Consider the following 114,307-nt stretch of genomic DNA (forward strand, 5'->3'; position numbering starts at 1 on the left):
TTGTGATTGGCGTTTTCGAATGTCAGCAGCGAACGGTCTACATTAACAGTCTGCTCCCATATCGCGCGAATGCCATTCTCGTAGCCGGATACATCGTCTACGGAACCGGCAACAAACATCATGGGGATTTTCACGCCCTTGAGTGTTTCTGCATCCCAAAACTCCAACTGCCGCCCCCAAGGCGCGATGGAAATTGCTGTTTTGATGCGGGGATCGGGCAGCGCGTTATGTGTCTCAGAGCCGCCCTTGTGAACCGCCAATGTGCCGTGCGGTGCGCCCCAGGGATAGTCGATGGATTTCTGAGTCACGCCGCCGCCTGCCGTGATGACAGCGCCGTAGCCGCCCATGGAATAGCCGATGATACCAGCGTTAGACGCATCGACTTTGCCATTGAGGAATGAATTTGCGTCTTTCGACAAACGATCCATTTCGTTGAGCGTGAACAGCTGATCGAACGAGCGGTTCACGAGGGTAGAGCCAAATGCGGCCTGCGTGCGGTAGGTGGAATCCAGATGGTCAATGGAAGCGACTACGTAGCCTTTTGATGCCAGATTCTCGGCCAAGTGGGACAGCAAGAAACGGTTACCGGGGTAGCCGTGGGAAATGATGACGAGTGGATAGGTTCCATCAGCAGGTGCGGCATCGCGCACGGCCTTGCCCTGCAATTCCACTTCTGTGGTCGCGTCGCGCAGATAGGCTTTCAGCGCCGTATCTCCGCTCGCGCCCTGCGCTGCGGGGTACCAGACTTCCAGCGTCAGCGTGCGGTCATAGGTCGGAAGAGTTTCGGGCTTCGGGGCTTTCGGATCAATTTTGACGATGTCGATCTGTCCCGGATTGGTGATCGATATTTCGCGCACGCCTACGGCTAGATCGCCATAAGCCGCCAGTTCCGGCGCGTCCGGGCGTTGACCGTCGATGCGGTTTTCCGCCCATGAAGCGGGTGCAATCATCACGCTCATCACCAACGCCGCGCCCGTTTTCCTGAAAAATCCTGACATGTTCTCTCTCCCATTAAAGCTGAAGGCGTGAGCCTAGCAGCCCTTGAGGCAAAAGAAACAGGAGCGGGAAAGTTTTGAACGGCGCAATGCCGCAAACTCATTCCTTCGGCAGGTTTAGCTTCAGGTGCAGGTCTTTGAGCTGCTGTTTGTCCACATCGCCGGGTGCGCCCATGAGCAGGTCTTTGGCCTGCTGGTTCATGGGGAACATGGTGATTTCGCGCAGGTTTTTGGCGCCGCACAGCAGCATCACGATACGGTCCACGCCTGCGGCCATGCCGCCATGGGGTGGTGCGCCGTATTGGAAGGCGCGGTAGAGGCCGCCGAAGCGCTCTTCGACGGTTGCCTGATCCAGACCGGTCATTTCAAACGCTTTAACCATCACTTCCGGCAGATGGTTGCGGATGCCGCCTGAGGCAATCTCGAAACCGTTGCAGACCATGTCGTATTGCATCGCATCGATGGTCAGCGGGTCTTGGTTTTCCAGCGCTTCCAGCCCGCCTTTGGGCATGGAGAATGGGTTGTGGCCGAAATCCACCTTCTTGTTGTCTTCGTCCCATTCATAAAACGGGAAGTCGACAATCCAGCAGAATTCGAAAGCGTCTTCGTTGATCAGGCCCGCTTCTTCCGCAGCTTTCGTGCGGGCGGCACCTGCGAAGGATGCGAATTTGGCAGGGTCTCCAGCGGCGAAGAACACGGCATCGCCGAGTTCCAGACCAAGCTGTTCGCGCATGGCTTCTGTGCGCTCTGGACCGATGTTTTTAGCAATCGGTCCAGCAGCATCAAATTTACCCTCTAGCTCGCGCCAGAAAATATAGCCCATGCCTGGCTGGCCCTCGCCTTGCGCCCATGAATTCATTCGGTCGCAGTGTTTGCGCGAGCCTGCGCCTTTAACAGGGATCGCCCAGACTTCGTGTTTGGGATCGGCGTCCAGAATGCCCGCAAACACGCCAAAGCCGCCGCCGCGGAAATGATCGGATACGTCCTGCATCTCAATCGGGTTGCGCAGATCCGGTTTGTCGGAGCCGTATTTGCGGATGGCGTCTTTATAGGCGATGCGTGGCCAGTTTCTGGATACCTTTTTGCCATCAGCAAAGGCTTCAAAAACCTCCGTTATGACAGGTTCCATTGTGGTCAATACGTCTTCTTGCTCGACAAAGCTCATCTCCAGATCGAGCTGATAGAATTCGCCCGGGAGACGATCTGCGCGCGGGTCTTCATCACGGAAGCATGGTGCGATTTGGAAATAGCGGTCGAAACCGGACATCATGATTAGCTGCTTATATTGCTGTGGTGCCTGTGGGAGCGCGTAGAACTGGCCCGGATGGATGCGGCTCGGCACCAGAAAGTCTCTTGCGCCTTCGGGAGAGGATGCTGTGAGAATGGGCGTGGAGAACTCGAAGAAGGCAGCATCGTTCATACGCTTGCGCATATCGGCAATGATCGCCTGACGCTTCATGATGTTGTTGTGCAGCGTCTCGCGGCGCAGATCGAGAAAGCGGTATTTCAGGCGCACGTCTTCGGGGTATTCCTGCTCACCAAACACCGGCATGGGGAGTTCGGCAGCTTTCGACAGCACTTCGATTTCGCGGGCATACACTTCGATTTCGCCAGTCGGAAGATCCTTGTTCACGGTGTCTTCGCTGCGGGCCTTCACGTCACCATCAAGGCGAATAACCCACTCAGATCGCACGGCTTCAGCGGTAGCGAAATCCTTTGAGTCAGGATCAATCACAACCTGCGTGATGCCGTAGTGGTCGCGCAGGTCGATGAACAGCACCCCGCCGTGGTCGCGGACGCGGTGGACCCAGCCGGAAAGGCGCGTGGTGGTGCCGACATCGGATTTGCGAAGTTGCGCACAAGTATGGCTGCGGTAGCGGTGCATCGTGGATGGCCTTCGTGAAAAACGCGGCCATGAGAGGCCGGAAAAACGGGTGAAACTGGCGGCGCACGCAAAGACGAAAAAGGCCGCGAAACTCGATGCGCCTTTGGCCACGGGGGCACAGAATTGTCAAGGTTAGAGGGCTATAGCGCGGCCTCAAAGGCGGCTTTTGCGGGGTAGGTGTCGTAATCTTCATGGACAGGCGCAAAAATGAGGCGCAGGCTGGTGACACTTGATTTGCATCATTGCTGATTTCCCATGCTGGCGCTGCGCCCATTCATCCCCCTGCTTTTCGCTGCCGGCATCTTGCTGGCGGGCAACGGCCTGTTTTCCACTTTAATCGCCGTCAAAGGCGTTCAGGAGGGTATGAGTGCTGCCCAAATCGGCTGGATGGGCACCACCAACTTTGTGGGCTTCCTCCTCGGCTGCATTGTCGTGCCGCGTATTTTGCGATCTGTTGGGCATATTCGAACATTTGCAGCCCTTGCTGCTCTGGCCGCGTCAGCAACGCTTGTGATGGCGATGAAGGCCGATCCGTATAATTGGCTGGTTATGCGCGCTGTCACCGGCTTTTGCTTTTCCGGCCTGTTCACCACAATCGAAAGTTGGCTGAACACTGGCGTGCGCAACGAGGTGCGTGGCAAGATCTTGGCTGTGTACCGGATTGTCGATATTCTCGTGGTCTCTGGCGCACAGTTCATGCTGCCCATATTCGGCACTGAAGGCTTCACGTTGTTCGGCATCATGGCGATGATGATCTGCCTTTCGCTCGTTCCAGTGGCCATAGGCGACCGCTCAAACCCGAAGCCGCCCGAGATCTTCAAATTCGACATCAAGGCCATCTGGATTATATCGCCGCTGGCCTGCGCTGGTTGTGTTGCCATCGGGATGACGAACAGCGCTTTCCGCTTTGTTGGGCCGCTTTACGGCGAAGCGATTGGGCTGGACCTGACCGATATTGCCACTTTCATATCGCTCGGCGTGGTTGGCGGCGCGGTGTTGCAATATCCGCTTGGCACGTTGTCCGACAAATATGACCGGCGGTGGATATTGATTTTCGCAACTTTGGGCGCAGTCGCAGCCGGAATGTTCCTCTCCGTGGTTGCAGGCAAAAACGTGCTGCTGGTTTATGTCGGCATCTTCGCTTTCGGCGCGTTCTCGCTGCCGCTTTATTCGCTCTCAGCCGCGCACGCCAATGACCGTGCTGAGCAAGGCCAATATGTTCTGCTCGCGGCGGGGTTGATGTTTTTCTACGGTATTGGCGCCATCGTTGGCCCGCCGGTCTCGTCAATCATGCTTGGAGCTTTCGGGCCGGAATCGCTGTTTGTCTTCACCAGCGTCATTCACGGTACGCTTGTTGTCGCCACGCTGTTTCGGATGCGGGCGCGCGATGCTGTGCCCGATGCGCGGCGCGGGCGCTTCACTATGCTGGTGCGCACGTCACCATTTATGCAGAAACTCACCCGCAACCGCGACAAAGCGTAAGGCATCGGCTGTCTGGTTTTTCGCGCCACTACAGTATAAGAGCGCGCATGAAAATTGTTTCCACAACCGAAGATCTGGCCCAATTGTGCAGCGAAATGGCGCGGCACGATTACGTTACGGTCGACACCGAATTTCTGCGCGAAACGACCTTTTGGCCAATCCTATGCCTTATACAAGTCGCCACGCCTGACGATGAAGCGATCATCGACCCTATGGCCGAGGGCATCGACCTTGCACCTTTCTTCGATCTTATGGCCGACCCCGATGTGGTGAAGGTGTTTCACGCAGCACGGCAGGATGTGGAAATCGTCTACAATCTGGCTGGCCTTGTGCCGGAGCCGATTTTTGACACGCAGGTGGCAGCAATGGTTTGCGGCTATGGCGACTCAATCGCCTACAACATGCTGGTGTCGAAAATCTGCAACGCGCAGATCGACAAGTCTTCGCGGTTTACCGACTGGTCGCATCGCCCGCTTTCGGAGAAACAGCTGGATTACGCGCTGGCCGACGTCACCTTCCTGCGCGATGTGTATGAGCACCTCAAAGAACGATTGGAAAAACAGAAGCGCGAACACTGGGTCGCCGAGGAGATGAAGATCCTCACCAATCCAGAAACGTATGATCTGCCCGTCGAAAAGGCGTGGACGCGGCTGAAAATGCGGGTGCGCAAACCCATTGATTTAGCCGTTATGCAAAGCGTTGCACGCTGGCGCGAGGAGGAAGCGCGGGAGCGCAACATTCCGCGAGGACGTGTCATCAAAGATGATGCAATCTACGAAGTCGCGCAGCAGCATCCAAAAGACCAGAAAGCCTTGTCGCGTTTGCGCGCCCTGCCCCGCGGGTTTGAAAATTCACGCCATGCGGAAGGTCTGCTGGAGGCTATAGAGGCCGGGCTTTCGACACCGAAGGAAGACTTGCCAGTTGTGCCTCGTCCGTCGCGTTCGCCGGAAGGAACGGGCGCTGCAACAGAACTGCTGAAGACGCTGTTGAAAGTGATCGCAGAACAAAACCAAGTTGCGGGCAAAGTGATTGCCACCGCTGACGAGCTGGAAAAAATCGCAGCGAGCGACGATGCGGATGTGGCGGCGCTGAAAGGCTGGCGATACGAGCTTTTCGGCAAACATGCGCTCGACTTGAAGCGTGGCGATATTGCGCTGGGCTTTGAAGACCGCAAAATTCAGATCATCGAACTGGAATAGGCGCCTCCGTTGTTAAGGACGCGACCTTGTAAGCCCTTGCAAAACAACGCCTAGCGCGCTGTAAACCCGTTGAGAATTCAGCAGGGGCCCGAATGTTATGAAAATTGTAGATCGCAAGAAAGTTGCCATCATCGGCGCAGGCGTCAGCGGCCTTGCCGCCGCAAAGGCGTTTGCCGAAAAAGGCCACGAAATTCATGGTTTCGAGCGCGGCCCCGATTTTGGCGGCGTCTGGGAGGCGTCCGTCTCCTACCCCAATGTGCGCACGCAATCGGATAAAGATCTTTACGCATTCTCCGACATGCCCATGCCGGACGATTATCCGCAATGGCCGAGCGGCGCTCAAGTGCAGAAGTACCTCACCAATTATGCGCGAAAGCACGATGTTGCCCACGCGTTTTCGTTCAACACCAAGGTTTTGTCAGTCGATCAGGGTGATGACGGCTGGACAGTTGAGGTTGAACACCCGCCCAAGGGAAAGGCCAAGCCCAAGCGCGAAACGCTGAAATTTGATTTTGTTGCTGTGTGCGTTGGGCAGTATTCTAATCCGAAACGCCTCAATGCTCCCGGCGAGTCTGATTTCACCAAAGCCGGTGGCCAGATCATTCATTCCAGCCAATATGTTGATGACGCCTTGGCGGCTGGCAAAAATGTTGTGGTCGTTGGGGCATCAAAATCCGGCACCGACGTGGCCGTGAACGCTTGGAAGGCTGGCGCGAAGCAGGTCACATTGGTTTACCGCCGCGATGTCTGGCGTATGCCCTACAAGGTTTTGGGTCTTCTCAACTTTAAGCATCTGGTTTTCATGCGGTTGCAAGAACATTTCTCGAAACCATGGGGAAAGTCTGGATTTGGCAAAGTCGTCGGAAAACTGACCAAGCCTCTCGCCTGGGCGAATTATCGCGGCCTGGAAATGGTGTTGAGGGCGCAATTGGGACTGAAGAAATTCGACATGCTGCCAACAGAGGGCATCGAAAATCAGGTCGCCTGCGCGTTTCCGATTGTCACACCCGACTTTTTTACGGGCATCGAGATCGGCAAAATTAAACCCGTTCGCACGGAAGTTGCTCGCTACAACGAAGGCTCGGTAACGCTGAAAAACGGCGAAACTGTCGAGGCCGACCTAGTTGTCGAAGCGATCGGTTGGGAACGGGATGTGCCGTTCCTTTCGCCCTCTGTCAAAGCGAAACTGGTGGGGCCACAGGGCGACTACCGATTGTTTCGCCATGCGGTGAACCCTGACCTGCCCGGCTTGGGCTTCGTGGGCTTCAACTCGTCTTTCGCCACGATGCTGACGTCCGAAATGGTCGCTCATTGGCTGGTGCGGTTTGCCGATGATCAGTTGGCGAAGCAGCCGGATGCCGCAACCATGAAGGCAGAAATTGCGGCGCTGGAAAAATGGCGTCACGAGGAACGCACGGCTTCGCTGCCTGACAAAGGCTTGTGTGTTGCGCCGTTCCATTTCCTGCATTTTGACGAGTTGCTTGCTGATATGGGCGCCCGTAAGCGCAAGAGCCTGAACCCGCTGGTGGAATATCTCTCCTACCCGCGCCTGCGCAACATCCGCGCTTATCTGGAAAGCACGCCTGCCTATTCTGCCGAGCGCCGCGCCGATGCGTGAGCGCTTTCTGCCCGATCTGGAGAGCCCAGACGAGGATCCCCATCTGTGGCTGGAAGAGATAGACGGCGAAAAGGCCATCGCTTGGGTAGAAGATCAAAACGCCACCACGCGCACGGCGCTGGAAGGCGATGCGTTTGCAGCCGACCGTGATGCATTGGCCGCAATTTTCGAGCGCGAAGACCGTCTGCCAATGATCACGCGGCACCAAGGCTTAATCTACAATTTCTGGCAGGATGCAAACAATGTGCGCGGCCTTTGGCGCCGGACAACGCTGGAGAGTTTCAGTTCGGACAAGCCCGATTGGGAGCCGGTGCTGGACCTCGACGAGTTGGCACAAAACGAAGGGCAAGATTGGGTTTGGAACGGCCCAACGCGGGGTTCCGAGAGCCAATCAACAATCCTGATTGCTTTGTCCCCCGGTGGCGGCGACGCCGTTGTGATGCGCGAGTTTGATCTGAGAACCAATACATTCGTCGCGGATGGTTTTGTGCTCGACGCCGGTAAGCATTGGGTGAGCTGGTTTGACGTGGACACGCTGCTGGTCAGCTCGCCGCAAGGCGAAAACATGGCATCGGCTTCAGGCTATGGCCGCACGGTGCGAAGATGGCCGCGCGGCAAGGCTTTCTCTGACTCACAGGTGATTTTCGACGTTCCAACGGACCATATGGCGGGAACTGTGGCGGTGGACCGAAGCGCAGGTTCGCCGCGATTGATCCTGGTCGATCTGATAGACTTTCAACGTCGCGCTTATACGTTTGTAGATGAGAGCGAAGTGCGCACCGCGCTAGACCTTCCGCTCAAATGTGATTTCGACGTGCATGATGACACTGCTTTGGTGTCTCTGGACGAGACTTGGGTAACTGGTGGCAAGACGTTTCCAGCCGGTGCGCTGATCTCCTGCCCTCTTGCCGCACTTTTGGCAGGAGCGCCAGATTGGGACACAGTTTTCGAGCCGAAGGCACGCTTGGCCCTGCAATATTATTTCTGGAACGGTGACGCCTTGGTTTTGTCGATGTTGGACGACCTCAAGCCGCGGATTGACGTTCTGACCAGATGCGACGCGCAATGGGATGCACAATCGCTGAAAGGTCTGCCTGAAGTGGGCACGGCATCTGTGGGACGGCTAGACGCGACAAGCGATGCGCCAGGCACCGAATTGCTGCTGCAAGCTGCCTCCCCGCTCGATGCGCCGTATTTGGATTTGATCGCGCCGAGCAAGAAGCCTGAGCGCCTAAAATCTTCATCGGCAGCCTTTGATACAACAGGCCTCGTATGCACACGTCACGAAGCCACATCGGACGACGGCACCCACGTTCCCTATTTCCAAATTGGGCCTGCGCAGAGCGACGGTAATGCGCCTGTGCATATGTATGGCTATGGCGGATTTCAGGTTTCCGAACTTCCCAATTACCGAAGCCAGATCGGCAAGCTCTGGCTTGAGAAAGGCGGAACAGCTGTAGTCGCCTGCATTCGCGGTGGTGGCGAGTTTGGGCCGGATTGGCACCAAGCGGGCGTGCGCGAGAAAAAGCGACTGGCGCATGATGATTTCGCGGCGGTTGCCCGTGATCTGGTCGAGCGCGGTGTGACTGTTTCCAAGCGCATCGCGGCTGAAGGCGGGTCAAACGGCGGTATTCTGATCACCAACATGTTGACGCGCTATCCTGATCGTTTTGGAGCGCTTTTTTGCACAATTCCACTCATCGACATGCGACGCTATTCAAAGCTGCTGGCCGGTGCCAGTTGGGTTGCGGAATACGGTGATCCGGACGTGGCCGAGGATTGGGCGTTTCTGAAAGACATCAGCGCGTATCACACAGTCTCGCAATCACAGGATATGCCGCCCATCATGATTGCCACCACGCGGCGCGACGACCGGGTTCACCCCGGTCATGCCCGTAAGATGGCGGCGAAACTGATCGAGATGGGCCAAGAAGCGCGTTATTTGGAATTGGATGCTGGCGGGCATTCATATGGCAAGGACGCCAAGGAACGCGCGGCTTTCATCACTTTGGGTATGCACTTTCTGCGGCGCTCAATCGGATGGAAGCCGGAGAGTGAAGGTTAGACTTAGAGAAATTTTTCCTTTACCGCGTGGCGCGCTTTGATCCAGCGGATAGTGCCTGTGGAAGAACGCATGCACACAGTATCGGTTTCAATATAGGTGCGGCCAAACTTGACGCCCTTGAGCATGTTGCCATCTGTTACGCCGGTGGCGGCGAACAGAACATCTCCCTGCGCCATTTCTTCCATCGTATAAGCTTTTTCAGGCTCGTTGACTCCCATACGTGCGGCGCGGGCAATCTTTTCATCGGTATCCAAAATCAAACGACCCTGCATCTGTCCGCCCATGCAACGCAAAGCTGCGGCAGCCAACACACCCTCCGGCGCACCGCCAATGCCCATGTAGAGATCGATTCCCGTCTCATCTGGCTCGGTCGTGTGAATGATTCCGGCCACATCCCCATCGCCAATAAGACGCACGGCAGCGCCGCAGCCACGAATTTCTTCGATCAGTTGGGCGTGGCGCGGGCGGTCCATCACGCAGGTGGAAATTTCCGCAACGGGAACGCCTTTGGCTTTGGCGATCGCGTTTAGATTGTCTGTGACCGAAGCATCAATGTCGATTGTGCCAGCGGGATATCCCGGGCCGATGGCAATCTTGTTCATGTAAACATCGGGCGCGTAAAGCAGTTTGCCACGCTCTGCGATAGCGATGACGGCCAATGAATTGGGCTGATTCTTGGCGCATATCGTAGTGCCTTCGAGCGGATCAAGCGCGATATCAACCTCTGGTCCGCCGCGGCCTACTTCCTCGCCGATATAAAGCATTGGAGCCTCATCGCGTTCGCCTTCGCCAATCACGATGCGGCCGGAGATGGGCAAGTTGTTCAGCTCGGATCGCATTGCATCCACCGCTACCTGATCTGCTTTTTTCTCGTCCCCCTTTCCGCGTTCGCGTGCTGCAGCCACGGCTGCCGCTTCTACAACGCGCGCCATTTCCATCGTCAACATACGGTCAAGATGGCCAGATTCGGGTTTTGAGGGCGTGGACATGGGAAGTTTCCGTAGCTGACTGGTTTCAGTGCGGTTTTGGTTGAAGCGACTGAAAAAGGCAACGTGCCACAGCCCTCCTCCCCCGTCTATTTAGCACGCAAATGTGAGGCCCGGTGATCGCCACGTTCTGTTAGGCTCAATCCATGAATAGACTTGCTGCCTTGCTTCTGCTTCTAGCTTCTCCCGCCTATGCGCAGGAAGAACCTCGGTTTGTGGGCGAATGGGAAGACGGCACGATGAGCAGCATCCAGATCGTTTCGCGCACGATTCCCTTCATCGTGCGTTATTGTCATCAGATGGAATGCGACAATTACGAACCAGACGGGGACGCAAACCGCATGATTTTTCGCTTCGATGAAGGCGAAAATTTCCCCGGGGCGGTTTTGGACCTTGCCCTGGAAGGTAAGGTCTATCGCGGCTTCTACAAGATCAACGGCGCGGCGCGGGACTACAAAATCACGATGGGGCCGGGTTGAACGAAAGCTAGGAAAGCTTCTCAATCCGAATCATCTGCGCTTCACCCACCAAGCGACCATCGCCCTTGATGGCCGTTAGGGCGTCACGGATTTCCTGTTCGCTGCATTCGTGGGTGATGAGGATAATTGGCGCTTGCCCGTCTTCCCCTCTTGCCCGGCGCTGAACGATGGATTCCAGTGAAATGTCCTGCTCCGCCATTCGTGTGGCGATGGAGGCCATTGTACCCGGTTTGTCGACCACCTGAAGGCGCAAGAAATAGCCGCCTTCGTGGGCCTGCATGGCAGCTTGCGTATGCGGCAACAGGGTTGCGGCGGGTTGACCCAAGGCTGGGCCGTGCTGGTAACCGGGCCGTGATTTGGCAATATCGCAAATGTCGCCAGCCACGGCAGAAGCAGTCGCTTCTCCGCCTGCACCGGGGCCAGACATCATCAGTGAGCCAACCATATCAGCCTCGATGGTGACTGCATTGGTGACGCCACCGATTTCAGCAATGGCGGAGCCGAGTGGAACCATGGCCGGATGAACGCGGCTTTCCACTCCGCTGTCAGTGCGTGTCGCGACGCCCAGTAGTTTAATGCGATAGCCCAGCTCTTTGGCGGCAGCTATATCCTCAGTGGTTATTGCTGTGATGCCTTCCAGATAGATCGCGTCGGGCGCGATTTTGGTGCCGAAAGCGAGACTGGTGAGGATGGCAAGTTTGTGGGCGGTGTCGTTGCCTTCAATGTCAAAAGTCGGGTCCGCTTCTGCATATCCAAGTCGCTGAGCGTCGGCGAGGCATTCCTCAAACGACATGCCTTCCGCTTCCATACGGGTAAGAATGTAATTGCACGTGCCATTCAAAATGCCGAATACGCGGCTTACGCAGTTAGCCGTCAGGCTTTCGCGCATCACTTTAATGATGGGAATGCCACCGGCAACTGCGGCTTCGTAGTTGAGCAGCACTCCGTTGCTTTCTGCAATCTCGGCGAGTTCTACGCCGTGCTTGGCAAGCAGCGCCTTGTTGGCTGTTACAACGTGTTTGCCTGCCGCCAGAGCGGCTTTGACGGATGAATAGGCGGGATCGTCCTCGCCTCCCATCAACTCCACGTAGACGTCAATATCATCACTGGTCGCCAATGAGATTGGATCATCGATCCATGAATAGGGCGATAAATCAAAGCCACGGTCACGGCCTCGGTCGCGTGCGTTGATTGCTGTGACGAGCAATTCGCGCCCGCAACGGTCTGCGAGCATTTCCGCCTGTGAGTTAAGCCCCTTGATTAGCGAAGCGCCCACGGTTCCAAGACCTGCAATTCCCAAGCGCAAGGGTGGCATGTTGGTTGGCTGCGGTTCAGTTGTCATGAGGCGTTTTCCGGGTGCGGCGGTGAGTCTGTTTGTGCACCCGAAATGCCCGTTTTGAACAGCGCTGGCAACAAAGGAGCTTTATTCGTAATCCGGTTCTGCTTTGCGCTTCTCGTGATAGTCGAGCAGTTTTTCCATTTCAGACACGTCACGCTTGTAACCTTGGGTTACCGCTTGCTGTTGCGCCGGTGGATTGCGATTGGCGGCTGGAGCCAGTTCGCGCTTTATTTGCGCTTTTTCATTTGTCGTCATCTGGCTGGTTTGTCCCTGCGGGACATTGTTGACGTTGGGATAATCGCCCTGTTTTCGCGCACCGGGCTGGTCGGGCGTTTCGGTCGAGGGCAAAACGCTTTCAAGGCTTAGCGCATCAGTGCCAGTGGTCGTGCAAGCAGACAATGCCAGCACGGCGCAGAGACACACAGATGGAAAGATCGCGCGAAAGTTCATGCGGCCCAGTATAGGGGAAATGTGTTGCAAAATTGATAGCCTGATATCTGGCAGAGCTACATTGACTGCCAAGCGAACCAAAGAAGCAGCAGTGAAGACGACATATGCAACGTGAGTGTAAGGCCCATGCTGATCACCCGTAGCGGAATTTTCGGATACCGCCGCTCAACGCCGAGTGGATGCAGGAAACGCGCGATGAGCCATGTAAGGCCCGCTCCGTGCAGCCAAATCGAGCCAAGCCCATGCCACTCTAGCAAGCCCAATGCGATGATGAAGAACGGTGCGTTTTCCGTAAGGTTGGAGTGAGCAGAAATGCGCTTCTGCAATTCTTCGCGTCCGCCATCACCAAGTGCGATGCGCTGGAGCCGCCGATAGCCGATCACACGCAAGGCCAAGCCTACAACCATGAAGATCGTAATAGCAGTGTAGAGCGTGGTGATCGGCAGAGGCATGGTGCTTAGATTTGTTTCAAAGCCTGAGCAAGATCGGCGATCAGATCATCGGCATTTTCAATGCCGATGGAAAGACGCAAAACGTCAGCACCAGCGCCGGCTTCATTTTGCTGATGGGCGTCGAGCTGGCGGTGGGTTGTCGAAGCCGGATGAATGATCAGCGAACGGGTATCGCCGATATTCGCCAAATGCGAGAATATCTCAACGTTGGACACCATCGCCACGCCAGCGTCATAGCCCCCCTTTACGCCGAAGGTGAACACCCCCCCTGCACCGTTTGGCATATATTGTTTCTGCAATTTGTGGTGCGGATCTTTCTTTAGGCCCGCATAGGAGACCCACTCGACCTTGTCGTGGCCATCGAGGAATTCGGCAACCTTCTGAGCATTGTCGCAATGGCGCTGCATGCGAAGCGCGAGAGTCTCGATCCCTGTCAGTATCTGGAAAGCGTTAAACGGCGAAATGGCCGGGCCGAGATCGCGCAGGCCAAGAACACGGCAGGCAATTGCGAAAGCGAAATTGCCGAATGTTTCGGCCAGCACCATGTCGTTATATTCAGGGCGCGGCTCGGTCAGGATCGGAAACTTGTCGTCCTTGCCCCAATCGAACGTGCCGCCATCCACGATATAGCCACCCATGGAATTGCCGTGACCGGCCATAAACTTGGTCAACGAGCCAACGATAATATCTGCGCCGTGTTCAATCGGGCGGCACAGGTATGGGGTCGCCATCGTGTTATCGACGATCAGCGGAACGTGGTGCTTACGGCAAACTTCTGCGATGCCGTTGATGTCCATGACAACGCCACCCGGGTTGGCAAGGCTTTCGATGAACACAGCTTTGGTTTTGGGTGTGATCGCCTTTTCAAAGTCAGCCGGTGTCAAACCATCGGCCCAATTAACCTGCCAACCGAAGGATTTGAACGATTGGCCGAACTGGTTGATGGAGCCTCCGTAGAGCTTTTTTGCAGCGACGAATTCATCGCCCGGCATCATCAGCGCGTGCATGACGAGCAATTGCGCCGCATGGCCGGAAGCCACGGCCAAGGCAGCCGTGCCGCCTTCCAGCGCCGCGCAGCGCTCCTCGAGTACTGCCGTCGTCGGGTTGGTAATGCGGGTGTAGATGTTGCCAAAGGCTTGCAAGCCAAAAAGGCTGGCGGCATGGTCGACGTCATCAAAAACAAAAGATGCTGTTTGATAAATCGGCGTTATGCGGGCGCCGGTCGCAGGGTCTGGTTGGGCACCGGCATGGATGGCAAGGGTATCAAAACCCGGTTCGTTGTTGCTCATGGAAAGCTCCGAAAGGCTGCAAGAATTTGAAATATTGCAGGGTTATCCCGCAGGCGGGACCAAAGGTCAAAGGGCAGATTTCGTCACGGTGAACGTGCCTTGAGCAGAAATTTGCGCTGATCGCGCCGTAAAGCAATCAATTTTTGCGCAGAGGGCTGCAATGCACTGGACGCGGGTGTGTTAGGCAGGCCAAAGACGTTTTATGAGCAATCTTGAGTTCGACCCGCTGTCGCCTGCTTTTGCGGCCAACCCTTATGCCTTTTACGCCAAACTGAGGGAGGCCGAGGGGTTGGTTTGGTTCGAGCAGCTCGGCATGTACATCGCTGCGCGCCATGCGGATGTTGTAGCGATTACCACCAATCCAGCCTGCGTGCGATCGCTCACGGGGTTTGCGTCGGAAGAAGAGTTGCGTACGGCGCAGCGGGCGGCGAACTGGCATGACATGCCCTATCACGAACGGGTGGTGCAGTTTTCGCTGCTCGACAGTGACGGGCCAGTTCACAGGCGCTTGCGCAAACTGGTGTTCGGCTCATTCACCGCGATGGCGGTTGAAGGTTTGGATGCGGTGGTGCGCCCGTTCGTGAACGAATTGCTGGACGGGTTGGAGCATCGCGAGAGCTTCGACTTTACCAACGATTTTGCAGTCCATGTGCCAGGGTTTCTCATCGGCTATCTGCTCGGCGCTCCACGCGAAGATGCCGAGCAGTTGCGGGTATGGTCTGAACAGGTTGTGAAGTTTTTCGATGTGGACCGCAGTGACGCTTTGAAAATCAAGGCGGAAAAGGCAACGCGGGAATTCTATCACTATCTCGAAGATCTGATGCGAGAGCGCGAAAAGGCGCCGCGTTACGATCTGATTTCCAAAATGCTGGAAGATAAAAAAGCAGGCCACTACAGCCAAGACGAGTTCATCTCCACTTGCATGTTGATCCTCATGGCAGGCCACGGTTCAACCATTGACGTGTTGGGTTCGGGCATGAATACGCTGATCGACCACCCGGACGCTTGGACAGAGTTGAAGGCAGCACCGGAGAAATTGCCGAGCGCGATTCAGGAAATATTCCGCACCGAGCCGCCCCTGCCGTTTTTTCACCGTCATGCGACGCAAGACATCGAAGTGGCTGGGCGCGTTTTCGAGAATGGCACGACTTTTGGCCTGCTTTACGGCGGTGCAAACCGCGATGCTGCCGCGTTTACGCAACCGGACGTGTTCGACATTCGACGCACACCAAACCGCCATCTGGCCTTCGGACAGGGCGCACATTTGTGCTTGGGGAATAATCTCGCACGGATGAACATGCGGGTGGTATTTGAGTGCTTGCTTCAGCGCTTCAGCGGGTTTGAGCTTGTGGGAGGCGTGGAATGGAAACGCGGTTTAAGCGTGCGCGGCCCGGTTGCCTTGCAGGTTCGCCCTAAGACGTGACCCTCAATCCTTCAGGCCGAAATGCTGGAAACCCTTGCTCAGTTTCGGCTTCTTGGCGGAGATTGTACGGCGGTTGAAGCCTGTCCAGCCAATTTCACCGCATAGTCGGGCATATTCGATTTTGGGGCAGCGGTTCTGGACCACCTGAATGCCCGCCATTTCCAACGCAGCAGCGATGGCATCGTCGCGGATACCGAGTTGCAGCCAGACGACTTTTGGCAATTCTGGCAGCGCCATGATTTCGGATACAATTCCGGGGAGTGCCTCTGCCCGGCGGAATATATCGACCATATCGGGTGGCTGCGGCAGGTCGGCAAGGCTCGCGTAAGTCATTGCCCCCGCAATTTCCTTGCCCGCCTGCCCCGGATTGATGGGGAAAATATCGTATCCCTTCGTCGCCATGTATTTGGCGACGAAGAAAGATGGACGCACCTGATTGGCGCTCGCTCCGATGATCGCGACCGATTTAACGCTCTGAAGGATGCCCTTCAGCCAATCATCGTCATATAGATCATGATCGACCACGTTCACCGGTGCCAGATAGAACAAGGCACGCGCAGACCGGACGGGCGGCGGAAGCTGCTAGAGCTTACCAATTTCCAGCCCTGGCGGCGCAAGCGTGGGCGCAACTGCTTTTCGGTGGTTCCCCAAGCCCAGCGCCATCTTTTGCCGTTACGGTTGCGGCTATAGCCAAGCTTCACCAGCACGTCGCGGCGATTGATTGAACTGCGCGATGGCCGGTTTTTGCAGCGGATTGACGTGGGAATGAATCCCCTCCGCAGCACTCTTTTAGAGAAAGTCTCCAGCTGATTGGCATTGATCCAACCCGTCGACGCGGCTTCAGCGCTCGTGGGTATGATATGGCTGGCAAGCGAAATCGCAAAAGCCAGAAGGGCGGTAACAGTAAAACGCATGGGTATTCCTTATAAATTACAATCGGCAACCGGGCCGACTCTCGTAAGAAGTCAAGACTACTTGTCCCTACCGTAACGTCAATTCACCTACCGTATTATTCGTCCTGCCATTCGGGCGAACGATCCTCCAAAAACGCTCCAATACCCTCTTGCGCATCCTGCGCCATCATATTTTCGGTCATGACTTCGGCGGTGAGAGCGTAGGCCTCCGCGAGCCCCACTTCAGCCTGCGCATAGAAGGCTTGCTTGCCTACTTTCAGAGTATACGAAGACTTTTTGGCGATGTTGGCGGCATATTGCTGAGTAATTTTTTCCAGGTACTCAACAGGCACAACCCGGTTCACCAGCCCAATTTCGCGGGCGTGGCTGGGTGTGATAGCCTCGCCCGTTAGCAGCATTTCCATCGCGTGTTTGCGCAAAACGGTTCGGGAAAGCGCCACCATCGGGGTGGAGCAGAACAATCCGATATGCACGCCCGGTGTGCAAAATGCGGCGTCTTCGCTGGCAATCGCCAAATCACAGGAGGCGACCAACTGACAACCTGCCGCTGTGGCGAGGCCGTTAACTTCGGCAATCACAGGTTTGGGATGGTTGACGATGGCCTGCATCACAGTCGCGCATCGTTCCATCAGGCTTTTGAAATACGCGCGGCCTTTGTCGTCGTCGCTGCGGCGGGCGGTAAGTTCTTTCAAATCGTGACCAGCACAGAAAAGGTGGCCGTTGGCGGCGATGATGATAACCCTCACTTCACCGTTTTGCGCCGCATCTGCTAGCGCTCCATCAAGCGCATCCAACATCGCTTCAGACAGCGTGTTGGCAGGCGGGTTATTGAGCACCAAGCGAAGCACGCCGGCATCCTTCATCTGCACAACCAGTGGCGCTGCACCAAGGTCTTGCGGTGTCTTGATTTTCAGAATTTCCGCCATCGCGCTGCCAGCCTTCGTCGTTGTCCTTGCTCAATGCGTAGAATGTTGCCAATTTCGGCGCAACCTGTTCGTAATTGTCACTTTAATCATGCAAAAGCCAGTTTTCACGCCCGAAGAACTCAATGCCTATATTGCAGAGGTTTACCCCGAGATCATCGATCAATTGCCGCAGTATAATGTTCGCACCATCGAGGCAGGCCGTGTGGTTGTCGAAAGCAAGACAGACCACCGCCACATCCGCGCCGGTGGCACTGTCTCCGGCCCTACCCTGTTCGCAATTGCAGATATGGGCGGCTATTGCTGCGCGCTTTCAGTCCTTGGCCGCGAGGCGTTAACGGTTACAACCAATTTGAACATAAACTTCATGCGCAAAGCCGAACCGGGGCTTTTGGTTGCAGACTCGCGGATATTGAAAATGGGCAAACGGCTGATGGTGTTTGACTGCACGATCACCAAAGACGGCAAAACCGACATCATCGCCCATGCGACTGGAACGTACGCGATACCGCCAAAATAAAAGGCGATATGGTATTTGACAAACCAATGATTTGAGCGGTCTTGCAGGCTGTTTCGGCCTACGTCTTACTTCTCGGTCTTTTTTGGCTTTTCGGTCGGCTTTGAACGAGCAATCTTTTTCAGCGCACGCTCAAACGCTTCCGGCGATTCATCCGCTTCTAATTTGCGGGCAGTCTCCCTGAATTTGTCAATTTGAGATTTTTCACCCATGTGAGAGAAACCGATTCTTCGCCATGCTCTCAATCCCATTCAGCGGCGCAATCATAGCAACAGTTTGCAGCAAGACCTGGTCGGGAAAATTCAACGCCTCAGAATAAACCGCAACATTCTCATTTGCCGGTGACCGCCCGACATCAGAAAACATGACAAACTTTGAGTTTACCGAGTTTTGATGCGATCCAACAATCTCGAAAAAAACACGCTGATCGCCGTGAATCGCGGCAACATCGACATTGTATTGCCGCCCGCTTTGTCCTGTAGCTTCAAACTCTTTTACCAAATCAGCGCCAACTTTCGCGAACTGCAAACGATCAAACAAATTTCCGATTACATCAATCTCTGCATCTTTTCGGGCTTTTTCAATGGCTGATTTACAGGCATTAGAGCTTGCATTAGCCACACTTAAAACGGCAGACGCCAACCAATCCGAAGTCTCAACTTGAGCGAAACATTCGGAACGGTTGTAATGAACTCCAAAATGGTGCGCCTCGTTTTTGAAGTGCTTGCTAATTTCGTGGTCTGACTGACCGTGAGCAAGTGCGATTTGAGAGCCTTCACCTCCGTCCGATACAATGAAGCCATCGCCATGTGAGCGAATGATAACCTTCACCATTTCAAAAGATGGGTATAGGCAACTTGTAGAAACCAAGAGGCCTTGATCGGTGCTTTCACAAGTCATCAAGAGACCAAGATGGGCCTTTAAGTCATTGCAACTAATCATGAAAAAAGGCCTCCTCTTTCTGGCAGGTCAAAGTTTCTTTGATCACCATCTAAATTGATTCTAACATAATCTGCTAAAACTGCCAGCGCTTGCGGCAAGCGTCTTGTGCTTTGCGATACGTTCTTACGGACTGGCAATTCCCAAACGCCATTTCTTTGATGCAAAACTTGAGTTCTATTCCCGTCCCAAGGATGGCAATGAGACCCACAGACGAGCGCTTCGAACCCGCCGATATGCTGGACGGTCAATGGATTAGCTTCGCAGACCTCAATTCTTTTGAGGTCTATTCTGTAACAGGGGTAACCCGCAAATATGACCGAAATGCTCGGTTCTTGGGAGCTAAGTCGACTTGAGCGAAAGGCGAGGTGCGCTCTACTACTGCCATCCGGTTCCAATATTGGCCAATGCGCCGCCATCTCATACCGCCGCCCATTTTCAAACCACTCTGGAACGCCATAAGCCAACATCTTTTCAACTTCATAGAAGTCGTCAATTTGTTTTACCAAAGATTCGCGAATCGCTCTTTTCATGAAAGCCATTAAGACAGAAAAACTGCGGCGAACTACACTCAGAATTTGAGATTCAGTTGTTGAAATTGTTCTTCTCGCGACTTCGAACGCGCGTTAATTAGCTCTTTGATACGTCAGTCGCTTGCCAACAACACCCATCAGCGCAACGTCAGCGCGTTCAATGTCGTTTACTCCCAAAGCAACGCGATTGTTATAGCGAAAGTCATATTCCGCCAGATAACGGTGCAAGTGCTTTTCCTTGCAGTGCTGATAAACGCCCTTCATGCCGCGCTTGAAAATGCTGTAATAGCCTTCAACCGTATTGGTGTGAATTTCGCCACGGCCCCACTGCTTTTGGCTGTGGTTGACGTGTGCGTGAAGGAACTCGCGATCTACGTTGTGATAAACGCCAGCTTCGTCAGTGACCACGCGTGCTTCTTGGTCAAGATTTGCGCGAATGATCGGCAAGATCGTTTTCTGGTCAACATGATCGACGTGGAAGCTACGGGCCTCGCCTGTGCGGCTAACGAGCGTCAGAACCGCCATCTTGTGACCGCCGCCTGGAAACTTCACGTCTTTGCCACGAAAAACGTCTTTCTTGCCAACATATGTTTCGTCAATTTCAACAATACCGCCGTTGCCGCCCATATCGGGCAGAAAGTCACCGGAGCGCATGGCTTCACGAATGCGGTGAGTGAGGAACCAAGCCGTTTTGACCTGCACTTCCAAAGTGCGAGCCATCTGATTGCTGGAAATACCCTTTTTAGAGGAACACATAAGGTAGATTGCCTGCAGCCACTTGTGCATTGGCAGGTGGCTTTCTTCAAAAATCGTGCCTTTGCGCACGGTGAATTGGCCACGGCAATCGTAGCATTTCTTCACGCCAAAGCGCTCTACGCCTTCGGGGTTTTTCTTAGAAGCCTTCGTGCGCAATCCATCCAACTGCTTGATGCGATCTGTGCCGCCACAATGCGGGCAAGTCGGTCCGTTAGGCCAAAGCGTAGCTTCAACATGTGCGAAGGCTGCTGCTTCATCGTGGAAGTATGGGCGGGAGAGAATAGACATAACAATCGTTCCTGATTTGATGCCTATTTATACCCCGTTTGATCTGGGTTTGTCAAATACAATATCGCCAAATAAAATATGGTAATCTGATACCCTATTTTTAAGGCGCTGTTTTTGTTAATTTTTTCCATGCGTTGCGCAAATTCGACACTTGACGCTGCAATCAAGCGTGCTAAACAGCATCGCAACAGCCCTGCTCACCAGCGGGGTTTGATTTTGTTGGGCGCTGTGCCTGATGAAACAGAACCATTCGCAGACGGATAGAACCTCATGAAAACCTTTTCGCAAAAGCCTGCGGAAGTTGAGAAAAAGTGGATTGTGATCGACGCTGAAGGCGTTGTTCCCGGTCGTCTCGCTTCCTTTGTGGCGAACCGCTTGCGCGGCAAGCACAAGCCAACCTTTACGCCGCACGTGGACGATGGTGACAGCGTCATCATCATCAATGCCGGCAAGGTTGCCTTCACGGGCAACAAATACACCCAGAAAAAATATTACTGGCACACCGGCTATCCCGGCGGCATCAAAGAGCGCACGGCCAAGGCTCTGCTCGAGGGCCGTTTCCCAGAGCGCGTCATGCAAAAAGCTGTCGAGCGCATGATGCCCGGTGGTCCGCTTTCGCGCCGCCAGATGAAAAATCTGTATGTCTATGCCGGTGCCGAGCACAAGCATGAGGCTCAGCAGCCGGTTGCAATCGACTTTGCTTCCGCTAGCCCCAAGAACAAGAAGGCCCAATAACCATGGCTGAAATCAATTCCCTTGAAGACCTGGGCAGCGCGATGAAAGACGCTGGCAATGCCGCTCCTGCTGCGGATGCCACGACTGACGCTCCTGCTCAGCCTGCACCCGATGCGCCTGTTTATGAGCGTAAAGTTGATGAACTTGGCCGCGCCTATGCCACCGGCAAGCGTAAAGACGCGATCGCTCGCGTTTGGCTGAAGCCTGGCACGGGCCGCATCATCATCGAAGGCGCAACGAAGAAGCGCGATGTTCAGAAGAAGAACGCGAAGGAAGGCAAGAAAGCCTCCAAGTCACGTGATTTTGCTGAGTACTTCGCCCGTCCGGTGCTTCAGATGGTTGTGCGCCAGCCGCTGATCGCTACTGGTCGCGACACGCAGTTCGACATTCACGCATCCGTTTCCGGCGGCGGTCTTTCCGGCCAGGCCGGCGCGCTGCGCCACGGCATTTCGAAAGCCCTCACCTATTTCGAGCCGGAGCTTCGCCCGACTTTGAAAGCCGGTGGCTTTCTCACACGCGACTCGCGCGTTGTGGAACGCAAGAAATACGGCCGTGCAAAAGCTCGCCGTTCCTTCCAGTTCTCCAAGCGCTAAGGCTTGCAGCCAAATTCACCTTCGGGTGTTACAAAGGCGGGCCTTACGGTCCGCCTTTTTTGTTTTAACTAATGAGATTTCCAGATGGATAACGCCTTCACTGCCAAAAGTTTGAACCAGCAGGCCAAAGATTCGACTTATGCCGGCGCGCTGTCCTTCATGCGCCGTCGCTATACGAAAGACGTGAGTGAGGCCGACGCAGTCGTTTGGGGCATTCCGTTCGATGCGGCAGTCTCCAACCGGCCCGGAACACGCTTTGGGCCGCGGGCGGTCCGGGAGGCGTCTTGCGGGATGGATAATGACCCGCAGTATCCCTTCAACTCGCGGCTGTTCGACGATATGGCGGTGGTTGATTACGGCGATTGCGCATTTGACTACGGTTATAACGAGAAGGTTCCGGCGCTGATTGAGGAGCAAGCCAGCGCCATCCTCAACGCCGACAACGCACCCTATCTGCTGTCCATCGGCGGAGATCACTTCGTCACCTACCCCTTGCTGAAAGCCCATGCCGCCAAGCATGGGCCTCTGGCTCTCGTGCAGTTTGATGCTCATCAAGACACTTGGGACGACGATGGCGGGCGCGTGGACCACGGCACGATGATCACGCGGGCTGTGAAAGACGGCATTATTGACCCTGCCAAGAGCATTCAGATCGGCATCCGCACGATTGCGCACCAAGATTACGGTATCGAAATTATTGATGCTCTGGAAGCGCACGAAATGGGGTCAGCGGGCATTGCCAAGCGCATTTACGACCGCACGGGCGGCACGAATGTTTATCTGACTTTCGACATTGATTGCCTAGACCCCGCTTTTGCTCCCGGCACGGGCACACCCGTTTGCGGTGGCCTTTCGACAGCCCAAGCGCTGCTGATCTTGCGGCATTTGAAGAATCTGGAGATTGTCGGCTCCGATGTGGTGGAAGTTTCTCCACCTTTCGATCATGCAGGGATAACGGCCCATGCGGGGGCAACGGTTGCCATGTATATGTTGGGTCTGTTCTGGGAACGACGATTCAAATCCGCTGCCTAGAGCAGCGGATTTGAACATGGATTCGAGAACTTAAAAAAATGATTCCGGCGGTTGATGTAAACTGCTGAAAGGATACTCAAAATGGCCCCAAAGATTTTCGTAGATGGCGAGCACGGCACAACAGGCTTGCAAATACTAGAACGGCTAACCGGGAGGAGCGATATCGACCTGCTCTCAATTCCCCATGCCGACCGCCACGACAAAGATGTGCGCAAGGCGCTTTTGCGGGAGGCCGATTTTGCCATTCTATGCCTGCCAGACGATGCGGCACGTGAGAGCGTTGCAATGGCGGAAGGTGCAGGAACGCGCTTCATCGATGCCTCCACCGCGCACCGCACAAACCCGAACTGGGTTTTTGGCTTCAAAGAGCTAGAGCCGGGACACGGCGAGAAGATCGCCCAAGCCCAGTATGTTGCCAATCCCGGTTGCTATTCAACGGGCGCCATCGCGCTTATCCGCCCCCTCACACAGGCTGGGCTTTTGCCCAAAGATGCGTTGGTGACCATCTTCGGTGTTTCTGGCTATACAGGCGGCGGCAAGGGCTTGATCGCGCAGATGGAAAGCAATGGAGAGGATGCTATAGACGCGCCCTATTTCCTCTATGCCACCAGGCTTGCGCACAAGCATGTGCCAGAGACGCAGAAATATGGGCTGCTGGAGCATGCGCCCCTATTTCAACCCTCGGTTGGTCGCTTCCCGCAGGGCATGTTAGTGCAAGTGCCGTTGCACATGGCAGCGCTGAAGGCTTCATCCCGCGAGGCGGTTCATGCGGCTTTGGTGAGCCACTATAACGGCAGCCAGCATGTGCGCGTCGCAGCGCTTGCAGAAAGCGATGCCCTGCCCCGCCTTGATCCAACCCAATTGGCTGGAACCGATACAATGGACATTCACGTGTTTGGCCATGACAATCAGATCAACCTTGTTGCCTCGCTCGATAATCTTGGCAAAGGCGCGTCAGGTGCTTGCGTACAGGCGCTGGATTTGATGGTGCAAGTCTAAAAGCCAAACATGCGGGGGAATACGGTCGTTCCCCCGAAGAAATGGTCGTGAATTAACACCACTGAAATCATGTTCACGAACCAATGAAGGACTATCCCGACCCCGCCTGAAAGCCACGTATCGTGCAAGCGGTAGCGCAATCCTGCCGCGTGGACCCAGTCGTCTTTTCGGGCGTGGGTTTTCCAAAATCTCGCCCACCGCACGGCCAGTTCCATCATCACCAATTGCAGCGCGGTGAACACCACCACGGCTGACACCGATGGAAAATGCCAAAATCCACTGAACGCGAAGACGGCAATGAACGCTCGCACTCTGTGGCGCATCCCGCCAATGGGAAAGAACACTTCTTCTCGCAGGAACACACCGGCCTGCACATGCCAGCGCTGCCAGAACTCCTGCATGTCGCGGGCAAGTAACGGATAATTGGAATTTTCCGGCACACGTATCCCCATCATCCGGTTCATGCCGATGACGCCATCGCTTATTGCTGAGATGAAGACAGCAATTCGAAGCCCGAAATAGGCTACCATCAGCCAGACACGCCAGATGGGCACTTCATCGACATTGGCAAAGAATTCGTCGGCAAAAGGGCCATAGAAGTCGAGTTTGTAGAAGTGCAAGAGGTTGAAGACGTGGAAAACGAAAAACAGCTTCGCGCAGCCCAGCGCGATGCGCTTTGCACCTGCGATACGATTGGCGCGGTTTATCCGCTGCTTGCAAGTATCAACCTCGCCATCGAACTGATCGAAGCGCTGATAGGGGCCAAACCAGAATGAGGGAAAGTGGATCATGTAAAGCAGAAAGCGGGTAAAAGCGTCCTGCTCGAACGGGTCGACGCGGCTTTTGCAAACCATGTGGAGATAGTGGATGGCTTTGAATACCAGAAAGGCCAGCCCCCAAAACAGCGTGAGTTCGCCCCATGTCATGAAGCCGTCGAACGGTTTGTAGGTAATGAAGTAGAAAGGGAAATACAGGCCAATCACAAAGACCCAAGAGAGACTATGCGGCAAGCCAATAGCACCGCGTCGCCTTACCCAGACACTTGTCCAACGCGCAAAGCCAAACACCGCGCAGCAAGCCGCCAGCACACCGCCTGTGAAAATCAGCCCAGTCATGACCACCAAGCAGCCAATGCTGAGTTGGATCAAACCGCGCCGCACCTGCGATTGCAGGAGAAACGGCACGAGCAACGCCCCTAGAATACCCAGGTTCAGCGCAAACGGCGTGCGGGCGAGTTCCAGCCAAGGTTGATTGGAAAGCGTGGTCTCGCGAAAGAAATCGAACGAGAAGATGCCGTATAAGATGAAGTCGATCATACGTCCCCCTGCTCCATCGGTGGGACAATACCGACCGACCCCTTCATTGCTTCAGTGCGCCTCCGCTGGGAGAGCCCGCCGCCCCTTTAACCAACTTGCCAGCCGATTTCCCGCTCACAGATCCCCGCCAGCCCATCGATGCGCCGTTGCAGCCTTTCACCATAAATATCTGCCAGCTCTTGCGGGACGCTGAGCACGACTTCTCCCTCATCCAATCGTTCGAAGCGTATTCTTGGCAACATTTCAGGCATCGCAGCCGACAGCAGATACGCCACCCGGAACAGTGCGCCCAGCAGCCTTGCCCGTTCCGCGATGCGCGGCGTAGCGACGCTCAAGATCGATGGTGCCGCATCATCGGCCATCAATCCCTCGTGGCGATAATATGTGGAGAGCGCGATATAGGCGCGACCGGGATGATCTATGCCGACGAAATTAGCGTTCGACAGGATGTTCAGCGCCTGCCCACCCCTGTAGTCGGGGTGAGAGCGCCAAGTTACATCCGCCAGCAGACAGGCAGCCTTGCGATAACGTTTTTCTGTGCGGCTTTCGTCCACGCCCAAAGCCGAAAACGCCTCGCCAGTCCATTTTGACAATTCACGGGCGTGTATCGGTGAACGAGCACGCAATACGGCCATTTCTTCAGCAGCCGTGATAAGCGGATCGGCCTTCTGTACGTTTTCGGGCAACAGCGAATAAAGATAGCCCTCGCGAACGCCAACGCCAGAAATGACGATGCGCTCCGGTTGCATCACTTTCATGATTTCGTAAAGAAGCGCGGCGCCATAGGGTAACAGTGCGCGGCGGCTGGAGGAGACCGCCTTCATGCCCCGTGCTTTCTCTGCATCTTGCGCCATCAGGCGCTTGCAGGTGTGACGAGCTTGCTCAGCCGTCAATTCGTAGTGGTGCATAACCGAAAGCGGATATTTGTAACGGGCTTGATGGAACCGGGCCATCGCTCGCCACGTGCCACCGATGGCGTAAAACGTGCCGCCTTTGGCTTCCAACAGCATGGGGTGTTTTGCGATGGACTTTTTGACCAAAGCACGAGCTTTGGCGACGCTTTCACCCGATGTTTCTTGGAGCCGTAAGCCTCCAAAAGGCAAGGATATTCCTTCGCCTAGCGGCTTGCGGTCTACGGGAACCAGTTCCACCGAGCCGCCGCCCATATCGGCGGAAATGCCTTTTGGCCGCTCGAAACCGCACACAACACCGAGAGCTGCGTAATGCGCTTCTTCCTCGCCGGTCAGAACATGAATTTCATGCCCAAGGATCGCCTCAGCCTGATCAATAAAATCAGGGCCGTTTTCGGCTTCCCGGGCGGCTGCGGTTGCTAAAGTATGGATCGAGTCCGCGCCAGCTTGTGCAGCCAACAACCGAAATCTGCGCAAAGCGGAAAGGGCCCGCTCAACGGCAACATCGTCCAGCCGGTTGGTCGTAGCAATATGGGCGCCGAGGCCACACAGGATTTTCTCGTTGAAAAGCGGTGTGGGCGAGCGCGACAGTCCCTCAAACACCACCAGACGCACAGAGTTCGAGCCGATGTCAATAATCGCGGTCGGTACGAGCTTACGAAGGCGGCCCTGCGCTCTCAGGATGGATTTTAGCGTGCGTGCGATGATCGAAGTCCTGATCGTGATGCCGATGCTGGGACAACTTAGCCCCTTCTGCCGCCATCCTTAAAGGCTTTGAGTTCACGAATAACCTTTGGCGCATCTTTTTTCAGGGATTTTCCACGGCCTGAGAGGCTCGTATTGGTCATAAACCACTGTTGCGCGCAAAACGGCTTCAACCCATCGTCCACAGTGATGCGCCTTGCGGTGCCGTTTTCCAGAATTTCCCAGCTTTGCTGATTGTCCATCAGGTTGCCCAGCATGATCTGGTCAAGCACCTGCTGATGCACTGTCGGGTTTTGCAACGGCACAAGTACTTCAACCCTGCGATCCAGGTTACGAGGCATCAGATCAGCGGAACCAGCGTAGACGATCGCCTTCTTCGACGGCAGGCCATAGCCGTTACCGAAGCAGTAGATGCGGCCATGTTCGAGAAAGCGTCCGATGATGGATTTAACGCGAATGTTTTCAGAGAGACCCTCAACTTGCGGGCGCAGACAGCAGATGCCGCGCACTACGAGGTCAATTTGAACGCCGTCGTTGCTGGCAGCGTAAAGCTCGTCGATCATCTTGGCGTCGACAAGGGAGTTCATCTTCATCCAGATTTGGGCTGGACGCCCTGCCCGCGCATGTTCTCGCTCTTTGTGGATTAACTCGGTGAGTTTTGGCCGCAATGTAGTGGGCGACATGAGCAGTTTTGATAGGTCTTTTGGCTGCGCGTATCCGGTGATGAAATTGAACACACAAGCCACGTCGAGCGCGATTGCGCTGTCGTCGGTGAAATAGGATAGATCGGTGTAAACACGCGCGTTGTTGGGATGATAATTGCCCGTGCCGATATGAACGTAGTTGCGCATCTTGCCGCGCTCACGACGAACGACTAGCGAGAGTTTCGCGTGGGTCTTCAACTCTATGAACCCATAGACGACCTGCACGCCAGCACGTTCCAGATCCCGTGCCCAACGGATGTTGGCCTCTTCATCGAAACGGGCTTTCAGTTCGACCAAAGCGGTGACAGATTTGCCCGCTTCTGCCGCCTCAATCAGCGCGGAGACGATGGGGCTGTCATTCGACGTGCGATAAAGCGTTTGCTTGATCGCTAGGACTTCGGGGTCAGATGCCGCCTGATGCAGGAAAGAAACAACAACGTCAAAACTTTCGTAAGGATGGTGGACGATGAAGTCCTTTTGGCGAATGGCGGCAAAGCAATCGCCGTTATGTTCGCGGATACGTTCAGGATAACGGGGGTTGTATGGCTCAAAGCGCAATTCGTCGGGACCAGCGGAGACAATCTCGGACAGATCATCCATCGAAAGCATGGCTTTCAAAATGCAAATCGCGGGCTCGGCAACGTGTGTTTCTTTCATCACGAAGTCGCGCAGGGTTTCCGGTGTGTCGTCAGTAAACTCCATGCGGATGACCGAGCCACGGCGACGCTCTTTCAGAGCCGTCTCGAACAGTCGCACGAGATCTTCAGCCTCTTCCTGAACCTCGATATCGCTATCGCGAACAACGCGAAACATCCCGCGCTCGCGGATTGTGTATCCGGGGAAAAGCCGGTCGATGAATAGGGAAATCAACTCTTCATTGGCGATAAATCGCAGCCCGCTTTCGCTCGGAAGGCGCACAAAACGCGGCAGGCTTTGGGGCAAACGAATGAGCGCGGTCATGGGTTTTCCATCGCTCTTTCGGTCAAGTTGCAAGACGACCGACAAGCCAAGATTGGGGATGAACGGAAATGGGTGTGCGGGGTCAATGCAAAGTGGTGTGAGCACGGGAAAGACCGATTCCAGAAAGCTCTGTTCAGCAGCTTTGCGCTCGCTCTTTTTCAGCTCATCGTGTTTCAAAACGAAAATGTTGTTCTGGCCGAGCAGTTCTTTCAGCTCTATCCAGACCCGAGCCTGCTCGGCCTGCAATTCGCCAATCTCTGCCGTCGCGCCCTGCAATTGTTCTGATGGAGTGCGGCCATTGTCGGAAAGCGTGGTTACGTGCTCACGCACCTGCGCTTCCAGGCCTGCTACGCGCACCATCAAAAATTCGTTGAGATTGTCCGCCGAGATAGAAAGGAATTTGAGACGCTCCAGCAGCGGGTGGGCATCATTGGCTGCCTCGCTCAAAACCCGGCGGTTAAACTGCAGCCAAGAGTATTCACGATTGATGAAACGCTCGGGGCTCGTCAGCAGATCAAATTCTGCAGACGCCTTCTCCGTCATTACATCGCTAACGGAGCTCTCATTAGGTGAGAGATTTTCTTGATCGGTGCGGTCCATATTGGCCTTGGTTGCAGCTAAGGTTGTACGCGGCGTTGGCGCGCGTGTCGATTGTGTTGCGTCAGCCTCACATTGGCAAGACTATGACTTGTGTGAAGTTAGATTACGTCAGATTTACTGCCGGAGCGTTGCCGCCGGCGAATTATTCTTCGCTTATGGCAAACGCGCTGCCCTGCAGACCCATTTGTCTGAGCGCTTCTGCAACAAGCGGGCGGGTGACGGCGCGTTTTTCCGCCAAAGACAAAACATCGAGCCGTTCCACCATTTCCTGTGCGCTGGCGAGCGAGCGTTCCATACGGGTGACGAGATATTCAATTACGCTTGGATCGACTTCAACCTGACGGTCGGCAAACAGTTTCGTCAAAACACCAGCTAGCAACATGTCATCGGGCTCGGAAATTTCCATTAAGTGTGCGGTCTTCATGCGCGACTGAAGATCAGGCAACACGATGCCCCAATCGGAAGGCCATCGGCGGCTGGTAAGCAGAAGATCGCCACCATTTGCCCGCAAGGTGTTGATGAGGTGAAACAACCAACTCTCGGCAAAATTGCCTTGGGCAATATCCTCCACCACCACGCTGCCAATTGATGGGTCATCGGGGCTGTCGAGCGATGGGTCGAGAAACCGTGCTTCGCTGCGGCTGGCCCAAATCTGGGCGAGATGGCTTTTGCCGGAACCCGTTGGCCCGGCGAGAATGGCTATGCGTGTGGGCCATTGCGGCCAGGAATCAAGAAACTCCACCGCATGGGTATTGGACGGTCCGACAATCAAGTCTTCACGCGCCTGCGCTGCCTGCAGCGGCAAGTGCAAGGGCAATTGCTCGGGGCGGGTGCGGCTCGCCACAGCTCTACTCAGCCGCCTTTTTAGAAGGCTTGGTGTCGCTCTCGCCGTTGTGACCTTTGTAGAGGGGGCTTTCCAGATATGTCTGAAGCGCGAACCGCACGAGCACGCCCAGTGCTGCCGCAACAGGCACCGCGACCAACAGGCCGGTAAAGCCAAACAGGGCGCCAAAGGCGGAGAGGGCAAACATCAGCCAGACTGGGTGCAGGCCGACACTTTTGCCGACCAAACGAGGCTGAAGGAAATTGCCTTCAACAAACTGTCCAACTGCAAACACGCCAATCACGATGAGCACCATTGGCCATTCTGGCCAGAACTGAACCAACGCTACGCCAACAGACAGCACCAATCCGATAATGGAACCGACGAAGGGAATGAAACTGATGAGGCCGACAAACATGCCGATCAGCAAGCCAAAGTTAAGCCCTACGACAGTGAGCGCCAAAGCGTAGAATGTTCCCAAGATAAGACAAACCGACCCCTGCCCGCGCACGAAACCGGCAATTGCGCCGTTCATATCGCGGGCCAACTGGCGGATGGTTTGCTTATGATCGCGCGGTAACCAACTGTCTACGCGGGCGATCATACGGTCCCAATCGAGCAGCAGGTAAAAGGCAACAATCGGCGTGATAACCAGCAGCGAGACCACATCAATGATCGCTTTACCCGACGACCAAATGGACGCAAGCACTGTGGATGCCCACTGGGTGCCCTTGCCAACAATGGAATCAAGGTTGTCGCGGATTGTTGAACCGCCCTCACCAATAATCCGCTTCAGAAGTTCGCTTTCAACGAGAAGAGCTTGCAACTGCGCAACATAGCCCGGCATGCGCTCAACAAAGCCTGCAAACTGCTGCGACAAGCTTGGAATAATCAGCAAAAATGCGAGCACGAAAAGGATGATGAACAGAAGCAGAATGATCGACGTCGCCAAAAGCCGCGATGCGCCCCATGTTTCCAGCTTGTCTGCTACCGGATCAAGAAAATAGGCAAGCGCCATACCAGCGATAAACGGCAGCAGAATGGAGCGCAGCAGCACCAGCATCAGCAGGAAGATGACCGCCGACAGCAGCCAGAAAATCAATTGTCGACGCATCCCTGGGGTCAACAACGGCTTGTCTTGTTCGCTGATGGCCATGAGTTCGCTAATTTCCTATTCGCCGGGTTCACGGCGTGAAGCGCGGGAGTCGAACTCGTCCGCACTCATCGGGGCCGCAGCGCCCGCAAGATGCTGGACGCCTTGCACTGTATAGGCGGCTGCGGAGCCAACCGTCAAAGCGCCGGTGATCCAAACCAAGACGGCAGCAGCGACAGGAAGAGACAATGCGAATGCCAGCAAGCCCAGTTCGAAACACGCAAGCACGATTTGCACCGTTGTGTTGGCCTTTGAAATCCAGATCGGCGCGATGGTCACGGGCCGGTTGAGCATGAAGCAAACCACGATGCCGAAGACGATCAAAACATCGCGGCTGACGACCAAAATTGTAAGCCATAGCGGAATGTGACCAAGATAGCCCAAAACAATAAACACCGATACCAGCATCATTTTATCGGCCAGCGGATCAAGGATCGTGCCCAGTTCGCTTTGCTGGTTGAAATTGCGCGCAATGAAGCCATCAACCGCATCGGACACCCCAGCAATCAGAAACAGCACGAAGGCAAGCAGCATATTATCGGCGATCATGGCCCAAACGATCATGGGAACGAGCCCAAGTCGTGCAAAGGTGATGATGTTAGCGATGGTCACAGGCGGTCACGTCCGATGCCGTTATGTCGCGGGCAAAAATGAAGGCCCAATAAGGCGTTTGCAAGCGAAAGTGTCAGTTTGAAGCCAAAACATGCTTACGTGACAGCGATTGACACCGAACAACATTGCAAGAAAGGCTAATATTCAGCGCCAACCAGCACCTGTTGAAGGAACAATCCATGCGGTCTCTCAGCTTTCTCTCACTGCTTTTTGCGCTCACAATGGCCAGCGGTGCGGCCCGCGCCAGCGACAGCCATGCGGGCTATTACTATCCTGAGCCGACCAGCCGGGAAACCTACACCGCATCTATGGCGCAAGGGCCGTCAGCTTCAAAGCGCTCACGGGTTGGCTTCACCGTTGGTATCAACAAAACGCAGCAGAAGCGCGGATATGCGCCGCGTTATCACATCTTTGCCAAAGGTGCAGATGCGCAAAAGCTGATTATCGTCGGCACTGGCTCGTCTGATTACAATACGCTGTTCCGTCTGCGCGCGCTGATGGCCTCGCTCACGGCTGACGCGCGTGCGACGCCGCTTTTTGCCAATATGCCGGAGCCGGAAAACCTGAATTTTCTGGATTTGTGCAAGCTGATTGGCTTTACCCAAGTAACCGTCAGCGACGGCGACACGCTGGCCCACCGCATCGATATACGATAATTCCGCTGACCCGCGGCGGTTTTCCACGGTTCGTTGCGTGCCAAGCCAAGACGCCGCCCATCGCTTGTTTTATGGAAAGCCGATGACCGAACAAAAAGATCACAACAAAAAGCCCCTGTCCTATGCCGATGCTGGCGTAGACATCGACGCTGGCAATGCGCTCGTTGGTGCAATCAAGCCCTTGATCGCTGCCACAATGCGCTCCGGTGCGGATGGCGAAATCGGTGGTTTTGGTGGCGTTTTTGATCTTAAAGCCACAGGCTACAAAGACCCGCTTTTGATCGCTGCCAATGATGGCGTGGGAACAAAGCTGAAGATCGCTATCGACACAGGTCGCCACAATACGATCGGCATTGATCTGGTCGCCATGTGTGTGAACGACCTTATCGTCCAAGGGGCGGAGCCGCTGTTCTTTCTCGACTATTTCGCGACAGGAAAGCTGGACAATGGGGTCGCGGAACAAGTGATTGCAGGAATTGCGCGTGGCTGCTCAATGGCCGGTTGCGCATTGATTGGCGGCGAGACGGCAGAAATGCCCGGCATGTATGCTGATGGCGACTACGATCTGGGCGGTTTTTCGGTTGGTGCCGTGGAGCGAGACGAATTGCTGCCGCGCAAAGACTTGCAAGCTGGCGATGTCTTGCTGGCGCTCGGCTCAGACGGTGTTCATTCCAACGGCTATTCGCTCGTGCGCCGGGTCGTGGAGCGCAGCGGGTTGGATTGGAATGCCACAGCGCCTTTCGATGGTCATGCTGCGCTTGGTGATGAATTGCTTGAACCCACGCGGATTTATGTGAAATCAGTTTTGAACACCCAAAAGCAGACCGGGGCAATCAAGGCGCTGGCACACATCACTGGTGGCGGTTTGCCCGAAAACCTCCCCCGCGTTTTGCCCGAGGGTGTGGGGGCGGAAATTGATCTTGGTTCTTGGGTTCCACAGCCCGTGTTTGGCTGGCTGAAAGATGTTGGTGGCATCGACGGGTTTGAAATGCTGCGCACGTTTAATTGTGGTGTCGGAATGGTGCTTGTTGTTTCGCAAGATGACGAAGCGGCGGTGATAAAGGCGCTAAAAGGCATGGATGAGAAAGTCTGGCGCATCGGCCAGTTGACGGCAAGCAACGAAAAATCGGTCGATTTTCTCAACAACACGGTCTGGGGTTAGCGCTTTGGCGAAATTGAAAGTCGCGGTACTAATCTCCGGGCGCGGCACAAATATGGGTGCATTGGCCCGCGCAACAATGGATCCGGACTTCCCCGCCGAAATTGTTTTGGTCATTTCCAACCGACCCAATGTGGCTGGGATCGATTTGGCCATGGAGCACGATCTGCCCTACGCCGTCATCGACCACAAAGACTTCGATAGCCGCGAAGACCACGAAGCCGCAATGAGCGCAGCGATGGAACAGGCAGGCACAGAACTGGTTTGCCTTGCCGGATATATGCGGATTTTGACCGAAAGTTTTATCAAGAGCTGGCGCGGCAAAATTTTGAACATTCATCCAAGCCTGTTGCCAGCGTTTCGCGGCGTGGACACGCATGAGCGGGCTCTGGAACGCGGCGTCCGGGTTCATGGCTGCACGGTTCATTTCGTCAATGCCGAACTGGATGACGGACCCATTGTGCTCCAAGCCGCTGTGCCGGTTTTGCCGGACGATACGGCAGAAACGCTTTCACAGCGCGTATTGGAGATGGAACATGATATCTATCCGCGCGCACTGGCCCTGATCGCCAACAAGAAGATCCGTTGGAGCGGAGACTCGTCCGTCCAAGATGTCGACGTGGTGATAGACGATGTTCTAATTGGACTTCAAATCCCGGATGCAGAACCGGAGCAAGACGCTTAAAGCCGTTCTATTCTCACATGAACGTCGTGAAATGCTGCACCACCGTGGGGAGCGGTCGCGTCTGCGCCAGTCAGCGTGTTGATCCCTGCCCCACCCTCGTGATCGGCGTTTTTGTGCAAACCCTCGGCAATGAGGACGTTTTCTTTCAGTCCATCGAATAAAACTGCATGGAGTATGACCGCACCGCGTTCGTTGCTAAGCCGCACTCTTTCGCCTTCTGCGATGCCCTCGCGGTTGGCGGCATTTGGGTGCATCATGACCTTAGGCACACCCTCTTTCTTCCGTGATGATGGCGTCTCGGAAAACGACGAGTTCAAGAATGACCGCGCTGGTGATGTGGCAAGCCGGTACGGATGGGCGCTATCGGCCTCCTCCAGCACATCCCATTGATCCGGGAAAGTTGGCATTGTTTCCACTGCGCCTTGCAAGCCCACATCTTTGGGCGGCCTGCCCCATGGCACGTTTTGCCAGTCGGCTTTGAAATGGAATTTGCCGTCCGCATGGCCAAAGCCATTGATGTAATGACTGGTGTCGAAACCCGGTTGGCAATCAATCCACTTGTCGCGGCGAATGTCTTCCAGCGTGCCACGGTTGGAACGGCGCAGCAGATCGTCAATAAGTTCGTTTGACGAAAGGCCGAAACCCGGTTGATGCGCAACGCCCAAGCGTTTGGCGAGTTCTTCGATGACGAACAGGTTTTCTCGGCAGTGTTCCGGCGCATCAACAAGCTTCGGCCCCAGCAAGATATGCTGATGGCCACCGCCGCGGTAAATGTCGTCGTGTTCAACAAACATCGTCGCTGGCAAAACCAAATCTGCCACCTGCGCGGTTTCGGTCATGAATTGCTCGTGAACGACTACAAACAGGTCTTCGCGGGCAAAACCCTGTTTGACCAGCGCCTGTTCCGGGCAAACATTCATTGGATTGGTGTTTTGGATCAGCATGGCCGTCACCGGCGGGCCATTTCCCAGCGCATGTTGATCGCCCGTTAAAATGCGCCCGATCTTTGATTGATCCAATGACCGAATACCTGGGCTGATCGTGCCTTTGATGAAGGAGCTATCCATGCCGTAAATGTCAGCGTTGGAATGCATCGCCCCGCCGCCTTCCACCTGCCAAGCGCCCGTAACCGTAGGGATGCAGGTAGCCGCGTGCATGGCGACCGCACCGTTGCGGGTGCGGGTGAAGCCGTAGCCGAGGCGGAAGTAGCTTTTCTTTGTGATGCCTACCAAGTGAGCGAAGGCTTCGATTTCTTCAACTGAAAGCCCCGTAATGTCAGCGGCCCACTCGGGGGTGCGGCTTTGCAAATGTGCTTCAAATTCTTCCGGCAAGTCGCTGTACCGGCTCATATATTCGCGATCAGCCATGCCATCGCGGAACAGCACATGCATGACCGCGCAGGCCAAAGCCGCATCCGTGCCCGGTTTGAGAACCAGTCCCAGGTCAGCCTGTTTGACCGTGTCGTTTTCATAAATGTCGATCACGACGATCTTCGCACCGCGCTCTTTGCGCGCTTTGACGGCGTGGGTCATGACGTTGATCTGGGTAGCGACCGCATTCGTGCCCCAAATCACCACGCAATCGGCCTTTGCCATTTCGCGCGGGTCTGGCCCCATCAGTTTGCCTGTGGCAGCGGAAAAGCCTGTCCATGCATTGTTGACGCAAATCGTGTCGAATTGGCCGGAATAGCCCTTGGCGTGGCGCAGGCGTTGGATCGAATCGCGCTGCACAAGCCCCATCGTACCGGCATAGAAGTAAGGCCAGACCGTCTCAGCCCCGAATTTGGCTTCAGCCGCGAGAAACTTCTCCGCGATAAGGTCCAACGCCGCCTCCCACGAAATGCTGCCCCATTCGCCAGAACCCTTGGCGCCCTTGCAAATGCGCGGCTCAAGCAACCTGTCGGGATGGTTCAGCCGTTCGGCGTAGCGCGCAACTTTCGCGCAAATCACGCCGTCGGTGTATGTGTTGGATTTAGCGCCGCGCACGCGGCCAATCGTGTTACCGACGACTTCGACCTCCAGTGCACAGACGGAAGGGCAATCATGGGGACAAGCCGAGGCTGCCATCGTGGTTTTGGTGTGCGCGTTCATCACTTAGCTGTAGCTCCATTTTGCGCTGCCTGCTAGCACAGCCGCAGGTCAATCGAGAAAGCTCAAACCATGAATTACCGCCACGCCTATCATGCAGGCAATTTTGCCGACGTGGTTAAGCACATCGTTTTGACGCGGCTCGTCACCTATTTACAGCGTAAGGATAAAGCCTTTCGCATCTTTGACACCCATGCAGGCATTGGCACATACGATCTTACTTCCGAGCAGGCTCAGAAGACAGGCGAATGGAAAGAAGGCGTGAAACGGGTGCGGGAAGCCCGTGAAATGCCCGCTCAAGTGCGCGAAATCATTGTTCCTTGGCTTGCTGCCGTTGAAACGGAGCCGGAGGGTTTCTACCCCGGTTCGCCGCAGATCGTTCGCCATTTGATGCGCAAACAGGACCGCTTGACGCTTTATGAATTGCATGAGGAAGACTTTGCCGCCCTGTCTCAAAGATTTAAGGGCGACTACCAGACCCGCGTATTGAACCTTGACGGCTGGCTGGCCGCAGGTGCCCATCTGCCACCCAAGGAAGGGCGCGGGATGGTGCTGGTCGACCCACCGTTTGAGGTCGGAAATGATTTCGACCAGATGATCGACACGCTGCAAAAGGCACGCAAACGCTTTGCTGGCGGCACTGTCGCGCTTTGGTATCCGGTGAAACGCCGCGAACATACCGACGAATGGCTGGGCACGCTGCGGGCGCTGGAATTTCCCGACCTTCTGAACATCGAACTTTACATCCGCGAGCCACGCAAACCCGGCATGTTGAACGGTTGCGGTATGGTCATCGCCAATCCGCCCTACACGCTAAAGGCTGAAATGAACGCGCTGTTGCCATGGCTCGCCAAGATTCTGGCGCAGGATAAAGGGGCAGGCTTTCGGATACAGGATTTGTCTAAACGATAATCGACATCTGGGCTTTTATCACACAGCGCCCTGCTTTAGGTTGCACTATGGACACGACTATCGTAGCCGCGTGGTCCGCACAAACCTTCTTGGGGAAGAATACATGCGTTTGATTTCATTTTGTCTTTTGGCTCTGGCTATGGCCGTCATCGCGCTTACACCAGCGCGTGCGGGTCTGGTGGAGCCTCATATCCAGCCGCATTTGCAGTCTTTTCCCCATTGCGATGATCCCAAAGTGCTGAAGCAAATCGTAGAAAAGTTCAATTGGGCCGAGGACAACACTTGGCACCGTGGCTTCGTTCTCGACGGGCTGGAACACACCCGCGAGAGGCAGGTTCACGACAGCGACCACACTGCCATTCCCCGCCGTTATTGCCGCGCACATGCCCTGTTGAGCAACGGCAAGCACCCAACAATGCTGTATCTCATTGAGGGCGGACAAGGCTTTGCCGGCACCGGTTTCAACGTCGAATTTTGCATCAATGGCCTTGACCCTTGGCGGGTTTATGACGGCTCTTGCCGCGTTTTGAACTACTAGGAAAAACCCATGAAATTGCTGACCGCTTCCGCGTCCCCGTTCGCCAATAAAGTGCGGATGGCAGCACAGTTTGCCGGCATTCCGCTTGAAGCTGTTGCCGTCGATGCCGGCGCGCAACCGCCCGAATTGCTCGCCGCCAACCCGCTGGGGAAGATACCTTGCCTCGTGCTGGATGATGGCACTGGCCTGTTCGACAGCCGCCCGATAACCCGCTATCTGCACAACCGTTTCGACACGGCGCTTTATCCCGATGAGAAGAGCGAAGCTGCAATGCGCGTTGCCCGCTACGAGGCGCTTTGCGATGGCATCTGCGACTGCGCCGTTGCCTATCAATACGAAAAACGCATGCGGCCGGAAGAGAATTGGCATCAGCCGTGGCTCGATCGCCAATGGACCAAGGCCAAAGCCGGCCTGCGCGAAGCGGCCACGGAACTGCCACCGACTGGCGAAGATGCCGACATTCGTTCAATCGCGCTGTCTGCAACGCTCGGCTATCTGGCGTTGCGCTTCCCTGGCGAGTGGGAGGCGGAAAATCCCGAACTTGTCGATTGGTCAAGCCGATTTGATGCAGCTCACCCCTCTGTTTCGGCCTTGAAACCAAGCGCGTGATCCTTATTTAAACGCTCATTGCAATCGCATCCGCAGCGGCATGTCTCTCGGCGCCGCTTTCTTTTTGGGATGCAGCCATTTCGTGAAGTTGCTTCCATGCTCGCCTATCCACTGTTTGCCATCGGTCTTTTCTTTCTCGTCTATGGTGGCGACTGGTTGGTGAAAGGCTCTGTTGGGCTGGCAGAGCGCCTGTCCATACCGCCGCTCATCATCGGTTTGACCATCGTTGCCTTCGGCACCTCTGCACCCGAACTGGTGATTTCGCTCAACGCCGCATTGGGTGGTGCTGGCGGTTTGGCGGTAGGTAATGTGGTTGGCTCAAATATCGCTAATGTTCTGTTGGTTCTCGGCGCACCAGCGCTCATCACGCCCATCATCTTTGCCGATCATGGCGTAAAGCGTTCGCTGATATTTCTGGTTATCACGACTGTCATTTTTATGGGTATGTTGGCGACTGGCACATTGGGCCGGTTGTTTGGTCTGGTACTTTTGGTGATGTTGGCCTCATTTCTGTATATGCAATACCGCGATGCGATGAGCCAGAAAGCTGCTGACGCGGCGGCGGCTGCAGAAGACGACTATCTTGACGAAGTGGGCGAAGTGCCGACGGAAACGCGCACAATCGTCATTTATATTTTGATGGGCCTGATCGCTTTGCCGCTGGCAGCCCATGTCACCGTTTCGGCTGCGACCGATATTGCGCTGCAATGGGGCGTCTCGGAAGCTGTCATCGGCTTGACGATTGTTGCCATCGGAACGTCCCTGCCTGAGTTGGCAACGGGCATCAGCGCGGCACGACAGGGCAATGCTTCAGTTGGTGTGGGCAATGTGATCGGCTCTAACCTGTTCAATATCGCGGCTATCATGGGCATCACGGCCACAGTCATCCCCGTGGGCGTTGCTGCTCACATCATCAATTTCGACATGTGGGTGATGTTCGTCGCGACGTTGTTCTTGATCGCGCTGCCACTGCTAAACATCAAGATCGATAAGGGCATGGGAGCGCTTCTGCTCGGTTTCTTCTCTGTCTACATTTTGGCAACTGTCCTGATCACATGAGCGGTCTTTCCCCTGCACCCAAAGCTGTATTGATTACAGGCGCTGGCGTTCGCCTTGGCCGGGCAATGGCGATTGACATGGCGGCGGCTGGCTATGCGGTTGCGGTGCATTACAATTCGTCTGCCGACGCGGCCAACGAGGTGGTAGCGCAAATCACATCCACTGGTGGCAAAGCAGCAGCCGTTCGGGCGAATCTTGCCGATGAAGCGGGAACGCAAGCGCTCATTGGCAAGGCCGTTGATGCGATCGGTCCGCTTGGCATGGTGGTCAACAACGCATCGGTTTTTGAAGATGACGCGATGGGCGACGAACGCACACTGTGGGACTTGCATTTCAACGTCCACCTGCGCGCACCCAGCCTGCTTGCCGCCGCTTTTGATGCGCAACTGCCAGCCGATACAAGCGGCTTGATTGTGAACATCATCGACGAAAGGGTCTTGGCGCTGAACCCGAAATTCCATTCCTATACCCTTTCTAAGTCGGCGCTTTGGACGGCAACGCGCACAATGGCGCAGGCACTGGCTCCGCGCATCCGCGTAAACGCTATCGGACCGGGGCCAACGCTGCCGAACTCGCGGCAGACGCAGGCGGATTTCGATGCGCAAGTGAATTCCCTGCCGTTGAAAATTGCACCTGAACTCTCCGACTTCGCCAAAACGCTGCTGTATTTTGCCGATACGCCCAGCCTCACAGGCCAAATGATTGCATTGGACGGCGGGCAGCATTTGGCATGGCAAACGCCGGATCAGTCGGTCGCGGAGTAAACCGCTGAGCAATGCCATGCGACGCCGCGCCCCCCTGCCCGTTTGCTGCCCGAGCGTGATAAGATCGCACCATGACCGACTCAACACTCCCAACAGAAACCGCTGAGAAAGACACCGCAATCATTCGGGCAAAACCGCGCGATTCCGGCGATGTTATGTGGGAAGAAGCGGCACAATTGAGCGATTTGCGCGGTGCAGCGCTTATCGGCGATTTGGTCAAACGTTTGCCAGCCAAGCCTGGCGTCTATCGCATGATGAACGCTGCCGGCGATGTGCTTTATGTTGGCAAAGCGAAAAATCTGAAAAACCGGGTTCAGAACTATGCACGCGGCATCGGCCACGGCGGCAACCGCACGGCGCGGATGATCGCCGAGACTGCGGCGATGGATTTCATTACCACGCACACAGAAACTGAATCGCTCCTGCTGGAAGCAAACCTCATCAAACGCCTGCGACCGCGCTTCAACGTGCTGATGCGCGACGACAAGTCGTTTCCCTATATTCTGCTTTCTGGAGATCACGAAGCGCCCGGCCTGTTCAAGCACCGCGGTGCGCGCAACCGGAAGGGGCAGTATTTTGGACCGTTCGCATCCGCCGGTGCGGTTAATACCACCATTAACGCGCTGCAACGCATATTCTTGCTGCGCACGTGCACCGATTCTTTCTACGCCGCCCGCACCCGCCCCTGCCTGTTGCACCAGATTAAGCGCTGCGCCGGGCCATGCACCGGCGAAATCTCGCAGGAAGACTATACAGCACTGGTGAAGGAGGCTCAGGGCTTCCTCACGGGAAAATCCAGCACGTTGAAAACCGCCTATTCGGAACGGATGCAGAAGGCTTCTGACGAGCTGGATTTTGAAACCGCCGCCCTTTATCGCGACCGCCTCGCCTCGCTGTCTCACGTTCAGGCCCACCAAGGTATCAACCCGCAGACGGTGGATGAAGCAGATATTTTTGCCGTTCACCAAGAGGGCGGACAATTTTGCATTCAGGTGTTCTTCTTCCGCACAGGCCAAAACTGGGGCAACCGGGCATATTTTCCGCGAGCGGACAAAAGCTACGAAGAGGCCGAAGTTATGGCCGCATTCGTTAGCCAGTTTTATGACGACAAGCCTGTGCCGAAGCTGGTTCTCGTTTCGCACGAAATTGCAGAAGCTGATCTCATTGCAGAGGCACTTTCTCTGAAGGCAGAGCGCAAGGTTCAAATCTACAAGCCCCAACGCGGTGAAAAGCGCGAACTGGTTGAGATGGTCGCACGCAATGCACGCGAAGCGCTGGGCCGAAAACTCGCAGAAGGCGCAACACAGACGAAATTGCTGGAGGGCATCAAAGAGACCTTCGGGCTGGAGCGGGTACCGCGTCGTATTGAAGTGTACGACAACTCTCACATCATGGGGACAAATGCCGTTGGCGGAATGATTGTTGCTGGGCCGGAAGGTTTTGTGAAAAACCAATACCGCAAGTTCAATATCAAAGACGAAGATATCACGCCCGGCGATGACTACGGAATGATGCGTGAAGTGTTCATGCGTCGTTTTTCAAGGTTGCTCAAAGAGCATGGAGAGCGCGGCGAGGATGAACACGCTGATAAAGATGCCGTTGGCCCTTGGCCTGATCTGGTTTTGATAGACGGCGGTGCGGGGCAATTGTCTGCCGTGCGCGAGGTTATGAAAGAACTTGGTTTGTCGCAGGAGCAAGTGCCACTGGTTGGCGTTGCCAAAGGCATTGATCGGGATGCTGGACGCGAACGGTTTTTCATGCCGGGCAAGCAGCCTTTTAGCCTGCCGCTGCGCGATCCTGTTCTCTATTTCATCCAGCGTATGCGCGACGAAGCGCACCGATTTGCCATCGGCACGCACCGTTCCCGACGCAAGAAGGATATGGTGAAAAATCCGCTCGATGAAATTCCGGGCATTGGCCCCGGTCGCAAGCGGGCAATTCTGCACTATTTCGGCTCTGCCAAATCTGCTGCCCGCGCCGGCGTGGAAGATTTGAAAAAGGTCGATGGCATTTCAGAAGCCATGGCACAGACGATTTATGACCATTTCCAAAAGGGCTGATACGAAAAGGGCATATACTCCATTGAATTTAGAGCACCGATAGGATTGAGATGCGGGTATGACCGTCGATACCAAAATCAAGCGCGAAGCCGGGCCGTGGAGCATTCCCAATCTGCTCACCTATGGCCGTATCTTGGCTGTGCCGTTGGTTGTGCTTTGCTTCTTTCTGGAAGGCCGGTTGCAGACATTGGATCAGGCTACGGATTTTACCCGTTGGTCGGCGCTGGCGATTTTCGTTATCGCCAGTTTCACCGATTTTCTTGACGGCTATCTTGCCCGCATTTGGGAACAGACCTCCTCTCTCGGTCGTATGCTGGATCCGATCGCAGACAAACTTCTTGTTGCTGCCTGTCTGTTGCTCCTTTCTGCTGACGGCACGATTGCCGGTTGGACCACCTGGGCGGCGATTATCATCTTGAGCCGCGAGATCCTCGTTTCCGGTTTGCGCGAGTATCTGGCTGAACTGAAAGTTTCTGTTCCTGTAACGAAGGTTGCGAAGTGGAAGACCACGCTTCAGATGATCGCTATCGGCTTTTTGCTCGCCGGACCGGCGGGCGAGAAGGTTTTGCCTTATACGATTGAAATCGGGCTTGCCCTGCTTTGGGCATCGGCTGTTGTTACGCTCTATACTGGTTGGGACTATTTCCGCGCTGGATTGAAGCATATGATCGTCGACTGATCGAACGCCGCTTGCACTTCGCGTTCGCTACACTTTGAGGAATGGGAGTCAGGTTTGGTTAAGCTAATCTACTTTTCATGGGTCCGGGAACGGGTCGGTTTTAACGAAGAAGAAATCGAACTGCCGGATGGTGTTGCCACGGTTCGCGATCTTCTGGGGTGGTTGCGGACGCGCGGGCAGAACTATCAGCACGCACTTGAATTTCCCGAGATCATCCGCGTCGCTCTCGACCAAGAGCACGCGAACCACGAAGACACTGTCGGGACCGCAAAGGAGATTGCGCTGTTCCCGCCCATGACCGGAGGATAATCCATGGAATCGCGAATTCCGACAATCAAAGTGCAGACTGCGGACTTCAACGTCGCTGCCGAAATCGAAAAACTTACTCATGGCCGCACCGATATCGGCGCTGTTGTAAACTTCGTTGGCCTGTGCCGCAGCGAAGACGACACGCTGGAAGCGCTGGAGCTGGAGCACTATCCCGGCATGGCCGTGAAGCAACTTGAAGCGCTCGCCCGCGAAGCGACTGACCGCTGGCCGCTTGATGGCGTGACGATCATCCACCGCCACGGACGCATTGAACCGGGCCAGCAGATTGTGCTTGTGGTCGCCACCAGCATGCACCGCGACGCCGCTTTTGAGGGCGCTCGTTTCATGATGGATTATCTGAAAACCGACGCACCTTTCTGGAAGAAAGAGCACAAAGTCGGCCAAACAGACGGAAGCTGGGTCGACGCCCACGATGCCGATCTGATGGCCCGCCAGCGGTGGGCTTCCTGAACCCGACAGACTTAGCAAAGATCAGTGACGCCACCTTGTCCCGTTCGGGCGGGGTGGCGTTTTCTGTTTGAGAACGAGCAGCCGTTAAGCGGTCGCTCCAGACCCACCCGTCGTTATTACGGGGCTGGGGCAGCCAAAACCCGGAACCCAGTTCGGTGTGGGTGGGCCTCTCGGCACTGGATCCCGGACTCCGGCTCAGGCGGCTCCGGGATGACGACGTTGGGGTTGGGTGCTGGAAGGTTGTTGATTTACCAGAACAGCCTAAACCGCCAAATCCACGTCTGCGTGAAATTCATCGCGGTAGGGTTTTGCGCCCTTTGGCAATTCGCGCTTGAGCCAATAGTGCTCGCCGTTCATCTGACGACGCCAGACACTCCACATCTCCTTGAAGCCATCGAGGAAACCCGAATTTGGTTCCGGCAGATCGTGTTTGATCAGGTCGTGAAGTTTTGGCAGCGCGTGATACGGCACCATCGGAAACATGTGGTGTTCGACGTGGTAATTCATGTTGAGATAGATGAAACGGCTGATCGGGTTCATGTAGACCGTGCGCGTGTTCAGCCGGTGGTCCAGCACGTCTTCTGCAAGGCCGCCATGTTGCAACAGGCCGGTCAAGACGTGGTGCCAAGCGCCGTAGAGGCGCGGCAGGCCGATGACCATGAGCGGCAGCATGGATTGCATGGCAATGGCGGTGAGGATCACGGTTGTGTAAATTGCCACCCACCAGCGCGCGACGGCGATCATTTTGGGCTGTTCCGGCTTCGGCACATACAGCGCCTGATCGGCGGTGACGGTGCCTGTGGCGTTGATCACCATGGTTTTAAGGCCGTTCCAAGCGTCCAGAATGCCCACCATGTTCAGCGCAGCGACCACAAGATTGGGCGGCTGCATAATGTTGATCTCGGGATCACGGCCCACGATGATTGTATCGCTGTGGTGGCGCGAATGGCTCCACCTCCAGCCGATCGGGTTTCGGATCATGCAGAAGCAGGCGATCTGATAGGTAACGCGGTTCATCCAGCGGGTCTTGAACGCCGTGCCGTGGCCACATTCGTGCCAGCGGCTGTCGCTCGCCGAGCCGTAGAGTACACCATAAGCCAGCCAAAACGGCGCAGACCACCAACTCGGCCAGAGCGCGATGGCTGTGACTGCGAAGACAACCATCAGGCCCAACCAAATGATCGTATCGCGGATGGCCGGACCGTCCTTGCGCTCCATCAATTCGCGCAGTTTTTCGCGGGGCACGTCTGTATGGTACCACTGCGCCGCCACAAGCCCGCGCTCGACGGCCTGTTTGGCGCTTTCGCCGTGGAGAGAATAATCGCGGACGGTCGCGCCGCGCTCTTCCATTGTCAATGTCATCGCCGAAACCTCCCTCAGCCGCGTCTGTTGTCAACACTATCGCGATGCGTGGCAAAGAAAAGTCCAAAGAAGCCGCAACCTATGACTCTTTGTCTCGCTTTCATGGGTGTTTTGACGCGGCGTGGCCTGTCAATGTGGCCGAAACGGTCGGGTGTGAACGCAGGACTTTTATCGTGGTGAAATCTGTTCTCATTCTCGGCAGTGCGCCTGATGCTGTGCGCGCGCGGGATTTTGACACCGCTGCGCTTGATGCTGTCGTCGCGTTGAACAACGCATGGCAGATCATCCCGGGTTGGAGCCACGCGATCTATCCGGAAGACTTTCCCGATTCCAAACACCCAAGCCCCAGCGCGGCGCAGCGCGTGGTGACCTATGAAGGCTATGTGCCCGCCAACAATGCATATGGCGGCATCGTTTATGCTGGCGGAACGATGGCTTTCACCGCTGGTTATTGGGCGCTGGCGACCTTGCGGCCGGACGTCATGATGTTTTGCGGTTGTGACATGGTGTATGATCATGTGAACGGCAAATCGCATTTCTACGGGTGTGGCGAAGCCGACCCTCTCCGCAAGGATCCAACGCTTCAATCGCTGAAAGCCAAGGCAAACCGCCTCATGCTGCTGGCGGCATCGCAAGGTTGTGCAGTCGCAAACCTTTCCGATCTTCCCAAAAGCCGCCTCACTTTTCCCTCACTCAATCATCAGCGGCTTAGCCATTTATCGGCGCCAGACCATGCGCGGCTGCTTGGAGAAATTGAAGCGGGGACAGATGTGGACGAGATGCGCTGCGCTTTGGCCCACGAAAGCCACGCGGAGCAATTCGTTGAAAGTGGTGATTATTGGAACGCGATGGAGACGCTTGATCCTGCGGCGTTGCGCAAGATTGACCGGGTTTGGGAGCGCGCTTTCACGGCGCAGGACAAAGAAAAACCCGGCAACGCTTGAGCGCGACCGGGTCTTTGCAAAAGACTTAGGTAAGACTGGCTTAGCCGGCGATGTCGCGCTCAGCAAACCAGAAGGCGATCTCGCGAGCGGCTGTTTCTGGTGCGTCGGAACCGTGGACGGAGTTTTCTCCCAGCGACAATGCGTATTCCTTGCGGATCGTGCCGGCGTCGGCTTCTGCCGGGTTGGTTGCGCCCATCACTTCGCGGTTTTTCGCAATCGCGTTTTCGCCTTCGAGAACCTGAACGACCGTTGGGCCGGAGGACATGAACTCTGTCAGCTCACCGAAGAAAGGACGCTCGGAGTGTTCGGCGTAAAATGCTTGCGCATCGCGCAGGCTCATGTGGACGCGCTTGGAAGCGACGACACGCAGGCCAGCTTCTTCAAGATGGGCGGTGATTTTGCCCGTCAGATTGCGTTTCGTTGCGTCGGGTTTGATCATGGAAAAGGTGCGTTCGATGGCCATCTTTGTGGTTCCTGAAAAGTTGAAAACGGGGAGGATTGGCGCAGCCTATAGCGAAGCCGTGCGCGGGCCGCAAGAACTTAGCTACGTCAGCGGCCAACCGCTCGCGCCCGTGGCGATGAAAGCACCGTTGCGATAACCCGGCTTGCCATATCTCAGCGCGGTTCCGTCGCTCGCCATCATATGCCCGCCAGCAGCCCGAAGGATCGCATCGCCAGCCGCCGTGTCCCATTCCATAATCGACGAGAAGCGCGAATAGAGATCGGCTTTGCCTTGGGCGATGAGACAAAACTTCAAAGACGAGCCGATGGTCGCCGCGCTGCCCTTGTGATGTTGCGCGAGCCAATCGTCGGTTTGCGCGTCGCGGTGGCTGCGGCTGACCATCGCCACACCGCCACCTGCGGGACGTTCGCGGGCTTCGATGACATGGGTGCTGCCGCCGGTGGAAAGTGCTGCCCCCTCGCCCACCACGCCTGCAAATAGCTGGTCGAGCATCGGCGCGTAGATTGCGCCAAGAACGGGCGTGCCGTGCTCGATGAGCGCGATGTTGACGGTAAACTCGCCCGTGCCGTCGGTGCGCAAAAACTCTTTGGTGCCGTCCAGCGGATCAACGATAAAAAAAGCGTCCGCTGGCGGGAGGTCGTGGTTTTCCGGCGTTTCTTCGGAGATGATGCGGATTTCCGGCGCGATAGCGGCCAGTCCTTTTTCGATGATGGCGTTGGCGGCTTTGTCAGCGCGGGTGACGGGGGAACCGTCATCTTTAATTTCGGCTTCTGTCCCTTCGCGATAAATTTCCGCGATAACCCGTCCCGCCTCGCGCATGATCGGAAACAGGTCTTTCAAAATGTTGGAATGACGCGAACGGGCAGGATCGTGGGTCATGGTGGTTCCCTATGCTGCCAACTGCGCCTTGCGGCCATCGCCGTCATACATATCGAGCAGCGCGTTCAACCAGCGGGCCATGTTGTTGTCTTTCGGCAGGAAAGTGTCGCCGGTGAAAATACGCAGCCATTGCAGCGCACCGAAAGCCACGTAGTCGGCAAATTGCGGGTTTTCGCCACCGATGAAATCCTGCTTTTTCAGAGTCAGTTCCAGCGGCACCAGCGCCTTGTTGAGCGCGTCGGGCGTCTTGGGGAATTTGGCGTGGAATTCCTCTAGCGTCATGCCAAAAACCTTCTCGCGGGTGGTGCGGAAGAAAGCCTGATCTTCCGGCGCGAGCGCGTTGTAAATGTCCATGAGGCACAATTGCACCACGGCGGGGTGAAGCTGGGTTTGCGTCCAATTGATGATGAAAGCGGTGAGCGCTTCATCGCCGATCAGCTTTGGCTTATCGGGGTGTTTTTCATCCAAATATTTGGCAATCTCGAAACTGTCTTCAACGACCGTATCGCCATCGCGCATGATCGGCACGCGCCGCCCTTCGCCCTCGGTAGAGGCTACCTGCGTGAAGGGCACGGGAACCGTCTCGAAATCCAAGCCCTTGTGGGCCAGCGACAGGCGGGTTTTCCAGCAATGGGGGCTGAACAAAAGAGTATCGTGCGCGCCGCACAGTTCGTATAGCTTGATGGTCATTGGTAACAGTCTTCCGATTGCGTGGCCTTCCGCTTACCACGCTGTCCAAATCGGCAAAAGCTCTGGGGAGCGTTCCATGCTTGAAACTTTTCGCACGTTTGCCCGCTACAACGGATGGGCCAATACCTTGCTATACGATGCGGTGGCTGAACTCGACGACGCCGCCTTCAACAGCGATTGCGGCCTGTTCTTCCGCGATCTGGCGGGCACGCTCAATCATCTGGTTGTTGCCGACCAAATCTGGATGCGTCGCTTCACCGGCGAAGGTCCGACGCCGACAACGCTTGACGGGCGCCCCTACCCGCAATTCGCTGATCTGCGCACGGCGCGGGAGGCGCTTGATGCACGTATCATCAAGTGGACCTTGAGGCTGAATGAGGCGGCCGTGAACAGCGAGTTCACCTATACGCCCGTCACGGACCCGACGCCGATTACGCAGGTGATGTCGGCAACGCTGAGCCACTTCTTCAACCACCAGACCCACCATCGCGGCCAAGCCCATGCGGCGCTGACTCAACTGACGGGCAAGGCGCCGAGCATGGATCTCATCTATTTCCAGCGCCACGAACGCCTTCAGGACGCTTCGTGAAGCGCGACCGGATAGACACTTTTGCGGCAACCAGCCTGATCGCGTTTTCGGCGCTGTTGGGGTTGAACCAGGTGATGATCAAGGTCGTGAACGCTGGTTTGCAGCCAGTTTTTCAAGCCGGTCTGCGCTCATTGATTGCCCTGCCCTTTGTCGTGGCGTGGTGCCTGTGGCGGGGCAAGAAAATGGGCTTTGGCGAGGGCACGTTCTGGCCCGGCATTTTGTGCGGCATGCTGTTTGGCGGCGAATTTATCCTGCTGTTTCTGGCGCTCGACTACACAACCGTTTCCCGCACCGCGATTTTCTTTTACACGATGCCCTTCTGGCTGGCGATTGCCGCACATTTTCTCATTCCCGGCGAACGACTGACCACAGTGCGCGTCTGTGGGTTGGTTCTGGCTTTCGCAGGCGTCGTGCTTGCCTTGTCGGAAGATTCCGCAACGCTGGGGCCGGACGCACTGCTGGGTGATTTTCTTTGCCTGATCGCCGCAATGATGTGGGGCGGCATTGCGCTGGTGGCACGCACCACGGCGCTTTCGAAATCAACGCCGGAAATGCAACTCATCTATCAATTGCTGGTCTCGGCACCGATGATCCTTTTCGCCTCGCTGTTTTTTGGCGATTTTGTGCGCGAGTTGGAATGGTATCATCTCGCCATTCTCGGCACCCAGTCGGTTGTGGTGGTCGCCTTCGGCTTTGCGTTCTGGTTCTGGATATTGTCCGTCTATCCCGCATCAGACATGGCGAGTTTCGGCTTTCTCGCGCCGGTTTTCGGCGTGTTTTTCGCTTGGGCAATTCTGGGGGATGAAGTCGGACCTGTGCTGATCGTTTCGCTGGTCATGGTGGGCGCGGGCATTGTGTTGGTGAACCGAAAGCCAAAACAGGCGGTTGTCGAAAACGCCGCCGAATAAGGCCTTGCGCACCTCGCCGCTTTGGCCCAAAAGCGCGGCATGCTGACCATTACCGATCTCACCTTTCGCATGCAGGGGCGCTTGCTTCTGGAAAAGACATCCATGCGGGTGCCCGCTGGCTCTCGCTGCGGTTTTGTGGGGCGCAATGGCACGGGCAAGACAACGCTGTTTAAGCTGATTACCGGTGAATACGGGCCGGAGACTGGCGAAATTTCGTTGCGCCGTGGCGCACGCATCGGCCAGGTGGCGCAAGAAGCGCCGGGCAATGATGTCTCGTTGCTGGACACCGTTCTGGCGGCAGACCTTGAGAGAGCGGAGCTTCTGGCGGAAGCCGAGACGGCGACCGACAGCACGCGCATCGCGGACATTCACACCCGCTTGGCCGATATCGAGGCGCATTCGGCAGAAGCCCGCGCAGGCGCTATTTTGCACGGGCTGGGCTTTGACGCGGACGCGCAGCAGCAGCCGTGCTCGGAATTTTCCGGTGGTTGGCGCATGAGAGTGGCGCTGGCGGCGGTTTTGTTTTCCGAGCCAGACCTGCTCCTGCTTGACGAGCCGACCAACTACCTCGATCTCGAAGGCACGTTGTGGCTGGAGAACTACATCGCGCGCTACCCGCACACCGTCATCATCATTAGCCACGACCGCGACCTGCTGAACAAGTGCTGCAACACGATTGTCCATCTCGAGAACCGTCAACTGACGGCCTATAAGGGCAATTACGATTTCTTCGAGAAAACCCGCGCCGAACGCATGGCGCTGCAAACGAAAATGAAGGTGAAGCAGGACGCCAAGCGCGCGCATATGGAAGCCTTTATCAACCGCTTCAAGGCGAAGGCATCGAAGGCCACGCAGGCGCAAAGCCGAATCAAAGCGCTGGAGAAAATGGGCACGATTGCCGCCGTCGCAGACACCGATGTTGCGCCGCTGATCTTCCCGTCGCCAGAGAAAGAAGCCGCTTCACCCATTATCAATCTGCGCGATACCGATGTGGGCTATGAGGCTGGCAAGCCGATCCTGTCGAAGATTGATCTGCGCATCGACGCCGATGACCGCATTGCTCTGCTCGGCGCAAACGGCAACGGCAAGTCGACCTTCGCCAAGCTGATCGCCGGACGGCTCGACAAAATGGCGGGAACGCTCACGCGTTCGGAAAAGCTGCGCATCGCCATGTTCGCACAGCACAATATGGACGATCTCGTGCCGGAGCAGACGCCGGTGGAGCACGTGCGCAAGCTGGTGCCCGACGAGCCAGAAGCGAAAGTGCGCGGGCGCGTGGCTAAGATGGGCCTGTCTGGCGAGAAGCACGACACCAAGGCCAAGAACCTTTCCGGCGGAGAGAAAGCGCGGCTTCTGCTGGGCCTCGCCACCTTCCACCAGCCGCACCTGTTGATTCTCGATGAACCGACCAACCATCTCGACATCGATTCCCGTGAGGCGCTGGTTCATGCGCTCAACGACTATACGGGCGCTGTGATTTTGATCTCGCATGACCGTCATCTGGTGGAGGCCAGCGCGGAACGGCTTTGGCTGGTCCACGACGGCAGCGTCGCGCCCTATGAGGGCGACATGGAAGATTACCGCCGCCTTGTGCTGACGGGCAAAGGCTCGCCCCGCGCCAAGTTGGAAGAGAAGAGCGCCCCAAAAGCGGTGGAAGCCGAGGTGGCCGATACGCGTTCCGCTGCCGAACGGCGCAAGGACGAAGCGAAGATGCGGGAAGCTCAAGCCCCGCTGCGCAAGCGCATCAACCAGCTTGAAGCGATCATGAAAAAGGCGTCGGAGGCGATCAAGCAGATCGACAAGAAGCTCGCGCAGGCTTCAACCGAACGCCAGCCCGACAAGATCCGCAAATACGCCACGCAGAAGGCTGAATTCGAACGGCGGCTTGTCGAGGTGGAAGAGGAGTGGCTGGAATTGAGCGAAAGCGTGAGCGCCTAACCCGCCAGTTGCGGCGCGGCCTCTTTTAGGCTTTGAACCAACCAGTTGGACAGGGATTTAATGCGTGCGGAATGGCGCGTGTCTGGGTGAGTTAGAACCCACAAAGCCGTTGAACATTCGCTTAAGATCGGGCTGCGGCGCACCAAATGGGGGCTTGCATCGGCGATGATCGCTGTTGTTAGCGCCAGCCCTGCACCCTGTTCGCACAGATGGGTGATTGAGGGGAATGTGTCGGCGGTGACCGCGATGCGCTGGGGCGCGATGTTTTTCAGCATCCATCGGCGGGCGGGTGAGCCTTCCAACCCCTCGCCCAGCCCGATCCATGGCAGATCAAGAACTGTGATGGTGTCCAGATCGATTGCGCCTGTGCCGAGATCCGGGTGCGAATAGACCGCCAAGCCAAGATCGGAAACGCGGTGGGCCGTCAGATTGGGCGGCGGGTCAAGCGATGGGCGAACGGCCACATCGGCATCCAAGCGGGATAGATTCAGGCGATTGTTCGTCACCGTCAAATCGATGTGGATTTGCGGGTGCTGCTTGCGGTATTTTGCCAAGATGGGTGGCAAAACGCTGACTGCAAGGCTGTCGGTTGTGGTAAGGCTCACCTTGCCCTCCAGCCGCAAGTCCTGACCGAGAACCTGCCGAGCGATGGCGCCGACCTGTTCTTCCATCGAGCGCGCCGTCTCTATCAGAGCCGCACATTCAACTGACGGCGTGAAGCCGGAGCGGCGGCGCTCAAACAGCGTCAGGCCGTGCTCGCGCTCAAAGCGGGTGATTTTGCGCTGAACGGTTGAAGCGTCCACCCCGAGACTTTCAGCCGCAGAGGAGGCCGAGCCAGCGTCGGCTATAGCTACGATGTATCGGAACGTGTCCCAATCGATTTTTTGCACGGTATCGCCTCAATTGCCATTCATGTCGGTGATGCATAATTGCATTTCAAACATGTATTGCTGCTTATTGCGGCGCACTTATGCAAGATTTATCTTTCGGGCATCCGGTAACGGTTCCCCTCCCGCCGGATTGCCCCATCCGGCAAGCAAGAAAAGGACGTCCCCCTATGAAGACTTTGAAAGCCTCCCTCGCTGGCCTCGCGCTTATGGCTTCTGCGATCACCATGCCCGCTTTTGCGGCAGACCAATACAAATTCGACGCTTCCCACGCGCAGATTTTGTTCTCCTACGATCACCTGGGTTTCTCCACGACCTACGGCATGTTCTCCGGCTTTGACGGCACGGCGACCCTTGACATGGACAATCTGGCGAATTCCTCGGTTGAAACCACAATTGGCCTCGATAAGATGATCACCGGCTGGGAAGGCCGTGATGGCCACTTCAAGTCTCCCGATTTCTTCAACGCGGCTGAATTTCCTGCTGTGACGTTCAAGTCCACCAAGATTGAGCCAACCGGCGATATGACTGCCAAAATGACGGGCGATCTGACAATTTTGGGCGAAACGAAGCCTGTGACGATGGATGTGAAGCTGAACAAAATCGGCGAACACCCAGTGAAAAAGGTTGCATGGGCTGGTTTCGACGCCACCACCACGCTGAAGCGCACCGAATGGGGCCTTGGCAAATTCGCGCCTTTCGTGGGCGATGAAGTGAATCTTGTGATTTCGATCGAGTTGGAAAAAACCAACTAAGTCTTTCACACTGACGATTTCGAGGGCCGGACGGGAAATCGTTCGGCCCTTTTCTTTGCGCTATCGCCGCTTGCAATGGCAAGCTGCTGCGCGCAACAAGGCGCGATGGAATTATGGGTTCTCATCACCATCGGCGCGGCCTTCATGCAGAACGTGCGCACCGCCTATCAAAAGGCGTTGAAGGGACAAGTCTCGACCGTGGGCGCGGCGTCCACCCGCTTCTTTTTCGCCCTGCCCTTTATCTGGCTCTACGTCTGGGCGCTTTTTTCTTTTGGTGGCTACGAAGCACCGGACCTCAATATCGGTTTCTGGCTTTGGCTGTCGGTTGCGGGTATTTCGCAGATATTGTTCACGGTCACACTGGTCTGGCTGTTTTCATTCCGCAGCTTTGCGGTAGGCGTTACGCTATCCAAACTGGACGTAATCCTGATTGCGGTCTTTGGCCTGCTCTTTCTGGGGGACGGTCTGGAGGGACGCGCCATCGTCGCCATCGGGTTGGGCATTGCGGGAACGCTGCTGTTGTCGGTCGCGCAGATTGATCTGACGTGGCGCACAGTGCTGAAGGGCGTGGGCGAGAAATCCACCGGCATCGGCGTGCTGTGCGCAGCGCTTCTGGGCCTGTCGTCAACGGGCGTGCGCGGGGCTTTGCTGACGCTGCCGGACGATCCACTGCTGTCGAAAGCCGCTTATGCGCTGGCGCTTATGTTGACCATGCAATGCATCGTCATGCTCGCCTACTTTCTGCTGCGCGACCGCGCTGAACTGGGGCGGATTGCCCGCGCTTGGCGGCTCGCGCTGCCCGTGGGCCTGTCGGGCGTGATCGGTTCCGTTGGCTGGTTCAGCGCCTATTCGCTGCAAGCGGCGGCGTATGTCAGCGCTGTGGGCAAGATTGAACTCGTCTTCTCTTACCTGTCGAGCCTGCTGATCTTCCGCGAAAGCGTGTCCCGGATGGAACTCGTGGGCATGGTGATGATCGGGCTTGGTGTGGTGCTCATCGCCCTGCCGTGAAGTGCGATCAAGCCTTCTTTTGCCAGCGGCCTTCGTCATCTTGTTGCCAATAGGTGATGTCGTGGCCCGCCTCTTTTTCCGCCTTCCACCGCGCACGGGCGCCCTGCACGGCCTGCTCGTCGTGGCCGTCGAACATGTAAATGGCGCGGGTGTAGCTTGCCAGATCGTCATGCACCGCGCCATCGACCAAAAAACGCACATGTGCGCCGTTGGGGTTGTCGTCTTCGCAGGTGATCCAGATGGGTTGTTGGTCGGGCGCGTCGCTGCCCCCTTGCGCGGCATGGGGCAGAAAGGATTCGTCGCGGTAGGTCCACAAATGGGCATCCAGCGCGTCGCGTCTTTCGTTGCTGGTGGTCTGCACCACGACGCGCCAGCCACGCTCCAGCGAACGCTCCAGAAGACCGGGAAGCGTTTGCTCCAGTCTTGTCTGGGTCATGTGATAAAACAGCACTTCGCTCATGGTGCTGACCTAGCAGACCCATGTCCCAAAGGCGAGAAGAGGAGGTGTCCCATTTTGGGAAATGTGCGTTGCACCACCAAAACAGCCGTGCTTTTCTACGCATCTACTTGCTGAGTCGTTTATCGGGGTTATCGCTATGGTTTCTTTGCTTCCAAAATCGTCAATCGTGCCATTTTTTCTTGCTGGTGCTTTGTCGATGGGACTGACCGCACCCGCCGCATCAATGACCGACGCCTGCCTGGTGAAAAACAAACTGTTGGTTTGTGCCGAGGGCAGCAAGGACAGCAAAGCGGTGCTGGCCGCTTTGGCTAATCCCAAAACGCTGGAAAACCTCAAGGCTGTGAGCCCCGGCTCCACGTTTCTAACCACACCTCAGGAAAGTGAGCGTTTCCGCCGCTCGGTCGAGCGCGCACATCTGAGTGCTCGCTACTATGCGGATTTGTCGTATCGGCAGTTCAAACGCAAGCGCATGTCATCGGAGTTCTTCCAATTAGTGGCCAGTGAAATGGAAAAGGCGATGGCCAATTACCGCGCTGCCCTTGTGGTCTATCATTCCCGCAATTGGTTTAGTCCAACAAGAGACAAGAATGCTGAGGGCGAAGAGTAGAACGCCCTACCCTTCGTAGTTGTTTGCCACCAAACGGTCGAGCAAGCGCACGCCGTAACCCGATGCCCATGACTGGTTGATCTCATTCTTGTTGGAGCCCATAGCGGTGCCTGCAACGTCGAGATGCGCCCATGGGGTGGATTTAACAAAGCGCTGCAAAAACTGCCCCGCCGTAATGGATCCGGCATGGCGGCCGCCGATGTTTTTCATATCGGCGTTCTTGCTGTCGATCATTTTGTCGTATTCCGGCCCGAGCGGCATACGCCAGAGCTTTTCCTGGGTCTCGGTTCCAGCCTTGGTGAGACGTTCGGCCAATTCGTCGTTGTTGGAGAACAGACCAGCATGGTGGCTGCCCAGCGCGACGAGAATAGCACCGGTTAGCGTGGCAAGGTTGATCATGAACTGGGGATCGTATTTCTCGCGGCAATACCAAAGCGCGTCTGCCAGCACGAGACGGCCTTCTGCATCGGTGTTCAGCACTTCGATGGTTTGACCTGACATGGACGTGACGATATCGCCCGGACGCTGTGCGTTGCCGTCGTTCATGTTTTCAACGCAGGCGATGATGCCGATGACGTTCGCCTTTGCCTTGCGTGCGGCGAGCGCGTGCATCAGGCCGGTAACAGCTGCCGCACCACCCATATCGCCCTTCATGTCTTCCATGCCCCCAGCAGGCTTGAGCGAAACACCGCCCGTATCAAACGTGACGCCCTTGCCAATAAAGGCAATCGGCTTGTCCTTGGCCTTGCCGCCGTTCCAGCGGATGATTGCCATGCGCGGCGCGTTGCGAGAGCCTTGAGCGACGCCGAGCAATGCGTTCATTTTCAGCTTTTTCATCGCTTTTTCGTCGAGAACATCGACCTTGCAGCCGAGTTTTTCCAATTCCTTGGCACGTTTGGCGAATTCGATCGGGGTCAGCGTGTTGGCAGGCTCGTTGACCAGATTGCGGGCCAGCAGAACGCCGTCACCAACGCCATCCATGGCACCCCATGCCTTCTTGGCTGCGGCAGCCGTCTTGGTGTGGAACGCCATCGCAAACTTGTCTTCCTTGCGGGCCGCTTTGTCGCTTTTGTATTTGACGAAACGGTACGCGCCCAGTTTTGCGCCTAGCGCAACTTGCGTAACTTCATGCGAACTCATGCCCTGCCCGTCCGGGCGCTCCAGTGCGATATAGGCCTTCTTGATGCCGCCGAGTTGCGCGACCAGCTTTCCACCCAGTTTCAGCCATGAATACTCATCCATGTCGGTCATCTTTCCCAGACCCATCAAAACGATGCGATCGAGGTCTGTTCCAGCAGGCTGCAACAATGAAAGCGCTTTGCCGAAAGAGCCTTTGAAATCCTCCGCCTTTATCGCGCGGGTAATAAGGCCGTCTTTATCGAGAGCCTTGGCCGATGCGGAAAGAACGTTGTCGCGGTCACAAAAGACAACAAGCGAACCTTTTGTCGGCAAAGCGGCGGTGGTGAAAGAAGGCTGAGGCAGAACAGGCATGATAACTCCACAGGAAGGGCGCAGATGAAAGGACAGGCGTGATTTCGAAAATGGATTCGTTGCGCGGTCCTATATCTGGCCCTTGCCGACGCCGCTGTAAATGCGGCTGCGTGACCACTTTAACCGCTTTTACAACGCGGCTTTTGCAGAAATGCCACGGTCGTTCATATTTTCGTAACCACACTCCTTCGCCACTCTTTAGCCATTGCAGACGATTATCTGCCCGTGAGACATTAAAGGGCCACGGGGATCGAGTCGTATGACGCGCGAACAATGCGCGGCTTCGAGCTCGACTTGGGCTGCACTATTGTGGACGCGGCGCTAATTTGAAGCGCTCCGGCAAGACATCGGACCCAGAGAGGCAGACGCGACGTGATGGGCTTGAGCCTCCTCGAACGCTACATCTTTCGCAAGACGATGGTCGCGCTGTTGATTTCAGCAGGCGCGTTAGTTGGCGTTGTCTGGATTGTGCGCGCCATCCAAGAAGTCGACGTGGTGATGACCAAGGGGCGCGGGATCGCCACCTACCTGCAGATGACAACGTTGGGCGTGCCGACGCTTACAGCCGCCATCCTGCCAGTGGCGCTGTTGATCGCCCTGCTTCAGGTGCTGAAGGGGCTTAACCAGGATTCCGAACTCGTGGTGATGCATTCCGCAGGCGCTTCCAGAGCCAGCCTGTTGCGGCCATTTATGGCAGTCGGATTGATCGTTATGGCCTCAGTCTACACACTCAATTTGTGGCTTGGCCCGGCATCCATGCTCACACTCCGCACGTTCATCACCGAAATTCGCGCCGATTTAGTCTCCGTCGCCATCCGTGAAGGCGCGTTTCGCGATGCAGGTGACGGGCTGACTTTTCACGTTGCCTCACGCAAGCCGGGCGGTGTTTTGACCAGCGTTTTCGTGCTGGACACACGCAGCGAAAAGGAAACTCTAAGCTACATCGCCCGAGAGGGTTTGATTACCAAGCAAGACGACCAGTCTTTTCTGGTTTTGAAGGATGGGCAAATTCAGAGCCTTCCTAAGGGAACAGACCGCATTTCGGTGGTGAAATTCAGTTCCTATGCGCTCAACCTCTCAAGCCTCTCCGGCGGCGGTTCGGGCAAATCCAGTTACAGCCAATTTGAGATTCCAACGGCTGAATTGCTCTCTCCCAATCCCGAAGAAGGGCTCTACAAGGCAAAGCCGGAGCGCTATCGGGCAGAATTTCACGTTCGTTTCAGCGGCGGCCTGCACGCTTTGGCAACGGTGCTGATTATTGTGGCGATGATCGGCTATCCACAATCTCATCGCGGCGGGGGAATGCAGGAAGCGACCTTGGCGGCATTGGCGGTCATCGGCATCCGGGTCGGCACGGTCGCCCTGGAAAATGCGGCGCGAACGTCCGATTTCGCGATTGCGATGATGTGGGTTCTGCCGCTTGTGGGCATCATCATCCCCGCGCTGTTCATCGCTTCGGGCAGCACTTTGGGCCTGACACAGAAGGCGCAGGCACGGATTGATCGAAACAACGAAATTGCGATCAATCTGCTGAAGAGAGCCCTGCCCAAACGCCTGCAACCGAGCGCTTGGCAGTCGCATGAGACGTTGGAGGCCCATACATGATCGCCTCTACCATGTCTTTATACATCGCTCGAAGTTTCATCACCAATGTGCTGATGATATTTGTATTCTTCCTTTTGTTGATAATGGCTGTGGATTCAGTGGAGCTGTCGCGCTCGCTGAACGCACAGGTTGAAGGCAGCTTCGGTGATGTGTTGATGATTTCGATGTTACGGGTGCCCGCCTTTGCGCAAAGGGTGCTGCCGTTTGCTGTGCTGTTTGGTGCCGCTTTGTCGCTCATCATGCTTAACCGCCGCCTTGAACTGGTGGTAGCGCGGGCTTCGGGGGTATCGGTTTGGCAGTTCCTGAAACCCGTGGCCGTGAGTGCGGCTTTAATCGGTGTCGTGGCTGTTTTGATCTATCAACCGCTGGCTTTGAACGCTCAACGGATTTCGCAATCGCTGGAAGCGGATATTTTCGGGCGGTTGAAGGGCAATTACGCGAACAAATCCGATAATTTCTGGCTTCGCGCAGGACAAAAATCCGGCGATGTGATTGTCCGCGCAGCGATTGCACAGGACAATGGGCGAAACCTTGCGGCTGTTTCGATTTATTTCTTTACGCCCGATGGCGCCCCAACCGAGCGGATTGACGCTGAACGGGCTGTGTTTGAGGAAACAGGCGAGGAATTGAACATCTACAAATTGACCAATGCGACGGTGACAGTTCCGGGCAAAGTCAGCGAGCAGCGCGAAAAAATGGACATTCCCGTGAATGTTTCGGCGCTTGAGTTGCAATTGAGCGCGACACAAGCAGCAAACGTGCCGTTTTGGGAGCTTGGTGACCATGCCGAACGGGCAAAGCGCAACGGGCGCAATCACCTGACTTTCCTTGCCATGCGGCAAGCTCATATGGCGCAACCGTTCCTGTTTATTGCAATGGTGTTAATCGCTGCATGCATGTCGTTAAGGTTCGCGCGATTTGGTCTGCCAATGAAGCTTATTCTGGGTGGTATTTTGGCGGGGTTTGTGCTGTATGTCGTCTCGGAAATCGTCATGACTTTCGGGAGTAACGGTCTGGTGTCGCCAGCAGCGGCGGCGTGGTCCCCGACCTGTGTTGCAATTTTGATCGGTGTAACAATTCTTTTGCACCAGGAGGATGGCTAATATGGCTCCTCTTGAGACGGCAATTCATGCTGTGCCGGTGCGCCGAGCAGCGTTTCCGCGCGTCCTGATGCAAGTCACGGCAAGCGCCCTGCTCTCCACCGCTTTGGTGGCGCTCCCCGCAACTGTTTCCCCTGCGCTGTTCCAAGCGAATGCGCAGGAACTGCCTACTGGCGGCCCGCGTGATCCGAACGCGCAACTGCTGCTTAAAGCGGACGAACTGATCTACGATAACGACAACGAAGTCGTCAGCGCTGTCGGCAACGTGCAGTTGGACTATGACGGCTACAACGTTGTGGCCGACAGGGTGAGCTACAATCAGCGCACTCGGCGCGTGATGGCCAGCGGCAATGTTGAAATTCTCGAACCAGATGGCAACCGCATTTTCGCCGATGAAATAGATCTTACCGACGATTTCGGTGAGGGCTTCATCAACGCTCTGAGGGTTGAGACACCGGATAACACACGCTTTGCAGCGGAAAGCGCCGAGCGATTTGCCGGTCAAAAGACCGTGTTCAATCACGGCATCTATACCGCTTGCGAACCTTGCAAGGAAAATCCGGAAAGACCCCCGCTTTGGCAAGTTAAGGCCAGCAAGGTGATTTTGGATGGCGTAACCAAAACCGTTACCTACCAGAACGCACGGTTTGAACTGTTCGGCCTGCCGATCGCCTACCTGCCCTATTTCAGCCATGCTGACCCTTCGGTGAAGCGCAAGAGCGGCTTTTTGGTGCCACGCATTGGACAAAAGAGCGATCTTGGCTGGTTCTACCGTCAGTCCTATTTCCTGGTGACGGGCGACAGCCATGATCTGACGTTCTCCGGCACCTATTACGAGGACCAAGGCTTCATGGGCGAAGTTGAATGGCGGCAGCGATTCGACAACGGGGCATACAACATACGCATTGCCGGTATTTCGCAGCAGGGTCAGGATGAATTTTCCACTGCGCCAGACCTGAACGAGGTTGAGCGAGGCATGATCTCGTCGGAGGGTCTGTTCAACATCAATTCGCGTTGGGTTTTCGGCTGGAACCTCATGGCGCAGACCGATGACACGTTCTCCAATACCTATGACATCGAAGACTATTCCAACTCGACCTACACCAACGATATTTTCCTGCGCGGCATTGCAGGAAAATCGTTCTTCGAACTGGCTGGCTACGAATACAACAATCAGGGCAGCAATTATTTCATCGAGGACGAGCAGGCATTTGTGCGTCCTGTCCTCGATTACAACCTTGTGACCACGCCAGCCTCACTGGGTGGCGAGCTGTCGCTGGATGTGAACGTGACCAGCCTTGAGCGCGATGTGCTGGACACGCAGAGCCTTTTGGGCGGCACCGTCATCAACACATTTGGTGCTGAAGGCGAGACCACGCGGGCATCGGTTGATCTGAACTGGCAAACGACGATTGTGACCGACAACGGCTTCACAATCACGCCGTTCCTTGGCCTGCGCGGAGACGTGACGAGTGTTGACGCGACCGGCACCGCTGGCAGTCTTGCAATTGAACAAGGCTCAACTGCACGCTTCATGCCGACAGTCGGGATTGAGGCGAGCTATCCAATTCTGGTGCGCACGGAAAGCTCCAGCCATGTGTTTGAGCCTGTGGTTCAGCTTTTGCTGCGACCTGATCTCAACGAGACGGGTATTTTGCCCAATGATGACGCGCAAAGCCTTGTGTTTGATGCGACCACGCTGTTCAGCCGCGATAAATTTTCGGGCTTTGACCGCATTGAAGGTGGCAGCAGGGCAAATGTCGGAATTCGGTATTCAGGCATCTTCGATAACGGCCTGTCGCTGAACGGCATATTCGGCCAGTCTTTCCATCTGGGTGGCGACAATCCGTTCGATCAGGCCGATCTGGTGAATGTGGGCGGCGCGTCTGGTTTGGATACTGACCGCTCCGACTATGTAGCCTCTCTTGGCCTCACATCGCGCTTTGGGCTGGGGCTGAACGCGAAAGCGCGGTTCGACAATTCGGATTTTGATGTGCGTCGGGGTGAAGCCCGCATTTCTTACGGCTCGCCCAATTTCGCTATCAGTTCGAGCTATATCTTCATCGACCAGCAGGACGAAATCGGCATTACCGATCCACGTCAGCAAGTTTTGGTGTCCGGCAGTGTGAAACTGGCTGAACACTGGAGAGCCTTCGGCAGCATGTCTTACGACATCGAAAACTCCACGATGTTTTTGAAGAAGGCTGGTTTGAGCTATGCGGATGAGTGTTTCTCGCTGTCGCTGGCTTTTCAGGAAACCAACAGCCGATACGACACCGACAATGCCAATCAATCCATATCTTTTGCGATTGGCATCCGAACTATTGGCGATTTCCAGGAATCTATCGACACCGAAGATCTGGAAGATTTCGGCCGAGGCGGCTTTTTGGACAATCTGTAGGGTTGCACATCAACGTTTCACCGCATTTTATTGTCACTACGGCGGCCGGATAGGGCAGCTTCGCTGCTCGAAATCAAACGACGAAAAAGAGGGAGCAAGATCAGCATGAACGAGCAAGCCACAAAAAGCGAAATTGTGACGTGTCGCGCTTCTGCTCGCCCCCGCCGCAACGGCGCGGTTTTTGCACTCGCGTTGGCATTGGGGTTCACGGTGCCAGCCGCTGGCGTGTTCGACAGGCCGGCACAAGCGGCAAGCAAGATCGTCACTCTGGTCAACAATGTGCCGATCACAACAAATGACGTTGCTCGCCGTGCAGCGTTCTTCAAGCTGCGCCGGATGAAGGGGAATCACCGCAAGCTGGCCAAGGAAGAACTCATCGAAGAAGCGCTGAAGATGCAGGAAGCCCGTCGCATTCGCGCCGTTGTTTCCGATCGCGATGTGGATGCTGCGTTTGCGCGCTTTGCCAAGGGCAACAAAATGCCTGAACGCGCTTTGCGCGATATACTCAACCGCTCCGGCGTGACCGTTCGCGGCTTCAAGCAATATATTCGAGCTCAGATGAGCTGGCAGCGTGCGCTTGGCGCCAGGATGCAGGCCGAATCGCGCCCGACGAAAGAGGCCGGACCGCTGGACCATCTGCACGGACAGGGGCGCGATTCCGGTTCGAACCGAACGACCGAATACACGCTCCAACAAATCATCTTCGTCGTCCCGCGCGATCAGATGGCCGCACGCCAGAATGCGCGCCTCCGCGAAGCGCAGAATTTCCGCACGCGCTTTCCCGGTTGCGAAGGCAGCCTCTCCTACGCCGCATCACTTCGTGATGTGACCGTGCGTGACCGTGGCCGCGTGCAAGCACACGAATTGCCTTCCGAGTGGCTGAATGCCGTTAAGGGCGTGAGCCCAGGCAAGACAACAAAGCCACAAAAGACCGCCCGCGGCGTCGAAATGCTGGCCGTTTGCCGCACCCGCGAAGTGTTGAGCAAGGCCCAATCGTCCGGTGCTGACGGCGATTTGTTCAGCGGTGGAGATCGTCAGGTTTCGGCGCTGGAGAAGAAATATCTTGAGGAATTGCGCAAAGCAGCGGTGATCAAAGACCGCTGATGGGTGCGCAGCCGTCCCTGCAAAGAGGAAACCATAACCAAGCGCGGCTCTGCGTTTCGCTGGGTGACCCTGCAGGCATTGGGCCGGAAATCCTGCTGAAAACCTGGGCAATGGCAGCCGATGGTGCGATCGAAGTACCATCGTTTTTCGTCTTGGGCGATGTTGATCTTCTAAACGACCGCGCTCAACTGCTGGGAATGTCTGCGCGGGCAAGCGCTTGGGCTGACGGTGCCCTTCCCGCAGATAGCCTGCCCGTTTTGCAGGTAAACAACCCGCTATCCTCCAAACCCGGCAAGCCGGAGCCTAAGGATGCGGCGGGCGTGGTTGAAGCCATAGAACGCGGTGTTGCGCTGATACGCGAGGGGCGAGCGAGTGGATTGGTGACGCTGCCGATCAACAAGAAACACCTCTATGACGCCGGTTTTGAATTCCCCGGTCACACGGAATATCTGGCCGCGTTGGCGACGGGTTGGCATGGCAACAGCGCCGATGCTCCGCGCTCGGTGATGATGCTAGCCGGACCAGACCTGCGCACGGTGCCAGTCACGGTTCACATCCCGTTGGAGAACGTGAAAGCCGCGCTCACGGCTGATCTCATTGTCGAGACTGCCCGCATCGTCAACGCTGATCTTCAATCGCGGTTCGCAATCGCAAAACCGCGTCTCGCTTTTGCGGGGCTTAACCCCCATGCCGGCGAAGATGGTGCGCTTGGCACTGAGGAAATGACCGTGCTGGAACCAGCACTAGCGGTTTTGCGCAGCGAGGGCGTTGAGTGCATCGGGCCGCTGCCTGCGGATACCATGTTCCATGCCCGTGCTCGCCAGGCATATGACGTTGCGCTTTGCATGTATCACGATCAGGCACTCATCCCTGCCAAAGCGCTGGCCTTTGATGAGAGCGTCAACGTTACGCTTGGCCTACCCTTCATCCGCACATCGCCGGATCATGGCACTGCCTATGATATTGCGGGAACCGGCAAGGCTGATCCGTCCAGCTTTATCGCGGCGCTGAAGATGGCAGGCGACCTCGCCGCCGCCGCTGCGCAGGCGACCGTGACAGCAGCATGAGCCACATTGACGATCTGCCGCCACTGCGCGATGTCATCGACCAGCATGGTCTGGCCGCGAAAAAGGCGCTTGGCCAGAACTTTCTGCTTGATCTCAACATCACTATGAAAATCGCCCGTGCGGCCGGCTCTTTAGAGGGTGCTACGGTTCTGGAAATCGGCCCCGGTCCGGGCGGGCTGACCCGCGCTTTGCTGGCAAGCGGTGCACGCCACGTGGTTGCGATAGAGCGCGACGCGCGCTGCCTGCCTGCCTTGGCACAGATCGCTGATGCGCATCCGGGACGCCTGACGGTGCTTGAAGGGGATGCGCTGGAAGTAAACCATCGCGCAGAATTAACTAAGGTCGGCGCATTCGATGGCGGTTCAAACGTCAAAGTTATTGCTAATCTGCCCTATAATATCGCAACGCCTCTATTCACAGGCTGGATTGGCGGCACGGATTGGCCGCCGTTCTGGAACGGCATGGTGCTGATGTTTCAAAAGGAAGTGGCTCAACGCATCACGGCCACCAACGATGACAAAGCGTGGGGGCGATTGGGCGTGCTTTCCTCTTGGCGTTGCCACAGCGACATCGCGTTTGATTTGCCGCCGCAGGCATTTTTCCCGCCGCCGAAGGTGACCTCATCGGTCATTATGGTGCAGCCAAAGACAAAGCCACTGCCCGTATCTGTCAAAGCGGTGGAGCACATCACGCAGGCTGCATTCGGGCAGCGCCGCAAGATGCTTCGCCAAAGCCTGAAACCGCTGGGGGGCGAAGAACTGCTTGCGAAGGTCGGTATTGCGGGCACAAAACGCGCCGAAGAACTGGCGATGGAAGACTTTGTTGCGCTGGCGCAGGCGTTGGAGCTTTAGGAAACGCCCAACAATTCATCCACAAAAGAGTGGATGCCAACGCGGCGATCTCTACGAAGGCGCTCTGCTGTGAGGATGGCTTTCACCTCGGCAACTGCCTGCTGCAAGTCTTCATTGATGACCACGTAGTCGTATTCGTTCCAGTGGCGCATCTCGGTGATGGAATTCTGCAACCGCTTCTCGATCACCTCTTCGCTATCTTCTGCACGGCGGATCAAGCGACTGCGCAGTTCGGCCATCGAAGGAGGCAGGATGAAAATGCTGACGATATCCGCCCTTGCCGCATCGAACATTTGCAAAGCGCCCTGCCAGTCCACGTCAAACAGCATGTCCCGCCCCTGCTCCATTGCTTCCTGCACGGGCGCAAAGGGAGTGCCGTAGTAATTGCCATGCACTTCAGCCCATTCCAGCAATTGCCCGGCATCACGGTTCATGATGAAGGCTTCTTTGTCCGTGAAATGATAGTGCGTGCCGTCGATTTCGCTGGGGCGGCGTTCGCGCGTGGTCATGGATACTGACAAAGTGAGCTTGGGATCGCTGGACAGCAAGTTGCGTGCGATGGAAGACTTGCCTGCGCCTGAAGGCGAGGAAAGCACCAGCATCAGGCCGCGCCGATCAAGGGATGATGAAATCGTCATGTCGCTGGCCCCCGCCCTGGTTTTCATTCCACGTTCAAAACCTGTTCGCGCATCTGGTCAATTACAACTTTCAGCGCAAGCCCGGATTCGGTGATGGAAACCGCATTTGATTTTGAACACAAAGTGTTGGCTTCGCGGTTAAACTCCTGCGCGAGAAATTCAAGTTTGCGGCCTACCGGGCTGCCCTCGCTCAACAGGTTTCGCGCTGCAACGATGTGAGCGTCCAACCGGTCCAGTTCTTCCGTGATGTCCGCGCGGGTTGTTAGGAGCGCTATTTCTGCTGCCAAACGCTCCGGCTCTACCGTGCCGCCCGCATCGCCAAGACGGGCGATCTGCTCTTTGAGACGCGCCTCGATTGCAGCTTCTGTGCGGGCGGGATCGGCTTTCACAGTTTCTGTTAGCTGCTCAATCTCGTTGATCTGCTGGGCCATGATACGAGCAAGCTCGTTGCCTTCCGCTTCGCGGTGGCTGATCAGGGCATCCAAAGTGGCATCAAGTCCAGTCAACAGTGCTTTGTGAAAATTCTCGTCATCGGACGTGCTGCCGTTTTCGGCCTGTTCCAGCACACCGCGAAATGACAGGATCTGCCCCGCATCGGGCAGCGGCGCGCCAGTGCGCTGGTGAACGGTCTGGAGTGCCGACTGGATGGCATCGAGTGCTGCCAAGTTTACCACAGGCAGGCTTTGCGACGCCGTGCCTTTTAGTGACAGGTTGATTTGCAAATTGCCACGCGAAAGCCGTGCGCTGCACGCCTTGCGGATGAGACCATCGAGGTTTTCCAGCCCGCCGGGCAAACGCAGGCGAATGTCGAGGCTTTTGCCGTTTACCGCGCGTATTTCCCATGCCCAAGCCGTGTCACCCGTGTGTCCTTCGTGGCGGGCAAAGCCTGTCATGCTGCGCAGGCTCAATTCGATGTCGCCTCTTCGCCGGATGCGCCAGATGCGTCAGTGCTTTCTCCAGCGGCCTCGGCTTCGGCTGCCGCTTTAGCAGCGGCTTCTTCCGCTTCTTTCTTGCGCTGCGCTTCAATCTTGCGCCAAACGGCAACATTCGCGTTGTGCTCGGCCAGGGTTTTGGCGAAGGCGTGACCGCCAGTTCCATCTGCGACGAAATACAAATCGTCTGTCTCCAGCGGATTGGCAGCCGCTTTAATGGCAGCAAGGCCAGGATTTGCGATAGGTGTTGGAGGTAAGCCGCGGATCACATAGGTGTTGTAAGGCGTTTCTTTGCGCAGTTCGGAACGTCGCAAGCCACCGCGGTCCTTTGGTTTTCCCTGTCCACCCCAAATGCCGTAGATCACAGTCGGGTCTGTCTGCAAGCGCATGCCTTTGCGCAGGCGGTTGATGAAGACCGAAGCGACGTGCGGGCGCTCATCGCCAACCCCGGTTTCTTTTTCCACGATCGAGGCGAGAATCAGCAGTTCTTCTGGCGACTTCAGCGGCAAGTCGGGCGCACGGTTTTCCCACGCTTCTTGAAGAATTTTGGTCTGCGCTTCGCGGATGCGGCCCACGGCTTCTGCGCGGGTTGTTCCGCGCGGGAAAGCGTAGGTGTTGGGGGCCATTGAGCCTTCCGGCGGGATGGCGGGCAGCGGGCCTTCGAGCCTCTCGGCAAACTGGATACGCTCCATCATCTGATAAGATGTCAGACCTTCCGGCAGGGTGATGCCGTATTGAATGGCTTTGCCCTCGGTCAGCTGCAAAACCACCTGCTGCATACTCATGTTCGGCGTGAAGGCAAATTCGCCTGCTTTCAGATCAGATGCTTTGCCGGCACGGCGAACACCGTTGAGAAAGATGCGCAACGGGCCTTGTTTGGGAATGATCTTCTTCGCAACAAGGTCAGGCATGATACTTCTGAAGGTTGCACCGCTCTGCACCTCATAAGTCGTCTCTTCCTGCAAGGGACCGGGCGCGGTGAATTGCTGTTGCGAATACCAAGCAAAGGTGAGCAGACCGACGACGCCCAAAATGGCCAGCGTGAACAGCCCGTTGAGGAGCCGCACAATAAAGCTGCGTGCCGCGCTGGAGCGCGGCGGCTTCGCCTTTTTAAGCGTAGCGCCCGGATCGCTCATCGGATCCATATCGCGGAAAGGATCGCGGCCAAATGGTGTGGGAGTGTCGTCGCTCAACGCCTGTATCCGTTTCCTTAGCTGCCGCCTTATCGCGCCTAGACAAAGCTATCTGACGGGCTCGTGGTTTTAAGCCCTTCGGAATCACCCATCAATGTGGCGAAAGGTTAGCGTTCTCGCACTTCATGCGCCATAGGCGCAACGCTTCACAGTTTGCGGAATGCCAGCGCTGCGTTTGTGCCGCCGAAACCGAACGAGTTTGACAACGCCGCGTTTATCTCGCGCTTGCGCGCTGTGTGCGGAACCAGATCAATCGCAGTCTCAGCATCAGGGTTATCGAGATTGAGCGTTGGCGGTGCCGTATTATCGCGCATGGCCAACAGGCAGAAGATCGCTTCCACCGATCCAGCAGCCCCCAAAAGATGGCCGATGGCAGACTTTGTAGACGACATGGAGACTTTGCCAGCCGCATCGCCCAATAGACGCTCAACCGCGCCCAGTTCCATCGTATCGGCCATTGTGGAAGTGCCGTGGGCGTTGACGTAGTCAACTTCGCCTGGGTCCATCTCAGCGCGCTTCAGGCAAGCTCGCATGGCGCGAAATGCGCCTTCATGCTCCGGCGCTGGTGCGGTGATGTGATGGGCATCGCCCGACATGCCGTAGCCGACCAGCTCGCCATAGATTTTTGCGCCACGGGCTTTGGCGTGTTCGTATTCTTCCAGAACAACGATGCCGGCGCCCTCACCCATTACAAAGCCGTCCCGATCTGCATCCCAAGGGCGCGAGGCTTTTTCCGGCTCGTCATTATAAGACGTGGAGAGCGCTTTACAGGCCGCGAAACCTGCCAGCGACAAGCGGCAAACGGGGCTTTCTGCGCCACCGGCAACCATTACATCGGCGTCGCCAAGCGCGACCATGCGGCCTGCGTCTCCTATCGCGTGAGCGCCGGTGGAACAGGCCGTCACCACAGCATGGTTGGGGCCTTTCAGGCCGTGCATGATCGAGACATAGCCGGAAACAAGGTTGATCAATCGGCCGGGAATAAAGAAAGGGGAAATACGGCGCGGACCACGGTCGCGCAGCAGCAACGAGGTTTCTTCAATGCCTTGAAGCCCGCCAATGCCTGAGCCGATCATCGTGCCCGTGCGTTCTTTCTCGTCGTCAGTCTTGGGATGCCAACCAGCGTCATTCAGTGCCATCGTGGCGGCAGCGATGCCATAGCGGATGAAGGGATCGACCTTACGCTGCTCTTTCGGCTCCATCCAGTCATCGGGATTGAACCCGCCGTCTTCCTTTGGGCCAAAAGGAATGGAACACGCAATTTTAGCCGGGAGGTCATCAACCTCGAATTCGGTGACACGCTTGGCGGCGCTTTTAGACGCCAGAATGTTGGTCCAAGAGGTTTCAGCGTCTCCGCCCAGAGGCGAAACCATTCCGATTCCCGTAACGACAACACGTCTCATTGCTCATCCCCCATTACTGGCCCAATCGAATGTGGTGTCGCACTGTGGCACAGGGCCAATCAGGCGTCACAAAGTCAAAAAAAAGCGGGGCCGAACCCCGCTTGATTATTCTCGTTCGGCAAACCGTATTTGGCCCAATGGGCGCTATGCGGCCAGCGCTTTAAGCCTTGTTGGCTTCAAGATATGTAATCGCGTCGCCAACCGTCTGAATGTTCTCGGCTGCGTCGTCAGGAATTTCCACTCCGAACTCTTCTTCGAAGGCCATGACCACTTCGACTGTATCGAGGCTGTCTGCGCCAAGATCGTCGATGAACGACGCTTTTTCAGTGACTTTGTCTGCTTCGACGCCGAGTTGTTCGACGACGATTTTTTTCACGCGTTCTGCGGTATCACTCATGGGACTATCCTTGGCCATGGGTTAACGATGTTGGGCCATCACTTAATCGGCATGGCATCCGATAGCAAGGCTTTGATGCGCTGTTCACAACGCAAAAATTAGGTGAATTTCATGCCGTTGATGCGGTGAGCGATCAGATCATCGCCATACCGCCGTTCACGTGCAGGGTTTGACCCGTCATGTAGGCAGTCTCGTCGGCTGCGAGGAACACCGCAGCGGCGGCGACTTCGGCGGGGGTTCCAAGTCGTTTGGAAGGAATGGTGGAGAGAATCGCTTCTTTTTGCTTTTCGTTCAGCGCGTCTGTCATCGGGGTTTCGATGAAGCCCGGCGCAATGCAATTGACGGTAACGCCTCGGCTGGCAATTTCCTGCGCCAGCGATTTCGACATACCGATCATGCCAGCTTTCGACGCACAATAGTTTCCCTGTCCCGGATTACCCGTCACACCAACAACCGACGTGATGTTGATGATACGGCCACCCTTGCGGCGCATCATGGGGAACACACATTCGCGGGTGAGACGGAACATCGAGGTAAGATTGATTTCGATCACGTCGTCCCACTGCTCGTCGCTCATGCGCACGAACAAGCCGTCTTTGGTGATGCCAGCATTGTTGACCAGAATATCCAGACCTTCCATTTCAGCCTCGACTTTGGCGGCGAGTTCTTTCACTGCGTCGCGGTCGCCCAGATTGGCGGGAAACACGTGGACACGCTCGCCCATGTCTTTCGCCAGAGCCTCCAGCTTTTCCGCGCGGGTGCCATGCAGGCCGACAATGGCGCCTTGGGCATGAAGCGAGCGGGCAATAGCTTCGCCCAACCCGCCGGACGCGCCGGTAACGAGGGCTTTTTTGCCTGTAAGATCAAACATTGGATTAGCTCTCCTATGGCCTGCGTGGAAAAACTCTGAGTCTTTTCAGACGGTCCGCAGGCTTTCTTTAAAATCTGATTCGGGTTTGTCACACCTTGGGTGAAACGGTTGAGGTGATGATTCAAGTGCCTGAATTGAAGTGACTCGCGGCTTACGCCAGCACCTGCATCACCTTTTCGATGTCGGCGGGTGTGTTGACGGCAATGCCTTCCATGTCCCGATCAATGCGGCGAGCTAGGCCGGTGAGTACTTTGCCTGCGCCGATTTCGAGAATGCGGCTCACTCCCTGCTCTGACATGTATTCCACGCTTTCCGCCCAGCGCACACGTCCTGTCACCTGCTCGACGAGCCGTTTTCGAATGTCGTCGGGATGAGAAATTGGATCCGCCAGCACGTTTGCGATCAACGGCACGATTGTGGCTTCTACGTCGACATTGGCGAGAGCCTCCGCCATTGCGTCGGCGGCGGGTTGCATGAGCGCCGAGTGGAATGGTGCAGAGACCGGCAACATCAGTGCGCGTTTTGCCCCTGCCTCCTTTGCCGCTTCCGAGGCGCGCTCGACAGCGCCCTTGTGGCCGGAAATGACCAATTGGCCACCGCCATTGTCGTTGGCGATTTGAACCGCGTCACCATCCTGCGTGGCGGCGGCGCAGATGGCTTCAACCTGGTCCATTTCCAGACCGATGATGGCAGCCATAGCGCCTTTGCCAGCTGGAACGGCAGCTTGCATGGCGTTGCCACGGATCCGCAGCAGGCGAGCTGTATCGCCCACGGTAAGTGCGTGCGCAGCCGCGAGGGCTGAATATTCGCCCAACGAATGACCCGCGACGTAGTTCGCATGGGTGACTTGGAATCCCTGCGCTTCCATCGCACGTAAGGCTGCAATGCTGACGGCCATCAAAGCGGGTTGTGCGTTGGCGGTCAGCGTCAGCGTTTCTTCGGGGCCGTTCCAGATTATATCGGACAGCTTTTCTCCCAGCGCCTCGTCCACTTCATCGAACACGGCTTTGGCTTCAGGAAACGCATCGGCCAGTTCTTTGCCCATGCCAACGGATTGCGAGCCTTGTCCGGGAAATGTGAGTGCGAGCATTGTTTGGGTATCCTCAACGTTGTGTTAGTTTCGTTTGAGGGCTCGGCCTTCTATCGTCAAGACCTAGCGCCGGAACTAGCGCTGATGCAGTGATGTGACAGTCATGCGTGGGGCCAGTCCCTCGGGATCCACAATCAGATCGAGCACCGCTCCTGTGGGCGAGGCGCAGGCGCGGTCGAAGGCTGCGGGAAATTCATCTGTCTGCGTGATTTGCTCGCCATACATTCCGTATGCGTGGGCGAGTGCGGCGAAATCCGGGTTGACGATCTGAGTGCCGCTGACGCGCGTGGGATAATCGCGCTCCTGATGCATGCGGATCGTGCCGTATTGGCCGTTGTTCAAAATCAAAATCACAGGCGCCGCACCATGCTGAAGCGCGGTGCCGAGTTCCTGACAGTTCATCTGAAAGTCGCCGTCGCCTGCAAAACACAGCACGAAGCGTGTCGGGTCATGGATTTTCGCCATCACGGCAGCGGGAACGCCCGCGCCCATCGCGCCGGACTGGGGACCGAGCAATGTCATGGCTTCACCATAAGGCAGATGACGGCTGGGCCAGATGGCGAAATTGCCTGCTCCATTGGTGACAATGGCATCCGGCGGCAAGGCGGTGCGCAAATGGGCGACCACGGTACTCATGTCCAGCGCACCGGGCTGCGGTGGCGTTTCAACCGTTGTTTCCCAAGCGGCGTGAACCTCTTGCGTGCGTTTGGCCCAGACGGGCGCTTCAATCGGGTCCAATGCAGCAAGAGTGTTGAGTGCGGCGTTCGGGCAGGAAAGGACTGCGAGATCAGGGGTGAAAATCTTGCCGATTTCCGCCTCGCTGGCGTGAATATGAACCAGTGGTTTGTCGAAGGTCGCGGGATCGAACAGCGTGTAACCATCGGTCAGCATTTCACCGAAACGCACGTTGACGGCGATCAAGAGGTCGCTCTCGTCAAGGAATTTGCGGACGTGTGGCGGCATACCCACACCGGCATCACCAGCATAAGAGGGCGAAGCGTTGTCCATCAGGTCTTGAGACCGGAAAGCCGAGACGACGGGCAATGTATTGGCTTCTGCAAAGCGCTTCAAAGCCGCCTGCCCGCTCGCGTTCCAGCCACCGCCGCCGACAATCAGCACCGGCTTGTGCGCTGCAGCGAGACGCTCGCGGATGGCCTTTGAATCAACGTCGGTCATATGCGGTTTCGCGGCCACGATTTTGCCCCGTGGCAGGGCTGTACATTCTTCGGTCAGCATGTCTTCCGGCAGAGCGACCACCACCGGACCGGGTCTTCCTGCAAGCGCCACCTGAAAGGCGCGGGCGACGATTTCCGGCACGCGATTTGGATCGTCAATTTCAACGGCCCATTTCGCCATGGAGCCGAACACAGCCTTGTAGTCAAGTTCCTGAAACGCTTCGCGTCCCTTCATGGAGCGGGCAATCTGGCCCACGAAAACCACCATTGGCGAGGAATCTTGCATGGCGGTGTGGATGCCGATTGAGGCGTTGGTCGCTCCCGGCCCACGGGTAACAAAGCAAATGCCGGGCTTGCCCGTCAGCTTGCCGTAGGCCTCGGCCATGAAGGCCGCCCCGCCCTCGTTGCGCGTGCCGATGAATTTGAAGGCATTCGAGACGTCATGCAGCGCATCGAGAACGGCAAGATAGCTCTCTCCCGGCACGCCGAAACCCATTTCGACCTCCTGATTGAGGAGGCATTGCACGAGGACTTGGGCGGCGGTGGGCATGGGCAAGGGTTCCGGAAAATTAGAGACTAGAGGTCGAAATCGGGCGGCAAGATGGTTTTGCTGCCTGCAGCTTTGAGCACAAGATTGCCTTCCAACCAAACAAGAATTCTTTGGACCGCTTCTTCGGGATCGGGATCCGACAGAGGAAGGCGCAAGAGCAGCCAGTCGTGAAACGTGCCGATCACCTCACCGGCGATGGAGCGGTATACCTCGCCCTCTCTTTCGGCCATTGCGAGCATATCGAACCAGACGTGGAGAAATGCCCGGCCGCCTTCGCTGCTGATTTGCTCCATCACCTCCTCCGCGCATTGCCTCCGGCTCTGCGCCCTCTCCTGCGGGAGCGACGTGTTGAGCCTTGCCCGAACGATGGATGCTATATGGTGAGCGATCTGTGCGACCAGACGGTCCTTCGAACCGAAATGGTAGATCAACATGCGGTCGCTTGTTCCGGCGGCGTTAGCCAGCGGCCTGAGACTGGCGTTCTGCAAGCCATGCTGCATCACATGGGCGGCAAGCTGTTCGAGATAGGTTTCCGGTCCGGCAGGCACGATCATCCTCATTCACATAAATGTAGCGAAAGCTACATAATGTTATTGTAGCGAACGCTACGCATCGATTATGTTGCGAATGCTACACTTTCACAACAGGAGCTTCAATCATGGACATTTTCACCCTCACCGCCGCTGCGGCTGCCGTTGGTCTGGTCATTTTTGTTTTAATCCTAGCCACAGGTGCAAAAGCGCACCGTGGCCGATCATGGCTTTTGTCGGCGGGGCTCAGCGTCGCCTTTCTTGGCTGGTCGCTGTTTGCCATCGCCAGCGAGGGCATGTTCGGCTTCTGGACAGAACACGTTCGCAATGCGTGGGGAAACCAGATCTGGTTTGATTTGCTGCTGGCCGTGGGCGTTGCGCTGACTTTCATGATGCCAAAAGCGAAAGCCTTGGGCATGAACGTCACGCTTTGGTCGCTGCTGGTTCTGGCTACGGGCTGCATTGGTCTGACCGCGATGGCCGCGCGGATTTTCTACCTAGAAGGGAAATCGGTCAGTGAAAAAACAAACACCCGGCTGCATGTGCAACCGGGTGCTTAAATTTTCGGAAACCGAAGACCGTCTTAGCGGATTTTCACCGTGGCGAATTTGCCGTCTTTGACTTCCAGTTCCTTGTAGGAACCAGCAGCTTCGCCGACTTCTGTAAAGGTCACGTTGGACGCGCCTTCATAGTCAACCTGACCGCCGTTTTTGAGGATTTCCAGTGCCTTGGCAAGTTCACCTGGCAGGATTTTCTCGCCCGGTGCGTTGGCGACTTCCATCACCTTCGCCTGAATGGCTGCGCGGTCTGTTGAACCGGCTGCCTGCATGGCGAGGATCATCAACGCAGCCGCGTCGTATGATTCCGGCATGAAGGGGCCGTCGTTCTTGGCAAGACCACCAGCGGTCGCGACTTCCTTGAACTTGGCTGCGCCTTCGGATTCAGAACCCGGCAGGGTGCCGATCGTGCCGTTCAGATCTGCGCCAATAGCTTCGATCAGGCTTTCGCCAATCATGCCGTCTGCCAGAATGAACTGGTCGAACGCGCCGGTGTCGAGCGAAGTCTGGATAATGCCTTTACCGCCTTGGTCGACATAGCCGAATACTGCAAGGTGCTTGGAACCGGAAGCAGCGAGTGCGCCGACTTCAGCGGAATAGTCGGCCTTGCCGTCTTCGTGAGCAGCAGAGATCGAGATCTTGCCACCGTTTGCGGTGAATGCGGTTGCGAACGCATCCGAAAGGCCCTTGCCGTAGTCGTTGTTCGTGTAGGTCACGGCGACTTCGGTGATGCCGCGGTCTTTCAACACTTCAGCCAAAACCTGACCCTGACGGGCGTCGGATGGGGCTGTGCGGAAGAAGAAACCTTTGTCTTCGATGGTCGTCAGCGCTGGCGATGTCGCGGAAGGCGAAATCATCGTCACGCCGTTCGGCACGCCGACATTGTTTGCGATTGCGGTTGTCACGCCGGAGCAGTCTGCGCCCATGATAGCGACAACACCGTCCGATGTGATGAGTTTTTCAGCGGCAGCCGAAGCGGCCGCAGCGTCCGTGCAGGTGGAGTCCCCGCGCACGGGCACGATTACTTTGCCATCGAGCAGCATTTTAGAATCGGAAGCTTCTTTCATGGCGAGTTCAGCGGCTGCGGCCATGTCTGGCGTCAGCGATTCAATCGGGCCGGTGAAGCCCAGGATAACGCCCATTTTGACCTCGTGGCCGCCGGCGAATGCTGATGTCGCAAGGCCCGCAAGAATGGTCGTGGTGAGAAGAAGTTTCTTCATGTGTCTCTCCCTGTTGAGAAGGTTTGGCCTCGTGTTGGAAGCCGGTCTGATGAGCCCGCTTATGCCAGATTGGCGCAGCGGATCGTTTTGGTTTGACGTCGTTCGATTAGAAAGGGTTTGAAGCCCCCCTTCTCTATCTGTCTGCAATTTCCCATTTTTTAATGGGCAATTGCAAATGGTTTTCGCAAGCCTCCTTACGCCTGGGATTGTTGTCGTTCCGGCAGCACGCCGCCGGGCGAAAAGCGCATGACAAGAAGCATCACCGCACCCATGATGATGAGGCGCATGTGTTGGGCACTGTCGAGCAGGTGTGTGCGAAGCCACGAACCATCTTCCATGCCTTGTGTGACCACTCCCATGAACCAATTGCCTACGGGTTCGGCCTCGATCCAAATGAACCAGATGAGAAACCCGCCGAAGACAGCGCCAAGATTGTTGCCCGAACCGCCAACGATCACCATCACCCAGATGAGGAACGTGTAGCGCAAGGGCTGGTAGGTCGACGGGGTGAATTGCCCGTCCAGCGTGGTGAGCATTGCACCTGCAATTCCGACGACCGCTGAACCCAGAATGAAAATTTGCAAATGGCGACGGGTGACATTCTTGCCCATTGCCGCGGCCGATACTTCATTGTCGCGAATGGCACGCACCATGCGCCCCCAAGGCGACGCGAGCGCCAAAACACACAGCGCCAAGACAGCCAGCAGAACGGCGGTGAAGAGGCCCGTGTAGCACAGTTTCACGAAAAGGCTGGAACCTTCGATGACCGCATCTCGCAGAACGGTGGTACGGGCGTCTCCTGTCAGCCCTTCGAGACGACTGGAGAAAAACCACTCTACCCAGCCCGCAAAGACTTCACTTTCCTGAAGCTGCAATTCGTATGGCACGGGGCGGTCCAAGCCGGTAACGTTTTTCACGCCGCGGGTGAGCCAGTCTTCGTTTTTCATCGTGGCGATGAGAATTTCGGAAATGCCGAGCGTGGCGATAGCGAGATAGTCGGAACGCAGGCCAAGAGCGACCTTGCCGATGAACCACGCGATACCAGCGGCGAATAGGCCACCCACGAACCATGAAAAAATGATCGGCAAGCCCAAACCGCCGAGATAGCCGGAACTCGCGGGATTATCTGCCTCAATCGCATTGACCGCCGGATCGTAGACCGAACGAATAAGGAAATAACCGCCGAGAGCGACAATGAAGATCACCGCGTTCTTCGTGCCGCCTGAGCGCATTCGCTTGACGATGAACCAGATTGCGGCGGCGACCATGGCAGTTAGCACCCCTGCCCCCAAAATGCCCAGGCCACCTGCTGCCCATGCGGTTGGCACGGGTGGTTTGGACACGAGCAAAGCGGCTACACCGCCGAGTGCCGCGAAGCCCATGATCCCGACATTGAACAGGCCCGCGTAGCCCCACTGAATGTTCACCCCCAGCGCCATAATGGCGGAGATGATGCACAAATTCAGGATCGACAGCATGACGTTCCACGACTGGAAATAGCCGACGATTAGCAGCAGCACGGCCATGATCGTGAAAACAAAGACGGCGCGGGAATTGCCTTGCAGGGTCATATTACTTTCCCTTTCAGCAGGCCGGTCGGGCGCACGAGCAGGACCAGAACCAGAATGATGAATGAGACGGCGAATTTATAATCCGTCGATAGCAATTGCATCAGCCCGTCCGGCGCCCAGCTTTCGGGCACGAGGTAGGTCAGGAACTTTTTGTAGGCATAGGTGACGAGAACTTCAGAGAAAGCCACGACGAAGCCACCCAAAATAGCTCCAACCGGCTGCCCCACACCGCCGACAATGGCAGCGGCAAACATCGGCAGCAGCAATTGGAAATAGGTGAACGGCTTGAAGCTCTTGTCGAGGCCGTAAAGCACGCCTGCAATGGTGGCCAGCGCGGCGGCGATGATCCATGTGACGGCAACAACTTTTTTGGGATCGATGCCCGAAAGGAGCGCCAAGTCTTCGTTGTCGGAGAAGGCGCGCATGGACTTGCCAGTGCGGGTTTTGTTGAGGAACCAGAAGAGCGCTGCCACCAAAATGACGGCGACAACAACAGTGAGCAATTGCGAAGACTTGATCGCCAAGCCTTCCTCCAAACCCAGCGCGTCACGGAAATCGCGGGCGCGAACAATGAAGCGTTCGCCGTCGAAGAAGTTCTGATCGTCCGGCCCGATGATGAAGCGCACGATGCCATTCATGACGAACATCACGCCGACCGAGGCCATAACCATGCGGATCGGCGGGGCTTTGACCAGTCTGTAATGAGAATAGACCAGCTTGTCGGTGAGCAACGCGAAGGCGGCTGTGAAAGCGACGCCAAACGGCAGAGCCAGCAGCGCGGTTGGCAGGAAGCCAAGCGAAAGGCCAAGGCTCTGGAACCACCACGTAAACAGGATCGTCACCATCGTTCCGAACGCCATCGTGTCGCCGTGGGCGAAATTGGCAAAGCGTAGGATGGAGTAGAGCAACGTGATGCCCAGCGCCCCCAGCGCCAGCTGTGAGCCGTAGGCGAGGCCGGGAATGAGCACGAAATTGGCGAACAGGACGAGGGCGTCTAGAACCTCCATACTATGCTCCTTGCCTATGGGTAAGCACGGTTGCGCCCCCACCCCAATCGGCTACGCCTCTTGGGCCTCCCCCATAGGTGGAGGCGAAGAGAGATCGAAACGGCATGGCGCTGCCTCCCCCTTGAGGGGAGGCCGGAGAACCAACGCTGATCCGGGTGGGGGAAAGTTCGTTCATCATCATCCCCCCAGAAAACTTTTGCGGACTTCGGGATTGGCAAGCAGCGCCTCGCCCGTGTCCGTGAAGCGGTTTTCGCCAGTGACCAGAACGTAGCCACGATCGGCGATGTTGAGTGCTTGGCGGGCGTTTTGTTCGACCATAAGGATAGCAACGCCCGTCTCGCGGATTTCCAGAATGCGGTCGAAGAGTTCGTCCATCACGATGGGCGAGACGCCCGCCGTGGGTTCGTCGAGCATCAAAACAGAAGGTTGGGTCATAAGCGCCCGGCCCACGGCAACCTGCTGGCGCTGACCGCCGGAAAGCTCGCCCGCCAATTGGTTGCGCTTTTCGCGCAGGATGGGGAACAGGTCGTAGATTTCATCTCGGGTGACGGTGAAGTCGTCTTCGCGCAGGAAAGCTCCCATTTCCAGATTTTCTTCCACGCTCATGCCGGTGAAAACGTTGCTCGTCTGAGGTACGAAGGCGATGCCTGCCGCGATGCGCGCTTGGGGGGAGAAGTTGGTGATGTCCTTGCCATCCAGCGTCACCTGCCCCTCGCGCAGATCAAGCATGCCCAGCATGGCCTTCATGGCAGTGGACTTGCCCGCGCCGTTGGGGCCAACGATGACGGCGATTTCGCCTTGCTCAACGCCGATGGTGCAGCCTTTGAGAATGTCTGCGCCGCCGTAACCGCCGGTCAGATTTTCGCCCATGCAAAACATCAGGCTTTCGCCTTCTTGGCCGGAGTTTTGTTCTTCAAACCGCGTCCGAGATAGGCCTCGATGACCTCCTCGTTGTTCTTCACCTCGTCCGCCGTACCTTTGGCCAGCACAGCACCTTCGGCCATTACGATGACAGGGTCGCAGAGGCGGCCGATGAAATCCATGTCGTGTTCGATCATGCAAAACGTGTAGCCACGCTCTTCATTGAGGCGCAGGATCGCATCGCCAATTTCAGCCAGCAGCGTGCGGTTGACGCCAGCGCCGACCTCATCGAGCAGCACGACCTTAGCGTCGACCATCATGGTGCGGCCCAGTTCCAACAGTTTCTTTTGACCGCCGGAGAGATTGCCAGCGCGTTCGCCGACGAGGTGGGTAAGATTGAGAAATTCGATCACGTCCAGCGCGCGGTCGCGGATTTCGGCCTCTTGTGCTTTCACCTCGCCGCGGCGGAACCAAGCATTCCACAGCGTCTCGCCCTTTTGATCGGCAGGCACCATCATCAGGTTTTCCAGCACCGAAAGCGTGGAGAATTCGTGGGCGATCTGGAAAGTGCGCAACAGGCCTTTGGCAAACAATTCGTGGGGCGGCAGGCCCGTTACGTCCTCACCGTCAAGATAGACCTTGCCTGACGTGGGCGGGAACAGGCCGGCGACGATGTTGAACAGGGTTGTTTTGCCCGCACCGTTGGGGCCAATCAGGCCAGTGATGGAGCCTTTGCCGATTTCGAGCGATGCATCGTTGACGGCACGGACGCCGCCAAACTGTTTGCTCAATGCCTCAACTCGGATCATAGGGCCTCAACACAAAATGGGAGCCTGTGCGGACCCCATACTCAACCAAAATGCTGCGATGAGTTAGAACAAGGTCACGATAGGCGCAACAGGCAATCTGGTGCTGTGGGCCAGCTGTTCGCATTTGCGCTTGTTGCCGCGCTTGGCCTGCGGCACCATTGTGTTTGTATTCTCGCCGACAGGAGGCAGGCATATGGCCGCTGAAGAACAGCCTTTCCCAAAACCAAACCGCCCTACTCCGTGGGCGCAGATGGCACCACAATTGGTGGATGTTGCGATGGGCCGCAAAGCCGCTGATCTGGTGGTGCGCGGCGGGCGATGGGTGAATGTGTATTCAGGCGAAGTGATCGACGAAACCGACCTTGCGATTTCAGGTGGCCGTTTTGCCTATTGCGGGCCGGATGCGAGCCATTGCATTGGGGCGGATACGCGGGTGGTCGACGCCGAAGGACGCTATTTGGTTCCGGGCCTGTGCGATGCGCACATGCATGTGGAATCCGGCATGGTGACGGTGAGCGAATTTTGCCGCGCCGTCATTCCCCATGGCACGACAAGCATGTTCATTGACCCCCACGAAATCGCCAATGTGCTCGGCATGGCAGGCGTTCGGTTGATGCACGATGAAGCGATGGGAATGCCGACGAATGTTTACGTGCAGATGCCGTCCTGCGTGCCGTCTGCGCCGGGCTTGGAGAACGCGGCCGCCTCGCTGGGGCCGGAGGACATCGCGCAGGCCATGGCGTGGCCGAACATCATTGGCCTTGGGGAAGTGATGGATTTTCCCGGTGTTGCGGCCAACACACCGCGCATGAGCGGCGAAGTGGCGGCAACGATGGCTGCGGGCAAGACCGTTGGCGGGCATTTCGCCTCGCCCGTGCTAGACCACGCCTTCCACGCCTATGCCGCCGGTGGGCCGGCGGATGATCATGAAGGCACGCGCAAGGAAGACGCGATTGCCCGCGTGCGGCAGGGCATGAAGGCAATGATCCGGCTGGGGTCGGCTTGGTACGACGTTAAAGAAGGCGTGCGCGGCATCACCGAAGACGGGCTGGACCCGCGCAACTTTATTCTGTGCACAGACGATTGCCATTCCGGCACGCTGGTGAACGAAGGCCATATGAACCGCGTCGTCAAACACGCCATCGAATGTGGCGTTGCGCCTGTGACCGCCATTCAGATGGCCACTTTGAACACTGCACAACATTTCGGGCTGGAGCGTGAATTGGGGTCGATCGCGCCGGGGCGGCTGGCGGATTTTCTGCTTGTGGATGATCTGGAGAGGCTGACCATTTCCAGCGTCTTCGCCCATGGGCGCGAACTGGCGCGGGATGGGGTAATGGTGGCCGATTTGCCGGAAGCGACCTATCCCGACAGCGCGAAGAACACGATCAACATGAAGCGGGATTTGACCGCGCAGGATTTCGATATTGCAGCGCCTGTGACTGAGGGACAGGTGAAGGCGCGGGTGATCGGAATGGTGGAGAACCAGGCACCGACCGTGGCATTGGAGCGCGATGTTTCGGTGGCTGGCGGGCTGGTGGATTGCGATGTTGAAGCTGACCTCTGCCAGATCGCGCTGGTTGAGCGCCACCGGGCAACCGGCGGCGTTGTGAACGGCTTGGTGTCAGGGTTCGGCTATAACGTGCCCTGTGCGATGGCCTCGACGGTGGCCCATGACAGCCACCAAATGATCGTCGTCGGGACATCCAAAGAGGACATGGCGCTTGCCGCCAACCGATTGCGGGAAGTTGGCGGCGGCGTAACGCTATTTCGCGAGGGTGCAGAGTTGGCAATGATCGAAATGCCGATTGCGGGGCTAATGTCAGACGAGCGCGCCGAAATCGTCGCCGCCAAAGCCGACAGGCTCACCGCCGCCATGGCCGAATGCGGCTGCACCCTCAACAACGCCTACATGCAGCACTCACTTCTGGCGCTCGTCGTGATCCCCGAATTGCGGATATCCGATATTGGGTTGGTGGACGTTCGGACGTTTCAGAAGGTGGATTTGTTTGTCTGACACAATGCGCCGCCCTCGTGCTGACGAGTGCGATCACATCACCGGGCTTTGCCTCAACTCAAAGCGTTCGCTGGGCTACGACGAAGCCTTTATGGCGCAGTGTGAGGACGAGTTGACCGTTACGCCGGGTGATCTTGAAAATGCCGAGTTTTGGGGATTGGACCGCGATGGGCAACTCATCGGTGTCGGCGCACTGCGATTGGATCTGGAAAAGCGCGAAGGGGAGATCAAGACGTTTTTCATCGCGCCAGACCTTCGCGGCAGCGGGGTTGGGCGCCTCATCTGGGCGCAATTGCTGGAGCGAGCGGGGGCGCATGGATTGAAGCGCCTCACCTTAACATCGGAACCGCTCTCGACCGGATTTTACGAGAAGCTCGGCTTTGCGGTGATCGGGCAAGAACCTTCCGGTTCCATCGAAGGGCGGTTTCTGCCGCTGATGGAGCTGAAGTTGGGCGAAAGAACAAGCGCTTGACCCTCACCGTCTTTCTTATGGTGCTTCTGGCGGCGGCTATTCATGCTTCCTGGAATGCGCTTGTGAAATCGACCGGCGACAAGGTGGTTTCTATGACCGCCGTGACGGTTGGCCATGCGCCTTTGGCGCTTCTGGCTATGCCGTTCGTGCCAATGCCAAAGATTGAAGCCCTGCCCTATTTGATCGGCTCGGTGTTCATTCATACGGGCTATCAACTGGCGCTGATGCTGGCCTACCGGCTGGGGGATTTCACGCAGGTCTATCCGATTGCGCGGGGCAGCGGGCCGGCGCTGGTGATGCTGTTTTCGGTGTTCGTTTTGGGGATAGCTTTCTCCGCGCCGCAATTGGCGGCGGTGGCGTTGGTTGTGGCAGGCATCTTCTGCCTTGCCCTTCTGCGCCAGACCGATGGGCTGCGCAACCCGCAAGCCGTGGGCGCGGCGCTGATGACGGGTTGTTTCATCGCTTCCTATTCCGTCGTCGACGGCCTTGGTGCGAGAGCGGCGGGCTCGGCTGTTGGTTATATCGCCTGGATGACGACGATAAATGCGCTCGTTTTCGCCATCATCATCGGCATCGTAAACCGCCCTGCCCTGAAAGCGGTGTTCACGCAACCGCAGGCGCAGCGCACATTCGTTTTCGGCGGCGCAGGGTCTGTATTGGCTTACGTGATGGTTGTTTGGGCGATGACACAAGCGCCGATTGCGCTTGTGACTGCACTGCGAGAAACCAGCACCGTTTTCGCCCTGTTTCTCGGCGTGGTTTTCCTGAAGGAACGCCTGACCATCGGCAAGGTGGTGGCAACCGTCCTGGTGTTGAGCGGTGTGCTGCTGCTGCGGATGAACGGCTGAATTACTCGGCCATCAGGACCGGCGTAATCATCTGCTTCAGAATCGTGTTCGTCACCCCGCCAAACGCCCGCTCGCGCAGGCGGGAATGGCTGTATGCGCCCATGACGAGCAGGTCTGCGCCAGTGTCAGACAGGTAGTTCAAGATCAGATTGTCGGCTGAAGCGTCCGGCGCTACGTGAAGATCGACCTTCGCTTCAATGCCGTGACGGGCCAGATGGGCCGCGATTTCCGCGCCCGGCTTGTCGCCATGGGCATCGCCCCGATCATCGGGGTTGATGACGAGGACGATCACCTCATTGCGGTCTTTCAGGATCGGGATCGCGTCGTTGAGCGCACGCACGGCCTTTTTGCCGCCATCCCAGGCGATCACCGCTTTGCGGATGGGGCGGATGTTGCGGCCGATATAGGGCACCACATAAACAGGTCGACCCGAGGCGAAGAGAACGCCATCGAGCAGGGTTTCGTTGAAGCTGGCATTGTCATCGTCCGGGTTGGGCTGGCCCATAAAGGTCAAATCCACATGGCGGGCATGATAGGCCAAGCGAGCCGGTGCTTTAGAAGCCGAACAGGAGATCACCACGCTGTCGTGCGCCACGCCGGCCGCTTTGGCGGCTTCGGTGAACTTCGCAACCGCTTCTTCGGCGCTTTTTTGAACGATCTCTTTTTGCTGCGAGACCAGAGAGGCCGGAATGGCGATGCCGACATAGGACGAAATGGTCGATTCAAGCGCCAGAGCCGCGCCAATCACCCGCGCCTCGTGGCGTTCCGCCAGCGCCAAAGCCGCCGCAACGCGGTCGGTGCAGGCATCGCTGGAATCGATGTGAACGAGAATGTCTTTGAAGGCCATGGATGCGCTCGCTTTGTTCGGCAAATTGATGAGTAACTAATGCAATATCACACCCTTGCGTTCCTTGATGCAGATCAAATTGCGCCGCTCAGCCACAAGTGCTTCGGTAGCCCTCTTGGCAAACCCTTGCAATCGAGCGGTTATGCTGTATATCCCACCGCGCACACGAAGGTCGGGCTTCCGGCTGGTGGCTGAACGGATGGGGTTTTTCTTTAGCTTAGGCGCTGAAAAACCAGGCTTTCATTGATTGCTGTCCTTCCCGTGTCTCCGCTCTCGACACTTCTTTATCGCGCCTTTTGCGGCCCTTTTCGGCTGTGACCCAAGCGTTGATGAGGCTTTGCGCTGGAAGCTCAAACAAAAAGGACAAAGGCATTGGCCCTTTACGAACATATTTTCATGGCCCGTCAGGACGTTTCGTCCCAGCAGGTTGATACGCTTGTGGAACACTTCAAAGGTGTTCTGGAAGCCAATGGTGGCTCGGTCGGCAAGATTGAGAACTGGGGTTTGAAAACCCTGCCCTACCGCGTCAACAAAAACCGCAAAGCGCACTATGCGCTGATGAACATCGACGCGCCATCGGCTGCTGTCGCAGAAATGGAGCGTCAGATGCGCCTGCACGAAGATGTGCTGCGTTACATGACGATCCGCGTTGAAGAGCACGAAGAAGGCCCATCGGCCATGCTGCGCAAGAGCGACCGCGATGATCGCCGTCCACCGCGTGGTGGTGACCGTGGTGACCGCCCGGATCGCGGCGAACGCCGTCCGCGCGAAGACGCGCCAGCAGCAGAATAAGAGAGAGATAAGACCATGGTTGCCATCGAACAGATGCCATCGCGCCGCCCGTTTCAGCGTCGCCGCAAAACCTGCCCTTTCACTGGCGAAAACGCCCAGACAATCGATTACAAGGACGTGAAACTCCTGCAGCGCTACATTTCCGAGCGCGGCAAGATTGTGCCTTCCCGCATTACAGCTGTCAGCCTGAAGAAACAGCGTGAATTGGCCCGTGCCATCAAACGCGCCCGTTTCCTTGCGCTGATCCCTTACGTAATCAAGTAAGCATCCTCGCCGCAGCGCCGTCTGACCGATGGCGCTGCGGCAACCGACTTTTTGACGACTATCACGGGCTGTGGTTCAGCCCCTGTGCGTTTGTAACGAGCGCACCCCTTTCAACCATGTTGGTTGGCCAGCGTGCCGGCCTAACTGAAGCTAAGTGCTTCAGGACAGCGAGACAGATGACCAGCAGAGCACTCCTCATCGCAATCGTTTGCGGGCTGATTTCAGCCCTAATGCTGGCCGCGCCTTTGCGGCTCGGCGGGTTGGGCGCAATGTTGTTTTTGTTTGCCGCCACCCCCGTTTGCGTCAGTGCGCTTGGCTTCGGCACCAAAGCGGGCGTGATTAGCGGTTTGATGGGCGCTATTGCTTTTGGCGCATTTCTCGGGCCGGTCAACGGCATCTCAGTTTTCGTGTTTTCCCTGCTGCCGGGCATTTGGGCCGGACACATGGCCGGGCTGGTGTCTTACGACGATGGTGACGCTAACTGGTTCCCACTCTCAACGATACTAACCAGACTGGCGTTTCTTGCTGCAGGCTCAGTGATCGCCATCGGCTACATCAATGGCCTGAACGGCGAAGGCTTGAACGCCTATGTCAACGAAAGCCTGACTGCCATGATGACGGCGGCTGGAGAACAGAACCCCAATTTGGCTGTTCCCTCTCAAGAGCAGATTGGACAATCGGCGGCGCAAATTGTTGGCTTTTTCCCGATGTTCGCCCCCGCCTTTCTGCTCATTACTTATGTCTGGAACTTGAGCTTTGGTGCCCGCATCGCCCGTGCAAACGGCTGGATGCTGCGGCCAAAAGACGACATTCCGTCGATGACAGGTGTGGAATTGGGTCTGGTCGGCGTCTTTGCGGCCGCTCTGCTGATATCGTTCTTCGGTGGCACAGTCGGCCTCGCCGCGAAAGTTGTCGCGGGCGCTACGGGCGCTGCGCTTATGCTGACCGGCTTTGCTGTGCTGCACGACCTCACGCGCGGCGTGGCTGCGCGGGGGCTGCTGCTCGGCACCACCTACGCGTTTACTTTTCTCACGCTCATTCCCGCTTTTTTCATGCTGATCCTCGGATTGGTCGAAACCTTCACAGGGCTTCGCGCACGGCGCGGCGGCCCTCCCTCTTCAACCTGAATATCTAAAACACCAAAGGAATATCCCATGGATGTCATTCTTCTCGAACGCGTTGCAAAACTTGGCCAACTCGGCGATGTCGTAACAGTCAAACCCGGTTACGCCCGCAACTACCTCTTGCCACAAGGCAAAGCACTGCGTGCCAACAAAGCCAACATGGCCCATTTCGAAGCCCAACGCGCCGATCTGGAAACCCGCAACGAAGAGCGCAAGAAAGAAGCGCAGGCAATTGCAGACAAGCTCAACGGCAACACATATATCGCCGTGCGTTCCGCTGGCGAAACCGGCCAGCTTTATGGCTCGGTCGCAGCCCGCGATATCACGTCAACGCTGGACGAAGCCGGATTCTCTGTCAGCCGTGGCATGGTAGAACTGCAACAGCCCATCAAAGTGATCGGCCTGCACGTGGTGACCATCATGCTCCACCCTGAAGTAGAAGCTGAAATCACCATGAACGTAGCCCGTTCCGAGGACGAAGCGGTGCGTCAGGCAGCCGGTGAAGACCTCACACGCCGCGATGCGTTTGATGGCGACGACGAAGCAGAAGACGAAATCTCCATCGAAGACGTGTTCGAAAACCCTGAAGATGTTGATCTCGACGGCGATCTTGGCGGCGAGGAATCCGCTGAGGCCGAAGCAGAGACCGAGATTGAAGAGCAGGCCGAAAACATGACCATGGGTGACGAAGCCCAGTCGGAAGACGAAGCGAAAAGCTAAGCCGTCCTCAAACCTCTGGAAATCAAGGGCCGTGCCGCGCATTTTTCGCGGCACGGCCTTTTTCATGGGAAGCCCTCGCCCGAGGTTTTCCCCGCTATCCCTGCTGGAGCGGCGAAAATAATTTTGTCGCCGAGTGTGACCCGCCTTCTGTTTGCTTAAGCGACGCACCAAGCTATTCAGGGTCGCGAAGATTCTTGTGAGACTGACGAAGGAAGACGGGCAAACGATATGGCTGATGCGGCAGAAAATATCCTTCCAGGCCCGGTGCCCTACCGCGCCGCACCGCATAATATCGAGGCAGAACAAGCACTTCTTGGCGCCATGCTGGTGAACAACGATGCGTTTTACCGCGTGTCGGATTTTCTTGAGGGCGACCATTTCTACGAACCGCTGCACCGCCAGATATACAAAGTGACATCGGAAATGATTCGGGCAGGCAAACGCGCCAACCCGGTCACGATCAAAACCTTCCTGCCGGAAGAAGAGAAGATCGGCGAGATGACGGTTGGCACCTATCTGGCGCGTCTGGCAGCGGAAGCGACCACGATCATCAACGCCGAAGACTATGGCCGTTCGATTTACGATCTTGCCATCCGCCGCAATCTGATCGGCATCGGCGAAGACATGGTCAATGTTGCCTTCGATGCACCAGTGGACGCTACACCTGCCGTACAGATTGAAGAAGCGGAACGTCGGCTGTTCGAACTGGCAGAAACGGGCCGCTATGATGGCGGCTTTGCCGATTTCGGCTCTGCGGTCGGCTTGGCAATCGACATGGCAGCGGCAGCGCACCAGCGCGATGGCAACCTGTCAGGCATCGCGACGGGCATGAACGCGCTCGACAGCCGCATGGGCGGCTTGCAGCCTTCCGATTTGATCATTCTGGCTGGCCGTCCCGCTATGGGGAAGACATCGTTGGCCACCAACATCGCGTTCAACATTGCCGAAGCCTACGAGCCGGAAATTCAACCCGATGGCACATCCAAGGCGGTGAATGGCGGGATTGTCGGCTTCTTCTCGCTGGAAATGGCGGCGGAACAGCTCGCAACGCGAATTATCGCAGAGCAGACGGAGATTTCTTCGTCGAAAATCCGACGGGGCGAAATAAACGACACGGAATTTGAGAAACTGGTTGCCTGTTCGCAGATGATGCACCGCATTCCGCTCTATATCGACCAGACGGGCGGCATTTCCATCGCGCAACTGGCCGCCCGCGCGCGGCGATTGAAGCGCCAGCGGGGCTTGGACGTGCTCATCATCGACTATGTGCAGCTAATGGTTGGCAACAAGCGCACGGACAACCGCGTGCAGGAAATCACCGAAATCACCACGGGCCTGAAAGCGCTGGCCAAGGAATTGCAGGTTCCCATCGTGGCTTTGTCACAGCTTTCCCGACAGGTGGAAAACCGCGAAGATAAACGCCCGCAACTCTCTGACCTGCGTGAATCGGGGTCGATCGAGCAGGACGCCGATGTGGTGCTGTTCGTTTATCGCGAGGAATATTATCTGCAAAACCGTGAGCCGGAAGAAGGCTCGTCCGAATACGAGACGTGGCGCACCAAGGTGGATATGGCACGTGGCAAGGCCGACGTCATCATCGCCAAACAACGCCACGGCCCAACCGGCACCGCCAACTTGGCGTTTCAGCCCGAATTCACCCGCTTTACCGATCTGGCCGAGGACGACCACCTGCCGGAGCGCATGGAGTAACCATGGCCGTCGATCTGGCCGATCTGGCAGGCGGTCGTTTGACCATCGATCTTGGGGCTCTCGTTTCCAACTGGCAGCATTTGGCCAAGAGTTCCGGTGCGCCAGAGGCCGGGGCCGTCGTCAAGGCCGATGCCTATGGCTGCGGGATTGAACGCGCCGTTCCCGCGCTGAGGGTGGCGGGCTGCCGAACTTTCTTCGTGGCACTGGTTGCCGAAGGAATGCGTGTGAAGGCGTCGGCACCGGATTCGCGGGTGTTCGTGCTGAATGGGCTGTTTGCTGGAGCGGAAAGCGCGATTCATTCCAATGGCTTGATTCCGGTTTTGAACACTTTGAATCAGGTAGAGCGTTGGGCCGCATTCGCCCGCGAACTCGGCACCCCTACACCCTGCGCAATACAAATCGACAGCGGGATGCGCCGTGTTGGCATGAGCCCGCGCGATCTGGAGCGTGTGGTATCGCTCGATTATCTGATGCCGCATCTCGACATTCAATTGCTGATGACACACTTCGCGTGCGCTGATGATATCGGCCATCCCAAGAGCGAGGTTCAGCGCGAAGTGTTTGAACACACGTCGGCGCTGCTGCCTGACGTGCCGCGCTCGGCGGCCAATTCGGCAGCAAGCCTACAGGGCGGCGACTTCGCCTACGATCTGGCTCGTCCCGGCGTGGCGCTTTATGGCGGCGAAGCGTTGAACGATGTCGCCAATCCTGTTCGCCCCGTGGCAACACTTGAGGGGCGTATTATGCAGATCACCAAGGGCGCTGCGGGCGACAGCGTGGGATATGGTGGAACGGAGACGCTGAAGCGCGACAGCCGCATTGCCTACGTCTCGGTTGGCTACGCAGACGGCTATCTGCGCAGTGCAAGCAATATGGGCGTGCCCCTGCGGGCGGTCGCACCAGCGGCAACCGCTTGGTTCAAAGGCCACAGCCTGCGCGGTGTGGGACGCATATCGATGGATATGTGCGGATTTGACGTCACTGATGTTCCCAAGAATGAAATTGCAGAGGGCGATTGGATAGAGCTTATTGGCCCCAACGTGCCGCTCGATAATGTGGCCCGCGCGGCAGGCACAATCGGCTACGAATTGCTGACGGGATTGGGCGCACGCTACGAACGGATTTATGTCGGCGGATAGCGCTTGCCTTTTTGTTCTTCTTATGTTCTTTCTTGCCCATGGTGAAAACGCTGTCCAAATCCAAGATTCAATTCGTCTGCCAGAATTGCGGCGGCACCCATCCGCGCTGGTCAGGCAAGTGCGACCATTGCAACGAGTGGAACACGCTCGTGGAGGAAAGCCCCTCGACGGGCATCGCCTCGGGCCCCGGCCGCGCCACCAAGCCGGGTCGTGTGGTCGAGAAAGTGCCGCTGGATGGCACGACCGACGAAGCGCCGCGCATCGAAACCAAGATTTCCGAGTTGGACCGTGTGACGGGCGGCGGTTTTGTGCGTGGGTCAGCGCTTCTGGTGGGGGGCGACCCCGGCATCGGCAAATCCACACTTTTGATGCAGGCATCCGCCCACTTGGCGCGAAAGGGGCATGGTGTTGTATACGTGTCCGGCGAAGAGGCCATCGCGCAAGTGCGACTGCGGGCGCAGCGGCTGAAATGCGCTGATGCACCTGTATCACTGGTTGCCGAAACCAATGTTGAGAACATCATCGCAACGCTGGAGGCTGGAGAGCGCCCTGCCCTTGTGGTGATCGACTCCATTCAAACGCTGTGGACGGACGCGGTGGAGTCTGCGCCGGGCACAGTCAGCCAAGTGCGCTCCGCTGCGCAGGCAATGATCCGTTATGCCAAGCAATCCGGTTCGACGTTGGTGCTGGTGGGACACGTCACCAAGGAAGGGCAGATCGCCGGTCCACGGGTTGTGGAGCACATGGTGGATGCGGTGCTCTATTTCGAGGGCGAAGGCGGCCACCATTTCCGTATTTTGCGCGGCGTGAAAAACCGCTTCGGGCCAACCGATGAAATCGGCGTTTTTGAAATGACGGATGGTGGCTTGCGGCAGGTTCTCAATCCGTCGGAACTGTTTCTGGGCGAGCGCAACGGTGCTGCGCCAGGTGCCGCCGTGTTTGCGGGCATGGAGGGGCAGCGCTGCGTCTTGGTGGAAATTCAGGCACTCGTCGCGCCGTCCTCGCTTGGCACACCGCGTCGGGCCGTTGTGGGGTGGGATTCTTCGCGCCTGTCGATGATCCTTGCTGTGCTGGAGGCCCATTGCGGTGTGCGGCTGGGCAGTCACGATGTGTATCTTAATGTTGCAGGCGGTTTCCGCATTTCCGAACCGGCGGCGGATCTAGCGGTTGCGGCCGCGCTCGTGTCATCGCTTGCCAACACGCCGCTGCCCGAGAATTTCGTTTATTTCGGAGAAGTCAGTCTTTCCGGCCACTTGCGCCCCGTATCGCGGGCTGCAAGCCGCTTGAAGGAAGCGGGCAAACTGGGCTTTGAGGGCGCGACCTTCGCAGCTGGCAGCGAGGCCATAAAAGCACCGGGTTTGAGGCTCAATACGATTTCCAGCCTCGCCGATCTTGTGGTTGAACTGCTGGCTAAGGGTGGCAATGCCTTGCAGGATGGAGACGATGCTGGCAATAGATGACACCTGATTGAGACCGACCTTCGTTCGGTCGGCCTAAAGTGCGCGTTGCGCATCGATTTGAACGGAGCAAAAGGCCATGCCTTTCCTGCTGGACGGTATCCTGATCGTCGTGATGTTGGTGTCTGCCATCTTGGCGATGATACGCGGATTTTCACGCGAAATCTTCTCCATCATATCGTGGGCTGTGGCGGCGTTCGCAGCATTCTCATTCTACAAGATGTTGATGCCTACGGTTGCCAACTTGATCCCCAGCATTGCGGACAAAGAGTTGGTGCTAGCAGTTATCTCCGCACTGGTGATATTTCTAATCGTGTTGATCATCGTATCCTACCTCACCATGCTGGTGGCGGACATGATCATCGATAGCCGCATCGGTGTTCTGGACCGCACACTCGGGTTCATCTTTGGTGCCGTGCGCGGCGCGCTGCTGGTGATTGTTACATTGATGGGCTTTTTGTGGCTTGCTGGCGATCAGGAACCGACATGGGTTGCTGAAGCCAAATCCCGCCCCATGATGGAATCAATTGGCATAGGTTTGCGCGATGCCCTGCCAGACAATCTGGAAGATTTGATTTCCAAAGCGCTAAAGGGCGATGCAGCGCCCGAGACGCCGGGCGAGCAAGACGCCACCCCGACAGAAGAAAACTGATTTCCCGCTTGCGGAAACAAAAGGCCAAGACAATGACCGACTATCAAGACGACGCGGCCGACAAATTCCAGGAAGAGTGTGGGGTTTTTGGCATCCACGGCCACAGCGACGCGGCAACAATTGTCACGCTTGGCTTGCATGCTCTGCAACATCGCGGCCAAGAGGCAGCAGGCATTGTTTCGTGCGACCAAGGCACGTTCTATGCAGAGCGTCATGTCGGGCTGATCGGCGATACTTTCACAAAGCCATCGGTTATCGCTCGCCTGCCCGGCAACAGCGCCATAGGCCACAACCGCTACGCGACGACGGGCGATGGTGGCATGCGCAATGTGCAACCTTTCTTTGCCGATTTCGCCGGCGGTGGCTTTGCGTTAGCGCATAACGGCAATCTAACAAACGCCTCGTCCATCATGCGCGACTTGCAGCGGCAGGGCTCTATTTTCTCGTCCACTTCCGATACCGAAGTCATTTTGCACCTCATTGCGATGAGCCAAAAAACCTCGCTGGTGGAGCGGCTCACCGACGCCGTGGCCCGCATTGAAGGCGCGTTTTCGCTGGTGGCCATGTCGCAGCGCAAAATGATCGGTTGCCGCGACGGACTGGGCGTGCGCCCGCTGGTGCTGGGCGATCTGGATGGTTGCTATGTGCTGGCTTCAGAAACCTGTGCGCTCGATATTATAGGCGCGCGCTATGTGCGTGACATCAAGCCGGGCGAAATGGTTGTCATCACCGACAAGGGCATCGAGAGCTATTTCCCGTTTGAGCCAGCGAAGTCGCGCTTCTGCGTGTTTGAATACGTCTATTTTGCGCGGCCCGATTCCTCCGTGCAGGGCGAAAGCGTCTATTCGGTGCGCAAAAAGATTGGCGAGGAACTGGCCCGCGAAACGCATATCGACGCCGATATCGTCGTGCCGGTTCCGGATTCCGGCACACCCGCTGCCATCGGCTATGCGCAAGAAGCGGGGCTGCCTTTCGAACTCGGCATCATCCGCAATCACTATGTCGGGCGCACGTTTATCGCACCGACAGACAACATTCGCCATATGGGCGTGAAGTTGAAGCACAACGCCAACCGAAAATTGCTGGAGGGCAAGCGGGTTGTTTTGGTCGACGATTCCATCGTGCGTGGAACGACAAGCCAGAAGATCGTCGCGATGGTGCGCGACGCGGGTGCTGCTGAAGTGCATATGCGCATCGCCAGCCCACCGACGATTTCCGGCTGTTACTACGGCGTGGACACGCCGGAAAAGCAGAAGCTCCTCGCCTCGCGCATGAGCACGGACGAAATGGCCGATTTCATAAAGGTAGACTCGCTTGGCTTCCTGACAATTGATGGCCTCTACCGGGCCGTCGGTGAGGCGCAACGCAACGGTGAATCACCGCAATTCTGCGATGCCTGCTTCACGGGCGAATATCCAACGCGTTTGGTGGACAAAGAGGGCGTGGACGCCGATCCGGACACCAAAGTGCGCCCGTTCTCAGTTCTTTCAGAGGCCGGATAATCCATGAGCGATCAATCTCTTGAAGAGCGGCTCGCGGTCGTCACAGGCGCTTCGCGTGGCGTTGGCTATCACGCAGCCCTTGGTCTTGCGCAGGCCGGCGCTCACGTCATCGCCGTTGCCCGCACCCAAGGCGGGCTGGAAGAACTTGACGACGAAATCAAACAGGCCGGTGGAAGCGCAACGTTGGTGCCGCTTGATCTGAGAGATTTCGATGCGCTGGACAGGCTTGGCGGCTCCATTCACGAACGCTGGGGTAAGCTCGACATAGTGTTGGGCAATGCAGGCATGCTTGGTACGCCAACGCCCCTGCCCCACATGACGCCAAAAGCGTTTGACGATGTGATGGCGGTGAATGTGACCGCAAATTTCCGACTGATTCGGTCGCTCGACCCGTTGCTGCGTCTTTCAGATGCTGGCCGTGCGCTTTTTGTGACGTCTGGTGCCTCACGCTCCACGCGGCCTTTTGTTGGCCCTTACGCAGCTTCCAAGGCTGCGCTGGAGGCGATGGTGATTTCCTACGCTCGGGAAAATGAGAAGACGGCGATGAAGATCAATCTCGTCGATCCCGGCACGCTGCGAACCAAGATGCGGGCTCAATATGCGCCGGGTGAAGACCCGGAAACGGTCACGCCGCCAGAAGCAATCGTGCCAACTTTGGTCGATCTTCTATCGCCCTCATGCGAAGAAACCGGCCGCATTTTCAGCTTTCCCGACCAGGCTTGGATGTGACGGTTTTACAATCGTTTAACCATAAGCCCCTACTTTTTGAGCGTAGGAGAAGCGCCATGAAGTCCGATAGCAACAAGACAATCGTCGGGATGCCCAAAGAAGCGCGGATTGATGCCGATGATAATTATCTGTCGGAAATGACCGATCGCCTGCATCGGCTGCGCACACTCACCGGCGAAGATGAAACGCCGCTTAAGCGCGCAAAGAGCCGCACAACCGCGAAAAAAGACGCTCCGTCTTACTGAATTCGCTCCCCTTCATACGCGCCCGGCTTCACACGCCTGCGACATCACGGTTACAAAAATTAACATATTCTCGTTTGATATATGTTCAACCGAAACATATAGGTTGAGCATATCGCGAAAGATGAAAACCTTTCGCCGCCGCAATCCGTAACGTTTGACCGAAACGCAATTGCCAACGAGGCCCTCATGAACGTTCGCACACTTTGTCTGGCGATCCTTAATCTGGGGGACAGCACGGGCTACGAAATCCGCAAACTGTCCACCGAAGGCCATTTCACACATTTCGTAGACGCCTCCTACGGCTCCATCTACCCGGCTTTGAACAAGCTGGAGGTTGACGGGATGGTGACTTCGCGTGAAGAAATTCAGGTCGGTAAGCCCGCCCGCAAGGTTTATTCCATTACTGATCAGGGGCGCGCCGCATTTGCTGAGGCACTAACCCGCCCCGTCGGCAAAGACGTATTTAAAAGCGAATTCCTGCTGCTGGCGATGAACGCCGAGATTATGGACCCGGCCCATGTGGTGCGGGCAATAAACGCACAAATTGACTATCTGACCTCTGAACTCGCCATCATCGATGAGGCGCAAGGCTCCGTTGACATGGAGGGCGCGGATTGGGTGGCCGAATATGGCCGAACCTGCATTCAGGTCAGCATTGACTACATCAAGGCCCATCGCGGCTCACTCGAAGCCATCGCTGGCAAGCGATTTGGCGAATATGCAAATCAAGCCGCCATCGCGGCAGAATAACGGAGCGATCCCATGAAAATTCGCGGATCCCATCTTGTAGCACTTGCTATTGCTGCCGGTTTCGTTGGCTGGATGTATACAGGCGAGGTCATCGTTGGCGGCCAAGCAGACGCCAGCCAGCCCACAATTGTTGAGCGTGAAGCGACACGAAGTGAAAAAGCGTTTCGTGTGCGCACGCAGCGCATTCAACCCAGCGAACGCCAAGCAACGCTGGTTTTGCGCGGCCGCACGGAAGCGGAAGCGAAAGTTTCGGTTCGCGCGGAAACGCCCGGCACCGTTGAGCAGCGCCCTGTCGTGAACGGACAGGAAATCGCAGTCGGTGATTTGTTGTGCGTGGTTGATAAGGGTGTGCGCTCGATGCAACTGTCGCAGGCACAGGCGCAACTTTCGCAAGCCCAAGCTGATTTTGAAGCGACCGACAAACTGGTAAAACGCGGTTTTGCGACCCGAAGCCAACTCCGCGCCCTTCGCACGGCGTTGGACGCGGCAAAGTCTGCCGTTGCAACGGCTGAACAGGATATGAGCCGCACAGAGATCCGCGCCAAGGTTGCGGGCATCGTTCAGGAGCCGCTTGCCGAGGTTGGCGACAACCTTGCGCCCGGCGACGTCTGTGTAACGGTTATCGACACCGACCCCATGACGTTTACCGGGCAAGTTTCAGAACAAGATGTTGGTTCCATCAAGGTCGGAATGGAAGCGGTTGTGCGGTTGATCACCGGACAGAAAGTGAAAGGCACGATCACGCGGATTGGCATCGCAGCCGATCCCGCTACCCGCACATTTGAGGTGGAGATGGCCCTGCCCAACGCTGATGGCTCTCTGCGCGACGGCCTTACGGCGGAAGCGCGGATCGCACTGACCCCAACGCAAGCCTATGAGGTTGCCGCAAATTGGCTGACCTTGGCAGATGACGGAACCGTTGGCGTGCGTGCCGTGGACAGCACCAACAAGGTGACGTTCCACCCAGTCACAATCCTTTCACAAGGAGAAAAGACAATGTGGGTCAGTGGTTTGGAACCCAATCTTAATGTAATTGTTTTGGGCCAGAACTTCGTGGCTCAAGGAGAGGTCGTCGAGGCTGTTCCCGCCGGTAGCGTCAAGGAACAGCTCAGCCAGAGCGATGCTTCCACCACGGAGGCAACCAAATGACCAACGCTCTTGCCGTCCTGCTAAGCCGCCCGAGGACCATCCTTACGCTGATGTTGGTGATGATCGTAGCAGGCGTTAGCGCCTATATCTCGATACCGAAAGAAGCGCAGCCCGACATTGATGTGCCGGTCTACATCGTCACCGTGACGCAAAACGGCATTGCACCGGGCGACTCCGAACGCCTTCTGGTGCGACCGCTGGAATCGAAATTGCGCGGCCTTGATGGATTGAAAGAAATCACCACCATCGCGGCCCAAGGCGCTGCGACGGCTGTTCTGGAGTTCCAGATCGACACGGACAAAGACAAGGTGCTGGCCGATATCCGCGACAAGGTGGATCAGGCCAAGACCGAAATGCCAGCCGATGCCGATGAACCAATCGTCAACGAAACCAACTTTGCGCTTCAGCCGACGATCATCGTAACGCTCTCGGGTCAGGTTCCGGAGCGCACGCTCTATCGCTACGCCCGTCGTCTGAAAGACGAAATTGAAGCTATTGGCACCGTTCGTTCGGCTGATCTTTCGGGCAACCGCGAGGAAATGCTGGAGGTCGTGCTCGATCTGGCGCGGCTGGAAAGCTACGACATCACGCAAAACGAATTGCTGACCGCCCTTTCGCAAAACAACCAGCTCGTCGCCGCTGGCTTTCTGGATGACGGCAACAGCCGTTTTAACCTGAAGGTTCCTGGCCTCGTCGAGAGCGCAGCAGACGTCTACGCCATTCCGATCAAGCAGAACGGCGAAGCTGTCATTACGCTTGGAGAAGTGGCCGAAATACGCCGCACATTCAAAGATGCTTCTTCGTATACCCGTGTGAACGGTGAACCGGCGATTGCGCTGCAAGTCACCAAGCGGTTGGGCACCAACATCATTGAAAACAACACCGCCGTTCGCGAGGCGGTAGAGCGCTTTTCCGCCGATTGGCCGGAAACGATCAAGATCAACTATTTGCTCGATCAGTCGAGCTTCATCAACGAGGTTCAAGGCTCGCTGATGGCTTCGATCATGACCGCGATTGCGCTCGTTATGATCGTCGTCGTGGCCTCGCTGGGCCTGCGTACCGGGCTGCTTGTCGGCCTGTCTATTCCCGTGTCCTTCATGATCGGCTTTTTGATCTTGTCGAGCGTGGGCATGACCGTGAACATGATGGTGCTGTTCGGCATGGTCCTGACGGTGGGTATGTTGGTCGATGGGGCCATCGTGGTGACAGAATATGCTGACCGAAAGCTATCGGAAGGCATGGAGCCAGAAGAGGCCTATACCCGCGCGGCGCAATTGATGTTCTGGCCCGTTGTCTCCTCCACCGCCACGACACTCGCCGCCTTCCTGCCCCTGCTGCTTTGGCCGGGCGTTTCAGGCGAGTTTATGTCGTATCTGCCGGTGATGGTGATCATCGTTCTCACGGCCTCGCTGATGACAGCGCTGATCTTCCTGCCAACCTCCGGCGCACTGACAGGCCGCATCGCAGCGGCCATCGGTAAGCGTATTCCGTTCCGCAAGAAGCGGGTGTTCGGTGAAGACCAGGTCTCGGTGATGTATACGAGCAGCAAGGTGCTCGACATCCGCAAGGTGCCCGGCGCTATGGGCAGCTATTTGACCTTTCTCAAATATGCAGCCGGCAATGTTTTCGGCAATATGGCAGTCATTGCGGCAGTGATCGTTTCCACCATCACCGTCTTCACCCTGTTCGGCTCTAACAATGCAGGCGTTGAATTCTTCGTGGATGAAGAGCCGGACGTGGCCATCGTGCTCGTGTCCGCACGCGGCAACCTTTCCGCCACGCAGATCCGTGACTACGTGTCCGAAGTCGAGCAGGTCGCGCTGAATGTTAAAGGCATCGACAATGTTGTGATGACGGCCAACGCCGCAGGCAGTGGCCCGGGTGGCCCCTTGGGCGATGTTCAAGATAAGCCGGCCGATGTGGTTGGTGAATTGCAAATTGAATTGGCAGACTTTTGCTGCCGCCGCCGTGCGGTCGAAATCTTTCAGGAAATCCGTGACAAGACGGCGGCCATTCCCGGTTTGAAAGTTGAAGTGCGCAAAATCGAGGGCGGACCACCCACGGGCAAAGATATTCGACTTGAAGTGAAGTCGACCGACTACAATTCGATGATCGCTGCCGTGACAAAGCTGCGCGAGAAATTCGACAGCGTGACAGGCATCCAGGATATTGAAGACGGACGCCCCCTGCCCGGCATCGAACTGGAATTGAACGTCGATCGTGAACAGGCCGGACGCTATAACGCTGGCATCGCAGCTGTCGGCTCGATGGTGCAGCTTGTCTCCAATGGCGTCATGATCGGCAGCTATCGTCCCAACGATTCCGAGGACGAGTTGGAAATTCGAGTGCGGCTACCGAAGGCCGATCGAACTTTCGACACGCTGGACCAGCTGAAACTGCGCACGGCGAACGGACAGGTTCCCTTGTCGAACTTTGTAACGCGCACCGCAGTGCCTAAAGTCGCATCCATTACACGCAAAGATGGCCTCTACGCGATGGAGCTGAAGGCCAACCTGATTGAAGGTTTTGAGGAAAACGGCGCGCCGATTTCGAACCAGAGCAAGATTGACGAAATTCAGGCTTTCCTTGATGCCGAGACTTGGTCGCCGGATATCCAGTTCCGCTTCCGTGGTTCGGACGAAGAGGAGAAGGAAGCTGGCGAATTCCTCGGCAAAGCTGCCGGTATCTCGCTGTTCCTGATGTTCATCATTCTGGTGACGCAGTTCAACTCGTTCTACCAGACCATCCTCACGCTCTTTACCGTGGTGCTCGCGGTGGTTGGCGTGCTGATCGGGCAGATGGTAACGGGGTCCAAGTTCTCGATCATCATGACAGGCACGGGCGTTATCGCTCTGGCGGGCATTGTGGTGAACAACGCAATTGTGTTGATCGATACCTACAATCGCCTGCTTAGCGAAGGTGTTGAGCCGCGCGAAGCTGTGTTGAAGACTTCTGCTCAGCGTTTGCGGCCCATCATGTTGACGACGATCACCACGATCCTCGGCCTGGTTCCAATGGCACTGCAACTCAACGTGAACTTCTTCGAGCGCACCATTTCTTATGGCGGCATCACCTCGGTCTGGTGGGTGCAGTTGTCCATCGCCGTGATTTCGGGCCTCGCCTTTTCCACGCTGCTCACGTTGGTTGTCATTCCGGCGATGTTGTCGCTGCCATCGAACATCATGGCTCTATTTAACGGCAGAGGCCTATTCCCTGCTCTTGGTGACGGCACTGCTCAGGTGCCCGCTTTGGCTGGTGCGGCGATTGCTGCTGACAACACATTGACCCCTGATGATGTGTCGCTGCCAAAAGACGGCACTGTGGAACCGTTCAACGACGAGCCGGAACGCATCGCGGCGAGTTCGCGCAAAGCCCAGAGCAACGACAACAAGCCACGTCTGTCGAAGAACGATGGTAAGGCGTTTGATGATGATGGCGAAGCGTTCCCGGACGCAGCCGAGTAAGCCCTATTCGGCGCTCTTGGTATCCGCTTCGCTGCGTTTGTTCCACTCTCTCACCGAGAAGGGCAGCGTGGCAAGGTAGATCACGCACAGCGTTGTGAGGAAGCCCCAAGGGTAGCTGAACAGGAAGATCACCAACAGCGTGACCCCAATCATCAGCGGCAGCACAATACGGCGCGAGATGCGCCCGCCAATTTGCTTGCCTGACCATGTGGGCAAGTTGGACACCATTAAAAACGCGACGAACAGCATGAACATGGCAGACAACAACGCTACGCTGGTGCTTTTCTCCAGCCCAATCAGGCCGAGATAGACCGGCAGCAGCGCCAGCAATGCGCCAGCAGGGGCCGGAACGCCGGTGAAAAAATTGGTCTGCCATTTGGGCCTGTCAGGCGCTTCCAACATAACGTTGAAACGGGCCAGCCGCAGACAGCCGCAGATGGCAAACACCAGCGCCACAATCCAGCCCATCGTGTGCAAATCATTGAGCACATAGAGGTAGAGCACCATTGCCGGTGCCACGCCAAAATTTACGAAGTCGGCAAGTGAGTCCATCTGCTCGCCAAACGGCGTGCTCGATTCCAGCAAACGCGCCATACGCCCATCAAGACCGTCAAGAATGGCCGCGAATACGATGGCAACGACTGCAAATTCAAAGCGACCGTCGAAAGCCAGCCGCACCGCCGTCAAGCCAGAGCAGATCGCGCCGAGCGTGATGAGGTTGGGCACCAACATGCGCAACGGTATGTCGCGCAAGCGGCCAGAACTGGCCTCGGCCTCGTCGGGCTCCTCCGGTTCAAACTCTGGAAAAGGCGCCTTCATGACCATCCGCTAGACTGTCGTTGGCGTGGCGCTGGAAGAGTGGCTGTCGTTATGAGCCGCGAGAATTGTTTCGCCTGCGATCATCTTCTGGCCCAGATGGACCCGCGGGGTCGCGCCTTCCGGCAAAAACACATCGACGCGGGAGCCAAACCGGATCAGGCCGAAACGTTCGCCCTGCCCCAGAGTTTCGCCCATATCTTTCCAGCAGATGATGCGGCGGGCAACAAGGCCCGCGATCTGCACCACACCTACCTTGCCGTGTGGACCATCAATCAAAAGCGAGTTGCGTTCGTTTTCTTCAGAAGCCTTATCCAGATCTGCGGAAAGAAACTTTCCTGCACGGTGATAGACGACTTCAATTTTTCCCCGAACCGGAGCGCGGTTCACGTGGCAATTGAAGACATTCATAAACACCGAAATGCGCATGCGCTTTTCCGAACCCAGCCCCAGTTCCGCTGGCGGCGTATGAAGTGACAGCGCGGAGACCACCCCATCAGCAGGGCTGATGATCAGATCATCGCTCATCGGCACGACACGTTCAGGGTCGCGGAAGAAGGCCGCACACCAAATCGTCAATGCCAGACCAATCCAGAACAGCGGCTCCCAGATAATACCGAGCACAATGGTGGCAGCGGCAAAAGCCAGAATGAAGGGCGTGCCTGCCTTGTGGATGGGCACCAGAGAATCGCGGATAGAACTGACGACAGACATGGTCGGGCAACGGGCTCGCAAAGTGTGGAAATCGCGTCTTGTCTTACAGCCAATTCACGCTGTTAGGCAATTGCGGCACATAATCTATTCGGACCTATCGCTCAGCAAAGGCTGGTCCGATGATCTCGCGCACCAGCTTCTTTTCAATCGCGCGGGCGAAATCGTCAAAATCTGACGCCTGAATCAGGAAATGTCCCGGTCCGCCGATAACGCGGGTTGTGTAGTGGTGCACCAGCCCCATTTGTGCGAGATCGCCCAAATCGTATTCATCGCTGTGGATGGCCAATCCGTTGATCGTGATGCCTTGAGCGAGCGCACGATCACGCGCGAAAATCGGATCGTTCTCGTCGCTGGTGCCATCCCCGGATACATCTATTGCGAGACGATCGCCCACGTAATTGTTGGTGAGTATCTGGTTCATGGAGTGGGTGATAGCACCGGCAATATCGGTGAATCCGGAGACAGCGCGGGGCATGGCGCTCAGGTCTTCGGCAAAACGCTCTGCTCCTTGCGGGCCTTTCATCCATGTCCAGTCCACAGCCAGGCGCTGCTGTCCTGGCCCTGCCCATTGCACCACGGCAACGGCAATACCCTGCTCTCCCAGCGAGGCAATGGCGGACTGCACATTGGCACTACGGAATGCACGAGCGAGGCCCGTGCGCTGCAATTCATACTCATCTGCGTTGACGCTGGTCGATGTGTCGATTGCCAGAACCAGTTCCAGTTCGACATTGCGCAATTGGGCTTGGCCGACATGCGACACGGTGAGACTGGCAGCGATGGCAAGCGACAGTGCCGTTCCACGCGCCGCCATGTTGGTTTACGCCTCGTCTTTGGGCTTGCGCACGACAACACCAAGCTCGTCACGCGCCTGCGCATCGCGTAGCGCTTGCTCAGCTTCGGATGCTTCGCGTTGGCGATCCCACATGGCGGAATAGAGGCCACCCATTTTCAGCAAGTCCTGATGGGTGCCGCGCTCCGCAATTTCGCCCGTACGTAGAACGATGATTTCGTCGGCATCGATAACGGTCGAAAGGCGGTGGGCGATGACAACAGTTGTTCGGTTTTCGGAGACAATGTCGAGAGCCGCTTTGATCTCTTGCTCGGTCTGAGTATCGAGCGCAGACGTTGCCTCGTCCAGAATGAGAATGGGTGGCGCTTTCAGAAGCGTTCTGGCAATCGCCACACGCTGCTTTTCGCCGCCGGAGAGTTTCAAGCCGCGCTCGCCAACTTGCGTGGCAAAGCCTTGGGGCAGACGTTCGATGAAGTCACCGATCTGAGCGCGGTCTGCTGCCTGGCGCACCTCTTCTTCGGTCGCCGACATGCGCCCGTAGCGCACGTTATAGGCGATGCTTTCGTTGAACAGCACCGTATCCTGCGGCACCATGCCGATGGCGGCGCGCAGGCTGGATTGATCGACCTCCCGCAGGTCTTGCCCGTCAATCGTAATGGAACCACCCTGAATATCATAAAAGCGGAACAGCAAGCGCGAGATGGTGGACTTGCCCGCACCAGACGGGCCAACGATGGCGACCGTCTTGCCGGCAGGGACTTCGAAGCTGACATTTTTCAGGATGGGGCGGTCGTGGTCGTAGCGGAAGTCGACGGAATCAAACTTGATCGTGCCCTCTTTGACAACCAGATCGGGCGCGTTGGGTTGGTCCTTCACCTCTTCCTCGACCTCCAGCAGGTCAAACATCGCCTCAATGTCCGTTAGCCCCTGGCGGATTTCGCGGTAGACGAAGCCGATGAAATTGAGCGGGATCGACAGCTGCATCAGGAACATGTTGATGAGCACGAAGTCACCCAAGGTCTGCTCGCCGCGCTGAACGGCGAGCGCCGACAAGACCATGCAGACGAGCATGCCGATGGAAAAGATGAAGGTCTGACCGAAGTTCAGCCAGCCGAGTGATGTCCACGTTTTGGTGGCCGCGATTTCGTATTTCGCCATAGACACGTCGAAGCGGTCTGACTCCATCTTTTCGTTGCCGAAATATTTGACCGTCTCATAATTGAGCAGCGAGTCGACCGCCTTGGAATTGGCGTCGGTGTCAGAGGCGTTCATGTCGCGGCGGATGGAAATGCGCCAGTCGCTCGCCTTGATGGTGAAGTAGCTGTAGGCCCAAACCGTGAGCGCGATGACGACCACGTATTCCCAGCCGAAATAATAGGCAAAAATTCCCGCATAGAGCGCGAACTCAAGGATCGTGGGCAGCGTGTTCAGGATGGTGAAGCGCACGATCGTCTCGATGCCCTTCGTGCCACGCTCGATAATGCGCGACAGGCCGCCGGTGCGGCGCGCCAGATGGAAGCGCAGCGAAAGTTTGTGCATGTGAACGAAAGTGCGATACGCCAGTTGACGCACCGCGTGTTGGCCCACGCGGGCAAACAGCGCATCGCGCAATTGGTTCAGGCCCGTCATGACAATGCGGGCGACGTTGAAGCCGACAACCAGCATGACAGGCGTGGCCAACGCCGCGGGAATCCACCAAGCGCCGACCTCCAGCCCGTTCAGGGCATCCGTCGCGTATTTGAAGAAAAACGGCACGATGGCTGTGACCAGCTTTGCCAGCACCAGAAAGAAAGACGCGTAAAGCACGCGCATCTTCAGGTCGGGGCGGTCGTGCGGCCACATATAGGGCCACAAGCTGCGCACCGTTGCTATGGATGACTTGTCTTGCTCTGATGCGTCCTGCTTTTGTGCAGCGTCGGCTTGGGTCAAAACGAATTAACTTCTTTCAATATGCGTATTGCAGGCATCGCCCGCGCGGACGAATTAGCAATGGATGACATCGTCCTGAGGCTGGCAACAGGATTTCAAAAAAGAGCCGGTCGCGTCGGAAAGATCGGCAAGCAAGTCCTCATTGATGAAGTAACGCGAGCGGGGGTGAACGGTTTCAACTTGAATGAGCCCTGCATCGCACAAGACTTTCAAATGCTGGGAAATGGTGGACTGGGCCAGCGGTAGCGTATCCGTCAATTGCTTGCAGCCGCAATAGCGATGTTTGGCAATGTGCATGAGAATATCGATGCGGGCGGGATTGGCGAGCGCGGCAAAGACCGATGCCATGGCGGCCGAATCGCTGAGCCCGTCGGTGCGAAAGCTGGCGACCGCCTGTTCGCCGCAGCATGATTTTGCTTTTTCCATCGCTGCGAATCCTTTCATCGTAAATATACGATGAAAATAGGGTTGGAGCATCCCGAATGCAAGTGCGCGGACAAGCGGGTGGACAAGCGGGTGGATAAGCGAGCGGACCGGCCCGCACAGCGCTTGTTTCGGCTAAAGCGTGCCGTCAAGGTTGGGCATGGTTGATACCCCCTCCCCGATTCGTTCCGTCTGCGTCTATTGCGGCTCTTCCATGGGCGAAAACCCACTTTACGCAGAACAGGCCGCAAGCCTTGGCCAATTGCTGGCCGAGGCGGACATACGGCTTGTCTATGGCGGCGGGTCGATTGGCTTAATGGGCGTGATTGCAAAGAACGTGCTTGCCCACGGCGGGGCGGTGCTGGGCATCATTCCGGAATTTCTGAAAGCCCATGAGCGCGTGGCTGCTGCGGGCGATCTGGAAGGCGCAGAGCTTCAGGTTGTGCCAGACATGCACACGCGCAAGCGGCTGATGTTTGAAGAAGCCGACGCTTTCGTTGCCATGGCGGGCGGGATCGGCACGCTGGAAGAGCTGGTCGAGATGATGACCTGGGCGCAGCTTGGGCGGCACGAAAAGCCAATTGCGCTGCTGAACACAAATGGCTTCTGGCACGCTTTTGACGAGCTTGTGAACGATATGGCTTCAGCCGGTTTCGTTCACAATCACCAGCGCATCAAGCCGGTTCTCGTGGACGGGCCGGAGGAGATTTTGGCCGCGCTGGGCGTTACGCCTTCTTGAACAAGGTCACCGAGTAGATCGCCAGCGCGAACCAGACCATTCCAAACGTCGCCAGCTGCACGAAGTCCAGTTCCTCACCGAGTATCGTGAACGCGACGATGAAGATCAGCGTCGGGCCGATATAGCCCATCAGGCCTACGGTGGAGAACCGCAGCGCCTTCGCGCCAAACGCATAAAGGATGAGCGGCACGGCGGTGACCGGGCCGCAGCCGATGAGCCAGAGAGTGTCTTGCCACGTGACGAAAAGATGGCCGGTTCCTTGCAGCGCGAGATAGACGCAGTAGGCCAGCGCGAAGGGCAGCAGGATCGTAACTTCCAGCAGAAACCCCTGAACGGGGCCGACTGGCTGGGTCTTGCGGATATAGCCGTAGAAGGCGAACGTCAGCGCCAGAAACAAGCCGACAAGCGGGAATTCTCCACCGGCAAATGTGCGGTAGAGAACGGCGAAGGCTGCGATGATGACTGCGATCAATTGCCATTTCGACAGTCTTTCGCCCAGCATAACAGCGCCCATGAGCACGACGATGAGCGGCGTAAAATAGTAGCCAAGCGCCGCCTGCGAGGCGAGGTTTTGTCCAACCGCCCAAATGTAGACGCCCCAATTGGCCGCGATAAGTGTGGCGGTGACGGTCATCATCACCACCACGCGGCGGTCTGAAAACAAGCGCGGCAGCTCTCCCATGCGGCCTTGGAACATCATCACCCCAATAGCGAATGGCACAGCCCATATGACACGGTGAGCAAGCAATTCGGTGGGCGGCATGTGTTTGGTTGCGGCAAAATAAAGCGGCAGAAAGCCCCAAAGCACATAAGCAGCCGTGGCCATGACAGCGCCCACGGCGGGCGACATGGCAGTGTTCGCGCGGGCTGCCGGAATGGGGCGGCCGGGCGGAACGCTGGGGGCGCTGTCGCTCACAGTGTCACGCCAGTCTCTCGAATGAGCTTGTAGTTCAAACTGTCGAGCAAGGCCTGGAAGGACGCGTCGATGATGTTGTCGGAAACACCGACCGTCCACCAGCGCTCGCCCGTCTCGTCGGTGGATTCGATGAGCACGCGGGTGATCGCTTCGGTGCCGCCGTTCAGGATACGCACCTTATAGTCCACCAGTTCCAAGCCTTCGATTTGGCTTTGATATTTTCCAAGGTCAGTGCGCAGGGCTTTATCGAGCGCGTTGACAGGGCCATTGCCCTCGGCGACCGAAAGCAGGCGTTCACCATCGACGATCATTTTCACAACGGCTTCTGAAACGGTGATGACATCGCCAATAGCGTTGAAACGGCGCTCGACGCTGGCGCGGAAGCTTTCGACTTCAAAGAAGGTCGGCACGGTGCCAAGCGTGCGACGAGCAAGAAGTTCAAAACTCGCTTCTGCTGCTTCATAGGCATAGCCCGCAGCCTCGCGCTCTTTCACCAGAGCGATGAGCGTGTCGAGCTTTGGATTGTTCTTTTCAATCTCAATGCCACGGCGGGAAAGCTGGTCGATGAAATTCGACTTGCCGCCTTGATCGGAGACCATGAGGTTGCGCTTGTTGCCCACGCTTTCAGGCGGCACGTGCTCGTATGTCGTCGGGTCTTTGATCAGCGCGGAGGCATGAATGCCTGCCTTGGTGGCGAAGGCGGACGAGCCGGAATACGGCGCTTGGCTGTGGGGCGCACGGTTGAGCAATTCGTCGAAGGTGCGCGACAGGCGGGTCAGGCCTTTGAGTTTTTCTTCGGGAATGCCGATTTCGAAACGCTTGGCAAAGTGCGGTTTCAGCGCCAGCGTCGGGATGATGCTGATGAGGTTGGCATTGCCGCAGCGCTCGCCAATCCCGTTGATCGTGCCCTGGATTTGGCGCGCGCCTGCCTCAATGGCGGCCAGCGAATTGGCGACGGCTTGTTCGGTGTCGTTATGGGCGTGGATGCCTACCTTTTCACCGGGGATGACTTTGCAGACGGCCTCAACGATTTCGCGCACTTCCACCGGCTGGGAGCCGCCATTGGTATCGCACAGCACAACCCAATCCGCGCCTGCGTCGATGGCCGTCTGCGCGCAGGCAAGTGCGTAATCGGGGTTGGCTTTGTAGCCGTCGAAAAAGTGTTCGCAATCGAGTAAGACCTGTTTTCCGGCCGCTCGGGCAGCCTCAACTGAGGCTTTGATGCTTTCGAGGTTTTCCTCATTGGTGCAGCCCAGCGCGACCCGCACGTGCAAATCCCAGCTTTTGGCGACGAAGCAAATGGCGGAGGCCGAAGACGCGGTAAGCGCGGCCAGCCCGGGGTCGTTGGAGGCTGAAACGCCTGCCCGCTTGGTCATGCCGAAGGCTGTGAAAGTTGCAGACTTTGTGCGCGACTTTTCGAAGAAGGCCGTATCCGTAGGGTTCGCACCGGGATAGCCGCCCTCGATAAAATCAATGCCAAAATCGTCCAGCATCTTGGAGATGGCGATCTTGTCTTCCAACGAGAAGTCCACGCCCGGCGTCTGCGCGCCGTCGCGCAAGGTCGTATCAAAAAGTGTGATGCGTTGTTTGGTCATTGAACTTCTCCCCCAAACGCGCGGCGGCCTTCTATCGCTTGCCTGTCCACGACGCTGCGCGTCTGCGGGCAAGGCGGAATGCTCAAAGTCGTATCAAAAAGTGTGATGCGTTGTTTGGTCATTGAACTTCTCTCCCAAACGCGCGGCGGCCTTCTATCGCTTGCCTGTCCTCGACGCTGCGCGTCTGCGGGCAAGACCGGCTGCTCAAAGTCGTATCAAAAAGTGTGATGCGTTGGTTGGTCATGGTTTTCTCACAGGCCGCGCAGGATTTTGAGGCGGCGGTCGCGTTCTTTGGCGATGGTCGCGTTCACAAGATCCGTCTGGTCAGAATAGGAAACGGTGATGCCCACCGCCGTTGATTTGAACGTCTCCAGCATTCGATCACGCCGGTCGGTAGGTTCGTTTTTTTGCAACACTTCCATTTGGGCATTCAGAGCTTCAAGCCGCGTTTGGAATGCCGCTTGAAGCCTATCGAGATTGTCTCTCCGGTCCGCAAGGAATGCCTTTTCGATGGCAGACGTTGCGCGGCTGCGGGCGACAGGATCAAAGACGCTCTGCGGCTTTCCCAACGCAGCCATCGCATCCAGAGTGACTGGCGGCCACGCAATATCCGCTGCCTTGGTCACCTCGTCGGGCTCGTTTTGCGGCTGCGTTTCGGGCGTTTGGGGAGTGGTTTCACCCATCACCTCTTTCACAATCCGCTCGCCCTGCCCCAACCATGCGTTCAGCGTGGCGGCTGGCGCTGTCAAAACCGCGATGACCGCGGCAACGCTTAGTCCGATGACAACGAAGAACACAAAGCGCGCGCGGCTGCCTTGCCGCTGCACGACCTCGCGCTGTTTATGGGCATCGCGGCCAAACATCAGCGCACGACTTCCCAAGTGGTGACGCGGTTGCCGTCTTCGTCCTTACCGTCTTTCAGTTGGATGCCTTGAGCGAGGAGTTCATTGCGAATGCGGTCAGCCTCGGCCCAGTTTTTGTCGGCGATAAACGCGAGGCGTTTATCAACTAGCAACTGTTGTTCGACGGAAATTGTATCTTGGACGAGGTTCAAGATTCCCAAGTAGACGAGTGGATCAACAAATTTACACCAGCTCGCTTTTTCCATTTCTTCGATCGCGTTTAAGTCAAGATCATTGGCAGCAATGAAGAAGGCACCGTTTGCCTTAGGTAGAAGCGAGTGCAATTCCCCAAATAGTCTTTGAAAATTAAGATCGTCCTCCAACAGGCATGAGAGCAAACTCAAGTCTGCATCTAGCTCTATTTCGTTTCTAATATGGCGCGTGGCGATAGACTTCCATTTGCGCAATATGTTCTCCGCCTCCTCCAGCCTTCTGACCGAAAAGTCTATCGGTTCGCGGTAGTGGGTCATCAGCATGGCCAGACGAACCACTTCGCCGGGCCATTTGCGGCCGCCGACCTTTTCCGTCTCCAGCACGTCATGGACGGTGTGGAAATTGCCGAGCGACTTCGACATTTTCTCGCCTTCGACTTGAAGGAAGCCGTTGTGCATCCATACCGAGGCCATCTTGTCGGTGCCGTGGCAGCAGCGGGATTGGGCGATTTCGTTTTCGTGGTGGGGGAAGATGAGGTCCAGCCCGCCGCCGTGAATGTCGAAGGTTTCGCCGAGGTAAGACGCGGCCATCGCAGAGCATTCGATGTGCCAGCCGGGGCGGCCTCTTATGGTTTCGCCGTCGAAGGTCGCATCCCAGCCGGGTTCGTTTTCGGAGCTTTCCTTCCACAGCACGAAGTCTGCGGGGTCTTCCTTATGGTCTTCCACCGCAACGCGCGCGCCCGCTCGCTGGTCTTCCAGATTGCGGCCGCACAGCTTGCCATAGTCGTCCATCGATTTCACACGGAACAGCACTTCCCGCCCCTGCTTGCCGCGGGCGAGATAGGCGTGGCCTTTGTCCATAAGCGTGGTAATCATCGTCACCATGTCCGTCTTGCCGTCATTACGGGGCAAAACGAAATCGGTGGCGCGGGGCTGGTGCGTTGGCTCTAAGCATCCCAGTGCTGCCATATCCGCCATGAACTGATCGGCGGTTTTAGCGGTGACTTTGGCGATTGCCTCGTTGAGCGGCAGATCGGGAAAGTCGCGCACCGCGCGGGCGTTTATCTTGTCATCAACGTCCGTGATGTTGCGCGCATAGGTGACGTGATCCGCGCCGTAAACATGGCGCAGCAGACGGAACAGCACATCGAACACGATGACGGGCCGCGCATTGCCGATATGGGCGAAGTCGTAGACCGTTGGCCCGCAGACATACATGCGCACGTGGTTCGGGTCTTCGGGCACGAAGTCCTCCACCTGCCGCGTGAGCGTGTTGTAGAGGCGGATTTTGGTGTAGTTTGCCATTTTCTTCAGCGATCTGTGTTCTTCACGTTCATTCAAAAGCGCAGAGGTGCGCGTCTACCGACCGTGGCCAGAGCGTTCATCAGAATTTTAAGGCAAAACAGAACGACCCGACCAGCGATGCGCTAGCCAATAATGCAAATCGAAATATATGCATAAGCGTTCATGCCCCGCTTATCGTCCCAAAGCGGGCGAGCGTCAAGATGGATTGTCGCGGCTTAAGCGAATGCGCGGCTGATCAGCGACCAAGACAGCAGCGCCATGATTGCCCCGATGATGAAATCCAGCACCCGCCACGCGGACGATTTGGCAAACAGCGGTTGCAGCAGCCGTGCGCCATAGCCGAGCGAGAAGAACCACACGAACGAGGCAAGACAGGCACCAATCGTGAAGTAGAACCGCGCTGCGCCGTCGTAAGAGCCGGATATGCCACCGACGAGCACCACCGTGTCGAGATAGACATGGGGGTTGAGGAAAGTGAAGCCCGCCAGCGCGGCAAGTGCTGCCTTAAGGCTTTTTGCACCGCTGGTCGCCGCCTCAAGCGCCTGCGGACGCAGGGCGCGGGCAAAGGCAAACAGCGCATAGGCCGCAAGAAAAGCGGCACCGCCAAGAGTGACGTAGAACAACAGGTTTTCGTTCGATTTGACGATGGTGCCGAGGCCCGCCACGCCCGCTACGATCAGCAACGCATCGGCCAATGCCGCTGCAAGACAGAGCGGGAAGACGTATTGCTTCAGCAAGCCTTGGCGCAAAATGAAGGCGTTTTGCGCGCCAATGGCGATGATCAGCCCACCGCCAAGCGCGAACCCCTCCAGCCCTGCCCAAGCCATCAAAACATGCTCATCTGGCCGTCATCGGGCTTTTGAGCTTGGTCCGGTTGCGGCTCGACGCGCTTGAGATTGTCGGGATTATCGTTCGCCACCTTGTTCACGGAATCGGATACGGGAACCGGCGTGAAATAATCATCAGCAATCGGGCGCATCAGGTCTTCGATGTCTTTTGGTTCCTGCGTTTTGCAATCCAGCCAGCGGTCGAAGTCTTTTTCGCGAATTACGAGCGGCAGGCGATGGTGGATTGGCGCGAAGCTCTCGGTCGCATCTGTGGTCAAGATGCACACCGTATCGACTTCGCTGCCGTCCTCGCCTGCCCAAGTCTCCATCAACCCACCGAAGGCAATGATCGGGTCTTGCTGCGAACAGACCCAATAGGGCTGGCTTTTACGCCCTTTGCCAAAGCGCTGCCATTCGTAAAAGCCGGATGCCGGGATGAGCACGCGGCGATGGCGCAGTGCAGCCTTGAAGGAGGGTTTTTCGGCGGCTGTTTCCGTGCGGGCATTGGTGAGCGTGGTGAACGACTTGGGGTCTTTCACCCAGCCCGGCACCAGCCCCCAACGGGCCAGTAAAGCCTCGCGGCCACCGTCGAAGCCGCTGCGGATGGTCACGATGGGCTGTGTGGGCGCAATGTTGTAGCGCGGCGGCATTTCAGGCCCGGCGTCCGTGGGGCGGATGAGCGAGAAATAGTCGTAGAGTTCCGACCACGCGATGGTGAGGCCAAATCTGCCACACATGCCCTGCTCCTTCCCGCTTCTCGCCAAGTCCGTTTCAGGGGCTTATAGAGGAGCCGAGAGGGTCTGCGAAGGCATTGACGATGAGTTCACGGCATTATCCGCAAGCGCCCCTGCTTGGCGCGGCTGTCGCCATATGGCGCGGAGATCATATTCTATTGGCAAAGCGAACCGCTGGGCCCAGCATCGGTACGTGGGCGATGCCCGGCGGTTTGGTGGAGATTGGCGAAACGGTGACGCAGGCAGCTATCCGCGAGGTGAAAGAGGAGACGGCGCTGGATATTGTTGATCCGTTGTTCAACCGTCTGCACGAAATCATCTCGCTCGATGAGGACGATTTTGTCGAACGCCATTACGTGCTCGCCATGTTCGTGGCGCGCAGTGATGCGGGCGAAGCGATTGCAGGCGACGATGCAGGGGCTGTGGCGTGGTTTGAGCTTGAAGACTTAAAGGGACTTCACCTGACCGAGCACACGATCACGTTTGCGCACGAAAGTCGTAAATTGTTGGCAGCGCTGGGCTAGCTTCACAGCGCATTCAAGCATTTGTGTTTTTGTCACTGGTTCGGTTTGGGGCACGGTAGCGGGGTGCAATGAAAGGCCAAAGCTATGTTCCGCATTCTCCCCCTGCTCGCTGCCGTGCTTCTTTCGCCGGTTGCTCTTCCTGTATCGGTTCAGGCCGAAGAGACAGTTGCGGAATATCCAGGCAAGTTTCCGCAGGTAAACCGCTGGAAACTTGAAGGCTGGAAGACAGACTTCACCAAGCGTCGGGTTGATCTCAGCGAAATCATGAGCGGAGGACCGCCCAAAGATGGCATTCCGCCGCTTGATGATCCGCAGTTTGTAGACGTATCTGAAGCGGCCAACCTCCAACCGAATGAGCCGGTCATTGGCTTGGAAATCAACGGCGATGCCCGCGCCTACCCCCTACAAGTGTTGATGTGGCACGAGATTGCCAACGATGTTGTCGGCGGCAAGCCTGTTGCTGTTACTTATTGCCCGCTCTGCAATGCCGCTCTGGTTTTCGACGCAACGCTAAACGGCAAAACGATGAGCTTCGGCACGACAGGCAAGCTGCGCAATTCTGATTTGGTGATGTATGATCGCGGCACTGAAAGCTGGTGGCAGCAATTTACCGGCGAGGCGATTGCCGGTTCGATGACGGGCAAGAGCCTCAAACTGGTACCATCGCGGCTGGAAAGCTGGAGCGCTTTCGCCAAGCGTCACCCTAAAGGCAAAGTGCTGGTGCCGAACAATCCGGGAATGCGAAATTACGGACGCAATCCTTATATTGGCTATGATAGCGCGGCCAAACCATTCCTCTACAACGGCGCCATGCCAGACGGTATCAATCCGATGGCGCGGGTTGTGGTTGTGCGCCGCGATGACAACGAGCCGCTGATCGTCTCGATGCAGAAAGTGCGCGATGCGGGCGGGTTTGAAAGCGGCGCAGTCAAATTGAGTTGGACCCCCGGACAGGCATCCGCGCTCGATAGTCCGGTGATCGCAGAGGGTCGTGATGTCGGCGCGATTTTGGCGAGCGACACTGCGGGCAAACCGCTGGTCTATGATGTCACGTTCGCCTTTGTCGCTCACGCATTCCACCCGAAAGTGACCATCATCAAATAAAGCGCGTGGTCTTTCAAAAGCTACGTGCCTCGCTTATGTCTTCTCCATGAAAATGCCCGTTGCCCTTTTGATAACTCTTGCCCTATCGCTGCCGCTTTGCGCCCATGCGCAGGAAAATGGCACGACGGCAGATCCGACGACAGGCGCAATCGCAACGCCGCAGGAAGAGCCACTGACGGCTGCTCCCTATGACGACAAGCTGTTGCGGCTGTCAGAGGTTCTGGGTTCTATCCACTATCTTCGCGCCCTTTGCGGTGCGCAGGAAGGTGGCAAATGGCGCAATTGGATGGCTGATATTTTGAAATCAGAGGAGCCCATCCCTTCGCGGCGCGCTCAACTGGTCTCAAGGTTTAACCGCGGGTTCCGAGCATTCGATCAGACCTATACCGCCTGCACATCGTCGGCCTTGCTGGCGGCAGATCGATATCTAAAGGAGGGCGTGCGCCTCTCCAGCCAGATCACAAATCGCTACGGGCGCTAGATCGAGCCGCCATTAACCTTTGCGTTAGACTTTGCTGGAAAGCCGTGTGCAGCCCCGCTAGTGTCCGCATTAATCTGATCAAAGACTTCCGGGGCCAAGGGAAACATGTTGCAGCCGACGCAGGACAAACTCGACCAGCTGATTCTGGAAGAAAAAAAGCGTGTTGCATTGGAATTCTTCTCCGAAGCATGGGCTGCCGCCATAGATGAGGGCATTGAACCATCTATTTTGGCGGAAACAGCGATGTTCACAGCCATCAGCCGCCTTTCCGAAGAGGCGAGCGAGAAAGCCGCCTCCGATCTGGTCGAGCAATTGCCTCAGCGCTTTGAATGCGGCGACTTCTTGGCAAACCGTTCGCTTCAATAAGCGTTATTCGGTGTTCGCGCGGTGTATGACCGTGCTCTTTTCATGCTACAGTGACTATGGTTTCTCGTTCCGCTCATTGCAGGATCGCTTGCGCATGACCTATGGCTCCATGCCTTCTTACATCGCTTTTTTCGCTGTCAGTTTCATGCTGAGCGGTGTCAGCCTCGCTGCGCCGGAAACCAAGAAGGTGCCGACGACCCGTGTGATCGTGCCGGACGACGCGCCCGCTGCGGACAACGGCGACGATGAGCCAATTATTACCATACCCACCGAGGACTTACCCCCGATCACCGAGCCACAGCCGCCCGGTGCCGCGAAATCGCCTGACACTCCTGACAAAATTCCACAAATCCTGCGTGATTTTTCTGCCTTGCCACCACCCGTGCAACAGACACGCAAAAACCTTCTTGAGGCCGCCCGCAGCGGAAATATCGAGAATCTGCGTCCGTTCATTGGTCTTGGCGAAAATCCCACCAGCCTCTCTCTGGGTGGCTTGGAAGGCGACCCTATCGACTATTTGAAAAGCACTT

General features: G+C 56.7%; 112 protein-coding genes (2 of these 112 cut by a window edge). 60 read left to right on the forward strand and 52 right to left on the reverse strand.

Annotated elements, in window-relative coordinates; all coding sequences use genetic code 11:
* Both ACFQ14_RS04340 and aspS read right to left on the reverse strand, forming a co-directional pair.
* Positions 1–998, reverse strand: partial view of an alpha/beta hydrolase family protein gene (locus ACFQ14_RS04340; RefSeq protein WP_377211477.1) — the 5' portion only. The gene continues 328 nt to the left of window position 1, outside the view; the window shows 998 of its 1,326 coding nt (coding positions 1–998); its start codon is at positions 996–998; its stop codon lies beyond the left edge, outside the window.
* Between the two features lie 97 nt (positions 999–1,095).
* Positions 1,096–2,880: an aspartate--tRNA ligase gene (gene aspS, locus ACFQ14_RS04345; protein WP_377211478.1), complete on the reverse strand. Its 1,785-nt coding sequence runs from the start codon at positions 2,878–2,880 to the stop codon at positions 1,096–1,098.
* Between the two features lie 255 nt (positions 2,881–3,135).
* Here aspS and ACFQ14_RS04350 point away from each other — a divergent pair, with 255 nt between their 5' ends.
* The 4 genes from ACFQ14_RS04350 to ACFQ14_RS04365 all read left to right on the forward strand — a co-directional run bounded on the left by ACFQ14_RS04350 (position 3,136) and on the right by ACFQ14_RS04365 (position 9,244).
* Positions 3,136–4,362: an MFS transporter gene (locus tag ACFQ14_RS04350; RefSeq protein ID WP_377211479.1), complete on the forward strand. Its 1,227-nt coding sequence runs from the start codon at positions 3,136–3,138 to the stop codon at positions 4,360–4,362.
* A gap of 53 nt (positions 4,363–4,415) precedes the next feature.
* A complete protein-coding gene (gene rnd / locus ACFQ14_RS04355) occupies positions 4,416–5,561 on the forward strand; it encodes a ribonuclease D (RefSeq protein ID WP_377212071.1) in 1,146 nt (381 codons plus the stop codon).
* A 97-nt stretch (positions 5,562–5,658) separates the two neighbouring features.
* Positions 5,659–7,179: a flavin-containing monooxygenase gene (locus tag ACFQ14_RS04360; RefSeq protein WP_377211480.1), complete on the forward strand. Its 1,521-nt coding sequence runs from the start codon at positions 5,659–5,661 to the stop codon at positions 7,177–7,179.
* The gene (locus ACFQ14_RS04365; protein WP_377211481.1) at positions 7,172–9,244 is read left to right on the forward strand and encodes a prolyl oligopeptidase family serine peptidase; all 2,073 of its coding nucleotides are present in this window, start codon (positions 7,172–7,174) and stop codon (positions 9,242–9,244) included. The genes ACFQ14_RS04360 and ACFQ14_RS04365 overlap by 8 nt, the downstream gene beginning before the upstream one ends.
* Before the next feature lie 2 nt (positions 9,245–9,246).
* On the opposite strand, the gene glpX is transcribed toward ACFQ14_RS04365, so the two are convergent.
* Positions 9,247–10,233 carry a class II fructose-bisphosphatase gene (glpX, locus tag ACFQ14_RS04370; protein WP_377211482.1) on the reverse strand — a complete coding sequence of 329 codons (987 nt, stop codon included), beginning with the start codon at positions 10,231–10,233 and terminating at the stop codon, positions 9,247–9,249.
* 143 nt (positions 10,234–10,376) lie between these two features.
* Between glpX and ACFQ14_RS04375 the strand changes: the two genes are divergently transcribed.
* Positions 10,377–10,709 (forward strand): hypothetical protein, encoded by a 333-nt coding sequence (locus ACFQ14_RS04375; protein ID WP_377211483.1) that lies wholly within the window; start codon positions 10,377–10,379, stop codon positions 10,707–10,709.
* A gap of 7 nt (positions 10,710–10,716) precedes the next feature.
* Here the strand turns inward: ACFQ14_RS04375 and ACFQ14_RS04380 are convergent, their stop codons facing one another.
* The 4 genes from ACFQ14_RS04380 to ACFQ14_RS04395 all read right to left on the reverse strand — a co-directional run bounded on the left by ACFQ14_RS04380 (position 10,717) and on the right by ACFQ14_RS04395 (position 14,239).
* Positions 10,717–12,024 carry a homoserine dehydrogenase gene (locus tag ACFQ14_RS04380; protein WP_377212072.1) on the reverse strand — a complete coding sequence of 436 codons (1,308 nt, stop codon included), beginning with the start codon at positions 12,022–12,024 and terminating at the stop codon, positions 10,717–10,719.
* A gap of 108 nt (positions 12,025–12,132) precedes the next feature.
* Positions 12,133–12,528, reverse strand: a complete 396-nt coding sequence (locus ACFQ14_RS04385; RefSeq protein WP_377211484.1) for a hypothetical protein — start codon at positions 12,526–12,528, stop codon at positions 12,133–12,135.
* 26 nt (positions 12,529–12,554) lie between these two features.
* A complete protein-coding gene (locus ACFQ14_RS04390) occupies positions 12,555–12,950 on the reverse strand; it encodes an MAPEG family protein (RefSeq protein ID WP_377211485.1) in 396 nt (131 codons plus the stop codon).
* Positions 12,951–12,955: 5 nt separating this feature from the next.
* Complete coding sequence (locus ACFQ14_RS04395; protein ID WP_377211486.1) at positions 12,956–14,239, reverse strand: O-acetylhomoserine aminocarboxypropyltransferase; 1,284 nt, start codon at positions 14,237–14,239, stop codon at positions 12,956–12,958.
* 202 nt (positions 14,240–14,441) lie between these two features.
* On the opposite strand from ACFQ14_RS04395, the gene ACFQ14_RS04400 reads away from it, so the two are divergent.
* Positions 14,442–15,662 (forward strand): cytochrome P450, encoded by a 1,221-nt coding sequence (locus ACFQ14_RS04400; protein WP_377211487.1) that lies wholly within the window; start codon positions 14,442–14,444, stop codon positions 15,660–15,662.
* 3 nt (positions 15,663–15,665) lie between these two features.
* Here ACFQ14_RS04400 and ACFQ14_RS04405 read toward each other — a convergent pair whose 3' ends face one another.
* Positions 15,666–16,211 carry a CoA-binding protein gene (locus ACFQ14_RS04405; protein WP_377211488.1) on the reverse strand — a complete coding sequence of 182 codons (546 nt, stop codon included), beginning with the start codon at positions 16,209–16,211 and terminating at the stop codon, positions 15,666–15,668.
* 460 nt (positions 16,212–16,671) lie between these two features.
* On the reverse strand, positions 16,672–17,502 hold the full coding sequence (locus ACFQ14_RS04410) for an enoyl-CoA hydratase (protein WP_377211489.1): 831 nt from the start codon (positions 17,500–17,502) through the stop codon (positions 16,672–16,674).
* Positions 17,503–17,590: 88 nt separating this feature from the next.
* Between ACFQ14_RS04410 and ACFQ14_RS04415 the strand changes: the two genes are divergently transcribed.
* The gene (locus ACFQ14_RS04415; RefSeq protein WP_377211490.1) at positions 17,591–18,019 is read left to right on the forward strand and encodes a PaaI family thioesterase; all 429 of its coding nucleotides are present in this window, start codon (positions 17,591–17,593) and stop codon (positions 18,017–18,019) included.
* A 201-nt stretch (positions 18,020–18,220) separates the two neighbouring features.
* On the opposite strand, the gene ACFQ14_RS04420 is transcribed toward ACFQ14_RS04415, so the two are convergent.
* The 3 genes from ACFQ14_RS04420 to ACFQ14_RS04430 form a co-directional block, all read right to left on the reverse strand.
* Positions 18,221–18,958, reverse strand: coding sequence for a hypothetical protein (locus tag ACFQ14_RS04420; protein WP_377211491.1), 738 nt, complete (start codon positions 18,956–18,958; stop codon positions 18,221–18,223).
* Entirely contained in the window at positions 18,955–19,497 is a 543-nt protein-coding gene (locus ACFQ14_RS04425) for a hypothetical protein (RefSeq protein ID WP_377211492.1), read from the reverse strand. Before ACFQ14_RS04425 ends, ACFQ14_RS04420 begins: the two co-directional genes overlap by 4 nt.
* Before the next feature lie 84 nt (positions 19,498–19,581).
* The gene (locus tag ACFQ14_RS04430) at positions 19,582–20,532 is read right to left on the reverse strand and encodes an IS1595 family transposase (protein WP_377211493.1); all 951 of its coding nucleotides are present in this window, start codon (positions 20,530–20,532) and stop codon (positions 19,582–19,584) included.
* A 270-nt stretch (positions 20,533–20,802) separates the two neighbouring features.
* Here ACFQ14_RS04430 and rplM point away from each other — a divergent pair, with 270 nt between their 5' ends.
* The 4 genes from rplM to argC all read left to right on the forward strand — a co-directional run bounded on the left by rplM (position 20,803) and on the right by argC (position 23,891).
* Positions 20,803–21,267, forward strand: coding sequence for a 50S ribosomal protein L13 (gene rplM, locus ACFQ14_RS04435; protein ID WP_377211494.1), 465 nt, complete (start codon positions 20,803–20,805; stop codon positions 21,265–21,267).
* Between the two features lie 2 nt (positions 21,268–21,269).
* The gene (rpsI, locus tag ACFQ14_RS04440) at positions 21,270–21,860 is read left to right on the forward strand and encodes a 30S ribosomal protein S9 (RefSeq protein ID WP_377211495.1); all 591 of its coding nucleotides are present in this window, start codon (positions 21,270–21,272) and stop codon (positions 21,858–21,860) included.
* Between the two features lie 84 nt (positions 21,861–21,944).
* Positions 21,945–22,892 (forward strand): agmatinase, encoded by a 948-nt coding sequence (speB, locus tag ACFQ14_RS04445; protein WP_377211496.1) that lies wholly within the window; start codon positions 21,945–21,947, stop codon positions 22,890–22,892.
* Between the two features lie 81 nt (positions 22,893–22,973).
* Positions 22,974–23,891: an N-acetyl-gamma-glutamyl-phosphate reductase gene (argC, locus tag ACFQ14_RS04450; protein WP_377211497.1), complete on the forward strand. Its 918-nt coding sequence runs from the start codon at positions 22,974–22,976 to the stop codon at positions 23,889–23,891.
* Here argC and ACFQ14_RS04455 read toward each other — a convergent pair.
* From ACFQ14_RS04455 to ACFQ14_RS04480, 6 genes are all read right to left on the reverse strand, one after another.
* Positions 23,888–25,207 carry an MBOAT family O-acyltransferase gene (locus ACFQ14_RS04455; protein ID WP_377211498.1) on the reverse strand — a complete coding sequence of 440 codons (1,320 nt, stop codon included), beginning with the start codon at positions 25,205–25,207 and terminating at the stop codon, positions 23,888–23,890. The genes argC and ACFQ14_RS04455 overlap by 4 nt on opposite strands.
* Positions 25,208–25,293: 86 nt before the next feature.
* Entirely contained in the window at positions 25,294–26,823 is a 1,530-nt protein-coding gene (gene ppx, locus ACFQ14_RS04460) for an exopolyphosphatase (RefSeq protein ID WP_449301296.1), read from the reverse strand.
* Between the two features lie 38 nt (positions 26,824–26,861).
* Positions 26,862–29,030, reverse strand: coding sequence for an RNA degradosome polyphosphate kinase (locus ACFQ14_RS04465; protein ID WP_377211499.1), 2,169 nt, complete (start codon positions 29,028–29,030; stop codon positions 26,862–26,864).
* 199 nt (positions 29,031–29,229) lie between these two features.
* Entirely contained in the window at positions 29,230–29,931 is a 702-nt protein-coding gene (locus ACFQ14_RS04470) for an HdaA/DnaA family protein (protein ID WP_377211500.1), read from the reverse strand.
* A 4-nt stretch (positions 29,932–29,935) separates the two neighbouring features.
* Positions 29,936–31,066, reverse strand: coding sequence for an AI-2E family transporter (locus ACFQ14_RS04475; protein ID WP_377211501.1), 1,131 nt, complete (start codon positions 31,064–31,066; stop codon positions 29,936–29,938).
* A 15-nt stretch (positions 31,067–31,081) separates the two neighbouring features.
* On the reverse strand, positions 31,082–31,675 hold the full coding sequence (locus tag ACFQ14_RS04480) for a CDP-alcohol phosphatidyltransferase family protein (RefSeq protein ID WP_377211502.1): 594 nt from the start codon (positions 31,673–31,675) through the stop codon (positions 31,082–31,084).
* A 179-nt stretch (positions 31,676–31,854) separates the two neighbouring features.
* Between ACFQ14_RS04480 and ACFQ14_RS04485 the strand changes: the two genes are divergently transcribed.
* The 3 genes from ACFQ14_RS04485 to purN all read left to right on the forward strand — a co-directional run bounded on the left by ACFQ14_RS04485 (position 31,855) and on the right by purN (position 34,175).
* Complete coding sequence (locus tag ACFQ14_RS04485; RefSeq protein ID WP_377211503.1) at positions 31,855–32,331, forward strand: hypothetical protein; 477 nt, start codon at positions 31,855–31,857, stop codon at positions 32,329–32,331.
* 82 nt (positions 32,332–32,413) lie between these two features.
* Positions 32,414–33,493 carry a phosphoribosylformylglycinamidine cyclo-ligase gene (gene purM / locus ACFQ14_RS04490; protein ID WP_377211504.1) on the forward strand — a complete coding sequence of 360 codons (1,080 nt, stop codon included), beginning with the start codon at positions 32,414–32,416 and terminating at the stop codon, positions 33,491–33,493.
* Between the two features lie 4 nt (positions 33,494–33,497).
* On the forward strand, positions 33,498–34,175 hold the full coding sequence (gene purN, locus ACFQ14_RS04495; RefSeq protein ID WP_377211505.1) for a phosphoribosylglycinamide formyltransferase: 678 nt from the start codon (positions 33,498–33,500) through the stop codon (positions 34,173–34,175).
* Here the strand turns inward: purN and ACFQ14_RS04500 are convergent.
* A complete protein-coding gene (locus tag ACFQ14_RS04500) occupies positions 34,172–36,265 on the reverse strand; it encodes a molybdopterin-dependent oxidoreductase (protein WP_377211506.1) in 2,094 nt (697 codons plus the stop codon). The genes purN and ACFQ14_RS04500 overlap by 4 nt on opposite strands.
* A gap of 69 nt (positions 36,266–36,334) precedes the next feature.
* On the opposite strand from ACFQ14_RS04500, the gene ACFQ14_RS04505 reads away from it, so the two are divergent.
* From ACFQ14_RS04505 to ACFQ14_RS04545, 9 genes are all read left to right on the forward strand, one after another.
* Complete coding sequence (locus ACFQ14_RS04505; RefSeq protein WP_377211507.1) at positions 36,335–37,174, forward strand: 23S rRNA (adenine(2030)-N(6))-methyltransferase RlmJ; 840 nt, start codon at positions 36,335–36,337, stop codon at positions 37,172–37,174.
* A gap of 103 nt (positions 37,175–37,277) precedes the next feature.
* Positions 37,278–37,712, forward strand: coding sequence for a hypothetical protein (locus tag ACFQ14_RS04510; protein ID WP_377211508.1), 435 nt, complete (start codon positions 37,278–37,280; stop codon positions 37,710–37,712).
* 9 nt (positions 37,713–37,721) lie between these two features.
* Entirely contained in the window at positions 37,722–38,321 is a 600-nt protein-coding gene (locus tag ACFQ14_RS04515; protein WP_377211509.1) for a glutathione S-transferase family protein, read from the forward strand.
* A gap of 96 nt (positions 38,322–38,417) precedes the next feature.
* Positions 38,418–39,380 carry a calcium/sodium antiporter gene (locus tag ACFQ14_RS04520; protein ID WP_377211510.1) on the forward strand — a complete coding sequence of 321 codons (963 nt, stop codon included), beginning with the start codon at positions 38,418–38,420 and terminating at the stop codon, positions 39,378–39,380.
* Positions 39,377–40,144, forward strand: coding sequence for an SDR family oxidoreductase (locus ACFQ14_RS04525; protein WP_377211511.1), 768 nt, complete (start codon positions 39,377–39,379; stop codon positions 40,142–40,144). The genes ACFQ14_RS04520 and ACFQ14_RS04525 overlap by 4 nt, the downstream gene beginning before the upstream one ends.
* 155 nt (positions 40,145–40,299) lie before the next feature.
* Positions 40,300–42,204, forward strand: a complete 1,905-nt coding sequence (gene uvrC / locus ACFQ14_RS04530; protein WP_377212074.1) for an excinuclease ABC subunit UvrC — start codon at positions 40,300–40,302, stop codon at positions 42,202–42,204.
* 58 nt (positions 42,205–42,262) lie between these two features.
* The gene (pgsA, locus tag ACFQ14_RS04535; protein WP_377211512.1) at positions 42,263–42,883 is read left to right on the forward strand and encodes a CDP-diacylglycerol--glycerol-3-phosphate 3-phosphatidyltransferase; all 621 of its coding nucleotides are present in this window, start codon (positions 42,263–42,265) and stop codon (positions 42,881–42,883) included.
* 54 nt (positions 42,884–42,937) lie between these two features.
* On the forward strand, positions 42,938–43,192 hold the full coding sequence (gene moaD, locus ACFQ14_RS04540) for a molybdopterin converting factor subunit 1 (RefSeq protein ID WP_377211513.1): 255 nt from the start codon (positions 42,938–42,940) through the stop codon (positions 43,190–43,192).
* 3 nt (positions 43,193–43,195) lie between these two features.
* Complete coding sequence (locus ACFQ14_RS04545; protein ID WP_377211514.1) at positions 43,196–43,663, forward strand: molybdenum cofactor biosynthesis protein MoaE; 468 nt, start codon at positions 43,196–43,198, stop codon at positions 43,661–43,663.
* A gap of 261 nt (positions 43,664–43,924) precedes the next feature.
* Here ACFQ14_RS04545 and ACFQ14_RS04550 read toward each other — a convergent pair whose 3' ends face one another.
* Positions 43,925–45,025, reverse strand: coding sequence for a fatty acid desaturase family protein (locus ACFQ14_RS04550; protein ID WP_377211515.1), 1,101 nt, complete (start codon positions 45,023–45,025; stop codon positions 43,925–43,927).
* Between the two features lie 173 nt (positions 45,026–45,198).
* Here ACFQ14_RS04550 and ACFQ14_RS04555 point away from each other — a divergent pair, with 173 nt between their 5' ends.
* Entirely contained in the window at positions 45,199–45,969 is a 771-nt protein-coding gene (locus ACFQ14_RS04555) for a hypothetical protein (protein ID WP_377211516.1), read from the forward strand.
* Between the two features lie 40 nt (positions 45,970–46,009).
* Here ACFQ14_RS04555 and ndk read toward each other — a convergent pair whose 3' ends face one another.
* The 3 genes from ndk to ACFQ14_RS04570 all read right to left on the reverse strand — a co-directional run bounded on the left by ndk (position 46,010) and on the right by ACFQ14_RS04570 (position 48,001).
* On the reverse strand, positions 46,010–46,432 hold the full coding sequence (ndk, locus tag ACFQ14_RS04560; RefSeq protein ID WP_377211517.1) for a nucleoside-diphosphate kinase: 423 nt from the start codon (positions 46,430–46,432) through the stop codon (positions 46,010–46,012).
* Positions 46,433–46,513: 81 nt separating this feature from the next.
* Complete coding sequence (gene cysQ, locus ACFQ14_RS04565; protein ID WP_377211518.1) at positions 46,514–47,311, reverse strand: 3'(2'),5'-bisphosphate nucleotidase CysQ; 798 nt, start codon at positions 47,309–47,311, stop codon at positions 46,514–46,516.
* A gap of 9 nt (positions 47,312–47,320) precedes the next feature.
* Positions 47,321–48,001 (reverse strand): glutathione S-transferase family protein, encoded by a 681-nt coding sequence (locus ACFQ14_RS04570; protein WP_377211519.1) that lies wholly within the window; start codon positions 47,999–48,001, stop codon positions 47,321–47,323.
* A gap of 76 nt (positions 48,002–48,077) precedes the next feature.
* Between ACFQ14_RS04570 and ACFQ14_RS04575 the strand changes: the two genes are divergently transcribed.
* From ACFQ14_RS04575 to ACFQ14_RS04585, 3 genes are read left to right on the forward strand one after another with little or no spacing between them, the layout of a single operon-like run.
* A complete protein-coding gene (locus ACFQ14_RS04575) occupies positions 48,078–48,590 on the forward strand; it encodes a DinB family protein (RefSeq protein WP_377211520.1) in 513 nt (170 codons plus the stop codon).
* Positions 48,587–49,498 carry a DMT family transporter gene (locus ACFQ14_RS04580; RefSeq protein ID WP_377211521.1) on the forward strand — a complete coding sequence of 304 codons (912 nt, stop codon included), beginning with the start codon at positions 48,587–48,589 and terminating at the stop codon, positions 49,496–49,498. Before ACFQ14_RS04575 ends, ACFQ14_RS04580 begins: the two co-directional genes overlap by 4 nt.
* Positions 49,499–49,537: 39 nt before the next feature.
* Positions 49,538–51,436, forward strand: a complete 1,899-nt coding sequence (locus ACFQ14_RS04585; protein WP_377211522.1) for an ABC-F family ATP-binding cassette domain-containing protein — start codon at positions 49,538–49,540, stop codon at positions 51,434–51,436.
* Here ACFQ14_RS04585 and ACFQ14_RS04590 read toward each other — a convergent pair.
* Entirely contained in the window at positions 51,433–52,326 is an 894-nt protein-coding gene (locus ACFQ14_RS04590; RefSeq protein WP_377211523.1) for a LysR family transcriptional regulator, read from the reverse strand. The genes ACFQ14_RS04585 and ACFQ14_RS04590 overlap by 4 nt on opposite strands.
* Before the next feature lie 167 nt (positions 52,327–52,493).
* Between ACFQ14_RS04590 and ACFQ14_RS04595 the strand changes: the two genes are divergently transcribed.
* Both ACFQ14_RS04595 and ACFQ14_RS04600 read left to right on the forward strand, forming a co-directional pair.
* Positions 52,494–53,078, forward strand: a complete 585-nt coding sequence (locus ACFQ14_RS04595; RefSeq protein ID WP_377211524.1) for a YceI family protein — start codon at positions 52,494–52,496, stop codon at positions 53,076–53,078.
* A gap of 105 nt (positions 53,079–53,183) precedes the next feature.
* Positions 53,184–54,086 carry an EamA family transporter gene (locus ACFQ14_RS04600; RefSeq protein ID WP_377211525.1) on the forward strand — a complete coding sequence of 301 codons (903 nt, stop codon included), beginning with the start codon at positions 53,184–53,186 and terminating at the stop codon, positions 54,084–54,086.
* A gap of 7 nt (positions 54,087–54,093) precedes the next feature.
* On the opposite strand, the gene ACFQ14_RS04605 is transcribed toward ACFQ14_RS04600, so the two are convergent.
* A complete protein-coding gene (locus ACFQ14_RS04605) occupies positions 54,094–54,546 on the reverse strand; it encodes a DNA polymerase III subunit chi (RefSeq protein ID WP_377211526.1) in 453 nt (150 codons plus the stop codon).
* A 136-nt stretch (positions 54,547–54,682) separates the two neighbouring features.
* Between ACFQ14_RS04605 and ACFQ14_RS04610 the strand changes: the two genes are divergently transcribed.
* The gene (locus ACFQ14_RS04610) at positions 54,683–55,153 is read left to right on the forward strand and encodes a hypothetical protein (RefSeq protein ID WP_377211527.1); all 471 of its coding nucleotides are present in this window, start codon (positions 54,683–54,685) and stop codon (positions 55,151–55,153) included.
* A gap of 6 nt (positions 55,154–55,159) precedes the next feature.
* On the opposite strand, the gene ACFQ14_RS04615 is transcribed toward ACFQ14_RS04610, so the two are convergent.
* Complete coding sequence (locus tag ACFQ14_RS04615; RefSeq protein WP_377211528.1) at positions 55,160–56,644, reverse strand: leucyl aminopeptidase; 1,485 nt, start codon at positions 56,642–56,644, stop codon at positions 55,160–55,162.
* A 381-nt stretch (positions 56,645–57,025) separates the two neighbouring features.
* Between ACFQ14_RS04615 and ACFQ14_RS04620 the strand changes: the two genes are divergently transcribed.
* From ACFQ14_RS04620 to rsmA, 6 genes are all read left to right on the forward strand, one after another.
* Positions 57,026–58,249, forward strand: a complete 1,224-nt coding sequence (locus ACFQ14_RS04620) for an LptF/LptG family permease (RefSeq protein ID WP_377211529.1) — start codon at positions 57,026–57,028, stop codon at positions 58,247–58,249.
* On the forward strand, positions 58,246–59,352 hold the full coding sequence (gene lptG / locus ACFQ14_RS04625) for an LPS export ABC transporter permease LptG (RefSeq protein ID WP_377211530.1): 1,107 nt from the start codon (positions 58,246–58,248) through the stop codon (positions 59,350–59,352). The genes ACFQ14_RS04620 and lptG overlap by 4 nt, the downstream gene beginning before the upstream one ends.
* A 1-nt stretch (position 59,353) precedes the next feature.
* Positions 59,354–61,750 carry an LPS-assembly protein LptD gene (locus tag ACFQ14_RS04630; protein WP_377211531.1) on the forward strand — a complete coding sequence of 799 codons (2,397 nt, stop codon included), beginning with the start codon at positions 59,354–59,356 and terminating at the stop codon, positions 61,748–61,750.
* A 105-nt stretch (positions 61,751–61,855) separates the two neighbouring features.
* Entirely contained in the window at positions 61,856–62,854 is a 999-nt protein-coding gene (locus ACFQ14_RS04635; protein WP_377211532.1) for a SurA N-terminal domain-containing protein, read from the forward strand.
* Entirely contained in the window at positions 62,854–63,921 is a 1,068-nt protein-coding gene (pdxA, locus tag ACFQ14_RS04640; protein ID WP_377211533.1) for a 4-hydroxythreonine-4-phosphate dehydrogenase PdxA, read from the forward strand. The genes ACFQ14_RS04635 and pdxA overlap by 1 nt, the downstream gene beginning before the upstream one ends.
* Positions 63,918–64,772, forward strand: coding sequence for a 16S rRNA (adenine(1518)-N(6)/adenine(1519)-N(6))-dimethyltransferase RsmA (rsmA, locus tag ACFQ14_RS04645; RefSeq protein WP_377211534.1), 855 nt, complete (start codon positions 63,918–63,920; stop codon positions 64,770–64,772). Before pdxA ends, rsmA begins: the two co-directional genes overlap by 4 nt.
* Here rsmA and gmk read toward each other — a convergent pair.
* The 9 genes from gmk to ACFQ14_RS04690 form a co-directional block, all read right to left on the reverse strand.
* Positions 64,769–65,410 (reverse strand): guanylate kinase, encoded by a 642-nt coding sequence (gene gmk, locus ACFQ14_RS04650; RefSeq protein ID WP_377211535.1) that lies wholly within the window; start codon positions 65,408–65,410, stop codon positions 64,769–64,771. The two genes, rsmA and gmk, sit on opposite strands and share 4 nt — an antisense overlap.
* 23 nt (positions 65,411–65,433) lie before the next feature.
* The gene (locus tag ACFQ14_RS04655) at positions 65,434–66,318 is read right to left on the reverse strand and encodes a YicC/YloC family endoribonuclease (RefSeq protein WP_377211536.1); all 885 of its coding nucleotides are present in this window, start codon (positions 66,316–66,318) and stop codon (positions 65,434–65,436) included.
* Complete coding sequence (gene mltG / locus ACFQ14_RS04660; RefSeq protein ID WP_377211537.1) at positions 66,315–67,535, reverse strand: endolytic transglycosylase MltG; 1,221 nt, start codon at positions 67,533–67,535, stop codon at positions 66,315–66,317. Before mltG ends, ACFQ14_RS04655 begins: the two co-directional genes overlap by 4 nt.
* A gap of 146 nt (positions 67,536–67,681) precedes the next feature.
* Positions 67,682–68,938 carry a beta-ketoacyl-ACP synthase II gene (gene fabF, locus ACFQ14_RS04665; protein WP_377211538.1) on the reverse strand — a complete coding sequence of 419 codons (1,257 nt, stop codon included), beginning with the start codon at positions 68,936–68,938 and terminating at the stop codon, positions 67,682–67,684.
* Between the two features lie 160 nt (positions 68,939–69,098).
* Entirely contained in the window at positions 69,099–69,335 is a 237-nt protein-coding gene (locus ACFQ14_RS04670; protein WP_377211539.1) for an acyl carrier protein, read from the reverse strand.
* A gap of 133 nt (positions 69,336–69,468) precedes the next feature.
* Positions 69,469–70,206 carry a 3-oxoacyl-[acyl-carrier-protein] reductase gene (gene fabG / locus ACFQ14_RS04675; RefSeq protein ID WP_377211540.1) on the reverse strand — a complete coding sequence of 246 codons (738 nt, stop codon included), beginning with the start codon at positions 70,204–70,206 and terminating at the stop codon, positions 69,469–69,471.
* 151 nt (positions 70,207–70,357) lie between these two features.
* Positions 70,358–71,296: an ACP S-malonyltransferase gene (fabD, locus tag ACFQ14_RS04680; RefSeq protein ID WP_377211541.1), complete on the reverse strand. Its 939-nt coding sequence runs from the start codon at positions 71,294–71,296 to the stop codon at positions 70,358–70,360.
* A 75-nt stretch (positions 71,297–71,371) separates the two neighbouring features.
* Complete coding sequence (locus ACFQ14_RS04685; RefSeq protein ID WP_377211542.1) at positions 71,372–73,021, reverse strand: thiamine pyrophosphate-binding protein; 1,650 nt, start codon at positions 73,019–73,021, stop codon at positions 71,372–71,374.
* A 26-nt stretch (positions 73,022–73,047) separates the two neighbouring features.
* Positions 73,048–73,575, reverse strand: coding sequence for a TetR/AcrR family transcriptional regulator (locus ACFQ14_RS04690; RefSeq protein ID WP_377211543.1), 528 nt, complete (start codon positions 73,573–73,575; stop codon positions 73,048–73,050).
* 104 nt (positions 73,576–73,679) lie between these two features.
* Between ACFQ14_RS04690 and ACFQ14_RS04695 the strand changes: the two genes are divergently transcribed.
* Entirely contained in the window at positions 73,680–74,111 is a 432-nt protein-coding gene (locus ACFQ14_RS04695) for a hypothetical protein (protein ID WP_377211544.1), read from the forward strand.
* A 23-nt stretch (positions 74,112–74,134) separates the two neighbouring features.
* Here ACFQ14_RS04695 and ACFQ14_RS04700 read toward each other — a convergent pair whose 3' ends face one another.
* The 5 genes from ACFQ14_RS04700 to ACFQ14_RS04720 form a co-directional block, all read right to left on the reverse strand.
* Positions 74,135–75,328: an ABC transporter substrate-binding protein gene (locus tag ACFQ14_RS04700; protein ID WP_377211545.1), complete on the reverse strand. Its 1,194-nt coding sequence runs from the start codon at positions 75,326–75,328 to the stop codon at positions 74,135–74,137.
* Between the two features lie 194 nt (positions 75,329–75,522).
* A complete protein-coding gene (locus tag ACFQ14_RS04705; protein ID WP_377211546.1) occupies positions 75,523–76,899 on the reverse strand; it encodes a branched-chain amino acid ABC transporter permease in 1,377 nt (458 codons plus the stop codon).
* Complete coding sequence (locus tag ACFQ14_RS04710; RefSeq protein WP_377211547.1) at positions 76,896–77,906, reverse strand: branched-chain amino acid ABC transporter permease; 1,011 nt, start codon at positions 77,904–77,906, stop codon at positions 76,896–76,898. The genes ACFQ14_RS04705 and ACFQ14_RS04710 overlap by 4 nt, the downstream gene beginning before the upstream one ends.
* Positions 77,907–78,083: 177 nt before the next feature.
* Positions 78,084–78,785: an ABC transporter ATP-binding protein gene (locus ACFQ14_RS04715; protein WP_377211548.1), complete on the reverse strand. Its 702-nt coding sequence runs from the start codon at positions 78,783–78,785 to the stop codon at positions 78,084–78,086.
* The gene (locus ACFQ14_RS04720; protein ID WP_377211549.1) at positions 78,785–79,576 is read right to left on the reverse strand and encodes an ABC transporter ATP-binding protein; all 792 of its coding nucleotides are present in this window, start codon (positions 79,574–79,576) and stop codon (positions 78,785–78,787) included. The genes ACFQ14_RS04715 and ACFQ14_RS04720 overlap by 1 nt, the downstream gene beginning before the upstream one ends.
* A gap of 193 nt (positions 79,577–79,769) precedes the next feature.
* Between ACFQ14_RS04720 and ade the strand changes: the two genes are divergently transcribed.
* The 3 genes from ade to ACFQ14_RS04735 are packed head-to-tail and all read left to right on the forward strand — an operon-like array spanning position 79,770 to position 82,913.
* The gene (gene ade / locus ACFQ14_RS04725) at positions 79,770–81,593 is read left to right on the forward strand and encodes an adenine deaminase (RefSeq protein WP_377211550.1); all 1,824 of its coding nucleotides are present in this window, start codon (positions 79,770–79,772) and stop codon (positions 81,591–81,593) included.
* Positions 81,586–82,065, forward strand: coding sequence for a GNAT family N-acetyltransferase (locus tag ACFQ14_RS04730; protein WP_377211551.1), 480 nt, complete (start codon positions 81,586–81,588; stop codon positions 82,063–82,065). Before ade ends, ACFQ14_RS04730 begins: the two co-directional genes overlap by 8 nt.
* Positions 82,062–82,913 carry an EamA family transporter gene (locus tag ACFQ14_RS04735; RefSeq protein ID WP_377211552.1) on the forward strand — a complete coding sequence of 284 codons (852 nt, stop codon included), beginning with the start codon at positions 82,062–82,064 and terminating at the stop codon, positions 82,911–82,913. Before ACFQ14_RS04730 ends, ACFQ14_RS04735 begins: the two co-directional genes overlap by 4 nt.
* A gap of 1 nt (position 82,914) precedes the next feature.
* On the opposite strand, the gene ACFQ14_RS04740 is transcribed toward ACFQ14_RS04735, so the two are convergent.
* Positions 82,915–83,760 carry a universal stress protein gene (locus ACFQ14_RS04740; RefSeq protein ID WP_377211553.1) on the reverse strand — a complete coding sequence of 282 codons (846 nt, stop codon included), beginning with the start codon at positions 83,758–83,760 and terminating at the stop codon, positions 82,915–82,917.
* A 372-nt stretch (positions 83,761–84,132) separates the two neighbouring features.
* On the opposite strand from ACFQ14_RS04740, the gene rpsF reads away from it, so the two are divergent.
* The 14 genes from rpsF (at position 84,133) to ACFQ14_RS04810 (ending at position 99,457) form a co-directional block, all read left to right on the forward strand.
* A complete protein-coding gene (gene rpsF, locus ACFQ14_RS04745; RefSeq protein WP_377211554.1) occupies positions 84,133–84,552 on the forward strand; it encodes a 30S ribosomal protein S6 in 420 nt (139 codons plus the stop codon).
* Positions 84,553–84,567: 15 nt separating this feature from the next.
* On the forward strand, positions 84,568–84,816 hold the full coding sequence (rpsR, locus tag ACFQ14_RS04750; RefSeq protein ID WP_377211555.1) for a 30S ribosomal protein S18: 249 nt from the start codon (positions 84,568–84,570) through the stop codon (positions 84,814–84,816).
* Positions 84,817–84,992: 176 nt separating this feature from the next.
* Complete coding sequence (locus tag ACFQ14_RS04755; RefSeq protein WP_377211556.1) at positions 84,993–85,943, forward strand: hypothetical protein; 951 nt, start codon at positions 84,993–84,995, stop codon at positions 85,941–85,943.
* 27 nt (positions 85,944–85,970) lie between these two features.
* On the forward strand, positions 85,971–86,660 hold the full coding sequence (rplI, locus tag ACFQ14_RS04760) for a 50S ribosomal protein L9 (RefSeq protein ID WP_377211557.1): 690 nt from the start codon (positions 85,971–85,973) through the stop codon (positions 86,658–86,660).
* 228 nt (positions 86,661–86,888) lie between these two features.
* Positions 86,889–88,370 (forward strand): replicative DNA helicase, encoded by a 1,482-nt coding sequence (locus ACFQ14_RS04765; RefSeq protein WP_377211558.1) that lies wholly within the window; start codon positions 86,889–86,891, stop codon positions 88,368–88,370.
* Between the two features lie 2 nt (positions 88,371–88,372).
* Entirely contained in the window at positions 88,373–89,509 is a 1,137-nt protein-coding gene (alr, locus tag ACFQ14_RS04770) for an alanine racemase (protein WP_377211559.1), read from the forward strand.
* Between the two features lie 38 nt (positions 89,510–89,547).
* Positions 89,548–90,969, forward strand: coding sequence for a DNA repair protein RadA (gene radA / locus ACFQ14_RS04775; RefSeq protein ID WP_377211560.1), 1,422 nt, complete (start codon positions 89,548–89,550; stop codon positions 90,967–90,969).
* A 76-nt stretch (positions 90,970–91,045) separates the two neighbouring features.
* Entirely contained in the window at positions 91,046–91,618 is a 573-nt protein-coding gene (locus ACFQ14_RS04780) for a CvpA family protein (RefSeq protein WP_377211561.1), read from the forward strand.
* Positions 91,619–91,650: 32 nt separating this feature from the next.
* Positions 91,651–93,120: an amidophosphoribosyltransferase gene (gene purF, locus ACFQ14_RS04785; RefSeq protein ID WP_377211562.1), complete on the forward strand. Its 1,470-nt coding sequence runs from the start codon at positions 91,651–91,653 to the stop codon at positions 93,118–93,120.
* A 3-nt stretch (positions 93,121–93,123) separates the two neighbouring features.
* Positions 93,124–93,849, forward strand: coding sequence for an SDR family NAD(P)-dependent oxidoreductase (locus ACFQ14_RS04790; protein WP_377211563.1), 726 nt, complete (start codon positions 93,124–93,126; stop codon positions 93,847–93,849).
* Positions 93,850–93,905: 56 nt separating this feature from the next.
* Positions 93,906–94,094: a hypothetical protein gene (locus tag ACFQ14_RS04795; protein ID WP_377211564.1), complete on the forward strand. Its 189-nt coding sequence runs from the start codon at positions 93,906–93,908 to the stop codon at positions 94,092–94,094.
* A 186-nt stretch (positions 94,095–94,280) separates the two neighbouring features.
* The gene (locus tag ACFQ14_RS04800) at positions 94,281–94,844 is read left to right on the forward strand and encodes a helix-turn-helix transcriptional regulator (protein WP_377211565.1); all 564 of its coding nucleotides are present in this window, start codon (positions 94,281–94,283) and stop codon (positions 94,842–94,844) included.
* A 12-nt stretch (positions 94,845–94,856) separates the two neighbouring features.
* Positions 94,857–95,993, forward strand: coding sequence for an efflux RND transporter periplasmic adaptor subunit (locus tag ACFQ14_RS04805; protein ID WP_377211566.1), 1,137 nt, complete (start codon positions 94,857–94,859; stop codon positions 95,991–95,993).
* The gene (locus ACFQ14_RS04810) at positions 95,990–99,457 is read left to right on the forward strand and encodes an efflux RND transporter permease subunit (protein WP_377211567.1); all 3,468 of its coding nucleotides are present in this window, start codon (positions 95,990–95,992) and stop codon (positions 99,455–99,457) included. Before ACFQ14_RS04805 ends, ACFQ14_RS04810 begins: the two co-directional genes overlap by 4 nt.
* A gap of 3 nt (positions 99,458–99,460) precedes the next feature.
* Here the strand turns inward: ACFQ14_RS04810 and pssA are convergent, their stop codons facing one another.
* The 5 genes from pssA to ACFQ14_RS04835 form a co-directional block, all read right to left on the reverse strand.
* Positions 99,461–100,276 (reverse strand): CDP-diacylglycerol--serine O-phosphatidyltransferase, encoded by an 816-nt coding sequence (gene pssA / locus ACFQ14_RS04815; protein WP_377211568.1) that lies wholly within the window; start codon positions 100,274–100,276, stop codon positions 99,461–99,463.
* A 9-nt stretch (positions 100,277–100,285) separates the two neighbouring features.
* The gene (locus tag ACFQ14_RS04820) at positions 100,286–100,987 is read right to left on the reverse strand and encodes a phosphatidylserine decarboxylase (protein WP_377211569.1); all 702 of its coding nucleotides are present in this window, start codon (positions 100,985–100,987) and stop codon (positions 100,286–100,288) included.
* A gap of 94 nt (positions 100,988–101,081) precedes the next feature.
* Positions 101,082–101,801, reverse strand: a complete 720-nt coding sequence (locus ACFQ14_RS04825; RefSeq protein WP_377211570.1) for a DUF1194 domain-containing protein — start codon at positions 101,799–101,801, stop codon at positions 101,082–101,084.
* A gap of 6 nt (positions 101,802–101,807) precedes the next feature.
* Entirely contained in the window at positions 101,808–103,709 is a 1,902-nt protein-coding gene (locus tag ACFQ14_RS04830; protein ID WP_377211571.1) for an ABCB family ABC transporter ATP-binding protein/permease, read from the reverse strand.
* Between the two features lie 54 nt (positions 103,710–103,763).
* Complete coding sequence (locus ACFQ14_RS04835; RefSeq protein WP_377211572.1) at positions 103,764–104,135, reverse strand: ArsR/SmtB family transcription factor; 372 nt, start codon at positions 104,133–104,135, stop codon at positions 103,764–103,766.
* A 157-nt stretch (positions 104,136–104,292) separates the two neighbouring features.
* Here ACFQ14_RS04835 and ACFQ14_RS04840 point away from each other — a divergent pair, with 157 nt between their 5' ends.
* Positions 104,293–104,871, forward strand: a complete 579-nt coding sequence (locus tag ACFQ14_RS04840; protein WP_377211573.1) for an LOG family protein — start codon at positions 104,293–104,295, stop codon at positions 104,869–104,871.
* Here ACFQ14_RS04840 and rarD read toward each other — a convergent pair.
* The 6 genes from rarD to ACFQ14_RS04870 all read right to left on the reverse strand — a co-directional run bounded on the left by rarD (position 104,858) and on the right by ACFQ14_RS04870 (position 111,305).
* Positions 104,858–105,787, reverse strand: a complete 930-nt coding sequence (gene rarD, locus ACFQ14_RS04845) for an EamA family transporter RarD (RefSeq protein ID WP_377211574.1) — start codon at positions 105,785–105,787, stop codon at positions 104,858–104,860. The genes ACFQ14_RS04840 and rarD overlap by 14 nt on opposite strands.
* Complete coding sequence (gene cimA / locus ACFQ14_RS04850) at positions 105,784–107,382, reverse strand: citramalate synthase (RefSeq protein WP_377211575.1); 1,599 nt, start codon at positions 107,380–107,382, stop codon at positions 105,784–105,786. The genes rarD and cimA overlap by 4 nt, the downstream gene beginning before the upstream one ends.
* 251 nt (positions 107,383–107,633) lie before the next feature.
* The gene (locus ACFQ14_RS04855) at positions 107,634–108,245 is read right to left on the reverse strand and encodes a hypothetical protein (RefSeq protein ID WP_377211576.1); all 612 of its coding nucleotides are present in this window, start codon (positions 108,243–108,245) and stop codon (positions 107,634–107,636) included.
* Complete coding sequence (gene cysS / locus ACFQ14_RS04860) at positions 108,245–109,741, reverse strand: cysteine--tRNA ligase (protein ID WP_377211577.1); 1,497 nt, start codon at positions 109,739–109,741, stop codon at positions 108,245–108,247. Before cysS ends, ACFQ14_RS04855 begins: the two co-directional genes overlap by 1 nt.
* 215 nt (positions 109,742–109,956) lie before the next feature.
* Positions 109,957–110,568, reverse strand: a complete 612-nt coding sequence (locus ACFQ14_RS04865; RefSeq protein WP_377211578.1) for a LysE/ArgO family amino acid transporter — start codon at positions 110,566–110,568, stop codon at positions 109,957–109,959.
* On the reverse strand, positions 110,568–111,305 hold the full coding sequence (locus ACFQ14_RS04870; protein ID WP_377211579.1) for an SOS response-associated peptidase: 738 nt from the start codon (positions 111,303–111,305) through the stop codon (positions 110,568–110,570). The genes ACFQ14_RS04865 and ACFQ14_RS04870 overlap by 1 nt, the downstream gene beginning before the upstream one ends.
* A gap of 80 nt (positions 111,306–111,385) precedes the next feature.
* Between ACFQ14_RS04870 and ACFQ14_RS04875 the strand changes: the two genes are divergently transcribed.
* The 5 genes from ACFQ14_RS04875 to ACFQ14_RS04895 form a co-directional block, all read left to right on the forward strand.
* Complete coding sequence (locus tag ACFQ14_RS04875) at positions 111,386–111,826, forward strand: NUDIX hydrolase (protein ID WP_377211580.1); 441 nt, start codon at positions 111,386–111,388, stop codon at positions 111,824–111,826.
* A gap of 84 nt (positions 111,827–111,910) precedes the next feature.
* Positions 111,911–112,930, forward strand: a complete 1,020-nt coding sequence (locus ACFQ14_RS04880) for a DUF3179 domain-containing protein (protein WP_377211581.1) — start codon at positions 111,911–111,913, stop codon at positions 112,928–112,930.
* Positions 112,931–112,976: 46 nt separating this feature from the next.
* Positions 112,977–113,411 carry a TIGR02301 family protein gene (locus ACFQ14_RS04885; protein WP_377211582.1) on the forward strand — a complete coding sequence of 145 codons (435 nt, stop codon included), beginning with the start codon at positions 112,977–112,979 and terminating at the stop codon, positions 113,409–113,411.
* Between the two features lie 105 nt (positions 113,412–113,516).
* Complete coding sequence (locus tag ACFQ14_RS04890; protein WP_377211583.1) at positions 113,517–113,777, forward strand: hypothetical protein; 261 nt, start codon at positions 113,517–113,519, stop codon at positions 113,775–113,777.
* A gap of 25 nt (positions 113,778–113,802) precedes the next feature.
* On the forward strand, positions 113,803–114,307 hold the 5' portion of the coding sequence (locus ACFQ14_RS04895) for a cytoplasmic protein (protein ID WP_377211584.1). It continues 278 nt past the right edge of the window; only the first 505 of its 783 coding nucleotides appear in the window; it begins with the start codon at positions 113,803–113,805; the stop codon falls past the right edge of the window.

This window comes from Pseudahrensia aquimaris (assembly GCF_042676045.1).
Taxonomy (GTDB): Bacteria; Pseudomonadota; Alphaproteobacteria; order Rhizobiales; family Rhizobiaceae; genus Pseudahrensia; species Pseudahrensia aquimaris.

Coding starts and splice junctions, on each gene's coding strand:
- alr (WP_377211559.1), top strand. CDS start 88,373: ATGGCCGTCGATCTGGCCGATCTGGCAGGCGGTCGTTTGACCATCGAT.
- glpX (WP_377211482.1), bottom strand. CDS start 10,233: ATGTCCACGCCCTCAAAACCCGAATCTGGCCATCTTGACCGTATGTTG.
- uvrC (WP_377212074.1), top strand. CDS start 40,300: ATGTGGGAAGAAGCGGCACAATTGAGCGATTTGCGCGGTGCAGCGCTT.
- pssA (WP_377211568.1), bottom strand. CDS start 100,276: ATGAAGGCGCCTTTTCCAGAGTTTGAACCGGAGGAGCCCGACGAGGCC.
- ACFQ14_RS04875 (WP_377211580.1), top strand. CDS start 111,386: ATGAGTTCACGGCATTATCCGCAAGCGCCCCTGCTTGGCGCGGCTGTC.
- ACFQ14_RS04515 (WP_377211509.1), top strand. CDS start 37,722: ATGAAATTGCTGACCGCTTCCGCGTCCCCGTTCGCCAATAAAGTGCGG.
- rpsI (WP_377211495.1), top strand. CDS start 21,270: ATGGCTGAAATCAATTCCCTTGAAGACCTGGGCAGCGCGATGAAAGAC.
- ACFQ14_RS04500 (WP_377211506.1), bottom strand. CDS start 36,265: ATGAACGCGCACACCAAAACCACGATGGCAGCCTCGGCTTGTCCCCAT.
- ACFQ14_RS04695 (WP_377211544.1), top strand. CDS start 73,680: ATGGACATTTTCACCCTCACCGCCGCTGCGGCTGCCGTTGGTCTGGTC.
- ACFQ14_RS04795 (WP_377211564.1), top strand. CDS start 93,906: ATGAAGTCCGATAGCAACAAGACAATCGTCGGGATGCCCAAAGAAGCG.
- ACFQ14_RS04570 (WP_377211519.1), bottom strand. CDS start 48,001: ATGACCATCAAGCTATACGAACTGTGCGGCGCGCACGATACTCTTTTG.
- gmk (WP_377211535.1), bottom strand. CDS start 65,410: ATGACGATTTCATCATCCCTTGATCGGCGCGGCCTGATGCTGGTGCTT.
- ACFQ14_RS04505 (WP_377211507.1), top strand. CDS start 36,335: ATGAATTACCGCCACGCCTATCATGCAGGCAATTTTGCCGACGTGGTT.
- lptG (WP_377211530.1), top strand. CDS start 58,246: ATGATCGCCTCTACCATGTCTTTATACATCGCTCGAAGTTTCATCACC.
- rpsR (WP_377211555.1), top strand. CDS start 84,568: ATGGTTGCCATCGAACAGATGCCATCGCGCCGCCCGTTTCAGCGTCGC.
- fabG (WP_377211540.1), bottom strand. CDS start 70,206: ATGTTTGATCTTACAGGCAAAAAAGCCCTCGTTACCGGCGCGTCCGGC.
- ACFQ14_RS04360 (WP_377211480.1), top strand. CDS start 5,659: ATGAAAATTGTAGATCGCAAGAAAGTTGCCATCATCGGCGCAGGCGTC.
- aspS (WP_377211478.1), bottom strand. CDS start 2,880: ATGCACCGCTACCGCAGCCATACTTGTGCGCAACTTCGCAAATCCGAT.
- ACFQ14_RS04520 (WP_377211510.1), top strand. CDS start 38,418: ATGCTCGCCTATCCACTGTTTGCCATCGGTCTTTTCTTTCTCGTCTAT.
- ACFQ14_RS04685 (WP_377211542.1), bottom strand. CDS start 73,021: ATGCCCACCGCCGCCCAAGTCCTCGTGCAATGCCTCCTCAATCAGGAG.
- fabF (WP_377211538.1), bottom strand. CDS start 68,938: ATGAGACGTGTTGTCGTTACGGGAATCGGAATGGTTTCGCCTCTGGGC.
- rplM (WP_377211494.1), top strand. CDS start 20,803: ATGAAAACCTTTTCGCAAAAGCCTGCGGAAGTTGAGAAAAAGTGGATT.
- ade (WP_377211550.1), top strand. CDS start 79,770: ATGGCCGCTGAAGAACAGCCTTTCCCAAAACCAAACCGCCCTACTCCG.
- ACFQ14_RS04395 (WP_377211486.1), bottom strand. CDS start 14,239: ATGAGCAACAACGAACCGGGTTTTGATACCCTTGCCATCCATGCCGGT.
- ACFQ14_RS04430 (WP_377211493.1), bottom strand. CDS start 20,532: ATGTCTATTCTCTCCCGCCCATACTTCCACGATGAAGCAGCAGCCTTC.
- ACFQ14_RS04420 (WP_377211491.1), bottom strand. CDS start 18,958: ATGATTAGTTGCAATGACTTAAAGGCCCATCTTGGTCTCTTGATGACT.
- ndk (WP_377211517.1), bottom strand. CDS start 46,432: ATGGCCATCGAACGCACCTTTTCCATGATCAAACCCGACGCAACGAAA.
- argC (WP_377211497.1), top strand. CDS start 22,974: ATGGCCCCAAAGATTTTCGTAGATGGCGAGCACGGCACAACAGGCTTG.
- ACFQ14_RS04855 (WP_377211576.1), bottom strand. CDS start 108,245: ATGTTTGGCCGCGATGCCCATAAACAGCGCGAGGTCGTGCAGCGGCAA.
- ACFQ14_RS04575 (WP_377211520.1), top strand. CDS start 48,078: ATGCTTGAAACTTTTCGCACGTTTGCCCGCTACAACGGATGGGCCAAT.
- ACFQ14_RS04700 (WP_377211545.1), bottom strand. CDS start 75,328: ATGAAGAAACTTCTTCTCACCACGACCATTCTTGCGGGCCTTGCGACA.
- ACFQ14_RS04720 (WP_377211549.1), bottom strand. CDS start 79,576: ATGATCCGAGTTGAGGCATTGAGCAAACAGTTTGGCGGCGTCCGTGCC.
- ACFQ14_RS04885 (WP_377211582.1), top strand. CDS start 112,977: ATGAAAATGCCCGTTGCCCTTTTGATAACTCTTGCCCTATCGCTGCCG.
- ACFQ14_RS04390 (WP_377211485.1), bottom strand. CDS start 12,950: ATGCCTCTGCCGATCACCACGCTCTACACTGCTATTACGATCTTCATG.
- ACFQ14_RS04810 (WP_377211567.1), top strand. CDS start 95,990: ATGACCAACGCTCTTGCCGTCCTGCTAAGCCGCCCGAGGACCATCCTT.
- rsmA (WP_377211534.1), top strand. CDS start 63,918: ATGAGCCACATTGACGATCTGCCGCCACTGCGCGATGTCATCGACCAG.
- purM (WP_377211504.1), top strand. CDS start 32,414: ATGACCGAACAAAAAGATCACAACAAAAAGCCCCTGTCCTATGCCGAT.
- ACFQ14_RS04755 (WP_377211556.1), top strand. CDS start 84,993: ATGACCAGCAGAGCACTCCTCATCGCAATCGTTTGCGGGCTGATTTCA.
- ACFQ14_RS04840 (WP_377211573.1), top strand. CDS start 104,293: ATGGTTGATACCCCCTCCCCGATTCGTTCCGTCTGCGTCTATTGCGGC.
- ACFQ14_RS04410 (WP_377211489.1), bottom strand. CDS start 17,502: ATGGCGGAAATTCTGAAAATCAAGACACCGCAAGACCTTGGTGCAGCG.
- ACFQ14_RS04890 (WP_377211583.1), top strand. CDS start 113,517: ATGTTGCAGCCGACGCAGGACAAACTCGACCAGCTGATTCTGGAAGAA.
- ACFQ14_RS04715 (WP_377211548.1), bottom strand. CDS start 78,785: ATGTTTTGCATGGGCGAAAATCTGACCGGCGGTTACGGCGGCGCAGAC.
- radA (WP_377211560.1), top strand. CDS start 89,548: ATGGTGAAAACGCTGTCCAAATCCAAGATTCAATTCGTCTGCCAGAAT.
- cysQ (WP_377211518.1), bottom strand. CDS start 47,311: ATGACCCACGATCCTGCCCGTTCGCGTCATTCCAACATTTTGAAAGAC.
- ACFQ14_RS04485 (WP_377211503.1), top strand. CDS start 31,855: ATGCGGTCTCTCAGCTTTCTCTCACTGCTTTTTGCGCTCACAATGGCC.
- ACFQ14_RS04585 (WP_377211522.1), top strand. CDS start 49,538: ATGCTGACCATTACCGATCTCACCTTTCGCATGCAGGGGCGCTTGCTT.
- ACFQ14_RS04790 (WP_377211563.1), top strand. CDS start 93,124: ATGAGCGATCAATCTCTTGAAGAGCGGCTCGCGGTCGTCACAGGCGCT.
- ACFQ14_RS04740 (WP_377211553.1), bottom strand. CDS start 83,760: ATGGCCTTCAAAGACATTCTCGTTCACATCGATTCCAGCGATGCCTGC.
- rplI (WP_377211557.1), top strand. CDS start 85,971: ATGGATGTCATTCTTCTCGAACGCGTTGCAAAACTTGGCCAACTCGGC.
- ACFQ14_RS04765 (WP_377211558.1), top strand. CDS start 86,889: ATGGCTGATGCGGCAGAAAATATCCTTCCAGGCCCGGTGCCCTACCGC.
- ACFQ14_RS04425 (WP_377211492.1), bottom strand. CDS start 19,497: ATGGCTTTCATGAAAAGAGCGATTCGCGAATCTTTGGTAAAACAAATT.
- ACFQ14_RS04550 (WP_377211515.1), bottom strand. CDS start 45,025: ATGACATTGACAATGGAAGAGCGCGGCGCGACCGTCCGCGATTATTCT.
- purF (WP_377211562.1), top strand. CDS start 91,651: ATGACCGACTATCAAGACGACGCGGCCGACAAATTCCAGGAAGAGTGT.
- ACFQ14_RS04475 (WP_377211501.1), bottom strand. CDS start 31,066: ATGGCCATCAGCGAACAAGACAAGCCGTTGTTGACCCCAGGGATGCGT.
- cysS (WP_377211577.1), bottom strand. CDS start 109,741: ATGGCAAACTACACCAAAATCCGCCTCTACAACACGCTCACGCGGCAG.
- ACFQ14_RS04800 (WP_377211565.1), top strand. CDS start 94,281: ATGAACGTTCGCACACTTTGTCTGGCGATCCTTAATCTGGGGGACAGC.
- ACFQ14_RS04805 (WP_377211566.1), top strand. CDS start 94,857: ATGAAAATTCGCGGATCCCATCTTGTAGCACTTGCTATTGCTGCCGGT.
- ACFQ14_RS04690 (WP_377211543.1), bottom strand. CDS start 73,575: ATGATCGTGCCTGCCGGACCGGAAACCTATCTCGAACAGCTTGCCGCC.
- ACFQ14_RS04710 (WP_377211547.1), bottom strand. CDS start 77,906: ATGGAGGTTCTAGACGCCCTCGTCCTGTTCGCCAATTTCGTGCTCATT.
- speB (WP_377211496.1), top strand. CDS start 21,945: ATGGATAACGCCTTCACTGCCAAAAGTTTGAACCAGCAGGCCAAAGAT.
- fabD (WP_377211541.1), bottom strand. CDS start 71,296: ATGCTCGCACTCACATTTCCCGGACAAGGCTCGCAATCCGTTGGCATG.
- ACFQ14_RS04825 (WP_377211570.1), bottom strand. CDS start 101,801: ATGGCGGCGCGTGGAACGGCACTGTCGCTTGCCATCGCTGCCAGTCTC.
- ACFQ14_RS04635 (WP_377211532.1), top strand. CDS start 61,856: ATGAACGAGCAAGCCACAAAAAGCGAAATTGTGACGTGTCGCGCTTCT.
- ACFQ14_RS04630 (WP_377211531.1), top strand. CDS start 59,354: ATGGCTCCTCTTGAGACGGCAATTCATGCTGTGCCGGTGCGCCGAGCA.
- ACFQ14_RS04780 (WP_377211561.1), top strand. CDS start 91,046: ATGCCTTTCCTGCTGGACGGTATCCTGATCGTCGTGATGTTGGTGTCT.
- ACFQ14_RS04510 (WP_377211508.1), top strand. CDS start 37,278: ATGCGTTTGATTTCATTTTGTCTTTTGGCTCTGGCTATGGCCGTCATC.
- ACFQ14_RS04880 (WP_377211581.1), top strand. CDS start 111,911: ATGTTCCGCATTCTCCCCCTGCTCGCTGCCGTGCTTCTTTCGCCGGTT.
- ACFQ14_RS04820 (WP_377211569.1), bottom strand. CDS start 100,987: ATGTCTGTCGTCAGTTCTATCCGCGATTCTCTGGTGCCCATCCACAAG.
- pgsA (WP_377211512.1), top strand. CDS start 42,263: ATGACCGTCGATACCAAAATCAAGCGCGAAGCCGGGCCGTGGAGCATT.
- ACFQ14_RS04365 (WP_377211481.1), top strand. CDS start 7,172: ATGCGTGAGCGCTTTCTGCCCGATCTGGAGAGCCCAGACGAGGATCCC.
- ACFQ14_RS04455 (WP_377211498.1), bottom strand. CDS start 25,207: ATGATCGACTTCATCTTATACGGCATCTTCTCGTTCGATTTCTTTCGC.
- ACFQ14_RS04865 (WP_377211578.1), bottom strand. CDS start 110,568: ATGGCTTGGGCAGGGCTGGAGGGGTTCGCGCTTGGCGGTGGGCTGATC.
- cimA (WP_377211575.1), bottom strand. CDS start 107,382: ATGACCAAACAACGCATCACACTTTTTGATACGACCTTGCGCGACGGC.
- ACFQ14_RS04545 (WP_377211514.1), top strand. CDS start 43,196: ATGGAATCGCGAATTCCGACAATCAAAGTGCAGACTGCGGACTTCAAC.
- ACFQ14_RS04605 (WP_377211526.1), bottom strand. CDS start 54,546: ATGAGCGAAGTGCTGTTTTATCACATGACCCAGACAAGACTGGAGCAA.
- ACFQ14_RS04380 (WP_377212072.1), bottom strand. CDS start 12,024: ATGCCACCCTTGCGCTTGGGAATTGCAGGTCTTGGAACCGTGGGCGCT.
- ACFQ14_RS04835 (WP_377211572.1), bottom strand. CDS start 104,135: ATGGAAAAAGCAAAATCATGCTGCGGCGAACAGGCGGTCGCCAGCTTT.
- ACFQ14_RS04610 (WP_377211527.1), top strand. CDS start 54,683: ATGGTTTCTTTGCTTCCAAAATCGTCAATCGTGCCATTTTTTCTTGCT.
- ACFQ14_RS04415 (WP_377211490.1), top strand. CDS start 17,591: ATGCAAAAGCCAGTTTTCACGCCCGAAGAACTCAATGCCTATATTGCA.
- ACFQ14_RS04375 (WP_377211483.1), top strand. CDS start 10,377: ATGAATAGACTTGCTGCCTTGCTTCTGCTTCTAGCTTCTCCCGCCTAT.
- ACFQ14_RS04400 (WP_377211487.1), top strand. CDS start 14,442: ATGAGCAATCTTGAGTTCGACCCGCTGTCGCCTGCTTTTGCGGCCAAC.
- ACFQ14_RS04615 (WP_377211528.1), bottom strand. CDS start 56,644: ATGCCTGTTCTGCCTCAGCCTTCTTTCACCACCGCCGCTTTGCCGACA.
- ACFQ14_RS04600 (WP_377211525.1), top strand. CDS start 53,184: ATGGAATTATGGGTTCTCATCACCATCGGCGCGGCCTTCATGCAGAAC.
- ACFQ14_RS04350 (WP_377211479.1), top strand. CDS start 3,136: ATGCTGGCGCTGCGCCCATTCATCCCCCTGCTTTTCGCTGCCGGCATC.
- ACFQ14_RS04705 (WP_377211546.1), bottom strand. CDS start 76,899: ATGACCCTGCAAGGCAATTCCCGCGCCGTCTTTGTTTTCACGATCATG.
- ACFQ14_RS04870 (WP_377211579.1), bottom strand. CDS start 111,305: ATGTGTGGCAGATTTGGCCTCACCATCGCGTGGTCGGAACTCTACGAC.
- ACFQ14_RS04525 (WP_377211511.1), top strand. CDS start 39,377: ATGAGCGGTCTTTCCCCTGCACCCAAAGCTGTATTGATTACAGGCGCT.
- ACFQ14_RS04595 (WP_377211524.1), top strand. CDS start 52,494: ATGAAGACTTTGAAAGCCTCCCTCGCTGGCCTCGCGCTTATGGCTTCT.
- ACFQ14_RS04465 (WP_377211499.1), bottom strand. CDS start 29,030: ATGACGGAGAAGGCGTCTGCAGAATTTGATCTGCTGACGAGCCCCGAG.
- pdxA (WP_377211533.1), top strand. CDS start 62,854: ATGGGTGCGCAGCCGTCCCTGCAAAGAGGAAACCATAACCAAGCGCGG.
- ACFQ14_RS04670 (WP_377211539.1), bottom strand. CDS start 69,335: ATGAGTGATACCGCAGAACGCGTGAAAAAAATCGTCGTCGAACAACTC.